The following is a 115,343-nucleotide window of genomic DNA, read 5'->3' as shown; positions in this document are numbered from 1 at the left end:
TATTCTTCTTCTTTATTTTTATTAACAAAAGGCATTCCCAGAGATTTTAATAAGGCATATGCTTCCTCATCATTATTGGTATTGGTAACCAAGGTAATGTCCATACCGGAAATCCTGTTTACTTTATCAATACTGATCTCAGGAAATATGATTTGTTCAGTCACTCCGAGCGTGTAATTGCCACGACCGTCAAATCCTTTATCAGAAATACCCTTAAAATCCCTAACCCTGGGCAAGGCAATGCTTACCAGCCTGTCAAGAAATTCGTACATCCTGTCACCTCTTAAAGTAACTTTTGCACCGATAGGCATTCCATCTCTCAACTTAAAATTGGATATGGAGACCTTAGCTTTGGTAGCTACAGCTCTTTGCCCGGTGATCAGCGTAAGTTCCTCTACACCCTGATCCACCAATTTTTTGTCAGCGACCGCAGCTCCAATACCTTTGTTCAAAACTATCTTGGTAAGTTTGGGAACCTGCATCACACTTGTAAACTGAAATTTATCCTTCAGCTCCGAAGTGATTTCCTTGTCGAACTTTTCTTTTAATCTAGGTTTAGCCATTGATCACCTCCCCGGTTTTCTTAGAGTACCTTACTAATTTTCCGTCTTCATTTTTCTTTCTTCCAATTCTGGTAGCTTCTCCGGTTTTGGGATCTACCAATTTTAGATTACTGATATGAATCGGCGCTTCTTTCTTTTCAATACCTCCCTGAGGTGAATTTGCAGTTGGTTTGATATGTTTGGTTACCATATTCAAACCCTCAACAATTGCCCTTCTCTTGGTTTGGTCAACTGAAAGGATTTTTCCTTTTTTGCCTTTGTCATCACCTGAAATTACCAAAACGGTATCTCCGGATTTGATGTGCAATTTAGGTTGTTTGTTAAATTTTCTTTCCATTTTTACAATACTTCAGGGGCCAGTGATACAATTTTCATAAACTGTCGCTCCCTCAGTTCCCTGGCCACAGGGCCAAAAATACGGGTACCTCTGGGTTCGTCATTGTTATTCAAAAGTACGGCCGCATTATCTTCAAACCGGATATATGAGCCGTCTTTTCTACGGACTTCCTTTCTGGTCCTTACTATTACTGCTTTGGAAACAGTGCCTTTTTTCATGTTACTGGACGAAATGGCCGATTTAACAGACACGACAACCTTGTCTCCAATAGAAGCATACCTTCTCTTGGTTCCTCCCAAAACTCGGATTACAAGCACTTCTTTTGCGCCTGAATTGTCCGCTACGCTTAATCTGGATTCTTGCTGTATCATGATTTATAAAGCCCTTTCTATTATTTCGACCAATCTCCAACGTTTACTCTTACTCAGCGGACGCGTTTCACTGATTTTCACCAGGTCTCCCGGATTACAATCATTGTTTTCGTCATGAGCCATGAATTTGGTAGTCTTACCAACAAATTTACCGTACATGGGGTGTTTTACTCTTCTCTCCACAGCTACGGTAATGGATTTATCCATTTTGTTGCTCACTACTTTACCTATTCTTTCTTTACGAAGGTTTCTTTCTGTAGTAGCCATTTTGTTATTTATTTAGCTAGTTGTTTGGCTCGTAAAAAAGTATTCAACCTTGCGACCAAACGCCTTGATTCTTTGATTCTATTAGGATTCTCAATAGGAGAAATGGCATGAGCAAAACGAAGTTTTGTCAGGTTCTCCTTCTCCGCAGCTATGCGTGATATAATTTCGCTCTCCGTAAGAGCATTGATTTCTGAATTTTTCATTGCTTTATGATCCAACGTAATCTCTACGTACGACAAATTTGGTACTTACAGGAAGCTTTTGTTGTGCTAATCGCAAGGCTTCCTGGGCTACTTCTACAGGTACACCTGTAGCTTCAAAGAGGATTGTCCCCGGCTTGATCACTGCAACCCAATATTCGGGAGCTCCTTTACCTTTACCCATCCTTACTTCTGCAGGTTTTTTGGTAATGGGTTTATCTGGAAAAATCCTTATCCAAACCTGACCTTCCCTTTTCATTGCTCTTGTCATCGCAATACGGGCAGCTTCTATTTGTCTAGAGGTGATCCATCCAGGCTCAAGGGATTTGATTCCAAAATTGCCAAAGGCCAGGGTATGACCTCTCTGGGCAATTCCCTTGATCCTCCCCTTGTGCATTTTTCTAAATTTCGTTCTTCTTGGCTGTAACATGATTGCTCAGTTAAAGATGTTTAGTTGTTTCTTTTTCTTCTCTTGGGACCACCTTCTCTCCTTCTCCTGTTTCCAGCCGGAGCATTGCCTTTGGCATCGCTTCCAGAGCTCAGATTAGGGGAAAGATCTCTCTTACCATAAACTTCTCCCTTGAAGATCCAGACTTTAATACCAATCTTGCCATATACCGTTTGTGCTTCCGATAAAGCATAATCCACATCAGCACGAATGGTATGCAAAGGTATCCTTCCTTCCTTGTACATCTCGGACCTGGCCATTTCAGCTCCACCAAGCCTTCCGGAAAGCTTAACCTTTATTCCTTCTGCACCTACCCTCATGGTAGCCGCAATGGACTGTTTCATCGCCCTTCTAAAAGAAATCCTGGCTTCCAATTGCTGTGCAATGGATTCTCCTACTAATTTCGCATCCATTTCAGGGCGCTTGATCTCGAAAATGTTGATCTGAACATCCTTATTGGTAAGCTTTTTTAATTCTTCCCTTAGTTTATCAACTTCCGAACCGCCTTTACCAATTACCACTCCGGGTCGAGCAGTTTGAATGGTTAGGGTAATCCTTTTGAGCGTTCGCTCGATGATTACTTTGGAAATGCCACCTTTTGGAATCCTGGCAAAAACATACTTTCTGATATTCTGGTCTTCATAAAGCTTATCAGCAAAATCACGACCACCATACCAGTTAGAGTCCCAACCCTTGATGATACCAAGCCTTAAACCAATTGGGTTAACTTTCTGTCCCATATTTTAGTCTTCATTTTCATTTGATTCAACAATATCAGCGGTAACGTCTCCACTCAGGGAGTCTACGATTAGCGTTACATGATTTGATCTTTTGCGGATCCTATGGGCTCTGCCCTGTGGTGCAGGTCTAAGCCGTTTCAGCATCCTGCCCCCGTCTACCGCGATGGTTTTGACGTAAAGCTCAGCATCTTCCAGCTTTTCTTCAGGATTTTTAGCCTGCCAGTTGGCAATGGCTGATAACAATAATTTTTCAAGCCTGATGGCACCGTGATTGGGTGTGAATTTCAGGATACTTAATGCCTGACCCACTTTTTTTCCCCTTACCAGATCCGCAACCAGACGCATTTTCCTGGGAGAGGTAGGAACGTTATTTAATTTTGCTATTGCTTCCATGATTATCTCTTTCCTTTATCTTTTTTGGCAATGTGTCCACGGAAATTTCTGGTAGGAGCAAATTCACCCAACTTGTGACCAACCATATTGTCTGTCACAAATACAGGAATAAATTTGTTTCCATTATGCACTGCAAAGGTATGTCCCACGAAGTCCGGAGAGATCATTGACCTCCTTGACCAGGTCTTGATTACAGACTTTTTGCCGGAATCGTTCATGACATCCACTTTCTTTGCCAAATGATGTTCTATATAAGGGCCTTTTTTTAATGAACGTGCCATGTTTATTTAGATCTTCTGCTAATGATAAATTTATTGGAATATTTTTTGACCGAGCGGGTTTTCTTCCCTTTAGCCAATAAACCGGTTCTGGAACGTGGATGACCACCTGATGAGCGCCCTTCACCACCACCCATTGGGTGATCTACCGGGTTCATAGCTACCCCTCTGGTCCTGGGTCTTCTACCAAGCCATCTTTTCCGGCCTGCTTTTCCAAGAACAACGTTCATGTGTTCACCATTCGAAACAGTCCCAATGGTGGCCTTACAGGTTGCCAATACCATTCTCATTTCCCCAGAAGGTAATTTGATGGTCACATATTTCCCTTCTCTGGCAAGCAACTGTGCGTACCCGCCTGCGCTACGAACAATGGCTCCACCCTTTCCGGGCTTTAATTCAATATTGTGAATGATGGTACCCAAAGGTATGTCCTTCAAGAATAGGGTGTTTCCTACTTCGGGACTGGCTTGCTCACCACACAAAACGGTCTGCCCAACCTGAAGTCCTTCAGGAGCAAGCATATAGGTTTTGGTGCCATCCTTGTAAAACAACAAGGCTATTCTGGCCGTCCTGTTTGGATCGTATTCGATGCTTTTCACCACTGCAGGAACGCCTTCTTTTACTCTTTTGAAGTCAACAATCCTGAGTCTTTTCTTATGTCCGCCTCCTATGTATCGGGAGGTCATTTTTCCAGTATGGTTCCTGCCGCCGGATTTTTTCAAAGGAGCCAACAAGCTCTTCTCCGGTTTGGAAGTGGTGATCTCATCAAAGGATGGGGCCACTCTAAATCGGGTTCCGGGGGTTACAGGTTTTAATTTCTTAACTGCCATTGGTTTGATTCAATTAAATTTCACCGTAAAAATCAATAATTTCACCTTCTGCCACCTGTACTATTGCCTTCTTGAATGTATTGGTATAGCCGGAAACAATTTTAGCTTTAGTGTACCTGGTCTTTTTCTTTGCGGCATAGCGCATGGTACGCACCCCAACCACTTTGACACCGTACATTTTTTCTACAGCGCTTTTGATCTGAGGCTTTTTTGCGGTTTTTTCAACCACAAATCCATAGACCCCACGTTCGTTCATGGCTGAGATCTTTTCTGTAATCAAAGGTCTTTTTAATATCTCCATGATTTTATTTCGATAAAAGGGTTTCTAATTTACTCAATGCACCTTCACAAAAAACAAGGCTATCCGCATCCAAAACCTCATAAGTGTTCAAATCATCCACGATCCGAACCTTTGCTTTTTGAAGATTTCTGGATGACAGATAAACGTTCTGATTGTTTTCAGCCACTACAAGTAGGGTCTTTTTATCTGAAAGCGATAAATTGGAAAGCAGCTTGATGTAATCTTTCGTCCGGGGTGCATCGAAAACCAGATCTTCCAATATTACGAGGCCATTATCTTTTGCCTTGTAAGATAAGGCAGATTTCCTGGCAACCTGCTTTAATTTTTTATTTAATTTAAAAGAATAATCCCTTGGTTTAGGTCCAAAAACCCTGCCACCACCCCTGAAAATCGGGGATTTGATAGAGCCTGCACGAGCACCTCCGGTACCTTTTTGCTTTTTGATCTTCTTGGTAGATCCGGAAATCTCTGCCCTTTCTTTAGACTTGTGGGTACCCTGTCTCTTGTTGGCCAAATACTGCTTGACATCAAGGTAAATGGCATGATCGTTGGGCTCAACCGCGAAAATATCCTCGGAAAGCGAAACTTTTCTTCCGGTATCTTCACCGGTCTGTTTTAATATTGCTAATTCCATCTTCTTACTTCTCTAGAATCACAAAAGAATTTTTGGCTCCCGGTATAGAACCACTTACTAAAAGCAGGTTCTTTTCAGGATAAATTTTAAGTACTTTTAAGTTAAGCACTTTGACCCTGTTACCTCCGGTCCTTCCAGCCATTCTCATGCCTTTAAAGACCCTGGATGGCCAGGAGCAAGCACCGATGGAACCAGGGTGACGTTGCCTGTTGTGCTGTCCGTGGGTAGCACCTCCGACACCACCAAAGCCATGTCGTTTTACCACACCCTGAAAACCTTTACCCTTGGAAGTACCAATGGCATCAACAAAGTCACCTTCTACAAAAATCTGGTCAGATATAACGGTTTTGCCCATGTCTACCTGACCTTCGAATTCCACTCTGAAATCCCTGAATTCAACAACTTTCTGCTTTGGCGTTGTACCGGCCTTTTTAAAATGACCGATCAAGGGCTTGGGCGTATTTTTCTCTTTACGCTCACCATAAGCCAATTGTACAGCGTTGTACCCGTCTGTTTCTACATTTTTTACTTGCGTCACTACGCAAGGACCAGCTTCTACTAACGTGCATGCGACATTACGTCCATCGGCACTAAAAATACTAGTCATTCCGATTTTCTTACCTATTATTCCAGACATCTATGGATATATAATATTCTATGATTCACAAGGCTTTACACACCTGTGCCCTTTTAAAGGATTGCAAAGTTAGTAATTTAATTTCAGCTTGCAAATCGCAACCTGAATATTTTCAAACAATTAGCTACATAACAAGCCTTTTGCAGGAGAAAATTTCAAAATTGAAATAAGGATCCCATTAAACTAACCGAAAAAGCCCATGCCAAAACTGGCACGGGCTTTTAATAAGACCAACGGAGCGGATCAGACTTTGATCTCAACATCCACACCACTGGGAAGTTCGATTTTCATCAAAGCATCTACAGTCTTGGAGCTACCGGAATAAATATCCACCAGCCTTTTGTAGGTACAAAGCTGGAATTGCTCCCTGGCTTTTTTATTGACATGTGGAGATTTCAAAACGGTGAATTTTTCCTTTTTTGTAGGCAAGGGTATGGGCCCTACTACAATGGCACCGGTAGATTTTACAGCTTTAACGATTTTTTCTGACGACTTGTCCACCAGGCTGTAATCGTATGACTTTAATTTTATTCTGATTTTCTGATTCATTTTCGATTGATTTAAGCCTTCTCTCCTTTTACTTTGGCAATGATACCTTCAGCAATATTGTTAGGAACTGGATCATAATGTGAAAAGGTAAGCGAGGCAGAAGCCCTACCAGAGGAGATTGTTCTCAGGTCAGTTACATAACCAAACAGCTCGGATAAAGGAACTGAAGCTTTTATAACCGTGGCTGCACCTTTGGTATCCATTCCTTTCATCAGACCCCTTCGACGGTTCAGATCTCCGGTTACCGGTCCTGTATATTCATCCGGGGAAACCACTTCAACCGCCATAATAGGTTCCAACAATTGTGGCTTACACTTTTTAGCGGCTTCCTTGAAGCCAATCCTGGCCGCCATTTCAAATGAAAGGGAATCAGAATCCACATCGTGGAAAGATCCATGAAACAACCTTACTTTCATCGCCTCAATGGGATAGCCTGCCAATGGTCCGTTTTTCATTGCATCAGCAAAACCTTTTTGAATAGCCGGGATAAATTCTTTAGGAATCACTCCACCAACTATACCGTTCACGAAATCCAAACCAGGTTTGATTTCCTTGGTTTCCGGATCTGGTTCTCTTGGACCCATTTCAAAAACGATATCGGCAAACTTACCTTTACCACCGGTTTGTTTCTTGTATACCTCCTTGTGTTCTACACTGCTAAACAAAGCTTCCTTGTAAGCAACTTGTGGAGCACCCTGATTGATTTCTACTTTAAACTCACGTTTTAAGCGATCTATGATGATTTCCAGGTGAAGTTCTCCCATACCTCTTAGTATCACCTGACCAGTTTCGTGGTCGGTATTTACATGCAAGGTAGGATCTTCCTCGACCAATTTAGATATCGCCATGCCCAGCTTATCCACATCAGCCTGAGTTTTGGCTTCAATCGCATATCCGATTACAGGCTCTGGAAAAGTCATCTCTTCGAGAACCACTTTGTGCTTCTCGTCGCAAAGGGTATCCCCTGTTTTGATATCCTTAAACCCAACACCTGCACAAATGTCACCAGCTTCAACCCTATCAATTGGGTTTTGCTTGTTGGAGTGCATTTGAAGCAGCCTGGAAATCCTTTCTTTTTTATCTGTCCTGGTGTTAAAAACATAAGAACCAGCTTCGAGTTTTCCAGAATAAACCCTCATAAAGGCCAAGCGACCTACAAAAGGATCAGTAGCGATTTTGAATGCCAATGCAGCAAAATGATCGTCACTGTCAGGATGTCTCAGTACAGCCTCTTCCGTATCCGGATCGGTCCCTTTCACAGCTGGCAAATCCAGAGGACAGGGAAGGTACGCAATAACAGCATCCAATAATGCCTGCACTCCTTTGTTTTTAAAAGCAGAACCACAAAGTACAGGTGAGAAATCCATATTGATAACCGCCTTACGGATAGCTGCCATCATTTCTTCTTTGGTAATGGAATTTTCATCCTCAAAGAATTTTTCCATCAATGCCTCATCATAAGAAGCTACCTGCTCCACCAGGCTTTGCCTGTATTCTGCAACCGTCTCCTTGAGGTCTTCAGGAATATCAATAACCTTATAGGTCATTCCCTGGTCTTCTTCATTCCAAACCACTGCCTGATTGGTGATCAGATCTACCACTCCTTTAAAAGTGTCTTCTGCTCCGATTGGAATCTGAAGCGGAACTGGATTGGCACCAAGTTTATCTTTTATTTCAGCCACTGCATTGAAGAAATCAGCACCGGCTCTGTCCATTTTATTGACGAAACAAATCCTTGGGACATGGTATTTATCTGCCTGTCTCCATACGGTCTCTGACTGTGGCTCTACACCGGAAACTGCACAAAACAAGGCTACAGCACCATCCAAAACCCTCAATGATCTTTCCACTTCCACAGTAAAGTCCACGTGGCCTGGTGTATCAATAAGGTTGATTTGATAGTCTTTGGTATCATCATTGGCAACACCCTGAATAGTAGGATACTTCCATTTGGTCGTGGTGGCAGCAGAGGTAATGGTAATACCCCTTTCCTGCTCCTGCTCCATCCAGTCCATGGTGGCTGCACCATCATGAACCTCTCCGATTTTATGGGAAAGTCCGGTGTAATACAGGATACGTTCTGAAGTAGTGGTTTTTCCGGCGTCAATATGCGCCATGATACCTATATTTCTGAGATATTTTAAGTCTTTCTTAGCCATTATTCATTAAAATCTAAAATGCGAGAATGCTTTATTGGCCTCTGCCATTCTATGCGTGTCGTCTTTCTTCTTCACGGCAGCGCCTTCTCCTTTAGATGCAGAGATAATCTCACCTGCCAGTCTGTCCATCATGGTTTTCTCGCCTCTTTTTCTGGCAAAAGTAATCATCCACTTGATTCCCAGGGAAATTTTACGCTCTGGTCTTACCTCCAAAGGTACCTGGAAAGTGGCTCCCCCAACCCTACGACTCTTAACTTCTACAGCAGGAGTGATATTGTTCAGTGCCTTTTTCCAAACCTCAAGACCATTCTCACCTACTTTATCTTCTACCTTTTCTATAGCATCGTAGAAAATCCTGTAAGCAATACTTTTCTTACCATCCACCATCAAACAATTGACAAACCTGGTGACCAAAGTGTCATTGAATTTGGGGTCAGGAAGAATATACCTCTTTTTTGGTTTTGCTTTTCTCATTTTATTCTAAGTTATTGACATTACTTTTTTGCTGCCTTGGGCCGCTTGGCTCCATACTTGGAACGCGCCTGCTTACGGTCTTTTACTCCGGCAGTATCCAGGGCTCCCCGGATAATATGATACCTTACTCCTGGCAAATCTTTTACCCTTCCTCCTCGGATCAACACAATTGAGTGCTCCTGAAGGTTATGACCTTCTCCCGGAATGTAGGCATTAACTTCCTTTCCGTTGGTCAATCTTACCCTGGCCACCTTTCTCATGGCAGAGTTAGGTTTTTTTGGTGTAGTGGTGTACACCCTGGTACACACACCTCTTCTTTGGGGACAGGCATCCAGAGCCCTTGACTTGGATTTGCTCTCAAGAGTGGTTCTACCTTTTCTAACTAACTGTTGTATAGTAGGCATTAATAGATAAATTAAATATTCTGCTTTTAAACTTATAAAATTCGGATTGCAAAGGTAAACAAATCAATAAAACAAACAAAATTAAGGAGTTATATTTTATCACCTGTGCCAAGCCACATTTTCAATGGAAGCTTTAGGATAAAGTATGGATTTAATCCACTGTTAGGCCTCTCCCGGCGTTCCCCCAAAATTCAAGGGAAATTGCGGCACTTCCATGCCTCCTTCTATCTTCCCAAATGCTTTTTCGTACTTTTCGATATTGTCCTTCAACGCAAGCAGCAGTCGTTTGGCATGATCGGGAGTCATGATGATTCTGGATTTGACCTTAGCTTTCGGAATACCTGGCATCAGCCGGATAAAATCAATCACAAACTCTGAATTGGAGTGCGCAATCATGGCCAAATTGGAATAAATCCCCTCAGCTATTTCATCCGAAAGCTCAACATTGATTTGTTGTTTCTTATCCTTTTCTGCTTTGTTGTCTTCATCCATATTGTAGTTGTTAAGAAAAAAAGGCCTGCAACAATCGGCAGGCCCTTTTCCATAAAGAGCAATTCTTTATTTAATGGTTTCCCGAACTTTTCTGCTACTACTTTCTTTTTCCGCAGTAAGCAATTCATATTCTTCCTGGGAACCGACAATGAGTTGGCCAAATTTTCTCTGACCCGTACCGGCAGGAATCAGGTGACCCACGATCACATTCTCTTTAAGTCCCAGCAACTCATCTCGCTTACCCCTTATGGCTGCCTCACTCAGTACCTTGGTGGTTTCCTGGAAGGAAGCGGCAGAAATAAAGCTTTCTGTTCCCAAAGAAGATGCGGTAATACCCTGAAGGGTGGGCTGAGAAACTGCAGTTTGGGCATCCCTTACCTGAACGAGTTTCATGTCTTTTCGCTTCAGGCTGGAATTTTCATCCCTCAACCTTCTTGCCGAAATGATCATGCCTGGTTTCAATGTAGCGGAATCTCCGGCGTCCATCACTACCTTTTTATCCAATATCATGTCATTCTCCTCACGGAAAGCCCATTTGTCAACGATCTGATTTTGAAGAAATCCGGTATCACCTGCATCAAGGATTTCCACCTTTTGCATCATCTGACTTACGATTACCTCAATGTGCTTATCGTTAATTTTCACACCTTGTAAACGGTAAACTTCCTGAATCTCATTTACCAGGTACTCCTGAACTGCAGTTGGTCCTTTTATGGAAAGGATATCATTCGGTGTAATGGCTCCATCGGAAAGAGGTTCTCCCGCTCGGATAAAATCATTTTCCTGAACCAGAATGTGCTTGGATAGCGATACCATATAGCGCTTCCGAACACCATCCTTGGATTCGATGAATATCTCACGATTACCTCGCTTGATACCACCGTAAATCACCACTCCATCAATTTCTGACACCACAGCCGGGTTAGACGGGTTTCTGGCTTCAAACAACTCGGTTACCCTTGGCAAACCACCGGTGATATCCCTTGTTTTTCCAACAGATCGGGGTATTTTCACCAAAATTTGTCCAGCTTTGACCTCTTCTCCTTTTTCTACCGAAAGGTGAGCACCAACAGGTATATTATAAGATTTGGACTCATCGCCATGCTCTACTATTACGGCAGGGTTTTTCGTTTTATCCTTGGTATCAATGATAACCTTTTCCCTGTATCCAGTCTGATCATCGGCAACCTCTTTATAGGTAACTCCCTCGATAATTGCCTCAAAATCAACCTTCCCGTCAAATTCGGATAGTATAACGGCATTGTAAGGATCCCAGGTACACAATGATTCACCCTTAGCTATTTTTTGGCCATCGGTAACGTTCAATACTGCACCATAAGGCACGTGATTGGAAACCAGCGTTTTGCCTGATTTGACATCGTTGACCTTAATCTCTCCGGATCTACCCATTACAATGGCAACCTCTTCACCATCCTTGTTGGTAGTTTTGATCCAACGCAATTCCTCCTCAAACTCTACAATTCCATCAAATTTAGAATTGATACTTGCTTCCACAGAAATATTGGAAGCTGTACCACCTACGTGGAAAGTCCTCAAAGTCAGCTGTGTACCAGGTTCTCCTATGGATTGTGCAGCTATGACACCAACAGACTCACCTACCTGTACTTGTTTGCCGGAGGCCAGGTTTCTACCATAGCACTTGGAACAAACCCCTCTGCGGGTTTCACAGGTAAGTACAGATCTGATCTCAATTTCTTCTACTGCCGAATCATCAATGGCTTTGGCCACTACATCCGTGATTTCTTCACCGGAGGAGATAATCAGCTCATCTGAAATGGGATCAATTACATCATGTACTGCAATTCGGCCCACCACCCTTTCGGATAAAGGCTCCACAATCTCATCATTATCTTTCAATGCCTGAACCACCAATCCTCTCAGGGTTCCACAATCTTCCTCAGAAATGATCATGTCTTGTGCCACATCCACTAACCTTCGGGTAAGATATCCCGCATCGGCTGTTTTCAGGGCAGTATCCGCAAGGCCTTTTCTTGCTCCGTGAGTGGAAATAAAGTACTCCAATACATCCAATCCTTCTTTAAAGTTAGACAGAATCGGGTTTTCAATGATTTCCCCTACTGAGCCCTGCAGGTTCTTTTGGGGTTTGGCCATCAGGCCTCTCATTCCACCCAACTGCCGGATCTGCTCTCTGGAACCCCTGGCTCCGGAGTGCATCATCATATAGATAGCGTTGAATCCATGGTGATCCTCCTCCATCTGACGCATCAGTATATTGGTCAGGTTGGAATTGGTCCTGGTCCAAATGTCGATGACCTGGTTGTACCGCTCATTATCGGTGATCAAACCCATCAGGTAGTTATTCCATACCTGGTCAACTTCCGTTTTGGCTTTCTCTATAAGTGGGTCTTTTTCTTCGGGAATGATCACATCATCCAAGCCCATAGACAAACCACCCAAATAGGCCATTTGAAATCCAAGGTGCTTGATATCATCCAGAAATTGTGCTGAACGAGCAATACCACATATCTTTACCACCTCAGCGATGATCTGTTGAAGCTTTTTCTTGGTCAGCAGTTCGTTTACAAAGCCTACCTGAGAAGGTACAAATTGATTAAATATCAACCGGCCAGCCACAGTTTCTACAATTTCATCTGACAGTGAGCCGTCATCTTTCCTAACTTTTACTTTACACTTTATATGTGCATGTTTGGATATGGCCTCTTCATTCAAGGCAATTAGTACTTCCTCCTGTCCATAAAAGGTCATTCCTTCTCCTTCTACAGGCCTTTCTTCCGTAGATCGCATGCCTTTGGTCACATAGTAAAGGCCCAAAACCATATCCTGCGAGGGTACGGTAATCGGTGCGCCATTGGCAGGGTTCAGAATATTGTGCGAAGCAAGCATCAATGTTGAAGCTTCCAAAATGGCTTCGTGCCCCAGAGGGACGTGGACGGCCATTTGGTCACCATCAAAATCAGCATTAAAGGCTGTACAAGCCAATGGATGCAACTGAATGGCTTTGCCTTCAATCAATTTGGGCTGGAAGGCCTGAATACCCAGTCTGTGCAGGGTCGGTGCCCTGTTGAGCAGAACCGGATGTCCTTTAAGCACATTTTCCAATATATCCCAAACCACCGGATCTTTGCGGTCTACGATCTTCTTGGCAGATTTTACTGTCTTTACAATGCCTCTTTCAATCAATTTCCTGATGATAAAGGGCTTGAAAAGTTCTGCGGCCATGTTCTTGGGCAAACCACATTCATGCAGTTTTAACTCAGGACCTACCACGATCACAGAACGGCCGGAATAATCAACCCTTTTACCCAAAAGGTTTTGTCTGAAACGGCCTTGCTTTCCTTTCAACATATCTGAAAGGGATTTCAAAGCCCGGTTTCCATCCGATCTTACGGCGTTTACCTTACGGGAATTATCGAACAAAGAATCAACCGCTTCCTGAAGCATCCTTTTTTCATTCCTCAGGATGACTTCAGGTGCTTTGATATCGATAAGTCTTTTTAACCTGTTGTTACGGATGATTACCCTTCTGTAAAGATCATTCAAATCCGAAGTGGCAAATCTACCTCCGTCCAATGGCACCAATGGGCGAAGCTCCGGTGGGATAACGGGAACCATGCGAACGACCATCCATTCAGGGCGGTTTTCAATCCTGGTTCTGGCATCTCTGAATGCTTCAACCACCTTAAGGCGTTTCAAGGCTTCACCCTTTCTTTGTTGGGAGGTATCCGTGGCGGCCTGATGCCTCAGACTGTAGGAAAGATCATCCAGGTCAAGCCTGGCAAGAAGCATTTCCAAGGCTTCAGCCCCCATTTTGGCAATAAATTTATTGGGATCATCATCGTCAAGCATCTGGTTTTCTTTCGGAAGCTTGTCCATGATATCCAGGTATTCGTCTTCTGTCAGGAAGTCCAGGTATTGCAAACCATCATCTGCTTTTGCTCCTGCCTGAATGACCACGTACCTTTCATAGTAAACAATCTGATCCAGTTTTTTAGTGGGCAATCCCAAAAGATAACCAATCTTGTTGGGAAGGGATTTGAAGTACCATATATGGGCTACGGGTACTACCAACTCGATATGACCCATTCTTTCCCTTCTGACCTTCTTCTCGGTAACTTCCACCCCGCAGCGGTCACAGATGATCCCCTTATACCTGATGCGTTTGTATTTTCCACAATGACATTCCCAGTCCTTTACCGGCCCGAATATTCGCTCGCAGAACAAACCGCCCATTTCAGGCTTATAGGTCCTGTAGTTGATCGTTTCAGGTTGTGTAACCTCCCCATGTGAACTGTCCAATATGGACTCTGGTGAGGCCAAACTAATGGTGACTCTGGAAAAGTCGTTGTTTAGTTTTTTATTTTTTCTGAACGCCATAGTTGTTTTTGTATTTGAAGGCCCCAAACGGCCTAATGGTTTCTAAGTTAGTCAAGCGTAATTTCCAAGGCAAGTCCCCTGAGCTCATGTACCAAAACGTTAAACGATTCTGGTATGTTTGCTTTAGGAAGGTTTTCGCCTTTGACAATGGATTCATAGGCTTTGGCCCGGCCGATAACATCATCAGATTTTACCGTAAGGATCTCCCTCAAGACATGAGATGCACCGAAGGCCTCCAATGCCCAAACTTCCATTTCTCCAAAGCGCTGACCACCAAACTGTGCTTTACCACCCAAAGGTTGCTGGGTAATCAATGAGTAAGGTCCGATAGACCTTGCATGCATTTTATCATCTACCAGATGGCCCAGTTTCAGCATGTAGGAAATACCTACCGTCACCGGTTGATCAAACTTCTTACCGGTCAACCCATCAAACAGATAGGTCCGGCCAAAGGAAGGAAGTCCGGCCTTGGTCAATTCCGCCGCTACTTCATCCGTACTTGCTCCGTCAAATATAGGCGTGGCATAGGTCTTGCCTAACTCTCTGCCTGCCCAGGCAAGTACCGTTTCGAATATTTGCCCGATATTCATCCTGGATGGTACACCAAGAGGGTTCAGCACGATATCCATTGGGGATCCGTCTTCCAGGAATGGCATGTCTTCTTCCCTTACGATTCGGGCAACAATTCCTTTGTTACCATGCCTACCGGCCATTTTATCCCCAACTTTAAGTTTGCGCTTTTTGGCAACATACACTTTAGCCAGTTGTACTATACCTGCAGGCAATTCATCACCTACTTCAAGCGTGAATTTATCCCGCTTAAAGATCCCGGAAATCTCGTTTCTGGTATTGGTATAGTTTTTAACCAGTTTTTGAACCAGCAAATTGGCATGTTCATCATCCGTCCAATCATCCAAAATGATATCGGATATCAGGTTTACTTCTTCCGCTACATTGTAATTGCTTTCGTCCCTGTAGGGATTCTTTGCCGGAAAAAGATTGTTTTCAATGTTCTGAGCATTGAATTTCATTCCCTTACTGATGATTTCATCACCAAACTTGTGTCTTACCCCGTTAGAAACCTTTCCCTCAAGAATCTGAACAAGCTTTCGGATCATTTTCGCCCTTACACCAAGCAGGTCTTTACTGTATTTCTGCTTAAGTTGTTCCACCTCGGCCTTGGCCTTGGCACGGAGATCCTTGTCCTTCTTGGGTCTGGAGAACAATTTGGTTTCTATTACTACTCCATTCAATGAAGGGGAAGCTTTCAGAGAGGCATCTTTTACATCCCCAGCCTTGTCTCCAAATATGGCACGCAGCAATTTCTCCTCCGGAGTTGGGTCAGTTTCACCTTTTGGTGTGATTTTTCCGATGATAATGTCTCCCTCTTTTAGTTCGGAGCCCACCCGGATAATTCCATTTTCATCCAGATTTTTAACGGCATCCTCGGAAACATTCGGGATTTCTGAAGTAAGTTCCTCTTCACCTCGTTTGGTATCTCTGACCTCCAATTGGAATTCTTCGATGTGAATAGAAGTAAAGACATCTTCCCTCACAACCCTTTCGGATATCACAATGGCATCCTCAAAGTTATATCCCTGCCAGGGCATATAGGCAACCAAAAGGTTCTTACCAAGGGCCAATTCACCTTTATTGGTAGAATAACCTTCCACCAGTACCTGCCCTTTTTTAACTTTTTGTCCTTTCAGAACAATGGGCGTCAGGTTAATGGTTGTATCCTGGTTGGTCCTCCTGAATTTAATCAGGTCATATGATTTATATTCATCGCTAAAATTAACCAGCAATTCATCACTGGATAGTTCATATTTGATGACAATCCTTTCGGCATCCACATAATCAATGACGCCGTCCGCTTCAGCCAAAATCAAGGACCTTGAATCAATAGCTGCTTTCCCTTCCAGACCAGTACCCACAATAGGTGCTTCGGCCTTCAGCAGGGGAACAGCCTGACGCTGCATGTTGGATCCCATCAGGGCCCTATTCGCATCATCATGTTCCAGGAAGGGAATTAATGAGGCTGCAACAGATACAATTTGATTTGGAGCTACGTCCATATAGGAGATTTCCTTGGGCTCTAATACCGGGAAATCACCCTCAAACCGGGCCTTTACCTTATCATTAATAAAACTACCCTTATCATCCAGAGGTGCATTGGCCTGTGCGATGTTGTTATCATCTTCTTCTTCTGCTGTCAGGAAAACAATGTCCTCCACATTCATGCTCACTTTACCGGCACTTACTTTTCTGTAAGGTGTCTCCAGAAAACCCATGCTGTTGACTTTCGCATGTACACATAAAGAGGAAATCAATCCAATATTCGGGCCTTCAGGGGTTTCTATGGTACATAATCTACCGTAATGAGTGTAGTGTACATCCCGAACCTCGAAACCGGCTCTTTCTCTGGAAAGACCACCAGGCCCCAGAGCAGAAAGTCTCCTTTTATGGGTCAACTCTGCCAGTGGATTGGTTTGATCCATAAACTGGCTCAGCTGGTTGGTCCCAAAGAAGGAATTGATTACTGAGGACAAAGTTCTGGCATTGATCAGGTCTACAGGTTTGAAATCCTCGTTATCCCTGACGTTCATCCTTTCGCGGATGGTTCTGGCCATTCTCGCCAGACCAACACCAAACTGACTGTAAAGTTGTTCGCCTACAGTTCTCACCCTTCTGTTGCTCAGGTGGTCAATATCATCCACTACCGCCTTCGAATTGATCAAGCCGATCAGGTACTTCACGATAGAAATAATATCTTCTGTAGTCAGAACTATTTTGTCAGCATCGATATTCAATCCTAACTTCTTATTGATCCTGTATCTGCCGACTTCTCCAAGGTCATAGCGCTTGTCAGAAAAGAACAAGCCATGTATAACCTCCCTTGCTGTAGCTTCATCAGGGGCTTCGGTATTCCTTAATTGCCTGTAAATTACTTCTACCGCTTCTTTCTCAGAATTGGAGTTATCTTTTTGCAGGGTATTGTAAATAATGGAGTAATCGGCAATATTTACGTCCTCCCTGTGCAGGATTACGCTTTTGGTGCCTGACTCCAGTATGAGATCAATATCCTCATCTGTCAGGATACTGTCCCTTTCCAATAAAACCTCGTTTCTGTCGATAGATACCACCTCACCGGTATCCTCGTCCACAAAATCTTCCACCCAGGTTCTCAAAACCCTGGCTGCCAGTTTTCTGCCAATAATTTTTTTCAGAGTTGATTTATTGGATTCTACTTCTTCAGAAAGACCAAATAAATCAAGGATTTGCTTATCTGAACCATATCCTATAGCCCTTAATAATGTGGTAACAGGAAATTTTTTCTTCCTGTCGATATAGGCATACATGACATTGTTGATGTCGGTAGCAAATTCTATCCAGGAACCCTTGAATGGTATAATCCTTGCCGAATAGAGTTTGGTACCATTGGTATGCTTGCTTTGGGCAAAGAAGACACCGGGAGAACGGTGAAGCTGAGAAACGATTACCCGCTCAGCACCATTGATCACAAATGATCCTTTCTCGGTCATATAAGGAAGGTTTCCAAGAAACACTTCCTGCTCTATGGTCTCAAAGTCCTCATTGTCCTCATCGGAGCAAAGCAATCTCAATTTTGCTTTAAGCGGAACAGAATAAGTCAGACCTCGGTCTATACTTTCTGAGACATTGTACTTAGGGGGATCTACGGTATAGTCGATAAATTCAAGGGTGAAATTTTCCCTGGAGTCACTAATAGGGAAATTTTCGGAGAAAACCTTGAAAAGACCATCCTGCCTTCTTTTCTCTGCAGGGGTATCCAACTGGAAGAAATCTTTAAAAGATTGCAGTTGAATATCTAAGAAATCCGGATAGTCTTTGACTACCTTAATGGATGAGAAACTTTTCCTTTCGGTTTGATTCTGGATAGCCAAGGCAGTATATAATTTAAGTGAAAGTTATTATTAATTTAGGACAATTTACACTTTAAAAAGTGCAATTATTTTCATGTCCATAAACAGGAAAAGACCTGACTGATAAGTCAGGTCTGATGCTGATAAACCAAGTCCAATAGGAGTTGGTTATTCAATGTTATTTAAGCTCAACTTCGGCTCCGGCTTCTTCAAGTTGCTTTTTAAGCGCTTCGGCCTCTTCTTTGCTTACTCCTTCCTTAACGGCTTTAGGAGCACTGTCAACTACCTCTTTGGCTTCTTTTAGTCCCAAACCTGTCAATTCCTTAACAAGTTTGACAACTGCCAATTTTTGTCCACCTGCAGCTTTTAAGACAACATCAAAAGAAGACTTTTCTTCTTCAGCAGCACCTTCGCCAGCGGCTCCACCTCCAGCTACTACAGTAGCGGCAGCAGCGGCAGGTTCGATACCATATTCATCTTTTAAAATTGCGGCCAACTCATTTACCTCTTTTACAGTCAAGTTAACTAACTGCTCAGCGAATGCTTTAAGATCTGCCATTGTATTACTATTTAAATTGATTGTTATTTACTAATTTGAATGATTTTATTAAGCTTCTTCCTTCTCGGACAAGGTTTTTACCAGGCCGGCAAGAATTGATTTTCCACTCTGAAGTGCGGACACCACATTTTTCGCAGGAGATTGAAGCAAAGAAACAACTTCTCCCAACAATTCTTCCTTGGATTTCAATTCAGACAAGACTTTCAGATTGTCTTCTCCGATAAATTGGTCGCCGTCTACCGAAGCACCTTTAAAAAGCGGCCGCTTCTCTTTGCTACCCAATTTTTTTCTGTAATCCAATATCACTTTAGCGGGAAGATTCGCAACTTCCTGTGAAAACAGGATTCCCGAAAAACCTTTTAAAGTACTATCTGCAAAATCAGCGTAATCGGCTTCAAGATTTTCAAGTGCTTTTTTGATCAAGGTATTTTTGTAAACCTTGTATTCAAGCCCTTTATCGAAACACAATTTCCTGAAACCATTTACCTGAGCCACACTAAATCCAGAGGCGTCAGCAATGTAGAAATGCGGAGTAGTCTTCAGTTTATCGGTAAGTTCTTCAATTATGGTTTTTTTATCTTCTCTAGTCATAATTATATACCTTGAATACTACTTTTATCTATCACGATGCCCGGAGACATGGTACTGGATAAATGTATACTTTGGAAATAAGTACCCTTCGCAGCAGACGGTTTCAGTTTAGATATGGTCAGGATTAATTCCCTTGCGTTTTCCTGAATTTTTTCAGCAGTAAAGGAAGCTTTTCCTACACTTGCATGAATAATGCCGAATTTATCTACTTTGAAATCGATTTTACCAGCTTTAACTTCTTTAACTGCTTTCCCTACATCAAGGGTCACAGTACCAGACTTGGGATTAGGCATCAAGCCCCTGGGTCCAAGAACCCTACCCAGTCTACCTACTTTGGCCATTACATTTGGTGTGGTAATGATGACATCAATGTCAGTCCATCCACCTTCAATCTTTGCAATGTACTCATCCAGTCCAACATAATCAGCACCTGCCTCTTTGGCTTCCTCTTCTTTGTCAGGGCTGCAAAGCACCAATACCTTCAATTCCTTTCCCGTACCGTGAGGTAAGGCCACTACTCCCCGGACCATTTGGTCGGCTTTTCGCGGATCCACGCCCAGACGGATATCCAGGTCTATAGAAGAATCAAATTTGGTGTTTGAAATTTCCTTAACAATAGAAGAAGCCTCAGCCAGGGAATAATGTTGGCCAGGGTCGTATTTAGAAAGAGCTTCTTTTTTCTTTTTTGTTAACTTAGCCATTTTTTGCTTGTTATTCCTCCCAAGGAGCTTTTCCTGAAACTGTGATGCCCATGCTTCTGGCAGTACCCGCGACCATTCTCATGGCTGAAGCCATTTCAAAAGCATTTAAATCAGGCATTTTTACCTCTGCAATTTCTTTAACCTGATCCCAGGATACAGCACCAACTTTTTTCCTGTTCGGTTCAGCTGAACCACTCTTTAACTTTGCAGCTTCCAGCAACATTACCGCTGCAGGAGGCGTTTTTACGACAAAATCAAAGGACTTGTCCGAATAAATCGTTACAAGAACAGGAAGAACCTGGCCCATTTTTTCCTGAGTCCTGGCATTAAATTGCTTACAGAACTCCATGATGTTCAACCCTTTTGAACCAAGGGCCGGACCAACCGGAGGAGATGGGTTAGCCTGGCCACCCTTCACCTGTAGTTTCAGATAACCAGAGATTTCTTTAGCCATTTCCTAATCTAGTTTTTCTACTTGTATAAAGTTTAACTCAACAGGAGTGTTCCGACCGAATATCTTAACCATAACATTAAGCTTCTTCTTGTCTTCAAACACTTCCTCAATCACACCCGAGAACCCACTGAAAGGACCGTCCATTACTTTAACGCTCTCTCCAACTATATATGGGGTATCCAGTTTTTCCGCAAACTCATCAATCTCCTCAACACGACCTAAAATCCTGTTGATTTCCGATTGACGTAATGGCTCGGGGGTTTTGGAAGCCCCCCCTTGGTTTGACCCTAAAAAACCGATTACTCCCGGTATGCTTGTAATCACGTGATTGGCTTCACCATGACTGAGATCTGCGTGGATTAAAACGTATCCGGGAAAAAAATTCCTTTCCCTCACCCGCTTTTTACCATTTCGCATCTCGTATACTTTCTCAGAAGGTATCAAAACCTCGGGAATAAATTCCAGGAGATCCTGACGGGCAATTTCATTGTCTAAATAAGTCTTTGCTTTTTTTTCCTGACCTGCCACTACCCTGAGCACGTACCATTTGTGATCTGCCATCCCGTTTTTTAATATTCTTTAGAATAAATCATAAAACCATGTCATGATATTTTCGAAGGTCAGATCGATCAATCCGATGACCAAAGCGAAAATCAATGAAGCCACCAGTACCAGAACGGCACTGTTCTGAAGAGATGCATACTTAGGCCAGGTGACCTTGTTTTTCATCTCATCTATGGACTCAATTACAAAATTCTTAACATTCATCCTTGTAAAATTAGTTTATCAAGAACAAACACTCCTCAAGGGAGCCGTTCTCATTCAAAACATGACCGGAGAAGTCTTTGCGCATTTACTTCTCCCATGATTTTTCTTCCTTAATTTGCACGGGCGGAGAGATTCGAACTCCCATCAACGGTTTTGGAGACCGCTATTCTGCCATTGAACTACGCCCGTTTTTTTCCGCCCCTCAAATAAGGAACGCAAAATTAGTGAATTGAGGCCAAAGAAACAAATGCGATCCCGAATAATTTCAGGATCGCATTCCTTAATTTGATACTTAAATCAATTTTAATCCAGTATTTCAGTAACCTGTCCGGCACCTACTGTTCTACCACCTTCTCTGATGGCAAATCGTAAACCTTTTTCAAGGGCTACCGGGTTGATCAGGCTCACCTCAATGGTGATGTTATCACCTGGCATTACCATTTCTACATTTTCCGGAAGTTTGATCTCTCCGGTAACATCTGTTGTCCTTAAGTAAAACTGAGGACGGTATTTGTTAAAGAACGGAGTATGTCTACCACCCTCTTCTTTTGAAAGTACGTATACCTCTGCTTTAAAATGAGCGTGAGGAGTAACTGAACCAGGCTTACAGATAATCATACCTCTTTTGATCTGGCTCTTTTCAATACCTCTCAGCAACAAACCAACGTTGTCGCCTGCTTCGCCTCTGTCCAATATCTTACGGAACATCTCTACTCCGGTAACAGTAGACTTCAAGCCTTCTGCTCCCATTCCGATGATGTCAACAGCTTCACCTGAATTGACTACACCTCTTTCAATCCTTCCGGTAGCTACTGTTCCCCTACCAGTAATAGAGAATACATCCTCTACAGGCATTAGGAAGTCTTTGTCAATTGCTCTTTCAGGAAGCGGAATATGGTCATCAACGGCTTTCATCAATTCCATCACAGTGTCTTCCCATTTGGCTTCACCGTTAAGTGCGCCAAGAGCCGAGCCTGCAATAACAGGAATGTTGTCTCCGTCAAATTCATAGAAAGAAAGTAATTCTCTTACTTCCATTTCCACCAACTCAAGTAATTCGGGGTCGTCCACCAAATCTACTTTGTTCATGAATACTACCAAAGCCGGTACACCTACCTGACGCGCAAGAAGAATGTGCTCTCTGGTTTGTGGCATTGGACCATCAGTGGCCGCAACTACAAGAATTGCACCGTCCATCTGAGCAGCACCAGTAACCATGTTTTTTACGTAGTCAGCGTGACCTGGACAGTCAACGTGGGCATAGTGCCTTGACTCCGTTTGATACTCTACGTGTGAGGTATTGATCGTGATACCTCTTTCCTTTTCTTCCGGTGCGTTGTCAATGGAAGCAAAGTCTCTTAATTCAGAAAGACCCTTTCTGGCCAGTACAGTGGTAATGGCAGCAGTCAAAGTAGTCTTACCATGATCGACGTGACCAATCGTACCTATGTTAACGTGCGGTTTGGAACGGTCAAAGGTTGCTTTTGCCATGCGTGAAAATCCTCTGTTTAGTTAAAGATTAAATTTCAGTAAATATTTGAAATGTTCAGAGCCAACGACGGGATTTGAACCCGTGACCTCTTCCTTACCAAGGAAGCACTCTACCCCTGAGCTACGTCGGCTTTTTACATTCAGTTTATGCCCTATAAAAGCATAGAGCGGGAGACGAGGCTCGAACCCGCGACCTGCAGCTTGGAAGGCTGCCGCTCTACCAACTGAGCTACTCCCGCTTGTTTATTTCTTTCGAAAACTGGTAAAAACCAATTTTCAAATTCATAATTTTATTTCAAGAATCCAAAATTAGCCGGATTTTATAAGAAAACAATATAAATAGTACCGGAACATTCAGATTATTATTAAGCAATTAAAATAATCCTTAATTCAATTGATTCAGTGGGGGAAACAGGATTCGAACCTGTGAAGACATAAGTCAACGGATTTACAGTCCGTCCCAGTTGGCCGCTTTGGTATTCCCCCAAATATTACAACAATGTCTGACGTTTTAATTTCTTTGCTGTCTTAACGGATGGCAAAATTATACCCTTTTACCAAACATTCAAAATATTATAAAAAAAATTCTGCTGTTTTTTCATAAATCAAAATTATGCCATTCATGCTCAGTATTTTACTCCTCCTCAAGATAGGGCTCCAGGTAGTATTTCTGGTACTGCCTAACCATTTCATCTTTTTCAGACAACAGCAGCGCTTTGGCCAAATCCAACACGCCCTCATCATCAATAAAACCAAAGAGAGACTGAAATGCCGCTAACCTGACATAAGGAAGCGCATGTTCCCCTCCTAATTTACCTAAATTGGAGACGGCTTTTTCTACAGGCACCGATTCCACGCTGGCAAAGTAATCTCCGTAATAACCAATGAAATAATACAAGGACTCACCCTCTAAAACAGCTAATTTTTCATGCATCCAGTCCATATGTTCAGATTGCCCGGATTGGGTAAGGTAATCTGCCAGAGGAGCGAGAATACGAATGTTTTCTTCCGATTCCAGCCGTTCGAATACTTCTTTCTTTTTGGATAAATTACCTTCCATATCCATGAATATCATGAGGGCGCTACCAGATACCTGATAGGAAGGATCGTTGATCATACGGTATATCAGTGGTTCATATTTAACCGGATTTATTCCTGCCAAAACCTCGATGGCAGCTGCCTTTACGGTATTACTGGAATCAAACTCTGCCATTTGAAGTACTTTAGTCTCAATTTGATAAAGCTCCATCTGCTCGGTTGTTATTCCCGACAACCGTTGCAGGGCCAGCTCCCTAACCACCCAAAAAGGATCATCCAGGGCCTTGCCTATCATTTCATCCAAGCCTTCCGGCAGGATGGCTGTACTGGTAAGGCTGTCCAATGCTTCAACTCTTGCCAGCCCGGAATGTGCATAATAGAACTGCTTTCCCAAAACCTCAGGCCCCCTGACCGTCTTCTTTTCCGCCAGAATTGTATGGTATTCATCAAATAGGACAAGCTCCGTACCCGGCCCGTTATTCAATTCAAACTCCTGATAGGCCTGATCCAATATAAATCCCTTTTCTGTTGTCTGCCCCTGCTTATAAATATGTACCGAAAAAGGAATTTTGAAAAGTGGCGTGTCCCCTAGATCCTGTAGCTGTTTGATTTTAAGAATGATATTGTCTGGATCTGAATAGTCCCAATCGATGGATAATTCAGGGTGCCCGGAAGAAAGAAACCATTGGTTAAAAAACCAGTTCAAATCCATTCCCGAGACTTTTTCCATAGCCAGCCGGAGGTGATGAATTTCAACCGCCTGAGATGCATTGTCTTGTAGGTATCGTTTTAGCCCTTGGAAAAAAGCCCTGTCACCAAGAAAATTTCTCAACATATGAAGCACTCTTCCTCCTTTGGCATAAGTATGGCTGTCAAACATTTCGTCGCTGTGAGCGTAATAATACCTGATCAGATCTTCCTGTTTCTCCTCTGCCTCATCCAGGTATTCTTCCATGGCATTAAAATGATGCATGTCTGCCTGATCCCTGCCTTCCTTGTATTCAAACCACAGGTATTCCGAATAGTCGGCAAATGCTTCATTCAAGGTTAAATTGGCCCAGGATTCGGTGGTCACGTAATTTCCAAACCATTGATGAAACAGTTCATGGGCGATGATATAGTCCCATTCACTATCCAGGGCTTCGCGTTCATTAAGATTCAGGGCTTCCATGAATATGGACAGGGTGGTGTTTTCCATGGCTCCGGAGACAAAGTCCCTGACCACTACCTGATCGTATTTTTGCCAGGGAAAAGGGACTTGCAGTAAATCGGAGAAAAAGGTCACCATTTCCGGTGTATGTTCAAATACCTTCCTGGCACCAGCTTCATATTTGGGTTCTACGAAATACCGAAGTGGGATACCTGAATCACTTTCATCTTCAATGGTAGCAAAATCCCCCACCACAATTGCCGATAAATAGGGTGCATGTGCTTGATTCATTTGCCAATGATCAGTCCTTGTTCCATCCTTATGGGATTTACTCTCCACAAGCAGACCATTGCTGATGCTGATGTATTTGTCTGGAACCCGGAGGTAAAAATCATGGGTTTGCCGCTCATTAGGACTATCAATGGTGGGGTACCACTTAGAAGTGTACTCCGTTTCACCCTGGGTCCAGATCTGAACAGGTTTGCCTGACTCGCTCGAGTCCGGGTTGATAAAATACAATCCTTTGGTATCCGAAATGGCTGCAGTTCCAATATTATTGCCCCTTTCCGGAAAAGCAGTGTAAGCAATATGCAGCGCAAGCGTATCTTCCTCTCCTGTTTTTTGAGGTAGGTCAATTTCAATTTGTTTGTTATTGTAAGCATAGTTCAGATCCTGCCTGTTGCCTTGCCGCATTAGGTATACTTCATGAATGTCAAATTCTTTCGCATCCAATACCAGGGTCTCCTTTTCATAAAAATAGGGTTTAAGACTTAATTCAGCTTCTCCTTTGACTGTTTTGAGATCATAGTCAAATGATAAAAAGAGCCTGGTGTGCAGCAAGTCGAAATTTCTGGTGTTGCTTCCTTTATAATTTTTGATTTTGCTTTCTTTTTGCCTGATCTGGAGCTCTTTTTCATTCTCCTTTTGCAAATTGGCCTTGTCTGCCGGAATGCTTGTCTCCACCTGGGTTTCAACTGCAACTTTGGCAGTTGGTTTACATGACATTGAGACAATAAAAATTAACAGCAAGCCTACGAAAGCTTGATTTCCCTTGTAACGCATGGATATAATTTATTTTCGGTAAACAAAAAAAGTAAATAACTGCAATATTTATTACCTTGACCGGGCAAGAATTCTCATACTATTGCTTTCAAGTCATTGGTAAGCGCTTAAAATTAAGAAAATGACCCTAATAAAACTAAACGATCAATCTTTTACTATTAAAAGGGTGGGTGAACACTACCAGATTGGAGAAAAAAAGATAAAGGCAATCGTGCATCAAAAAGGGGAAAATGAGTTTTTGATCGAGTATAATCACCGCATGCATCACTTGATTCTTTTAGATAAAACTGTTCAGGACGAATATCATTTATCCCTGAACGGAATAGCCTGTTGGGCATCCCGGAAAAATGCCAAGGCCCAATTACTGGAAAAATTAGGCATGCAGGAAAATACAGCATTAAAAATTTCATCGGTTAGTGCCCCAATGCCGGGAATGGTGCTGGAAATAAAAGTAAAAGCAGGGGACCGGGTTGAAAAAAATGATGTTCTGATGGTTTTAGAAGCAATGAAAATGGAAAATACCATAAAATCCCCTGCCTCTGGAACCATAAATTCCATAGATGTCAAAGAGGGAGAAGGGGTAGAAAAAAATCAGGTATTGCTTCAATTTTAAGCATAAGATTTAGTATTCTTAAAACAAGGATTTATATTTGTCGGGCTTTTAAATTTTATTACAGCTAATTTATTGATAAAGCCTTTTCATTCGTCAACTGAAAAAAACCCAAATGAAATCGACACGATTAAAATCATCATTAAACACACAGGGCAATGATTATTTTAATCGTCAAAGATTCCATAGCCTGCCCCGACTAATCGGGGTGGCCTATTAAAAAAAAAATATAAACACATGAAATATAAACGAATTCTCCTAAAACTAAGCGGGGAAGCCTTAATGGGTGAGAACAGTTATGGTATTGACTCGAAAAAACTTCAGGAATATGCTACTGAAATCAAAAACGTGCATGATTTGGGAGTTGAAATTGCCATAGTAATAGGAGGTGGAAATATTTTCAGGGGCGTACAGGCTGGAAATGTAGGAATAGACCGCGTCCAAGGAGATTATATGGGCATGCTCGCTACCTTGATCAATGCGATGGCGCTGCAAAGCTCACTGGAACAAAATGGTATGTTTACCCGGCTTATGTCTGGCATCAAAGTAGAAAGCGTATGTGAACCTTTTATACGCAGAAGGGCGATCAGGCATTTAGAGAAAGGCAGAATCGTGATTTTCGGAGCTGGAATCGGGAATCCTTACTTTACTACAGACTCCACAGCCAGTCTAAGAGCGATAGAAATTGAGGCAGAAGTGGTCTTGAAAGGCACCCGGGTAGACGGGGTTTACACCGCAGATCCTGAAAAAGACAAAAGCGCTACCCGCTATACCAGCATCACATTCCAGGAGGTTTATGAGAAAAACCTGAACGTCATGGACATGACTGCCTTTACCCTTTGTCAGGAAAACAACCTTCCAATTATCGTCTTCGACATGAACAAAACGGACAATCTGTTAGATTTGGTTCAAGGCAATGAAATAGGAACATTGATTACGTCAAAACAATAAAATCCCATGGAAGAGATCCAATTGTATTTAGAGGAAGCAAAATCATTAATGGAAAAGGCCGTGCAGCATACTTCGGCAGAACTGGTGAAGATAAGGGCGGGTAAGGCCATGCCCAATTTTTTGGATGGTGTTATGGTGACCTACTATGGCAACCCCACACCGATCCAACAAGTAGCCTCTATTACCACTCCCGATGCAAGAACCCTTGCCATTAAACCCTGGGAAAAAAACCTGATCCCGGAAATAGAAAAAGCCATCATCAATTCAGATCTGGGCTTAAACCCACAGAATAACGGAGAAATGGTGATGCTTACCATTCCGCCATTAACTGAAGAGCGAAGGAAAAACCTGGTCAAGCAGGTCAAAAATGAATGCGAAAACGGAAAGATCAGCATTAGAACAGTCAGAAAAGACACCAATGATGCATTAAAGAAACTTCAAAAAGAAGGGGCTTCGGAAGATGAAGTAAAAAGAGCAGAAGACACCGTGCAAAAGTATACAGATAACTATTCCGGTAAAATCGATGAATTATTTGATAAGAAAGAAGCTGAAATCATGAAGGTCTAAAAAGAGGATTTGAAAAGAAAACACCTTTTAAAAAACAAAGAACAGACAGCTAAAAGCTGGCCATTCTTTTCTGTATTAAACCTTACTTTCCAAAAGTAAGTAATTCTCTTGAATTATAATATGCTTATTTTTTAAACTAAACTTATTATAACTCATCGTGATGATAATTAGTGTTACCACGACACTTTGGGAATAATGGGTTTTGTGCTCCCGAAGAAGAGTTATGTCTTTTTATATTGCTCATGGTCAGAGGGTGCATTATTTTCCTGGAATTGAAATAATTCAACACGATTTGAGGTGATATTTCGGGAACGATGAATTTTTTTATAAAATACCCAAGAATTCTTGGCTTAAGCATCTGTTAAAGAAGCCTCCCCTTAATTGCCGATTATTCAGTTTTTATGGTTTAATTTTGTAATTTTATTGGTAAAAGATTTATTTTTTAATAAAAGAATTCCAGACAATTTTAACACTTTTTAAGACCCTATTGCATATGATAAAAATTACCTTCAAATTTAAAGTGTTATTTTAACAATAACATAAATGAGTATTAACCTAATTCATGAAAAGAATGCAAAACTATTTACCCAAAACAAAATTGTTTTTGTTGGGATTGGCCTTGCTTTTGGCAAGCAGCCTGACATTACATGCGCAGTCCAGGGATGTGACGGGAACAGTCATTTCCGCTGAGGACGATTTGCCACTACCGGGTGTTTCCGTATTGGTAAAGGGCACCACACGTGGTGCCGTTACCGATATTGACGGTAACTATCGGATTACCCTTCAATCAGGGGATGAGACTTTGGTCTATTCTTTTGTAGGCTTTGTCAAGCAGGAAGTTGTGGTAGGCAACCAAAGTAATATTGACATTACTTTAGCCCCCGACATGCAAGCCTTGAGTGAGGTAATTGTAGTAGGCTATGGTGAACAGAAAAAGGAAACCATTACCGGCTCCGTAGCCACTGTAAAAGGAGGAGACCTGGTTAAATCTCCTGCCATGAACCTGACCAATTCCATTGCCGGAAGGATGTCTGGTGTCATCGCGGTAAACAGGAGCGGTGAGCCTGGCTATGATGGTGCAGGCATTCGAATCCGGGGCTCAAACACCCTGGGTAACAATGATGCACTCATTGTAATTGATGGTATCCCTGCAAGGGCTGGTGGAATAGATCGGCTTAACCCAAATGACATTGAAACCATCTCCGTATTGAAGGATGCATCTGCCGCCATTTATGGAGCCAGGGCCGCCAATGGAGTAATCCTGGTGACCACCAAAAGAGGTAAAGAAGGAAAGCCCGAATTGACCTACCAGTTCAACCAGGGTTTCGCCCAACCTACCGTTATTCCGGAGTTGGCGGATGCCGCTCAGTATGGAGAAATGCTGAATGATCTCAGTGTGTATGAACTTCCTGTTGGGGAATGGAGAGCTGCGACGGATGCTTATAGGGCTACAGGCACCTACACCACTCCTGACGGCCAGGAAAGAACTGCCCCTTTTAGTCCGGAAGCCCTTGCCTTGCACAGAGCGGGTACGGATCCCTGGAACTACCCCAATACAGATTGGTACGGGGAAACGCTAAAAACATGGTCGCCTCAGGTAAGGCATAATCTTCAGTTGAATGGAGGATCCGAGAATGTGCAATACATGGCTTCTTTAGGCTACCAAAACCAGGATGCTTATTATAAAAATTCCGCGACAGGTTACAAGCAATATGATATGCGGATCAATCTGGATGCAAAAATTAATGAATATGTAGACCTGCAGTTGGGTGTGTTGGCCCGGCAAGAGTACCGCTTTTTCCCGACAAGGGGAGCAGGAGCCATCTTCAGGATGCAAATGAGGGGCAAACCCCATGAGCCTGCATTCTGGCCTGATGGCAGACCAGGACCGGACATTGAGAACGGAGAAAACCCCGTCGTAATTACTACCAATGCTACCGGCTATGACCGAGACACCAGAAATTATTTCCAAACCAATGGTGCCTTAAATGTCAAAATCCCCGGAGTAGAAGGATTAAAATTCCAGGGAACTGCAGCCGTTGATAACCTGAGCAGGTTCCAGAAAAGGTGGGAAACCCCATGGACCCTTTACCAAAGAGGCAGTGGTTTTGAAGCTGACGGGGTCACACCCGTATTGGTACCCAGTTTAAGAGGTCCGGCAGAACCAAGACTCAGACAAACCAACATCAACCAGTTAAACATCCTATTGGGAGGTGTGTTTACCTATGAAAAGCAATTCGGTGAGCATCAGTTTACCGCATTGGCTGGGGTAAACCAGGAAACAGTAGAAGGGGATGATTTCTTTGCTTACAGAAGATTCTTTATCTCTCCTGCTATCGACCAGATGTTTGCCGGTGGTGATGCCGAAAAAGACAATGGAGGTGGAGCTTTTGAGAGAGCCCGTCTAAACTATTTTGGTAGGGTGGCTTATAACTTCCAGGAAAAATACCTTTTCGAATTCCTTTGGAGATATGATGGGTCTTATATTTTTCCTGAAGCCACCAGATTCGGTTTCTTCCCAGGTGTAATGGCCGGATGGGTAGTTTCTGAGGAGGATTTCTGGAAAAACAACATACCTGCTTTGGATTTTTTCAAAATCAGGGGTTCCTGGGGACAAATGGGTAATGACCAGATTTTCTATGACAATGAATTACAAGAATACCAGTTTTTGTCCACATATGGATTCAGAAGCCATATCCTGGAAGGTACAGAAGCCAAAACCTTGTTTGAAACCCGTGTACCTAATACAGGAATCACCTGGGAGGTGGCCAACAACACCAATATTGGTATAGAAGGCCAATTGCTGCAAGGACAGATATTTTTCGAACTGGATTATTTCTACAACCTGAGGACCAACATCCTTTGGAGAAAAAATGCTTCTGTTCCCCAATCCAGTGGCTTGGCCAATTTGCTGCCAGCAGAAAATATTGGAGAAGTGGAAAACCAGGGAGTTGATTTTAATATCGGCTACAGGGGGCAAAAGGGAGACCTTTCCTATAGCATCAGTGCCAATGGTGGCTATGCCAAAAACAAAATCCTATTCTGGGATGAGCCTCCGGGAGCACCAGACTGGCAGTTGGCTACCGGCAAGCCTATGAATACACCTAACCCTGTATACCTTTACGATGGTGTTTTCCCCAATCAGGCGGCCATCGATGCAGAGGAATTGGATTACACAGACATTACCAACCAACTCCGTCCGGGCGATATGAAATTCAAGGACTATGACGGCGATGGTGCCATTACACCTTTGGATAGGGTACGATTGGATAGAAATAATATACCAAGATTTCAGGGAGGTGTCAATATGAATGCATCTTTCAGAAACTGGGATATGTCTGTATTGTTCCAGGGTGCTGCCGGCGCCATTGCTTTGGTAAGTTTGGGTGAATCCGGAAACATTGGTAATTACCTGTTGGAATTCTATGAAAACCGCTGGACAATTGACAATGAAAGCACTGAATATCCCAGAATAGCCAACAGAAGCGATCAGTATTATTCTAGTGGAAATGATTTCTGGTACAGGAGTTCTGATTATATCCGTCTGAAAAACCTGGAGATTGGTTATACCGTTCCCCAACAGTTTGGAGAAAGATTTGGCATCAGCAACCTGAGGTTTTATGCCAATGGGCTGAACCTTTTGACCTGGGACAAGTTGAAGGTCTACGATCCTGAATCTGACAACGCTACCGGACAATATTATCCGCAGGCGAGAGTCATCAATGCTGGTTTGTCCGTAACATTCTAAATCCAAAAAACATTGAATATGATGAAAAATATAAAATATCTAGGGTTGGGCCTGGCGATCTCTTTGTTACATTTTTCCTGTAATGATGAGTTCTTGAATACCCAACCTCTTGGAGAAGTATCTGAATCTGCCGTTTGGGCAGATGCAGGACTTGCGGAAGCTTTTGTCACAGACCTTTATTCCGGTTTGGGGCAAGGAGGGTTCAGCGAACAGGCATTGGCCTCTTTGACTGACGAAGCCATCTTTACCCATCCGGGCAGAAATATTACCACAGTAACTGAGGCAAGGTCTAACCCACAAAACCCGGGATGGCTTGATGGCACACGGAATTGGCCGAATATGTACAATAGCCTTAGGGCTACCAATATCGCCATCAGCAACCTGAGTGATCCTCAATTCCCCAATGATGGCGGCATTGTAGACAGGTTATTGGGCGAAGCCTTGTTCATGAGAGCCTATTATCACCACCAGTTACTGAGAAACTTTGGCGCTGTGCCTTTGGCTGACCGTGTATTTGAACTGGGAGAAGAAACCTACGCGCTTCCCAGAAACTCCTTTGAAGAGGTGGTAGATTTTATCATTGAAGATTTGGACCGTTCCGCACAATTGCTGGAAGGCCTTAGCCTTACCCGTGGTCGGGCCAATGAAATCGCTGCTCTGGCTTTAAAATCAAGGGTGTTGATCTATGCGGCATCTGATCTTCACGATATGCCTACTGCATCAGCAAATTCCGATGTAATCTCAGGTTATCAAAACAAAGAATTGATCGGGTATACTTCAGGAAGCCAGGCTGACCGCTATCAGCGGGCAGAAGCAGCTGCCAAAGCTGTATTGGACAAAACAGGCGGCAACATGCTTGATCTTACCGAGCCATTGCCTCAAGAAGAAGCTGTTCAAACTTACATCAACAATTCCCTTTCCAGAAATGGTGGGGAAAATGAAATGATCTTTGGCAGGTATTTCCTTTCTCAAAAGCCTGAAACAGGTGGCCGTCACGGACTACACAATGGTCCTAACGGATACAACAACTGGGCTGGTAATACCCCGGTTCAATTATTGATCGATGACTACCAAATGATGGATGGATCAGATTTTGACTGGGACAATGAAGATCATGCCAGTGCTCCCTATGAGGGCCGGGAACCCAGATTCTATGCTACTTTCCTCTTTGAAGGTGCGCAATGGAAACCCCGATCCTCAGCAAATCAGGCAAGAGATCCAAGAGGACAAATCCAGACCGGAACTTATGAAGTTGTGAATGCACAAGGACAAAAAGTTACCCATTTTGGACTGGATACCAGAAACAGCCCTATTGAAGACTGGAATGGCAGTTATACAGGTTATTACCTGCGTAAATTCATTGAGCCTGATCCTAATTTTGTAGACCAGAACACGTGGCAGGAAATTCCCTGGCCGCATTTGCGATACACAGAGGTTGTTTTCAACTATGTTGAAGCCAATATTGCCCTGGGAGATTATGAGGAGGCCAGAAATTGGCTGAACAAAATCAGATTCAGGGCTGGCTTGCCGGCCGTTACCGCATCAGGAGAAGAGTTGTGGAACATCTTCATCAATGAAAAACGAAAAGAGATGGTACATGAGGAGCAGCGGTACTATGATGCCAGGAGATGGATGATTGCTCCTGAAACTTTGGGCAGGCAGCCAAATGGCATCAGTATAGTAGGCACCTTAAAACCAGGCGAGGAAGTTCAGATTTACCGATACGATCCAGATCTTTATGATTACTCCTACGAGGTGATAGAAATCGATCCTGGTAAGGAAAACAGGCTTTGGCTGGACAAAATGTATTGGATGCCGATCAGTTTCGATGAAATGCAACGAAACGAAAATCTAATTCAGAATCCTGGATATACTGATTGATAAGACGCATTTTAATGAATTGAAGAAGGGACGGCCAGCTGGTAGTCCCTTCTTTGTTTTGGTTCAAACCCTGATTCTATGATTTGGCCTAGAAAGGAGCGGCTGTCTACTCCCCTGCGGTAATGCTGCTAAGCTTGTCAATTCTTCTTATATTTGCAGGAATATTCAATCATCTATATGTTCAATTATCTCCGCCTCAAAGTACCTTTAATCAGTTTGTTCCTTTTAGTCTTTTTCTGCCAATCGTGTCAGAAGAAAAGTCAAAAAGAACCTGAGATAAAGCAATTTACCTTATTAAGTCCGGAAAAGACCGGTATTGACTTCGAAAACACTCTTACAGAAGGATTGAACACCAACATACTGGTATATGAATATTTCTATAATGGAGGAGGCGTAGCCACAGGCGATCTGAATGGGGATGGCCTGGATGATCTCTACTTTTCCGGAAACATGGTGGCCAACAAACTTTATCTCAACAAAGGAAACATGGAATTTGAGGATATCACCCAAATTTCCGGAGTAGCCACCCGATCCAGTCCATGGAAGACCGGGGTAAGCATGGCCGATGTCAATGGGGACGGGCTGTTGGACCTGTATGTTTGCTATTCGGGAAGCCTTCCCCCCGAAAAAAGAAAAAACGAACTTTACATCAACCAGGGCAATAACGACAAGGGTGTTCCCCTATTTAAGGAAATGGCTGCTCAATATGGCATTGACAGCGAAGCTACCAGTACCCAGGCCAGCTTTTTTGATTTTGACAATGATGGGGATCTGGACCTTTTTCTGCTCAACCACAATCCAAAATCTCTCCCTGTATTGGACGAGTCCAGTACAGCAGCCATCATGAAAAATACGGATCAGGCGGGACCGCAACTTTTCAGGAATGACGGAGAGACCTTTACGGAAATAACGGAAGCATCCGGTATTCTCCGCGTTGCCCTTTCCTATGGTCTGGGGGCAGGTATTGCTGATATCAATGGCGACGGTTGGATGGACATTTACATTTGCAACGATTATACCGTGCCGGATTACCTTTACCTCAACAATGGAGATGGGACTTTTACAGATGTGATCGCCGAGGCCATGGGGCATACTTCTCATTTTTCTATGGGTAATGATATTGCGGATATCAACAATGATGGCTATCCCGACATCTTCACGCTGGACATGTTGCCCGAAGGAAACAAAAGACAAAAGTTGCTGATGGCCCCGGATAACTATGAAAAATTTGAGTTTAACCTGAACGTGGGTTTTCATCACCAGTACATGAGGAACATGCTTCACATCAACCATGGCAATGGAACTTTCAGTGAAGTTGGCCAATTGGCCGGTATTTCCAATACCGACTGGAGCTGGGCCGCTCTTTTTGCAGATTTTGATAATGATGGTTTGAAAGATTTGTATGTTACAAATGGTTATTTCAGGGATTATACCAATCAAGATTTCCTGAAATACATGGCCGACTACCTGAAAAACAACGAGAATGGTCTGAGGAGAAATAACATTCTTGATCTGGTCTACCAGATGCCCTCATCCAATCTTACCAATTACATATTTAAAAATATTGATGGCTTGAATTTTGAAAAAAAGATGACAAGTTGGGGGATGGAACAGCAGGCCAATAGCAACGGCGCGGCTTATGCAGACCTGGACAACGATGGTGACCTTGACCTCATCGTTAATAATATCAACCTGCCCGCATTTATCTATCAAAACAATGCGGATTCCCTTTCTGACAACCACTTTTTAAAAGTAAAACTCAAAGGTAATCCCGGTAATACCTATGGGATTGGGACAAAAGTAAAACTTTACCAGGATAGCAAAATGCAATCCATGCAGCAAATGCCAGCTAGGGGGTACCAGTCCAGTGTTTCTCCGGTGCTTCATTTTGGCCTTGGGGCCAATAGTCAGATTGATTCCCTTCACATTATCTGGCCTGATGGTTCAATTGAAAAGATTCAAAGTATAAAAGGCAACCAAACAATAGAGGTTTTGAAAGGAAATGCAGGAATCAACTCCCTTCCATCAAGGGAAATCAATCCCCTATTGGTCGAAATCGCCTCTCCCATTGCTCATCAATCACCAGGTAACAATACCAATGACTTCAAGAGACAGCCTTTGATGGTGAACCCCATATCGTTTGTTGGGCCTGTGATGATTAAGGGAGATACAAACGGTGACGGTCTGTCTGACCTTTTTATTGGCGGCGAACCCGGACAGTCTGGAAGTTTATACCTGCAGCAAGCCGATGGAAGGTTTAGCAAAAAGGCAGTGGCTGATTTTGAAAAAGACCGGGATTACCAGGATACAGATGCTGTATTTGAAGATTTCAACGGTGATGGATATACTGATTTGTTCGTAGCCAGTGGAGGTTATGGAGATTTTCTCCCTGAAGACCCCCTATTACAAGACAGGCTGTACTTCAATGATGGCACAGGCAACTTTGTCCGAAAGGTAGATTTACTGCCTCAAATGCTTACCAGCACAGGAGCCATTGCCGCGCAAGATATAAATAATGACGGTTATCCAGACCTGTTCATTGGAGGAAGAGTCATTCCCGGAAAGTATCCCGAAATACCCAAAAGCTACCTACTGATCAATGATGGCAATGGGAAATTTGAAGACCAAACGGCAACATGGAACCCTGACCTGGCTTCCCTGGGTCTGGTGACTGACGCAGCCTGGGCAGATCTCAATGGCAATGGGCTTGCGGAATTGGTGGTCACAGGAGAATGGATGCCAATCGCCGTATTTGAGTTATCCAATAATAAACTGGTAAACAATACTTCCAATTACTTTAACGAATCCTATCTGGGCTGGTGGAACACCCTCCACATTACAGATGTAAATGGGGACAAGCTCCCGGATTTGGTAGTGGGAAATCACGGATTAAACAGTCAGGTAAAAGTAAGCGAAGACAGCCCTGCTGAAATGCATTTTAAAGACTTTGACAACAATGGTGCAGTGGACCCCATTTTAAGTTTCTATATAGAGGGAGTCTCTTATCCATACCTGACAAGGGATGAGCTTCTGGATCAAATATCCATGATGCGAACACGTTTCAATGATTACGCAAGCTTTGCTGAAGCCAAATTAGAAAATATTTTTTCCAAAAACGAACTCGAGGGGGCGGGTTATCTTAAGGCAAACTTCCTGGAAACAAGCCTATTTATCAACCGAAAAGACCAGGCATTTGAACGGGTGCCTTTACCTTTGGAGGTTCAGGCCTCGCCTGTTTTTGCGATTGAAAGCATGGACCTCAACGCAGACGGACATGAAGATTTAATTTTGGGAGGGAACATTGAACGGGCCAGATTACGTTTTGGTAAATATGATGCCAATTTTGGAACGGTGCTTACCGGAGATGGAAAAGGAAACTTCAGCTACATGCCTCAGAATTATTCTGGTTTGAAGGTAAAAGGTGATGTAAGAAGTATCGTTAATTTGGAAGGTGATGTCCTGTTTGGTGTCAATCAGGGAGCGGTAATAGCTTATGGCTTACAATAAATTGAATCCTTTTTTAATGAAATGGAAAGTAATGTTTATTCGACATATATTCCCGGCCAGGCCGCTTCATTTGGCTTTGGCCCTTGCCCTTGCGGTGTCCTGCAATACTACTTTGGAAAAAAAACCAATTGAGGCTGAAACCATTGGTTGGATTACGGAAAAGATGACTGACCTCATGGTGCACGACATCACCAATCCCCCTTTGGCAGCCAGATTTTATGCCTACGCCTGCTTATCCGGTTATGAGGTAATTGCACTTGAGAATGAGGATTATCCTTCCTTCTCTGGATTTATAAATGGTCTTTCTCCCATCGAAGCACCAGATGAGGAAAGCCCTTCACCATCCCTGAGTGCTGCATTTGCCATGATACATACTTCTGCCAGCATGCAACCTTCTGGTATGGAAATGAAAGCTTTTAAAATGGCCCTGACAGACTCTGCTGCTGCCAGGGGATATACAGAAGAGGAAATCAGTAAAGCAGCAACTTACGGTGAAAATATCAGCCAACAAATCCTGGCTTATGCACAGGCGGATAAATACAAGGAAATAAGTAACTATCCCCGGTACCAGGCATCTACAGAAGAGGGCAAATGGTACCCCACACCTCCCGGTTACTTTGCGCCGGTTGAGCCTTATTTCAACACTGTCAGGCCATTTGTGCTTCAGTCCTCTGACCAATTTAAACCCCTGCCTCCTGAAGCCTTTTCTACAGATTCCAATTCCAACTTTTTCCATTTAATGAAAGAGGTTTATCAGCTGGAGATGAATAAAGAACAAAGGGAAATAGCAGCCTTTTGGGACTGTAATCCATTTGCTTTACAGGAAACGGGACACCTGATGGTGGGTATCAAACAAATTTCACCCGGAGGACATTGGATGGGAATTACTGATATTGCCTGCCAAAAAGCAAAGCTTGGGTTTGAAGAATCTATGAAAATCAATACTTTGGTGGCTTTAGGATTAATGGACGGATTTATCAGTTGTTGGGATGAAAAATACAGGAGTGATCGCATCAGGCCTGAAACGGCTATCCGGAAATACCTGGATCCAAATTACCAACCCATGTTACAAACCCCACCCTTCCCTGAATACCTGAGTGGACACTCCACCATATCCACCACATCCGCCGTGATCCTCAGTCATTTCTTTGGTGATGATTTTGCCTACACAGATACGGTGGAAGAAAAATATGGTCTGGGCACCAGGGATTTCGATTCCTTTATGCAAGCTTCCGAGGAAGCGAGCATTTCCAGACTTTATGGTGGCATTCACTTTATGGATGCCATTACCAGGGGACAGGATCAGGGCAAGAAGGTGGCTAATTGGATAATTGGGCAATATCAGCAGCATATTTTGAATTCGGAGAAAAACCTGACTGAAAAACAGACGAATTAGGATAATTTAGTTTTACAATTAATATGATGAATTCTTCACCAAAAAAAATTCAGGTCAGGCACCTTTTGATTCCGCTGCTCCTGATGCTTTTCACGGCTTCGTGCAAAGAAAATGAGGCGTATAAAAGTTTACTGGAAGAACATTATTTTTTGGTAGATGCCAATGGAGCGCTAACGGATGTAATTGTGCACGATATATTTTCCCCTCCGGTTGCGAGCAGGATTTATGCTTATCCGTCCATCGCTGCCTATGAGGTGGCAGCATTGGCTGACCCGGAACAATATACTTCCCTAATGGGTCAGTTAAATGATTCCAAACCCCTTGCCATAACTATTGAAAATGAGGAGAAAATCAACTTTCATTTGTCCGCACTGGCGGCATACTGTAAAGTGGCCACTAATATGATTTTTTCAGAACAGGACATGGTGGCATATAAAGAGGCCGCCTATGAAAAGATTCTAATGGCGGGGATGCCAAAAGCCGATTTTGATGCTTCTGTTCATCTGGGGGAAGTAGTGGCAGATGAAATTATGGCCTATGCTTCAAGGGACAATTACCATCAGAGCAGGTCCTTTGAAAAATACACCATCAACAATGACCCGGGTTCCTGGAAGCCCACCCCACCCGCCTATATTGAGGGAATCGAACCTCATTGGAATAAAATCCGGACTTTTTTCCTGGATTCGGCTGACCAGTTTATCCCTCCTCCTCCTCCACCATTCGACACCATCCCGGAAAGCCGGTTTTTTCTGGATGCAAAGGCGGTAATGGATGCAGGCAACCAAATGAATGAGAATCAGGAGGAAATAGCCTACTTCTGGGATTGCAACCCCTATAAGATGAATGTAAAGGGGCATGTGATGTATGCGGAAAAGAAAATCACTCCGGGCGGACATTGGATGGGCATTTCAGGTATTGCATCCAAAGCCGGAAACCTGGACTGGAAACAAACCGCGGAAGCCATGGCTGTAACATCAATATATCTTTTTGATGCCTTCATCTCCTGTTGGGACGAAAAATACAGAAGTGTTTTGATTAGGCCTGAAACGTACATCAACCAATACATGGATCAGGATTGGCTGCCCCTTCTCCAAACACCTCCTTTTCCTGAATATACCAGTGGCCATAGTGTAATCTCCACAGCAGCCTCTATCGCCCTGACAAGGCTATTGGGAGAACCTTTCCATTTTATGGATTCCACCGAGGTAAAATATGGTTTAGGTATCCGTGAATTTGATTCGTTTAGAGAAGCTGCGGAGGAGGCTGCAATCAGCAGGTTTTACGGGGGAATACATTACCTTCCGGCCATTGATCATGGTGTTGACCAGGGAAAAGCCATAGCGAAACAAATTAACGAAAAAATCAGCACCAGGAAGGAAATCACAACCAACACCGCCCTAAAGGACTGATTAGAGAAAAAATTTCTTGTCCCGGATATAATCCAAAACATGAGGATGCAGCAGGTACCTTACCGATCCCCCTCTCTGTATGGTTTTCCGGATAAAAGTGGCCGAAATATCCAGTAAAGGAGCTTCTACGTAACGGATGTGCTCATGGTCAATACTTTTGTTCCTGCCAGGTCTGGGGTATACATACATTCCATATTGCTTCAAAATTTCCTGGCTGTTTTTCCACTTGTGAAAATGGTTGAGGTTATCACCTCCCAGTATCAGGTGAAATTCATTCCCAGGATGTTTCTCAGAGAGATAGGTCAAAGTGTCTATGGTATAACTGGGCCTGGGCATATGAAACTCCACATCCTTTACCCTGAAATTAAAATTGTCCGCAGTGGCCAATTCTACCATTTTTAACCGGTCAAATTCATGTAGGAGAGATTTGCTGGTCTTAAGGGGGTTTTGTGGAGATACCACAAACCAAACTTCTTCCAGGTCGGTCTGATCCTGCATGGAATCGGCAATGATCAAGTGGCCAATATGAATCGGGTTAAAGGAGCCGAAAAATAAACCAACTTTCAAACCTTATTGGATTCAATAAAATTCCTGACAAGTGTTTCTGCTTCTTTGAAGGAAGTATCAAGATCCTGATTCACCAATGTCACATCAAACTTACTTTCAAATCCCATCTCAAACTTGGCCTTGTAAATCCTTCGCGAAAGACTTTCCTCAGAATCGGTACCCCTGTCCCGGAGTCGTTGGGCAAGATCCTCCATGGAGGGTACTTTTACGAATATTGCCAGGGCTTTTTCTCCAAAATATTGCTTCAGGTTTAATCCACCCTTGACATCTACATCAAAAATCACATGTTTGCCCTCATCCCATATCCTTTGGATTTCTTCCTTTAAGGTACCATAAAAATTACCTTCGTAGACCTCTTCCCATTCGATAAAAGCATTTTGGTTTATTTTATTTTGAAACTCTTCCGGACTTAAAAAATAATAATCCTTTCCGTTTTCTTCTTCCCTTCCCCTTTTATCCCTGGTACAGGCAGATATAGAAAATCCAAGTTGAGGCATTTCCTGAAGCAAGTGTTTGACGATGGTTGTTTTACCCGAACCCGACGGGGCCGAAAAAATGATGGCTTTGCCCTGAGACATGAAATTTTATTTGATTTCCTGAATTTTTTGCCGAATGCTGTCCTTCAATTCTGCAGGCACCATGTGTTTGGTGCATTTGCTTTTTAAGACCTCCCGAATTACTTTTTCAAGATGATAATGTTCAAAACAAGGTTGGCATTTGGCCAGTTTCTCATCTAAGATTTCCTTTGAACCTGAGGATTCTTCCCCATCCAGAATGCTTTCCAACAGTTCGAAGCATTTACTTTCATCGTTACAGTTCAATTTTCTCTTGCTGGATGTGTTTAGATCTTTGTCCATTTCACGTTTTTCTATTCAAATATTAATCTTCCTCTGTATCATAGCCCATATTTTCGGCGTAAGAACGAAGTTTGTCCTTCAAAAGGTTCCTTGCCCGGTGTAGCCTGGAACGAACTGTCCCTATTGGAATATCCAGGATCTTGGCCATTTCTTCATATGTAAAACCCTCCAGGTCGCAAAGAATGATAACAGTCCTGAAATCAACTGCCAAACTGTTTAGGGCATTGGAAATCTCATCGCCCAACATGTCTTTGACGGCATCTACCCTCAAATCCGAGGTCATATTATAATCAACATTATCCGAGTTATAATAAGTTTCAACTTCCTGATAATCTACCTTGGAGGGTTGCTTGCTTTTCTTTCTGTACTCGTTGATAAAACTGTTTTTCAAGATCCTGAAAAGCCAGGCTTTCGCATTTGTCCCTTTCTCAAAAGAATTGATAAAACGGTATGCTTTCAGGTAGGTGTCCTGCACCAGATCCTTCGCATCATCTTCATCAAAGGTCAACCTGAAGGCAAAATTGTACATGGAGTCAATATGAGGCATGAACTCATGATCAAAAATGCTGTTTTTCTCTTTATCTGAATATTTTTTTCGCTGTACTTCGGACATAGGCCTTAAAATTACAAATTGGCTTTATTTATAACTAATTTTAGCCAAGAAAGTCATCATAATTTCATTATTTTGATTTTTCTTTTTGACATCCAATTAATGCGGTTGAAAAACAAATGATCTTTATCCGTCTGATTTCCATGCTTCCTCTGGGCGTTTTATACGTTTTTTCAGATTTGCTTTATCTGATTGCCTATTACCTGATAGGGTACAGGAAAAAAGTCGTACAGGAAAATTTGGCCAATGCGTTCCCAAATAAAAATAGTGCAGAGAGAAAACAAATTGAAAAGGATTTTTACAGAAACTTTACCGACTCCCTGGCTGAAACCATCAAGTTACTTACCATGGGCAAAAAGGAGATGAATAAAAGATTCCTTACCAAAAACGCACACCTGATTTTTGACCGGGTGGATAAAGGAGAGATTGTAATCGGTATGTGCGGTCATTTTTTCAACTGGGAAGGACACCTTTTGACCGTCTCCTCAGAGGTACAGGGAAAATGTGAAACCATTTATACAAAAATAAACCATCCCTTTTTTGAAAAATTGATGCAAAACATACGGGGAAGAATGGGAGCCAAAATTACTGAAAGGAAATCCTTTCAGCGAACCTTTTTAAAAGACAGACTGGTACCAAGATTAATCGTATTGGCTGCAGACCAAAGGCCCAATCAAATGGAAATCAGGTACCGGACCCTATTCATGAACCGCCAAGCTGCATTTTTTGAAGGAGGTGAAAAACTGGCGAAGAAATTTGGCCTTGCTGTCATATATGCCTACACCAGCAAACCCAAAAGAGGGTATTATGAATTTGAGTACCAGCTATTGGCCAGTCCGCCATATGCCAGCAATGGCCCTCATTCCATTACCGAAAAATTCATCGATCTGGTAGAAAAAAATATAAGGGACCAACCCTCCTTGTATCTCTGGACCCATAACCGATGGAAAAACCAAGGCAAACCCAGGTCACAGGACAACTTCACGAGATACGATAAACCTCAATATAAATAACCCTGCCATCTTGGTACCTGAGGGTTTTATCCAATGTTGAATGATATCCTTTTGCCATAAAATTGTATCGATCACTTATTCTACCCCATGATTTTTCTTTTCGGAACTTTTTTTCAAATCCTGTGAGTTAAAGGTTCCTTTAAATCTTTGGCTCTTTGCTACCTGACCAGCAAAAACATTGTCCGCATGGAAAAATTCAAACTTCTTTTTGCTTTTATTTTTTTTCATTCTGTTAGGTTTTGTTAATGGCTTAGTTTCTCCTTGAGGAAGCGGAGTTCTTAATTTCTTCAAGAAATATCGGGCCAGGGCACCTGCTTTTTGATAAAAAAATTTAAAAAATACAAACTTTTTTTATCGTAAAATAATATTTTGTTAAAATTTCAAACAATGAAATAATATTACTTTTACCAAAGTTATTTAGTTTTTAATTTTTAGATACAAAGAAAATTCAGAAACAGAAACAAACCACATTAATTCGATTCGGGGTGTTTTTTTCCCATCATGGGTAAAATTGCACGATTTATGGTTTATCCAGGCTGAAACCAATCTTCATGTATTATGTTGAAGCCTGATTCTTACCGGGATGCTTTTCAAAAATCCCATCAAATTTTATTATTGGCTGATTGCAACTACAACGTTTTGGATGCCAATGAAAGCGCAATTCGCCAATTGGGTTATACCGTTGAGGAATTCAAAAAAATGAGTGTTCCGGATTTGTTTTTTCATGAGGAACAAGGTAAAAAATTCACCCAAGAGATTTGCATCAAGGATAACGTCATCAATTGGGAATACCTTTTAAAACGCAAGGATGGCCAAGCCATAACGGCTCTGCTGACTGGTGATAAAATCAGCGAAGAAGGGAATATCTACTTGCTGAGTGCCCAAAACATTGGTGAAATAAGAAAAGAAACCACTGCAGTTATTCGGAAAAATGAACTTACAGCTACCAAATCCATGAATCACCTCATCGTTCATGAATTAAAAAACCTATCCTATGGAATAGGCCTGGCAGCGGATGAACTCAAAGATAGCATAGAGAAGATACCAAAATATTTGTCTGACAGTATCGATTATATTGAAGAAAACAACATGCGATTGGGCAAGACCATAAAGTCCTTGCTGGAATTCGACAAAAGCTTTGATTTGAATTTCACGCTATTGAATATCAATGAAATAATCGAAGAGGCCATTGAAACCAACCGCAATAAATTCAAGTTGATGGATATCCAACTTAAAGTAAACCTGACAAAAAATGAATTTTTCTACCCAATAGACCGAGACAAATTATTGATGGCTTTTAACAATATCATTAACAATGCAATCGAATCCATACTAAACAAGGACGGAATTATTTGCATTAGTTCCAAATCGGCCAACCAGAAATCTATAGTTCGTATTTCGGATAATGGAATAGGAATGAATAAAGATGAGCGCACCAATCTCTTCAAACCTTTTTATACCACCAAACCTAAAGGAAACGGGATGGGCCTATACACGGCAAGGGAAATTCTGCTGGGCCATCAGATTGGATTTTACCTGGAAAGTGAAAAAGAAACGGGGAGTACTTTTTCACTTTACTTTGATAGAAAAAACCTGGAACCCAACACCTAATATCAAGGTGGGCCCTTAGGCCTTTACTTCAAATCTTTTTAATTTTTGATAAAGGGTCTTTCGGTCTATATTTAGCAACTCGGCGGCTTTGGTTTTGTTATATCCAACTTCAAGAAGTACCTTCCTGATATGCCTTGCCTCGGCGAGATGTGCCTGGGATTTTAAGTCCAACACTGGAAGTTCCTCATCAACTAATGGACCGATCTGTGGTATTTTACCTGCTAAATTCTCATTATCCCGGGCCAGTAAGGAAGCAGGCAGTACAGACCTGGAAATACTAGCTCCATCTTCTGTCAACAGGCAGGCTCTGCGTATGGTGTTTTTTAGCTCCCTGATATTTCCTGGCCAGGAATAATTATTGAACAGAACGTCTACTTCTTCATCTATGCCACAAAAAGATTTGTCCAGTTCTATACCAGTTTTTTCTATATAATGATTGACCAAAAGCGCCAAATCTCTGGGTCTCTCCCTTAGTGGCGGCACCTTGAGGTTAAATTCATTGATCCTGTAATAAAGATCTTCCCTGAAAAGACCCTCTTTTACTTTGCCTATCAGGTTTTCGTTGCTAGCTACGATGATTCTGACATCTACCTCTTTCAATTTGACACTTCCCAATTTCCTAACCTTTCTTTCCTGAAGTGCCCTAAGTAGCATCACCTGAATATCAAGGGAAAGATTGGCTATTTCATCCAAAAAAATGGTGCCACCTTCTGCCAATTCAAATGCCCCTGTCTTGTCCGAAAAAGCCCCTGTGAAGGCACCCTTTTCATGACCAAAAAGTTCGCTGGCCCCAATCTCTTTGGAAAGGCTTCCGCAATCAATTGGAATAAAAGGACCATTGCACCGTTTGCTACATTGGTGTAGCAATCTGGCTATGGATTCCTTGCCGGTACCCGTTTCTCCTTCTATTACTACCGAATAGTTGGTAGGACCTACAAGGGAAAGAGACTTCATCAATTTCTTCGTTGATTCGTCCCGCCCCATTACCAGTTCCTGCTCAGGGGAAACCTCATTATGCTTGTCAGGATAATGTTTTCCCTTTGCTTTGGAACTCAGTGCCATCTTTATGGTATCCAGCAAATCATCCGGCCTCAGTGGTTTTTCAAGGTATTGATAAACCCCTTTCTTTACCAGGCCTATTGCCACTTGAAGGTTAACATAGCCAGTAATAAAAATGACCACCGCATCAGGGCTTATCTTTCTGATTTCAGGATAGATGGTACTCCCATCATAATCTCCCAGCCGGTAATCACAAAGTACCACATCAAAATGCTCCTTTTGAAGTTTTTTTAGTCCCTGTCTGCCGCTAATGGTGGTTTCAGTTTCAAAACCCTTCTTTTGTAAATATCCTGAAAGCAGTTTGCAAACAGAAATTTCATCATCAATAATGAGGATCTTATTCATATAGAAATTGGTGTCGGTTTGAATACAAATAGCTAAAAAGTGAATAAAACGACCTGAAATTAAAAATTTCCAAATTTCTGCAAGCAGGTACCTTTATGTAATTACTGCCAGGGTGAACTGGACACATTCTAACTATGATATTGACAAAATTAAAGATTAACTCATACTTTTCACAATATTTTTTCTACCAAATGAGCAAAACATGATTTAAAAGGAAATAAACACTATTTTTCAAACAGCAAAACCCCAATACCATTAATTTTGCACTTAAATATGAGATGCTGACATTTCAAAGGCAGAGCAGGATTAGGTAAAAAAGAAATGGTACCTTTGCAGTCTCTAATTATCCATCCCCGGGAAACAGAAACTTGAATAACGTTTATGGATTATCTAGCAAGCCTCAATCCCCCGCAAAAAGCCGCCGTAGAAAGGACGGAAGGACCTGTTATGATCATTGCCGGTGCCGGATCAGGTAAAACAAGGGTATTGACCATTCGGATTGCCCACCTGATCCATGCCAGACAAGTGGATCCCTTTCAGATTCTTTCCCTGACCTTTACCAATAAGGCTGCGAATGAAATGAAACAGCGCATTGAAAAACTCATTGGGCTGGAGGCCAGAAACACCTGGATGGGAACTTTTCACTCTGTTTTTGCCAAAATATTGCGGGTGGAAGCTCATAAATTAGGCTATCCGGGAAATTTTACGATTTACGACACCGATGACAGCAAATCCCTTATCCGCTCCATTGTCAAAGAGATGCGCCTTGATGACAAGGTTTACAAGGCCAATACGGTATTGTCCAGGATTTCCGGAGCCAAGAATCGGTTGATTTCCTGGGAAACTTACATTAACGATCCTTTCATTCTCGCAGATGATGAGGCTGCCATGAAGCCCAAGGTGGGAGAAATCTATAAAAATTACCAAAAAAGACTTTTCAGGTCGTCTGCTATGGATTTTGACGATCTGCTGTTCAATACCAATGTGCTTTTCAGAGATCATCCTGATGTCCTTAATAAATACCAGCAACGCTTCAGGTATGTCATGGTTGATGAGTTTCAGGATACCAATCTTTCCCAATACCTGATCACCAAAAAACTGGCAGCCGTGCACCAAAACATTTGCGTGGTGGGGGATGATGCACAAAGTATTTATGCGTTCAGGGGTGCGGATATTCAAAATATATTGAATTTCGAAAAGGATTATCCCGATCTTTTTATCGTCAAATTGGAACAAAACTACAGGTCCACCAAAAATATCGTGGATACTGCCAACTCGATTATTGCAAAAAATAAATCCCAACTGAAAAAAAACGTCTGGACGCAAAACGAGCATGGCGACCTGATCGAACTGATGAAGGCTTCATCAGACAATGAAGAGGGCAGAATGGTAGCTACCACGATATTTGAAGAAAAAAATAACAAAAAACTCAACAACAGTGATTTTGCCATCCTTTACAGGACCAACTCCCAATCCAGGTCCATGGAGGAAGCGCTCCGGAAGCTGGGTATTGCCTACAGGATTGTGGGAGGGCTCTCCTTTTACCAGAGAAGGGAAATCAAAGATCTGATGGGATACTTCAGGTATGTGGTCAATCAAGAGGATGAAGAGGCGTTTAAACGCATCATCAATTACCCGAAAAGAGGAATCGGCAATACCAGCGTGGAAAAAATGATGGTGGCCGCCTATGAGCATGACATACCTTTATGGGAAGTCATCACCAATAGCAAAAGCTTCCTTCCCGGCCGGGCTGCCAATGCTGTGGAGGATTTCAGTACTACGATCAGAAGTTTTAAAATAGAAGCAGAAAGAAAAGATGCCTTTGAGGCCGCCACAAGTATTGCCAAACAATCCGGGCTGCTGAGAGAATTGTATGAAGACAAAACCATAGAAGGCCTGAACCGGTATGAAAACGTCCAAGAGCTGCTGAATGCCATAAAGGAATATGTAGACAATCCGGAGAATGAAGACAAATCGCTGGGAGCTTTTTTACAGGAAATTGCCTTGCTTACCGATGAAGACCAAAATAAGGACAACCAGGATACTGTGACGCTGATGACCATCCACTCCTCCAAAGGTCTGGAATTCAAATATGTCTTTGTAGTAGGCATGGAGGAAGATCTCTTCCCGTCTCAGATGATGATGCAGAGCCGTGAAGATCTGGAAGAGGAAAGAAGGCTCTTTTATGTGGCCTCTACCCGGGCCATGGACAAACTCTACCTGAGCTATGCACTGACAAGGTACAGGTATGGCAGGCTGCTGAATTGCGAGCCCAGTAGGTTTTTAGAGGAAATTGATCCTGCTTTTATAAAAGTAAACAAAAAATTGAGTTCGCAACTGTCCAGCAGCTTCAGGGAAAGCGAGGGTAGCAGTGGTTTTGTGGGCCTCAAAAGACCTGCTGTCAGAAACACTACAGCCAGGGTACATAGCCCCAGCCCGGACTTCAAACCTTCCAACACCAATAACCTGGCAGCCGGTGATAAAATAGAGCATCCCAAGTTTGGCTTTGGAAAAGTCATGACCATAGAAACCGAAGGCGTCAACAGAAAAGCACATATTCACTTCGACCATTTTGGAGATAAAACATTATTACTTAGCTTTGCAAAGCTTCGCATAGTAGAATAAATATTTTGATTGCGGATACCAAAAACATTTGAGACTGGCTAATGCATATTTTTTAGTATATTGACAAAAGTTCAGGAAACTTAAATGCAGGTATCATGAGAGACAATGAAAAGCCTATAAACAAAGTTATTTTGAAAGAATACGGAAAAAACATCCAGAAATTAGTGGATTACGTTAAAACTGTCCCTGATCAGGAAAAAAGGACGGAATATGCCTTTGCTCTGGTGGAATTGATGAAACAACTCAACCCACAGCTAAAAAGCGAAAGTGACCAGAAATTATGGGATGATATGTACATCATGTCTGACTTTGAATTGGAGGTCGATGGTCCTTTTCCCATGCCTCTAAAAGAACTTCTGGGGAAGAAACCTAAAACTGTGGGCTATCCTGAAGGTGAAGTTAAATTTAAGCACTACGGCAGAAACATTGAAAAGCTCATTGAAAAAGCCATAGAGATCGAGGATGACGAGGAACAGGAAATAGCCCTGATTTATATCGGACAGTTAATGCGCAGTTTCCATTCTACCTGGAACAGGGAAAATTTTGATGATGCCATCATATTGGAGGATATTAAAACCCTCTCAAAGGGAAAATTACATATTGACCTGGACAAGGTTAAGGAAAACGGACTTTTTGAAACCAGCATGAGAAGGGATTTCAAGAGTAATGTCAATGCCAGCACATCCAATTCCAACAACAACAACGGAGGAAGGAGAAATTATAGCGGGGGAAAAAGAAGAAACAACAACCAAAACAATAAAAAAAGAAGGAATTAATGGCATCATTTCGGGTAAAAGGAGGCACCCAACTCAAAGGTGAGATAACTCCTCAGGGCGCAAAAAATGAAGCCCTTCAAATACTTTGTGCGGTGCTGCTTACTTCCGAGGAGGTCACCATCCACAAGATCCCCAATATAAGGGATGTCAATAAATTGATTGAACTGCTCTCTGATATGGGTGTGGTGGTTGAAAAAAAAGGACCCGAAAGCTATTCCTTTAAGGCCAAAAACATCAAACTCTCTTATCTGGAAACCGGGGAATATTTGGAAAAAGCCTCGGGTCTGAGGGGATCCGTGATGCTTTTAGGTCCGCTTCTCAGCAGGTTTGGTAAAGGAAGAATCTCAAAACCCGGAGGAGATAAAATCGGGAGGCGGAGGATGGATACCCATTTCACGGGCTTTCAAAAACTAGGTGCCAGGTTTCATTATGACTCCAAAAAAGGCATTTATAAAATTGATGGAAGCAAGCTCACAGGGGCTTACATGCTATTGGATGAAGCTTCTGTAACTGGAACGGCCAATATTATCATGGCAGCCAGCATGGCCAGGGGCAAGACCACCATTTACAATGCCGCCTGTGAACCCTATATTCAGCAACTTTGCCTGATGGTCAACAGCATGGGAGGAAAAATCAAAGGCATCGGTTCAAATCTTCTGGAAATAGAAGGAGTGGAAAGTTTAAAAGGCACCTCGCATACCCTGCTTCCCGATATGATTGAAATTGGCTCCTTCATCGGACTGGCTGCCATGACCCAATCCGAAATCACCATCAAAAACGCAAGGGTAGATAAACTTGGCCTGATTCCGGAAACCTTCCAGCGCCTGGGAATAAAGCTCGAAATCAAAGGAGATGATATTTTTATTCCTGCCCAGAAACATTACGAAATCGAGACTTTTATAGACGGTTCCATACTGACTGTTTCTGATGCCATCTGGCCGGGATTTACGCCGGATTTGCTTAGCATAGTACTAGTCGTGGCCACTCAGGCCAAGGGGACTGTTTTGGTACACCAAAAAATGTTTGAGAGCAGGCTGTTCTTTGTAGATAAATTGATTGATATGGGAGCCCAGATCATCTTGTGTGACCCCCACAGGGCGACTGTAATTGGATTGGACAGAAAATATCCCCTAAAAGGTATCAGAATGACCTCTCCGGATATCAGGGCCGGGGTGGCCCTGCTGATCGCCGCCCTTTCATCTGATGGCACTTCGATAATTGACAATGTGGAACAAATAGACCGGGGCTACCAGTATATTGACCAAAGACTCAATAATCTGGGAGCGGATATTGTCCGGTTTGATTAATCTTAAAACCGGAAACAGGGAATTATGGTACTCCTTTTATTTCTTTCCTTGGGATCTCCATACAAAAAGGAATACCTAATGGATATTTCATGAGCCCCTGCCGAACTTCCCAGCGTGAGTTTGGAGGAAGTGAAATCATAGCTGTACCCTATATCTATGCCACTGTTGAGTGCTACACCCAGCAAACCAACGATAGACTCATTGTTGGGGAGTTGGTATTTGACCGGAAATCCCCGGTACCAAACACCCAAAATTAAAGGTTCTATGAAAATCTGGGCACCGAGATCAAGTTGGTTAAATGGATCTTGCCTTTTATAATTAAACGCAAAGAAAGCTGATCTTTCCTGCCTCGTATTGCTGTAATAATTATTGATCATCCCTTCCCCCAGGTTAAATTTAATCCCCCCGTGAGCTGAAAGCTTCATGGGGAGCTTGCTGATATTTCCATCAATAAAAGAGGTATTGGGTTCGGACAAGTGATGTCCCGAAATTCCAAGCCAAAACATTTGCGTATGGAAGAGCATGCCAAAATTATAATCCAGAAAACTGTGTTTGTAATCATGCCCAAATAACTCCCCACTGAAGTCATCAATATATCCTCGTTCAATGTCCAGTTGGGAACCGAAAATCAAATCTCCAAAATAGGCGTCACGGGAAATGAAACTCGCCTGTCCTCCAAACCTAAGGTAAGTATCTACTCCCAAGTGAAGCTTGTAAGCATAGGCAAGGCCAACTTCATTGGTACTTAATCTGGATTGACTTTCACGGGTGGAGTTGATGATTAGTCCAATTCCGGAATTGATGTCAAACATGTAATGATCAATGTAGGCCGAATAGGAAACGAATGAATGGTCCAAACCCGGCCATTGGTTTCGGAAATTTGCCCCTATCCGGGTGAGTTCGGTTGAGCCCGTAAAAGCTGGATTCAAATATAAAGGAGCAGCATAGAACTGAGAATATTGAATGTCCTGACCCCAGGAAAATCCCCAGGCCAAAAGAAAAACAATCGATACACAAAACTTTTTCATCTCTCCATTAATTTAAATTGCTTCAAAAAATTTATTCCCTCCTCAATAAATGAGCGTAAACACACCTGTTTGGGTACCTGGTTCTCCATCCACAGTAACATAGTTGATTTTGTACACATAATTCCCGTTCGGACTCAACTGACCTTTCAATGTGCCATCCCAGCCCGCATCCTCCTGACTAAAGGCGGAATACACCAGTTCTCCCCACTTGTTGAAAATGTGCATTTCAAAATCGGTTATTCCCCTTAATTTAGGCTTAAAGTAGTCATTCAGCCCATCGTCATTGGGCGAAAAAGCATTGGGAATAAGGATCCTGTATGAGGCTACTACTTCCACTGTCCTGCTGGTTTCTGAGACACAGCCCAATACATCAAAAGTAGTCAAACTGATCGTGTAGGTTCCAGGTTTGGTATAACTGTGGATGGGATGTTGCTCATTGCTTTTGTTACCATCTCCGAAATCCCATTCCCAGGTAAATACATTCCCCAGGGTTTGGTCCCTGAATTGTACAGGATCATTGACAAGGATTTCTCCCTCCACACCGGTAGATAAAACGGTATATAGAAACTCTGCTTCCGAAAAAGCCAGCGGCATGGTAACCACTTCCGCAACTTCAATACTGCATCCGCTCTCATCGGTCACCCTTACTTCCACTACTCCATCCTCAAAAAACTGTGTTTCCAAAACATTCTGATCTCCCGTATTCCAGGATATTTCATAGGTTTCGCCAGTCCCGCCCTGAATTTCGATCCAGGCCTCTCCTGTCAACACCTTGAGCTCACAATCCACATCAAAGCGGGTAAACAACTCCACTTCCAGTGGAGCCGGCTCCTCGATTACTATGGTGTTTACCTGCGTACAATTGTTATCATCCGTTACCAGTACCGTATAACTACCCGCTTCAAGGCCATTCCTGTTTTGCGTTCCCAGACCAGGTGCATCACTCCAGGTAATCCGGTAGGGCTGGACTCCTCCGGATATATCCAGATTGATAAAGGCATTGGCATCACCGTGGCAGGCCAGCATATCTGTTTGGGATATGTTTACTTCGAGAGGCGTGGGTTCGGCAACGGTATAAGTACCTCCGGTGGAGCATCCCATCCTATCGGTTACCACCACGGAATACGTTCCCGGTTCCAGATTGCGGAGATCCTTGCTGTTGGCACCATTGGACCAGGCAAAGGTATAGGGGGCCGTTCCTCCCCTTACTTCAAGGAATATACTTCCATTACCGTTGCCATGACAGTCTACATCGGCAATGGTTTCATATACATTAAGAATTTCCGGTTCACGAACCTGGTAAGCGGCAGAAGTCACACAACCGGCCTCATCGGTGATGGTTGCGGTGTAGATTCCAGGCCCAAGATCCGTTATGGTCAATTGATCGGCTACGCCGTTGCTCCATAAGACTTGAAAAGGAACAGCGTCCGGCTGAACGCGGATGCTGATGCTTCCATCATTTGCACCAAAACAGGAAACTCCCTGTATATCCTCCAGACTGATCTGCAGGTCCCTTGAGCGGATAATTTCCACTTCTCTTCTCACCACACAACCCTTTGCATCAGTCACATCTACACTATAAACACCGGGGTTAAGATTATCAGTGGAAGAGGTGGTCGCTCCATTGGACCACAGGAAGGAATAAGGTGCCATTCCGCCACTCACTGTAACATTGGCTTCTCCCCTCTCATTGACGCTACACACACCCAGTTTTCCGGAAATGGTGACATCCATTGGAGAAATAGGTGGAGGAACTTCAAAAGTTCGAATTACAGTACAACCTTTAGCATCCTTAACAGTTACTTCGTAATTTCCTGGTGCGATGTTAAATAGGTCTTTTTCAGTAGAGCCATTTGACCAGGCATACTGGTAGGGAGCAGTGCCTCCGCTAACCTCTAAATCCAGGGTAACCACATCCTCCACAAAACAAAGTTCAAAGCTTCCATTTCCACTTACTGTCAATGCCTCTTCTGGTTCATTGACAATAAAGGTATAACTGTCAAAACAAGATTGCTCATCCAGCACAAAAGCTGTGTAAACTCCTGCCCTTAACCCTGAAATGGAGGTGCCGGTCATGCCATTGCTCCATTGAACGCGCGGTTCACCCGTTCCCCCGGTGATGGTCAGATCAATGGCCCCATCAGCACCCATTTTACAGGAAACATCCGTGATGGCAGCCGTCACCCCAACAGGATCGGGCTCATCTATAACAATACTATCGGTCCAGATACAACCATTGGCATCCATTACCTGAACCTGATAGGTCCCACCGTTTTTGTTGGAAATGGAACTAGTAACCTCTCCGGATGACCAATTGAAGCTATAAGGGGCCGTACCGCCTGAAACCACCAGGTTTATGCCCCCTCTTCCTTCTCCGGCACACCGCACATCAGTTACCAAAGGCACCACAGACAAGGGAGAAGAAGGTTCTGAAACCAGGTATTCTCTTTGTATAACACACCCTTTATCATCCTGGATCAAAGCCAGGTACCTGCCCGACGCCAATCCTTCAATCAAGTCCCCGCTTCCGATTTCAAGACCTGTAGAAATAGCTTCCCAGACGACTGTATAGGATCCGTTACCACCACTGATATCCAGGCGAATTTCGCCATCACTGCCACCAAAACAACTAACCGGTTGAATATCTGCCTGCACCAGCAAAGCTTCGGGCTGTAAGATCAGTACCTGATCCCTTACGGTACAACCGTTGCTATCTGTGATGATCACTTCATAATTTCCCGGAGCCATCCCGGATCTTTCGAAAAGGGTATTGCCGTCTGACCAGCGGTATTGATAAGGAGCTGTGCCTCCTTCTACCTGCAAAGCAACCCTACCGTCATTGGCTGCATAGCAACTTACATCCTGAATTTCCGCATCAAGTTGCAAAGGCAATGGCTCCTCTACAGTGACTTCCCGGGTAGGAGAAATACAACCATTGGCATCCATTACCTGTACCCGATAGGTATTGGCCGCCAGGCCATTGGCCAACAAGCCCGGATAATGAATACCATTGATGATCAAATGATAATCTGGTCTTCCGCCGGAACCAATTGCTGAAATCTGTCCGTTTTGGGAACCGGTACAGGTGACATTTTGTACCGAAAAAATAAAATCCACAGGCTCCGGTGCTTCAATTTCATAGTCCTGAGCAATCAGGCAGCCATTTTCGTCCATTACCTCTACCCGGTAATTCCCTGCGCTTAGCCCTGAAATATGCCTGCCTGTACCAATTTCCGCAGCATCAGCATCCAACCAACGGTAGGTATAACTTCCCGAACCACCGGAGGCCAACAGACTAACAGATCCATCCGCCCCTCCAAAACAACTTACATCAATTAATTCTTCAGTAAAAATGCTCAAGGGATCCGGCTCGGCAATGGTAAAGTCCTCTTCCCAGCTACAACCAGCCTCATCCACTACTTCTACAAGGTAAGATCCGGCTGCCAGTCCGGAAAAGACAAGATCCCCTGCAATTGCCAAGGTACTCTCCTCCCCGTTGAGGGAGACGGTGTAGGGTGAAGTACCACCACTGAGACTCAGGGTAACTGTACCTTCATCTCCATGACAAGCCAATTCCTCAGGAAAATCCACCAGCCCGAGCAATGGTGCGGCAGGTTGAGACACTGTTATGGAAATATCCTCCGACCGGCAGGTTCCATTCATAACAAAAGCTGTATAGGTTCCTGCGGTTAAACCGCTGATTTCACTTCCGGATACCTCCACCCCATTAAAAAATATCCTGAACCCGGACCCTGTACCACCGGAGGGCATTAATGTCACCCTTCCATCATTTCCCCCAAAACAAGATACATCAAAACTTTCTGCATCCAACTCCACCGCTGCCGGTGCCTGTACATGTACTGTATCGGTCAGGAAACCGCAGGCTCCATCCGCAATGGAATACAAGTAATGGCCCGGGTCCCTGTCCAGGAGTAATGTTTCATTTTCCAGCGATGGCAAAGGCACAAAATCAATTCCATCTGTAGAATAAGCCCAGGAAATACTGTACGGCTTTAGCCCTCCTGTAACCTGCAGGTTTATTGACGTTGTCCCTCCAAAACAGCTTATGGCGGGCGCAGTGGCCAATGCCTGAAGCGGCAGGGGTTGTTGCAGGGTTTTGGAAGGTATATCGAGCATACATCCATTGGCATCGGTGACATCAAAATCGTAGCTCACATCGGCAGACAGGCCATCAATATGAAGGACTTCATTTTCATTGGCCGAATAGCTGTTTCCATTTACCACTATGGTGTATGGTGCCGTACCCCCTTCCAGGACCAGGGAAATACTTCCATCCGCAGCTTCAAAACAACTCAGGTCCTGCCAGGAAAAATCCTTAACTTCCAAAGGAGCAGCCGGTTGATCCATGGTAATGAATATTTCATCCGACAAGCAACCATTAATGTTATCTTGCGCATAAACCGCATAAGTCCCGGCTTGCGCCTGAAACGTTTCTCCAAAAATCTGACTGCCATTGACAAAAAAGGTGAAGCTATCCTTTCCGGGTGAACTGGCAGATAGGCTGATCTGTGCTGATCCACCGTAACAAGAAATCTCTTCGGAAGTAAATGCAATTTCAATTTCGTGGGCATCGGCAATGGTAACCTCCTCGCTCAATAACAGGCAGGAAGATGCATCAGTAACCGTATACCGGTAATCACCGGCTTGAATACCAATAAGGCTATTTCCGGTTTCCGGCAGGGTTTGCCAGGAACCAGCCACAGCATCAAACCTTTCCCAGGTAAATACATATGGAAGCGTACCCCCTTCCACCGTGAGTTCAAGAAAAGTCGTTCCCCCTTCGCACAGAATCAGCCCTGCTGCAAGATCTGCTGTCAAAAGTTCAGGTTGTGTAATGGTAATGGATGCTGAAATGGTACAGTTGTCATTATCATCCCAAACCTCCAAAGTATACTCCCCAGCTGTAAGCCCGGTAAATTCGTAGGTTTCCCCCTCATTTAATCCGGTTAAAAAAACTCCGGACCCACCATCAGGAGTAAGCAATGCCCGGTAATTTGGCCTTCCTCCAACTATTTCGAAGCTCAGAGAACCTGAGTTACCCCCATGACAAATGACAGGGGAAACCACGAGTTGTTCAACAGCCAATGGACTGTCCGGCTCAATGATTTCAATCACTTGTGGCTCAGATTGGCAGCCTCTGTTGTCCTGCAACCAAACCTGGTAAATACCAGGGTTCATATTGAAGAATGAAGTTTGATTTCCCTGACTCACTCCATTGATCCATACGGAAAAGGTCCTTCCGGTATGTACCGATGGCGCATTGATTTCCAGACTGCCATCCGCAGCTCCGAAACAGGAGATATCCTGATGACTACTGGAAAAGGTTGGTTGAAGAATATCCTCAATGGTAAAGTTCCCTTCCACCACCGTACAGGAAACATCCTCCAGTTGCCAGGAATAATTACCAGGTTCCAGGTCTTCAAAAGTATATGTTCCTGAAACCTCATCATTATGGTTCATCGAGTAGCCATTGTCAGCAATAAGGGTCAGGCTTTTTCCCGGATTTCCTCCGGAAAAAGTGATGGAAAAAAGCCCGCTATCATCATAGCAAACAGGTTGATCAAGGTCAGTGGAATGAACAATCGGATCTGGTGAAGTGATTTCATAGTCGGGAGAAGCGACCGTACAACCGCCTGCATAGACTATTTCCATAAAATAGGTCCCGGTTATCAGGCTGGAAAGACTGCTATCGGCTATGGGACTTTTCCCTCCCAAAGCAGTTTTCCTATACCACTGCACTGTATAAGTACCGGTACCTCCTGAAATACTGTAGGTAATGGCCCCATCATCCCCACCAAAGCAAGAAACCTGTGATGTCACTTCTGCGTCAAATACAGGCGGATTCGGCTCATTGATGGTAATGACATCAAAATCCTGACATCCTGAGGCATCATCTACCCGGACATCATAATCTCCTGCAGGCAAACCTGCTAAAATCGAACCAGTTGCTACTTCCCAAATACCGCCATCCAATACATAATAGGTATAGCCTGGCACTCCCCCCGAAGCGGAAAGAAATATTATCCCGCTTTCTCCGGGACAAACTGCATCCTGGGAATTGGTCACCAACTGCAATGGACTACTGGGGCCTGGCACGTTTACTGTTCTGGTGACGGTACAACTCCCTCCTGTACTGTATTCTATCCTGTAAAAACCAGGACTCAGGCCGGAAACGACATTCTGATCCTCCGCTACTACTGTCTCAGTAGACAATTCCACCCACCTGTTGCCCGCCGTCAGAGGGTTTCCACCAGTAAATGATACAGATATACTACCATCATTCAGCCCGCAGCTGGGCGCAATCACCTCATCCAATTCAATTTGAAGGGCGTCCGGTTGGTCAATTTGTATATTGTCCAACCTGAAGCTGCAGCCATTGGCATCCCTTACCGTCACCCCATAGGTCCCCTCACCCAGGTTGGTAGGGTTTTGATTGATAAATCCATGGTCCCAGTCAAAAAAATAAACTCCTGATCCCCCTGTCACTTCCAGGGTAATCTGTCCATCATTTCTTCCGAAACAAGAAACATCTTGTTTGTCGATCAGATTTACCTGCAGGGGGGCAGGACCATCCAAATCTACTTCCAGAGCGGCAATACAGGTATTGGCATCCTGGACCAGTGCACGGTATGTCCCAGATCCTATACCGGAAAGCGTAAGAGATGAACCCGGAACAGCTACGAATACACCGGGAGAAACGGCCCTTTCCCAATTTATCTGATAGCCTGGTCTGCCACCTCCTACCTGAATTTCTATACGCCCATCTTCCGAATCATGACACTTTGGACTTACTTTGTTCAACAAACTGATAGAAACCGAAGAAGAAGGCTCACTGATCAGGATATCACTTAATTGTTCCCAGCAACCGTTTTCATCGGTAACCCTTACCTGATAAAGTCCTGCGGCAAGGGATGATGGGTTTTGCTGGTCTGAAGAATAGCCATCCGGACCCTCCCAGTCAAAGATATAGTTTCCTGTTCCACCTTCCACAGCAATGGCAATGGCCCCCGTGCTTTCTCCATAACATAGTACATCCACTGGTTCTCCATACAGGCTTAACTCCAGTTCCGGAGTAATGGGAATAACAAATGTTTCCTGAAGTGTACAGGTAGTGTGATTCAGATCACTCACTTCTAAAATATATTGCCCTGGAGGTCTGTTGGTCAAATCCTTTTCGGTAGCAATCACCGTGGAAGGGTCTGAAGCCCTAAACCATTCGTAAGAAAAACTACCCGAACCTCCACTGACATCCAACTGAATGCTGCCATTTCCTTGTCCAAAACAGGTCTCTGCCTGAATGTCTACATCCGAAATCACAACGGCGGGAGGTGCCAGGATATCAAAGTTGATATTTGGAACAGTACAGCCATTGGCATCTGTTACTACTATAAAGTTATCCGTGGCAGCAGGAAGTCCTGAAAGAAGGATCGGACTGTTGGAAGTGGATTGCGACACCCCACCATTCAATGTATAGGTGTAGGGTGCGGTGCCTCCGGAAATGGTAAAACTTACCGACCCGTCCGCAGCGCCAAAACAACTTACATCGGTGACCAGCGGATTACCAACCTGTAATGGATCTGGTTCGTAAACCACAAAATCACGGGAGACAGAACAATCATTCTCATCCCATACCCGCAGCCGGTAGGTTCCTCCGGAAAGGTTGTCCAATGAAAGCCCGGACTCTCCCACCAATTCCTGAAAAGTTCCACTGATTTCTTTTTCCCATTGGTAAGTCAGGGTGCCGGTTCCACCACTGGCTGTGATTCCGGAAATGGCACCATCTTCCGCTCCGGTACAGGTGATAGGTGAAATATTTAAGTTGTCTTCATTGATCAGAAGTTCATCGGGAGCATCAATGGTAATGAATGAAGTAATATTACATACCGAAGAATAGGATATCCTCACCTCTTGCTGACCTGCCGGAAGGCCTTCAAATAGCAGGTCATTGCCGGTTTGCACCTCCCCGTCAACGGTGACGGTATAGGTGGTGGAAGCGTCATGAATTTGCACCCTGATACTGCCATCAGCAGCACCAAAACAGCTTGGTTCGGTAGCGGTATAACTGATGTCCGGGGCATCAGGAACGGGTACATCAACGCTAAATGTTTGCTCACAGCCTTCTTCATCTCGTACAGTAACCGTATTGATACCTGCGGGAAGCTGGCTGGCTTCCGGACCAGTCTCTCCATTGCTCCATTCAATACTGTAATTTCCCCAGCCTCCCTGAATATCAAATACCCTTGCCGAGCCATCATTGGACCCCACGCAGGTCAATCCGGACAACAGGGTAATATCGCCGGATATGGCTTCTGCCGGCCCTTCCACAGTGACATCCAAATCAAGGTAGCAGCCTCCGCTATCGCTTACCCTGACCGAATAATCCCCGGGAGAAAGCCCGGAAGCTGTCCTGGTGGTCTGCCCATCACTCCACAAATAGCTGTATCCACCCCATCCACCGGACCTGCTGACAGTGGCGGTCCCGTCTGCTGCACCAAAACAAACTTCAGGTGTACTGCTCACGGAAGCAGTTAAAGCAGAGGGCGGAGCCTCAATATTTACGGTATAAGTAAGGGTACACTCTGGGTAATCTACTCCTCCATGCCGGACAATAACAGTATGTTCTCCGGCAGAAAGGCCGGGAAAATTCGCTTCTCCGGATAAAGCCCCGATTGAAACCACCTGTCCATTGACAACCAAATTGTTTGCCGGATCAAGAATATCTACTATGATTTCATCTGGAGGAAAAGAAAAGCCCATAAAAAGACGCTCCGCTTCCAGATAAATGACCCCATCAGCATCTCCAAAACAACTGACGGGAGTAGTATTAAAAGACACTTCCAGAAGCTGTTCGTTTGCGATATTGAAAACCAACTCTTCAGGGCAATCCTCCAGCCTGTAGTCGTCTGTAACTTCAAGGACATAATCGCCTGCCTCAAGCTGATCATACCTGATCTGCCCTCCCGGAGCCGGCAGCCAACCTGTAGCATAGCTCCCATTGGCCCTTCTTATCCTAAAAGCCACATCTCCAAAATAATCCGATGCATCAAAAGTCACACCCCCGTTGGCTTCACAGGTTTCAGGTAAAGTTCCGGCACCAGCACCGGGAGCCAGAACCAAGGGTTCTACTTCCTCAATTTCAATACTTGTCAATTCCTTACAGCCTGTGGCATCTATTACTTCTACAAGATAGCTTCCTGCCGGAACACCATTCAAATCCAGGTTTCTTCCATTTAAAACCGTGGTCAAAACCAGAGCATCACTTTCATCAAAAAAATTAATGGTAAATGGAGCAATCCCATTTTCTATGGTCCCATAAACCTGACCAAAAGTTTCACCTTCGCATTCCTGGTTTTCCTCGTAAAGTATATTTAAGATAAAATTCGTGCTACCTGAAAAGTTGATGGTTTCCGTGTAGGTGTTTCCATCACTGTCAGTCACAGTTAGGTTGTAATCTCCACCTTGTGCCTGTTCGATGGTACTCATGTCACTTTCACCTAGTCCCGCATCCGTTTGGACAATGTTTCCTGCATAGCTCCAAACATAGGTATAGGGAGCCACACCATTTCTTACCCGGATCGAGGCCATTTTTTCACATTCAGAGAAAACAAATACATCCCGGATTATCGGTGCCGACCACGCTTCTTTTGCACCCGATAACCATAATAGGGCAATCAACATGAAAAGTGAGCTATTTGGATAGCGGTTTAACATAGGGATTTATGATGTCTTTATTGCAAAAGCCCTCAGGCAGTTATTTTATTCTCTGTCGGAAACAGGTAAATCTTCCTTTCAGATAAGCACTTATATTTTGATCCTTATTTTTTGTATTATGGCCCAAATTAAAGGCATTTTATTTTTTGATATATAGTAATGTACACTTTACATATATTAAATTATATATCGTGAAATATAATTACTTTAAGTAATAAATATAATTATCTGATATTTACAAAGGACTTGTAGAAAAAATAAAAACCCTGGAGGTCAGGGTTTTCAATACTATATAAATTCCAGGAAGAGATTTCAAATGACTTTAATAGATAAATACAAAAACCATTATAAGAAATTCAAAAAGAAGCACTTGAATAAAAACTAATTTATTAATATAAAATTATTTCGTGTATTCAATTTCTTTTAAAAAATCTTGGTACCAGGCCAAGCCATATTTCCTTACCAAAGCATCCTTTAAAAATTGATACAAAGGAACTCCCAAAGCTTTGCCTAAGTGACAGGCAGGGTCACAAATGTGCCACCTGTCGTAATTCAAGGCATCGTATTCATCGTATTTGGTAATTCTGATCGGATATAAGTGACAGCTGATGGGCTTTTTAAAAGATGTTTTCCCTTCATTATAAGCTTGTTCTATACCACACTTCAATATTCCCTTTTCATCTGCAACAGCGTAGGCACATGCACCGTTTTTGCCAATAGTCGTTGTCCCTTTTTCGTTTTCCTGATCTATGACCCATGTTCCCTTTTTCCTTATTGCTGCCCGTCCTTCAGGGGAAATAAAAGGAGCTATGGAGGCATATTCTTTTTCAAGTATTCCGGTCTCTTCCTCGGTCAAAGGAGCACCAGCATCTCCTTCCACACAACATGCTCCTTTACACTTTTCCAGGTCGCAAACAAAAAAATGATCTTTGATATCATCACTGATTACCGCATTACCGACTACTATCATTTCTTTTTTTTTTGCAAAGGTATTATTTTATCCAGATAGTCCCTAAAATCTACCTCCCTTTCAGGTTTTGTTAAAACACAAAAATGCCGCCTCTGCAAAGAGGCGGCATAACCCAGCACTATGAAGAAAAGCTTGTAAAAGCCTTACAGGAATCAAACCAAAAGGAATGGAAATTGTTTAAAAATTCAGAGGTTTTAATTATTCCCAAAATTAATTTCCCGAAATCAACACAACGATACACAAGTATTGAAAACTGCCCCTTGACAAAATCAGTCAATTGAAACAGTTTTCAACTTCACCAAAGCGGTGGAGTCTTCAAATTACTTGATTTTTCGTTCATTATAACCTTCCCGAAGTCAGGAAATCCCAATACGAAATCTTGGATTTAAAAAAGTCCACGGTCAACTACCTGATGATTCATTATGGATCCGGATACCCATTTGGTCAATTCTTTTTAAAGAAAAAAGTTTTTGAACTCCTATTAAAACTTTCTTAATACTGGCACTAAAAACCATAGAAATAATAAAAGCACCAAAGCTTGGGATAAATGGGCATATTTCATTTATTTTTGCAAGGTGCAGGCTGGTTTGTCGCTATTCCTTACATTAAAAAGGAAGAGAGGAAAGTCCGGGCAACATAGAGCGCCATACTTCCTAACGGGAAGGGGTCCTGGGGGAGACGCCAGGGCTACAGATAGTGCCACAGAAAAAATACCGTCACGGTACAGGCAATTGCCCGTATCGGGATAAGGGTGAAAAGGTGGGGTAAGAGCCCACCGCATGGCAGGTGACTGGCATGGCAAGGCAAACCTTATGGGTTGAAAGACCAAATAGGCTTCGGTCCAAGGGCTGCTCGTCCAATCCCGGTATCCGGGAAACCGAAGTGGGTAGGTCGTTAGATCTTTTCTGTGAAGGAAAGAGCAGATAAATGGCAAACGCTTCGAGAGAAGACACAGAACCCGGCTTACAGGCCTGCACATTTTTAACAGTAAAAAAAGCTAAAGGAAAATGCCGAAAATATTGATAATAGACGATGAGAAGGTTATCAGGTCCACACTGAAAGAAATTCTTGAATACGAAAAATACGAGATTTTCGAAGCCCCGGATGGTGAGAAAGGGTTTGACATGATCAAAAATGAAGAATTTGATCTTGTTCTTTGTGATATCAAAATGCCAAAAATGGACGGTATCGAGGTACTGACAAAATCGGCAGAGCTTGCCAAACAACCTCAATTCATCATGATTTCGGCCCATGGCAGTATAGAAACCGCTGTGGAAGCCACCAAAAAGGGGGCTTTTGATTTTATCCCGAAACCACCAGACCTGAACCGCCTGCTACTGACGGTAAGGAATGCGCTGGACAAGAAAACCCTGGTAAATGAAACCAAGGTTTTAAAAAAGAAGTTGTCCAAAAAGCTGGATATGGTAGGTGAATCTCAGGCCATAAATATTGTTAAAGAAACCATTGAAAAGGTTGCCCCCACTGATGCCCGGGTTTTGATCACCGGACCAAATGGTACCGGAAAGGAACTGGTCGCTCACTGGGTGCACGAAAAAAGCAGTCGTGTGGCTGCCCCGTTCATTGCGGTAAATTGTGCGGCTATTCCCTCCGAACTGATAGAAAGTGAACTTTTTGGACATGAAAAGGGTGCTTTCACTTCTGCCATGAAGCAACGTCAGGGCAAGTTTGAGCAAGCCAATGGAGGAACTATCTTTTTGGATGAAATTGGAGACATGAGCCTTTCTGCCCAGGCCAAGGTTTTGAGGGCCCTGCAGGAGCATAAAGTCAGCCGGGTAGGTGGAGACAAAGACATCAAAATAGATGTGCGCGTACTGGCTGCCACCAACAAAGACTTAAAAAAGGAAATAGCCGAAGGTAATTTCCGGGAAGACCTGTACCACCGAATCAGCGTCATATTGATTCAGGTTCCTCCCCTCAGGGACAGAAAAGAAGACATCCCCCTTTTGGTTGATAAATTCTTGGGGGACATCGCCGCAGAGTATGGAACAGCCAAAAAAGAGATTGACTCCAAGGCCATCCTTAAACTACAGGAATTTCCATGGACAGGAAACATCCGGGAACTGAGAAATGTGATCGAGAGGTTGGTGATCCTTGGTGGAAAAAACATCTCCGCCGATGACATCAAAAAATACGCAAATTATTAGATCCCTTGAATTCTAGCCTCTAACTTCCACATCCGTTGTCTTGGCATAAGCCGGACAAGGCTTGCTGGAAGCACAAGAAGACAATATCAAAATCGCACCTACCACCAAAATTGTCATTATTGTTTTCATAGTCTTGTTATATTACGCCCAAATATGTGTATTTAGTATTTAAATACAAAATTAATTAATCATTAAATTACATCCCCTTATTTCGCTGTTGTCCATTCTTCCCAACACAGAAAAACTCCCGTCCTTATTTTTTTTGCCCAAATCCTGGGTTTCCAAAAAAGCACAGGAATGAACATTTGCCAGGTCGATGATATTGATAGCACCGGATCTGTCTTTCACCATATGAAAAGGGTCATAGGCATCACGAATCAATACCCGTAAACTGGGTGTTTCCCAAAACCTGCCATCACCCGGAGAATAGGCCTGGGACATTAATTCCGTCATTCCGTACTCTGAATGAATATGGTCAAGCCCAAAACTTTTTTTAAGTTGATCATGAACTTCTTCCCTGACCATTTCCTTCCGGCGGCCCTTCATACCTCCTGTTTCCATAACGATCAGATTACCAAAATCAGTATGATCCGCAACTTTTTCGGCAAGATCTAAAAGGGCAAAGGTAACTCCCATCAGCAATACTTTTCTTTTCCCGGCCCTAAGCACCCTGATTTTTTCCAAAAGGGCCTCATGTTCGTACAAATAAAACCCGGAATGTTCGGATCGGCTTTTTTCTATAAAACACGCGGCCATGTCGACCAGAGAACTCCCCTCTCTTTCCATATAGGAAGGTAAAAGGGCAAGGATGTGGAAATCTTGCAAAGAACCATAGACCCTTTCAAATAGGTTTACAGCATGAGAAAGATAAAAAGCTTTGGACCATATATAATGCCTGCTATGCTGCATTCCGGTGGTTCCACTACTGGAATAATATTGGTCAAACTGGTTCTCGGGACCGGAAACCACTTTTGCTGATTTGAAAAATGAGATGGGCAGGTAGGGAATATCGGTCAACCTACTGATCTTTTCTGGCTGAATATTCCTGGCTGTGATATAATCCCGGTAAACCTTGTTGTTTCTGGACTGAAAATGAAACAGATCAAGCGCCGCTGCTGTAAAATCCCCGATTTTACCTGAATTTATTTTTTCGCTAAAACTTTTAAAATAATTCATCGTTATTTTATGGTAAAACCTAAAATTTAATCATTTTTACACCCAACCGATCCAAATGTAAAATTACGGATTACCCATGAAGTTAAAAAATCATTATATCATCGTCCTGATCATATTGTCCGTTTGGGGAGGCTGTATCTCACCTCCTGATGATTTCCCAACCATCCCGGATATCAGTTTCAACAATATGGAGTTTGTTCAGGCTTCTGGAGCTGATTCTTTGATCATCACCCTAAATTTCAGGGATGCTGAAGGGGATCTGGGATTGAATGCCAGGGATTTATTCCCTCCCTTCAATGAACTCAATTATCTCACTGATGATGAGGGCAACTTTATCACCTACAGCAACAGGCCGGATGATGCCCCCTCCTTTAACAACCGGGATTGGGTTATCTTTCCTTTGATCAACAATGTAGAGATCGAGGACACACTTTGGGTTTCAGAAAATGAAGATTACTATAATATTTTTGTGAAATTTTTTATCAAAAGAGGAGGTAATTATACAGAATTTAAATGGTCAGACCCTCCTTATTTCACTACTTTCAATGGTAGATTTCCAAGAATGCTTGAGGAAGAAAGAGGAAGGGCCATAGAAGGGAATATCCGTTACTCCATGCTTTCCCTGGGATGGAACAGCATTTTTCGTACGGATACGCTCCGGTTGGAACTTCAGGTTCAGGACAGGGCACTAAACCGCAGCAACGTAGTAACTACCCCCGATTTCACCCTAGCCCAGATAGAAAGATAAAAAAAGCAGGCAGCTTTTAACTCCTTTTTATTTAATAAATGGCCGGAAATTTACCCGGATTGGCTTCATGCATGATTTCATATACCTTTTCTATCACATCATCACTGCTGGGTTTGGAGAAATAATCCCCATCCGATGAATAGGCCGGCCTGTGTTCTTTGGCGGAAAGGGTTACAGGCTTCGCATCCAGGTAAAAATAAGCATTCTGCCCTTCTATTACCTGCTGCATCATAAATGCCGATGCCCCACCAGGAACATCTTCATCGGCAAAAATGACACGATTGGTCTTCTTGACAGAAGCAGCTATGATCTGATTGACATCAAATGGAACAAGGGTTTGCACATCTATCACCTCTACGGAAATCCCTATTGCAGCCAACTCCTCGGCAGCATTCAACACTATTCGGCACATGGCTCCGTAGGTCACAACGGTAATGTCCTCACCTTCTCTTAGAATCTCAGGATGACCTAAAGTCAATTTAAAATCCCCAATATTCGAAGGCATTTTTTCTTTTAAGCGGTACCCATTGAGAACCTCAATCATGATGGCTGGCTCATCTGCCTCCAAAAGCGTATTGTACATTCCCGCAGCCTGGGTCATGTTCCTGGGTACACATAACAATATTCCTCTCAGACTGCTCAAAATCATCCCAATGGGTGATCCGGAATGCCAAACCCCTTCCAGCCGGTGCCCTCTGGTCCTGATGATCAAAGGTGCTTTTTGCCCGCCTTTGGTCCTGTAATGCAAACAAGCAAGGTCATCTGACAGGGTCATCAAGGCATAGATCAGGTAGTCCAGGTATTGAATCTCTGTGATAGGCCTCAAACCCCTGAGGGCAGCACCAATGCCCTGGCCTATGATACTTACCTCTCTTATTCCCGTATCCGTTACCCTCAGTTCACCATGTTTGGCCTGCAGACCTGCGAAGGCCTGATTCACATCCCCAATTTTGCCTACGTCCTCTCCAATCGCAAAAACCCTGGGATCTCTGGCAAGCATCTCATCAAAACAAGCTTTCAATACTTCACGGCCGTCTACCATAGGTGATGGATCGGTATACTGCACCGGCACCGGAACTATTTCAGACGAACGGGCTTTGGATTCACTGTACTGATGACTGGAGTAACGCTCCTCATTCAATTGCTTCTGTAGGCGGTACCATTCCTGAATTTTGGCTTTTATCTCGGTTGGCTCATTTCTAGCCAGGAACAATGCTTTTCTGACAGAACTGATGACATCCATGCGGACAGGGTTGAGCATTTGTCTTAAATCCTGGGCCAACTGGTTCAATTCACTTTTGCAGGCACTGTTACCTGCCAACTCCCTGATCAGCAGGACCGCTTCGTCCAATTCTTTCTTTATCGTAGTAGTAAACGCCTTCCAGGCTTTGTCCTTACTGTCCTTTACCAGTTGTTTGGTAGCTTCATCTATCTTGTCGAGTTCCTCTTTGGTGGCAAAATTATTATCCAGGATATATTCCTTGAATTTTACCACACAATCATTTTCCGCTTCCCAGGCCAACCGTGCTTTGCTTTTATACCTTTCATGGGATCCCGATGTGGAATGGCCCTGTGGTTGGGTCATTTCGGTAACATGAACCAATACAGGAACATGTTTTTCCCTAGCCAAAGTTGCTGCTTTCCTGTAGGCAGTCACCAAACCCTCATAATCCCAGCCTTTTACAACCAGGATCTCATATCCCTTCTCTTTGTGATTTCTTCTAAATCCTTCCAAAGCAGTAGAAATACTCGCCTTAGTAACCTGAAATTCATTGGTAACTGAAATACCATAGTCATCATCCCAAACCGAAATCACCATGGGCACCTGTAAAACTCCTCCCGCATTGAAAGTTTCAAAAAACATTCCCTCTGCGGTGGAGGCATTACCGATGGTCCCCCAGGCCACCTCGCTGCCTTTATTGGAAAAAGTCTTCATGTTGTGGAGTGCGGGGTTTTCCCTGTACAGCTTGGAAGCATACGCCAGTCCCAAAAGCTTTGGCATTTGGGCTGCAGTGGGAGAAATATCCGCGGTAGAATTCTTGATCTCCATCAAATTCTTCCATGAGCCATCGTCATTCAGGGACCTGGTGGCAAAATGCCCATTCATCAACCGGCCTCCACTGGCAGGTTCTGCTTTGATATCCGTATGTGCATAAAGCTGTGCAAAGTACTCCTGCAATCCCAATTCCTCCATGGCAAACATCAAGGTCTGATCCCGGTAATATCCTGACCTGAAATCCCCTGGTTCAAAATACCTGGCCATGGCCACCTGAGCCAATTCCTTTCCATCTCCGTAGATGCCGAATTTGGCCTTACCCATGAAAACTTCTTTCCTCACCGTCAAAGAGGCATGCCTGCTGATCATGACCATCTTGTAATCGGCTAAAATCCGCCTTTTATCTGAAATTACTGCTTTTTCTTCAGTCAATGTGGATAAGGATTCCATATTCATCAATTAAACTGTTTTCTTCTCATGGGGAGTACCAAGGTTTTCAAAAATACACATTTTTTGGAGTTATCCCAATTTTCAAAAGTATAAAAAATCAATTAAAAACAATATTATTCTAAATTATCGGAAATAAACATTAAAAAAAGAATTAAATTCCTTATTATTTAAATTTACAACATAAACCATCAATCAGCGGCTGCCAATATTATTTATACTTCTATCTCAGGGATGAAGAACTAAAAAAAACCCGGCTATTTTTATTATCTCCCAACTTTTTATGGAATCTGAAAACTTTTCTCAGATGAAAGTTCCCTGCACTGTGCAGGCTGCTTATATTTGCTGAAGACTTTAACCAAACCATATCAACCATGCGCATAGCCATTCCCAAGGAAATCAAAAACAATGAAAACAGAGTAGCCCTAACGCCCGCAGGAGCGAAGGAGTTCGTCAAAAATGGCCATGAGGTTTTTGTTCAAAAGTCGGCCGGAGAAGGCAGTGGATTCATGGATGAGGCTTACGAAACAGCCGGGGCAAAGATCCTGCCCAGCATTGAGGCTACCTATGAAACAGGCGAAATGGTTATGAAGGTCAAAGAACCCATCTCCTCGGAATATGAATTGATCCGGGAAGACCAGTTGCTGTTTACCTATTTTCATTTTGCTTCTTATGAACCGCTTACCAGAGCCATGGTGAAAAGCAAAGCGGTCTGCCTTGCCTATGAAACCGTTGAAAAACCAGACAAAAGCTTACCCCTGCTGGTGCCAATGTCTGAGGTAGCAGGCCGCATGGCCGTTCAGAAAGGGGCAAACTATCTGGAGAAACCTCTGGGTGGAAGGGGAATTTTGTTGGGCGGTGTACCGGGAACTCTACCTGCAAAAGTCTTGATCCTGGGCGGGGGTATTGTAGGCACCCAGGCGGCATGGATGGCCTCAGGGCTGGGGGCGGATGTAATCATTCTGGATGTGTCCTTGCCACGCATGCGTTACCTTTCTGATGTCATGCCCAAGAATGTCAAAACCATGATGTCCAATGAATACAATATCAGAAACCTAATTCCAACGGCTGACTTGATCATAGGAGCTGTACTTATCCCCGGAGCCAAAGCACCTCACCTGATCACCAAAGATATGCTCAGGGAAATGGTGCCCGGCACCGTATTGGTAGATGTGGCGGTGGATCAGGGAGGTTGCATAGAAACCTGCAAACCTACCACTCACGAAAAACCCACCTATACCATAGAAGGCGTACTTCATTATTGTGTAGCCAATATGCCGGGAGCGGTCCCCTATACTTCCACACTTGCGCTGACCAATGCTACCTTGCCTTATGCATTGGAATTGGCCAAAAGGGGCTGGAGAGATGCATGTATCAGGTACCCTGAACTGAAAGCCGGGCTAAACATCATCAAAGGAGATGTGGTGTATCAGGCAGTCGCCAATACTTTTAACCTTCCCTACGTACCTGTAAGTTACTATCTGAACAACAATTAATGTCATGTCCAGCCTGAATCTACAGGTTATCCGGTGGCTCCTTTGAGCTACCTCAACGTCACAAAAAGCCCCACCCAGTTACCACCATGCTTGTTTTTTTACCCTGACCTAACTCAAAATATACCCCTCATTCAAGCGTTGTCATGACACCAGGTATTTTGATTTAAAAAGCAACTTGCAGCAAAACCCTGATTTTTATCAGGCTTTTAAACTTCTCTTGTCATAGTTTCCGGAGGCATGGATGGGGTAATTTGTACTTTCAAATAATTATTCTATCCCTATGTCGGCATCAGACCTCATTAAAAAATACAATGTCCCGGTCCCAAGATATACCTCCTACCCGGCCTTACCACACTGGAACAATAGCTTAAGCACAGAAAGCTGGAAAAACCATTTCATTCAGGCATATGAAGCATTTGGCAAGTCAGATGGAATTTCCCTCTACATCCACTTACCTTATTGTGAAAGCCTGTGTACTTATTGCGGGTGTAACAAAAGGATCACCAAAAATCACCGGGTAGAATTACCCTATATTTCCGCCATAATGAAAGAGTGGAACCTTTACCTTGAACTACTGGACGAGAAGCCCAAACTTGCAGGTATCCACCTGGGTGGTGGCACGCCTACATTCTTTTCTCCAACAAGCCTCGGAATCCTGCTCAACCACATCAGCAGAACCTCCACCCGCTCAGAGGAATTTGAATTTAGCTTTGAAGGTCATCCCAACAATACCAGCAAAGACCACCTGCAAACGCTGGCCCAATTCGGGTTTTCCAGAGTGAGTTATGGTATTCAGGATTTTGACCAGCAAGTACAGCTCGCCATCCACCGCATACAGCCCTTTGAAAAAGTTAAAGAAGTAACCGTACAAAGCCGACAGCTGGGTTATCGCTCCATAAATTTCGACTTGATTTACGGCCTGCCCCATCAGACACTGGAGACCATGAAAGCCACCTTCCAAAAAGTGAAGGAGTTGATGCCCGAAAGGATTGCCTTTTACAGTTATGCCCACCTGCCAGCTGCTTTTCCGGCACAAAAATCATTTGAGGCTTATTTGCCCGATGAAAATCAAAAGAGGGATTTGTACGAGCAGGGTAAAAACTGGCTCCTCGAAATGGGCTACGAGGAAATTGGGATGGATCATTTTGCGCTACCCGAAGATCCATTGCTAAAGGCCAAAAACAACAACAAACTCCACAGGAACTTTATGGGCTACACCACATCTCCATCAAAAATACTCTTAGGCTTGGGCTGCAGTGCCATCAGTGACATTTATTACGCCTATGGACAAAATGAAAAGTCCGTCGATCTTTACAAAGAGAAAATAATAGGGGGAACAATTCCTTTGGTAAAGGGCCATGTACAAAGTGAGGAAAACCTTAAAATCAAAAATCTAATATTGGAGCTGATATGTAACCACAAAGCTTCCTGGAAAGATCTGGAATCCTTATCAGAAGAGCTGTTGGATCAACTATTGGTTTTTGAGAAAGAGAAAATGGTTGCTTTTGATGCGAATGGAGTAAGGATCACAGAGGAAGGAAAGCCTTTCGTGCGAAACATATGTGCGGCTCTTGATCCCTACATGCAAAACAACAAAAAATCAAAGCCCCTTTTTAGCAAAGCCATTTGAATCCATATCTTTGCGAAAATCATTCATGAATAATGCGCATCAAAGCAATTTGTACAGATATAGACGGGACTTTACTAGATCAGAACCGGGAAATCTCCAAACGCACCCGGGAAGCTTTCGCTGCTCTGCCTGCAAATTTTCCTGTCATTCTGGCTTCATCCAGAATGCCTGCCGCCATGACGCATTTACAGAAAGACCTTCAAAGAGAAAACAATCCTATAATCTGTTACAATGGGGGCTTTGTAATCCATCCTCCCAAAGATCAGCACTCAGCCCTGAGCTCTACCTGGATTGAAGCAAAAATATGCGGAAAAATCGTCGAACTGGCCAGAAATAAGGAGATCCATATCAGTCTCTATTCCGCAAATGAATGGTATGCGCCACAAGTGGATAAATGGACTGAAAAAGAAGAAAAAGCCACCAAAGTAAAAGCAGGCATCCTCAAAAATGCTGTCGTTATCGATTCCTGGCAAAGGGAGCAGCGGGGTGCACACAAGGTCATGTGCATGGGAGAGGCTACTGCCATTCAATGGCTTTATGGTCAATTGGAGCAAAATTTTTCAAGCCTGCTTCATCTTTATCGCTCCAAAGACACCTATATAGAAATTGCCCCTCGGTCCATTTCCAAAGCGACAGGTTTGGAACTGATTCTTAAAAACTACGACATTGCCATGGAAGAGGTCATGGCTTTTGGGGACAATTTCAATGACATCGACCTGTTGAAAAGCGTTGGACTGGGCATAGCCGTGGGAAATGCCAGGGAAGAAGTAAAGGCTGTTGCCAAAAAACTCACGGCCAATAGCAAAGCAGATGGGGTGGCCATGGCCATAGAAGAACACCTGCTTTAAAGCAAAAAGGCCTCATCTTCCGTTGTACCAATGGCCCTTTCCAAAAATTCATAGAAGGGAAGCATCATTTCAAAGGCCGATATTGCCTGTTTCACATAATTTCCGGAGTGAATTTCCTGATCGCTTACAGGTTTTGAAACAATAAAACTTTTGTACTTCAAATACTTGAGGTAGGGGTGATCCTTATCATAATCTCTGGGAGAAGTCTTCAGCTGCTCACCTTCCATATCCCCAAAAAAGGAGTGGAATTCGGGTCGGTGTAGGATGTTGTCTAGTTCTTCTCCTGAATAATCAATCTCCTGTCTTATTTTTTTCAAGGTTTCTGCAGCAGGCATATAGATCCCTCCTCCTACGAAGCTTCCACCTGGCTGCAAATGAAGGTAATATCCCGGGCCGGCTGACTTTTTCCCGCCAATTGCAAAATAGGCCGCCATATTGGTCTTGTATGGCTGCTTGTTGGCACTGAACCTGACATCCCTGTTTTGCCGGAAAATACAATCCTTTGGACGCAGCTCGGAAAAAAGTGGCTGCCTCTCACTCAAAGCCGATAGGATTTCTGCCACATCCTCCAAAAGACGCTCCTTTACCTGTAGGTACCAGTCCCTGTTGGCATCCATCCAATCCTTGGAATTGTTTTGGGTCAATTCTTCAAGAAAATGTAAAATAGGGGTGTTTTTCATGATTTTAAAACTCAACTCATCCGGAAAATGTTATTCTCTCATCTCAACTGCGTTTTTCGGGCAATTAAATATAAAAAATAGTTTCAACATTCCAGGCTACTTAACACCATCTTCCAAACCGTTTTCGCATAAAGTTACTTAAAGGAAAAGTAAAACCATAACCTCTTTTTGGTATATCGAGCGGATCTCATCCCTGGCTACCATCAAGGTTTTGTACTGAATGCTTTACATCAAAAAATGTCCGGAAAAGAACCTTGGATGAAATGACCTGAAGCTTTCCAACTGCCGTTCCGGACACCTGGTTTCTTACCCTTCCATTTCAAACGTAAAAATCATATTGATTTGATCGGTAAGCGTTTGCTCGTCAGGACTTAGTGTTGGAGGAGTATATTGGTCGCTGGCTTTCATTCTCATGGATTCTGCCCTGTAAACCACCGGCTCAATGGAAGATCCCGACTGGTAATTGATTTGATGCACAGAAACCTTGGTTAAATTCAAGGATGCAGCAATGATCTCGGCCTTTCTTTTCGCATCGGCTATGGCAAGCTGCAATAATTTTTCCCGGTACGTTTTTTTGACCTCATCAGATAACCTGTATTCCATTTGGAAGCCCAAATCGGTGGCCTCATGAAGGGCCTGAATTATTTTGACCAAATCTTCACCAGTATCCTTTACCAGGATGCTCAGGTTTTGGCTGGCCACATACCCACTGTCCTTTGTCGTCCCTTTAATGTAAATCCTGTTTACATTTACGAAGTAATTATCCGCTGTCATTTCGTAACCTTTCACACCACTTTTCTCTAATGCATTGGTTACCTGTTTGGCCTTTTTGTTTAATGCGGCTGTCACCTCGGCCGTTTTCATCGCTTTTTCTGAAAGGGAAACAGTCAGCATAACCTCGTCCGGCATTACCTTGATTTCACTTGCGCCCTGTACAGCTATTTGATTTGATTTCTGGGCAAAAGCCCCAAAGGTATTAACCAGGAGAATGAAGATGAACAGAATGATTTGTTTCATGTGCATGTGTTAATAATTTGTTTTTAATAGGCCACCCCGATTTGTCGGGGCAGGATATGGAATCTTTGACGATTAAAATAATCATTGCCCTGTGTGTTTAATGATGATTTTAATCGTGTCGATTTCATGACTTGCTGAATTTCGTTTATGGATACAGCCTTTACGGTATATCTTCTATGAAAGTTATGACAAATCATGGGCCAGAATAAATAAATGCTGGAATCACTGCCACAAAAATATCATCGGCAAGTTTAAACTGGCTTTTTGACAATCAGTTTTATCAACTATTCAGCACAAATTGATTTGCTGCAAGAATTTCTTCCTCCCGTATGCTGTGAAGCCGGTCTGGAAATCCGATTGCTTTCACCCTGGCCCCTAAGGTTGTCAATATGCGCTCGGAATCCTTAATCCTGGAAAAAGGAACATGGAAATCTTCCAGGCTGGCACCAATGAATACCGGTGTACCTTTCAGGTCTCCTTCGTAGGGTGACAGTGATTCACCTATCAAACCTCCGGTAAAAGCAATCACTCCACCATATCTGGCGGGATGTCGTGCTACAAACTCCAGTGAAAGACAGGCCCCCTGGGAAAAACCAATAAAATACAGTTGATCAAGGTCCTTTTTCTGATCCAAAACATGTTGCACCAGATTATTGATTATTTCCAGAGATTGGCTCAGATGAGGCTCGTTTTCCTTTTCCGGGGCCATGAAGCCATAGGGATACCAGGTGTTGCCAGGTGCCTGTGGTGCCAAAATCGCAAAATCATCCAGCGCCAAAGCATCTGCCAAGCCTAACAGGCTGCCTGCAGTTGCCCCCCTGCCATGAATCAGAATGGCAACCTTGTCAGCTGCTGCAAAATCCTTTCCTGTTTTAATTATTCCTTCCATCGTACATCATAATTAACCTGAATCGGTTCAAGTTGCTTTTCAATTTGTGCTCTTTGTGGCTCGGCCCACTCAGGCAGTTTTAACGCATTACCCAGGCCTTCACTGGACTCGTCTATCAAAAATCCTGGCTCATCAGTGGCCACTTCAAACAATATCCCTCCAGGTTCCCTGAAATAGATTGATTTAAAATAATTCCTGTCTTTTACTTCAGTAACCTGTAAGCCAAAGTCATGCAATATTCCCTGAATGCGTAATTGCTGCGTTTCATTCTTTGTCCGGAAAGCCAAATGGTGCACCGAGCCGGCACTTTGGATGGATCGTGAGTCAGGATCAGCTACAACCAAGTCTATGGTTTCCCCTGGCTTCCCAGCAATCCCATAACGGAAACGATTGTCTTGTATTTTATCGATCAAGCTGTAGTTCAATACTTCTGTCAATACTGCAGCAGTTGGCTTGCTATCCCTGACATTCAGGGTAGCACCAAAAAAACCCTTGATGGCCATATCTTCGGGTATACTTCCACCTGACCATCCCTTCCTGTCGTCTCCCTTTGCAGCCACCAACTCCAGACCCATTCCATCATGGTCGGTAAACCTGACCAATTGCTCCCCAAACCTGCTTATTGTATCAGAATGTACAATATTCAGGGAGCTTAACCTGTCTTTCCAAAAATCAAGTGATCTCTCAGGAATCGAAAAGGAGGTGAAAGTCATTTCCCCCAAACCTCTCCTTCCCCTGGCGGCAGCCTTAAATGGGAAAAACGTAAGAATAGTCCCCGGACTTCCCTTTTCTGTTCCAAAATAGAAATGATACACATTCGGAGCATCAAAATTGATGGTTTTTTTTACCAGCCTCAAGCCCAGCACCTGTGTGTAAAAATTAACATTGCGCTGTGGATCTGAGGCAATAGCCGTTACATGATGGATACCTGAAATTAAATTTTCCATGGGTCAAGGATTAATTTCCGGGCCCTGAAAAATCCCAGAACCCGGAATGAATGTACCTATTTATTGTTTTACCAGCTGTATACTGGCCAGAATTTTTACTTCGTCACCGACGACAACACTTCCCGCCTCGGTCACGGCAGACCAGGTCAAACCGAAAGCTTTCCTAGAAATTTTCCCCTCCAGTTCAAAACCAGCCTTGGTTTGTCCATAACCATCCACGGCCACTCCCCCATGGTCTACCTTGAAAGAAACCGGTTTGGTTGTCTCTTTGATGGTCAGTTCACCATTCAGAACAAACTCCCCCTCCTTTTCTTCCAGCTTGCCATTGGCAAAAGTCAGTTTTGGATGGTTGGCGGCATCAAAAAAATCGGCCGATTTCAAATGTGCGTCCCTGTCCTTTTGGTTGGTATCAATGCTGTCAATATTTGCGGTAAAGCCAACGCTTGCTCCAGAAAAATCTTCCTCTTTTGTTGCTGCCTGCCCTTCAAATTCCCTGAAATAACCGGTTACGGTAGAAATTACCAGGTGCTTTACCTTAAAGGATACTTCTGAATGTGTTGGATCAATGGTCCATTTTGTAGTGCTCATAATGTTGAATTTTAATTGTTTACAGATTTATTTTATAAGTTATTACATTTTATGTATATACATTAATTTGGGTAAAAAATTTTACCCTCTTAGTTTATCCAATAGTCCATTCAATTGATTGGCTTCTTCCTCCGAGAGTTGTATGGAATCCTTATTGAATAGCTTAACTTCATTTTCCAACCGACTGAGTGTCTCTAAACCCTTATCGGTAATGGTGATATCCACTTGTCTGCGGTCTTCTGCACATTCCTTTCTTTCCACCATCCCCTTTTGTTTCAGCTTTTCCACCAAACGGGATGCATTGCTCATTTTATTGAGCATCCTGTCCTGAATGGAGGAAACTGTTGTGGGATCCGGGTGTTTTCCCCGGAGAATTCTCAACACATTGTATTGTTCAGGAGACAAGCCGTAAGGCTTGAAAAGCCTGCTTTGGCGGGAAACCAGGTAACTATGGGTATACAGCAAGTTCACCATGGCCTTGGTATAGACATCCTTAAAGGGCTTTTGCCTGATTTCCTCTTCAATTTTCATTTATTTCAATTTGTATTTAATGTATATACATTTATTACAGTTAAAAGGTTTCAATAAAATGTAAATTATTTTTTGAAACCCAATAAAATCCTGATTATCAGGAAGGAAACTGTATTCCTAAGTTCTCAATATATCCATGGTTTTTGCTTTCAGTATATTCAGGCTGTTGATCCAACCCAAAAAGACAGTGAGCGCAGTGATCAGTCCGAAGACCAACAATAAGGGCAGCCATTCCATACGAAAACTAATTTCAAAAACATAATAGCTCAATAAAAAAGCTGCTATTACAGACAGCGCGACCCCTCCTCCTGCGGCAAGGCTACCCAGAAAAAAGTATTCCAGTGCATTGATTTTCAACAAAACCCTTTTTTCTGCTCCTATGATCCTCAATAAAATATTTTCCCTGATGCGCTGAAACTTGCTGATCAGCAGGGAACTGATCAACACCAATACGCCTGTAAGTATGCTAAACAAAGCCATGAACTGAATGACAAAGCTGATCTTGCTCAAGATATCTTCCAGGGTCTCGACTATCATGCTCAGGTTGATGACGGACACGTTGGGAAACTGCCTAACCATCAGGTTTTGAATGTCTGCCGATTCCTGATCATTTTTGGTTTTGGTGATCAGCACATGGAATTTTGGGGCATTTTCTAAAACCTTATCCGGAAAAACCACCAGGAAGTTGGTAGACACTTGTCTGAAATTTACTTTTCTGAAACTCCCCACATAGGTGGTTAGTGGCCTCCCCTGCACGTTAAAGACCACTTCATCTCCTAATTCCACATGATTTCTTTCCGCATAGCCCTCTTCCATGGATACGAAAATGCTGTCATTTTCACTCTCATAAGGAATCAGTTTGCCAGCGATCAGTTCCTCTGTTTTGATCAGGGTATCCCTGTAGGTGACCCTGAATTCGCGGTCATACATGGAGTTGGACCTCCTTTCCTCATCGGCCAATTCCTCATTGTCCTTTTTGGTGAGTCCATTGACTTCCGACACCCCCATCGTAACTATAGGCACGTGCTGCAGAAGAAGCAAGCCTTTTTCTTCCAGCACCGACTTCATGCTGTCTACCTGGTGCGTTTGAATATCAAAAAACAACATGTTGGGTTGGTCCTCCTTATCAGCAAAACGAACTTCATCCAGTAGTTGGTTTTGGATAAAAAACAGGGTGCCGATCATGGCCGTTCCCAAACCAATGGTAGCCAGTAACGACACGGTTTGGTTGTTGGGTCGGTACAGATTGGCCAGGGCCTGCCTGGCGGGATAATTGAGGGAAATCGGAAGAAATTTCCGGATGGCCTTCATGGTGCCCAAAGCCAGAAGCCACAAAGCCCCGAATGCAAAAATCACGTATCCCGTAAACCACAATGCTTCATCCCATTCCTGAAGCAGAAAAAAGCTAAATCCCAGAATAAACAACAAAATGGCTATCAACACCATCCATCGCAAAGGGTCCTTCCCCAGCCCTGTGGTCTGATCATCGGGCCGCAATGTCATCATGGGAGAAACCTTCCTGATTTTGAGTAAGGGAATCAAAGCAAAAAGAATGGATATCAATACACCAGTGATGGTTCCCATGGCGATGGCTTTCCAGGAAATCTGAACGCTCACCTCCACTGGCAGAAAGTCACTGAAAACGAATGGCAACAAAAATTGCAAAAATGCACCCAAAGCAGCCCCCAGCAGGGAGCCGATAAGCCCCATTATGAAAATTTGCACCAAATATACGGTCACGATTTCTTTCGACCTTACCCCCAGGCATCTCAAAACCGCAACAGACGGCAATTTCTCTTTTACAAATACATTGATAGCACTGCCCACTCCTACACAGCCCAGCAAAACGGCAATGAAAGCCACCAGGCTCAGGAAATTGGTGAGGTTTTGAAAGGACCTGCCTGTAGAATTCTTTTGGGATTGCACGGTCTCATGATCTACTTTGTCTTCGTCCCATTGCTCTTCATATTCATTAACCAAGGCCTCTATCTCCAGCTCTTCCGGGAATTTAAAATAATGGACGTACTCTACACGGCTGCCATATTGGACCAGGCCTGAGGCCTCCAATTGGTCCATCGGAATGTAAACAGCCGGTGCCACTGTGGCCGTAATGCCATTTTGGCCGGGCACTCTCTGCAATGATCCTACTATTTCAAGAGTTACATTGCCTACTTTAATACTGTCACCTACAGCTGCTCCAAATTGGGCCATAAGGGTTTTTTCCACCAAAGCCCTTTTGTAGCCTTTCCTGAAATCAGCCTCACCGGCTTCAGGGATTGTTTCCAGCTTTCCATAGAAAGGAAAATCTCCCTCCAATGCCCTTACCTGGGTGAGCCTGCTCTGGCCAACTTTCGGAAAATATACCATGGAAGCAAAATTCACCTCAAAAGCCTGTGCATTGGCCTGGCTTTCTATTTCAGGAAAATCTATGGGTTGCCTCTTTTCCAGGGACAAATCGGCTCCCAAAAGCTCTTTTGCCTGATCATCAATGTCTTTGCTCAGGTTATCGCCAAAAGAAGTAACAGCCACCAAAGCAGCGATTCCGATGACGATGGCAGAAACAAACAAAACAAGCTTAAGCCCCGTTTTCCTCAGCTCCCTTTTCGCCATTAAAAATGACCAGTTCCAATCAACCATTGACCGCCTCCTGTAATTTTCCTCCTTTAATATGTATAGATTGATGGGTTTTAGCGGCCAATTCCAGATCATGAGTGACCAGGATCAGGGTAGTGCCCTCTTCTTCATTGAGCTGAAAAATAAGGTTTTCCACCATTTCCCCGGTTTCAGTATCCAGGTTACCGGTGGGCTCGTCGGCAAATAAAATTTTCGGTTCGTTGGCAAAGGCCCTGGCGATGGATACCCGCTGTTGTTCTCCTCCAGATAGCTGGTTGGGATAATGCGTCATCCGGTCGCCCAAACCTACTTTTTCCAATAGTGCAGTTGCCTTTGTCCTGGCATCCTTCCTTTTTTTGAGTTCCAGGGGAACCATCACATTTTCCAGTGCGGTAAGGGTTTGTAAAAGTTGAAAATTCTGAAAAATAAAGCCAACCATCTGGTTTCTGATAGCTGCCCTTTGGTCTTCATTCATCTTTTCCAAGGCCTTGTCACCCAATATTACGCTGCCAGAACTGGCCACATCAAGTCCGGCACAAAGCCCTAAAAGTGTGGTTTTTCCGCTTCCGGATGGCCCGACTATGGACAAGGTATCACCAAGGCGCACTTCAAAACTAACCTGGTCCAAAACGGTGAGTTCCCGGTTTCCAGTCCGGTAAGTTTTGGTCAGGTTTTCAACTTTCAATATATTCATAGCTTTCAAATAAAACATAAAAACCTTGGCAACAAAAACAATAGTGAATTAAGTTTAGTAATTTTAACACTTGCCCTTAAAATTAAATTCAATACCAATGAAAAACGCAATTTACCTGTATCCGTTTTACCTGTTTTTGCTTATGCTGGGATTTTCCTGTAGCCAAAAGGAAGATAAACAAGCAGAAAGTGCCCCAGAAAGTACAGAAGTTCAGGAGAAGAGCGAAAGAAAAACCATTTTATTTTTCGGCAACAGCCTGACTGCCGGCTATGGAATAGAGGACTATGAAGCCTTTCCGGCACTGATCCAGGAAAAACTCGACAGTATGGAAACAGATTATCAGGTTATCAACGGTGGATTAAGTGGGGAAACCACGGCCAGTGGTTTGAGCCGACTGGACTGGTTTCTGGAAGAGAAACCGGCCATTTTTATTTTGGAATTGGGCGGTAATGACGGTTTGAGGGGGATTTCATTGGAAGAAACAGAAAAAAACCTTCGCGGAATCATCAATTCGGTTCAGGAAGAGTACCCTGACACAAAAATCCTGTTGGCGGGAATGCAAATCCCTCCCAATATGGGACAGGCTTATACGGACAATTTCAGAAAAATGTATGCCGAGATTGCGGAAGATGAGGAAGTCGCACTTATTCCATTTCTTTTGGAAGGCGTGGCCGGTGACCCGGAATATAATTTACCGGATGGCATTCACCCTACGGCAGCCGGCCATCAAATTGTAGCTCAGACTGTTTGGCAATATTTAAAACCCCTACTTTAATTATCAGCTCACCATTAAAATTGACTGGAAGGTTAAAAAAAGCCTGGTAGATCCGGATAAATTCGTTTTTTATTTTACGAAAATTGTCTTACTTTTTGAAAAATTTTAATCAAATAGAAAAATATGAGTATTCATATACAGTCCGCTGAGGATTCCTATGACGTCATCATCGTAGGATCCGGTGCAGGTGGAGGGATGGCGTCCAAGATTTTGTCAGAAGCCGGTTTAAAGGTTGCCGTTGTGGAAGCAGGTGCTGATTTTGACCCTGCAAAAGAGGAGCACCGCACCCAATTGCGTCCACCCTGGGAGTCTCCAAGGAGGGGGGCCGGAACAGTCAGGCCATTTGGTGATTTTGATGCAGCAATTGGTGGCTGGGATATTGAGGGTGAACCCTATACGCGTGGCCAGGACAGTGAATTCGATTGGTTCAGGTCCAGGATGCTGGGAGGCAGAACGAATCATTGGGGAAGGATATCGCTAAGATTTGGCCCACTGGATTTCAAAAGAAAAAACCTGGACGGACTGGGCGACAATTGGCCTATAGGCTATGAAGATGTAGCCCCTTACTATGATAAGGTGGACAAATTGATCGGTGTTTTTGGGTCTAAGGAAGGTATCAACAACGAGCCGGACGGATTTTTTCTTCCGCCCCCCAAGCCAAGACTGCATGAATTGCACATCAAAAAAGGCGCAGACAAAATCAATCTTCCGGTAATTCCTTCGAGATTATCCATATTGACCCGGCCGGTCAACAATGAACGAGGTACTTGTTTTTTTTGCAGCCAATGCAACAGGGCTTGTCAGATCTATGCAGATTTTTCCTCAGGGACCTGTCTGGTCAAGCCGGCCATGAAAAAAGGAAAAGTGGATCTTTTCACCATGTCCATGGTCAGAAAAGTAACCACCAATGAGCAGGGGGAAGCTACAGGCGTAACCTACATCAGCAAACTGGACATGCAGGAGTACAAACTCAATGCCAGGGTGGTGGTGCTGGGCGCATCAGCCTGTGAGTCTGCACGGATCATGTTGAATTCAAAGTCCAAAACACATCCGGATGGTCTTGGAAACAGTTCCGGGCATGTGGGCCGCTACCTGCATGATTCTACCGGTGCTGACCGGATGGGTATCTTGCCTGATATGATGGACAGGCAGCGGTACAATGAAGATGGTGTAGGCGGCATGCATATTTATACACCATGGTGGTTGAATGAAAAAAACCTGGACTTTGCCAGGGGCTATCATATTGAATACTGGGGAGGCATGGGCATGCCCTCCTATGGATTTGGCGGTGGCATGGATACCATGAGGCAATATGTAAAAGATGAGTTTGGCAACCCAAGTCCGAACGGGGGGTATGGCCAGGGCTTGAAAAAGGATATCCGAAGATTTTTTGGCAGTACTGTTGGTATGTCGGGCAGAGGGGAAAGCATCCCCCAATACAGCAATTACTGTGAGATCGACAATCAGGTAGTAGATAAATTTGGTATTCCTGTCCTGAAATTTCACTACAAATGGACGGATCAGGAATTGAAACAGGCCAGGCACATGCACGAAACATTTGAGGAAGTACTCGGTAGTATGGGTGCCATTATTCTGGGCAATAAACCCGGGGCCGAACAACAATACGGCTTGCACAAACCCGGCCGGATTATTCATGAGGTAGGTACTACCCGCATGGGAGACGATGCCAGCACTTCGGTGTTGAACAAGTTTTCCCAGGCCCATGACTGCAAAAATCTTTTTGTGGTGGACGGCGGGTCGTTTGTTTCTCAGGCAGACAAAAATCCCACCTGGACCATTTTGGCCCTTTCCTGGAGGACTTCCGAATACATCATTGATCAATTAAACAAGAAAAACATTTAAGGCCATGAACAGAAGAGAAAATTTAAAGCTTTTATTCACCGGTTCGCTCGCTTCAGGCTTCCTGTTTACAGGATGCGGTCCCGAAGCTCCTGAGACCACCGAAATCCCACACAATCCCACCATAGGGGAATTTGGCAGTTACGGCAGGACTCCTGAGGAAATCATTTACAATGAAAAGCTCAAATCCGCTACATTTTTCACCGAAGATGAGCGTAAAAAACTGGATGTACTGGTAGATATCATCATCCCTGCAGACGAGACCTCCGGAAGTGCCACAGAGGCCGGAGTACCTGATTTCATTGAATTCATGATGAAAGATATTCCGGGTTACCAAACTCCCATGCGGGGAGGACTGCTTTGGCTGGACCATAAATCAGATGAGATGTTTGGTAGTAAATTTCTGGAAATAAGTGAAGAGCAAAGGATTCAGATCATAGATGAAATCGCCTACCCGGATAAGGCAAAGGCTGAGAATGAAGGAGGGGTACGTTTCTTTAACATGCTCCGAAATCTTACTGCAACCGGCTTTTTTACCAGCGAAGAAGGATTCAAAGATCTGGGCTATGTAGGCAACAGACCCAACGCCTGGGACGGTGTACCCGACGAGGTGCTTGCCAAGCACGGCCTTCAGAATGATCCCAAATACAAGGATGTTTACCTGGACATTACCACCAGGGGCACCATTGCCCAATGGGACGATGAAGGTAACCTGATCGGATAATCCCAAAACCTGTTCTTCAGTTCTTAAAACCTGTGGTGGTTGGTTTAATATCACCGCCGCAGGTTTGCCTTTACATTCAAAACCCAAATTTGCCATGAAATTTTTCCCTGCCTTTTGTTTATTGAATTTCATGCTGATGTCAGGTGCCATACAGGCCCAGAAATTGCCCATTTTTAATGGGAAAGACCTTTCTGGATGGCATGCCGATGTACCCGAAAAAGATGAAAATCCCGGGATAGGTCCTTCATTTGTCGTAAGAGATGGCATGCTGGTGAGCCTGGGCAGGCCCCTTGGACACCTGATTACCGATGATGTTTACGAAAACTACCGCATTACCGCTGAATACAGGTTTCCCGGTGAAACCGGCAACTGCGGGATTCTGGTCCATGCCTCTACCCCCAGGGCATTGTACGATATGTTTCCCAAATCCATAGAAGTCCAGATGATGCATGAAAATGCAGGGGATTTTTGGTGCATTGTGGAAGATATTGCCGTAGAAAACATGGTAGAAAGAAGGGGCAAAAAAGAAGATTGGGGCATCGTAGAAGGTAAAAACAGAAGGATACTAAACCTTACCGACGGATCAGAAAACCCAGCTGGTGAATGGAATCAAATGGTTATTGAATGCTTTCAGGACCGGGTTAAAGTCTGGGTCAATGGAGATTTGGTCAATGAAGGCTTCCAAGCAACTGCCAGCAAAGGTCAGGTGGCTATTCAGGCGGAAGGTGCTGAAGTGGAATTTAAAAAACTAATGCTCGAACCCATTGATGGTCTGACTAAATAAAACTGAGCTACCCGTAAAAATCAGATAGTCTTACCAAACCATTTCTATTCAACAACATTATCTTTTTCCCCTGAAGGTCTATCAGGCCATCCTTCTTGAATTCCGATAAAAGCCGGATCACCGTTTCTGTAGCCGTGCCCACTATACCGGCAATTTCCTCTCTGGTAAGATTGATATCCAACCTTTGCTTACCTGCTCCGTCTACCCCATAGCTGTCTCCCAACTTTAAAAGGGTTAAGGCCAGCCTTTCCCGGATGGATTTTTGGGTGGCATCCGTAAGTTTACTTTCCATCATACCCACATCGTGACAGAGGGATCGGGTAAGCCTTCTGTGAAAATTATTGTCTTCCGACAATAATTTTAAAAATACTTCCTTAGGAACAAAACAGATTCTGGCATCCTCTACAATGGTAGCTGTAGTGGTATAAGCCTCCTCTGCTATCATGGAGGTATACCCTACAAAATCTCCCTTCTGGGCCAACCTGATGATTTGTTCTTTACCATTGGATGCTGTTTTAAAAATTTTCACAACCCCGCTGTTGATACAAAAAACACCTAAAGGCTTGGTATTTTCATAATAAAGAATTTGTCCCTTTTTATGGGAGATAAAATTTTTACTGTCCGTGATATTGCAGAGATGCTCCTGACCCACTTCAGAAAACATGGAAAATTTTCTACTCAGACACAATTCGCAAGGGGTACTCTTTTCAGGCTTATTCATGTTCAGGGAAGAAATTTAATTCTCGCTAAAATTATTGGTCAAATTTAACAAATTACATGACTAAAGTCACTGAAAAACGGATATTTAAATTAAACCCCAAAGCTCAGTCAGTAGAGAATACCGGAAAATGATTGATTTGTCGGTAATTACCTGATTTATTGTCCATCCTAAGGCAAATATGTTTGCGCCCATTGCTGATGCCTAAAAAAGTCGCCTTGATTTTTTGGTTGTAAACCCCAACCTGCTCAATGGTCTTTTGGGTCAATGGTACCTCCGGGGCTTTACATTCCATCAGGAAAAAAGCTTTTCCTTCCCTGTTCAATACCAGGATATCAAATCTTTTTTGAAGGGCGTTGTAAGTCAACCCCCTTTCCAGGGCAATTAAACTTTTCGGATACTTGAGTTGGCCTATCATGTACTGCACAAGATGCTGTCGGACCCACTCCTCTGGAGTCAAAAGTAAATTTTTCTTTCTCAGGGGATCAAATATATACCATCTCCCATTGCCTGCCTCTTCTATTCGAAAATCATGGGCGGGAAGGTTAAGTTTTTCCATCTGCGGCTTTTTTAGCCTTTCTTCCATAAAACAAAATTGAATGAATTTAACCGTTACAAAAAATGATCCATAAGATTTTTCTCAAAATTTCAAATATGGGGCAATTCTATCTACCCAATCTTCAGAAAAAATCCGGATTTGAAGCAGGTCTGAAGCCATTTTATATGCCCCATGCTGCTTTCGGTAAGCTACAATTACCTTGGCCTCACCAAAGGCTATGTAAGGATGCTGTGAAAGTTCCTGAACTGTGGCCACATTGATATCGATCTTGCTTGTAATGTTGGAGCTGAAGGGGAATGTAGCATATATTTTCTCCGCAAGTGCCGCATCTACCCCATACACCTCTAATAGCTGCTCTGCCCTGTTGAATCCTCCCAGTTTGCTTCGAAATGCCACGATTCTTTCGGACAGCACAGGCCCTACCCCATTCACCAGTTGAAGCTCCACAGCAGTGGTCTCAGAAAAAGCAATGGTATTCAATCCCGGTTTCACGGGTGCCCTCAGGCTGCTTCCCTGCTTCTTTGCTTCCCTGTTTTCTTTTTCCTGAGGAATCGTGGTCCCGGCATCTGCGTCAAGCGGTTTTTTTGAGGATAAAGCGGAATCCTCTTCAAGCATCCGGAACTTTTCCAGGTAGCTGGAATAACTTTCTTCGCTGCTGGCCCTGTAGTAGGCACTGACCCAATACGGAAATGCATAAAGCAGGACCAAAACAGGGACCACAAATACAAAACCCCTGGCCTCCCGCCGGGAAAAGCCAAAGTAGGATTTCAAAAAATAAAACAACCTATCTACCATTGGTTTCATCTATTGACAGCATAAATTAATATTATTGGAATTATATTCCAAAAATTCGCATTATTGCAAGTAGGTAAAAGATGAAAAAATTTATTTAGAAGGATTATAAATTAAACTCGCTTCAGCGATTTAATTCCATTCGTCCCTTTTCTATGATAAATTTGTCATTGGAAGTATTTCATTATGCAATCAAAGTTTAAAGCTTTAAGTCTCTCATACAAAAATGCACCTGTAGAAATCAGAGAATTGGTGTCCTTGGATGATACTGCCATACGGTCCCTATTAACCAAATTAAAGGATTTTTTCAGCCTCACAGATACACTAATTCTATCTACCTGCAACAGAACAGAGGTTTATTACAGCCATGAATTGGACCTTTCCACCGAAATCATCAAGCTGGTTGGGCTGGAAAAGGGATTATCCAATACCATAGCCTACCTGGAGTACTTTGACATATTTCATGATGACAGATCCGCCATCAACCATCTTTTCCGGGTGGCCATGGGCTTAGAGGCACAGGTTGTAGGTGACATGCAGATTTCTAACCAGGTCAAAAGGGCTTACCAGGCATCGGCAGATATGGAAATGGCCGGTCCTTTCCTGCACCGGCTCATGCATACCATCTTTTTCACCAACAAGAAGGTGGTTCAGGAGACTCAGTTTCGGGATGGAGCAGCCTCAGTTTCTTACGCTGCGGTAGAATTGATTGAAGAATTGACCTCCAACACCCATCAACCAAGGGTCTTGCTGGTGGGACTGGGTGAAATCGGTGAAGATGTGGCCAAAAACCTTGTTTACCTGACCGGTGCCAAGATAAAAATATCCAACAGGACCTATGCCAAAGCCCAGACACTTGCCTTAGAATATGGCTTTGAGGCCATCCCATTCGAAGATAGTTTTGAAGCGATGAAAGAGGCGGATGTCATCATTTCATCCGTTATGAAATCCGAACCTTTTATTACCAAAGGTTTGGTAAGTACCTTTGACATCAAAAGCTACAAGCTTCTGGTAGATCTTTCTGTCCCAAGAAGTATTGATACCGCAGTGGAAGACATTCCCGGAGTACTTCTGTACAATGTGGACAATATCCGGAGCAAGGCCAGCGAGACACTTAGCCAAAGGACTGCTGCCATACCACAGGTGGAACAGATCATTGAAGAAAACATCAATGAGTTTTACGATTGGAAAAAAGAAATGATGGTATCTCCAACCATCAATAAACTTAAAAACAGTCTGGAGCAGATCCGGAAAGAAGAATTGGAAAGGTACCTGAAAAATGCAGATACCCAGCAATTTGATATTATTGATAAGATCACAAAGAGTATGATGCAGAAAATTTTAAAAGTGCCGGTGGTACAATTAAGAGCAGCATGCAAACGTGATCAGGCGGAAGAGATGATAGACATTATCAACGATTTATTTGACCTGGAAAAACAGCAAGATTCCAAAAAGGCTTAAGGGTTATTGGATTTTCTTTTCCGGTTTCATATTTTTTAATGAAACGGTTCACCTGGAATAGGGTTATATTGAGAAAACTGCAAATTATTTTTACTTTCACCCAAAAGAAATCCTTATGCGAAAATTTCATCCATGGCCATTTTTAGTAGTGGTGTTTTTATTGATCGGAAACATTGAAAAAGCAAATTGTCAGGTATGGGAGGTTTTTGACAAGCAACTGAACCTGGAAAAGAAAATCTCCAACGGAGACATTCAACTTTTAGGCAATTCCATCAGAATCAATAATTGGGAAAACGACTTGTTGTTTCTGGGACCGGACTACGAGTCTTTTGCCACAGTGGACAGTTCCAGCCTTTACCAGTACCTTGAGCCCTGGATCATCATCAAAAACGAAAATAAATTTGGTGCCTTTCACGAATATGGGGAACAGGTAATGCCAACTGTCTACGATGAAATAGCCACCTATTACAATTTGCTGCTTGCCAGAAAAGGGAATGCCTATTATGTTTACGACAGGGGCAAAAGGACCACCCAACCCATTGGAACCTTTGCAATGGCCAGATTTGCTAAAAACGGACAGGTGATCGCCAAAAGAGAGGACGGCTCATTTGCCTTGCCCTTATCCGAAAATCCGGATCACAGGTATATTTTCCTGAGCGACCCTTGCCTGGACGTGATTATTGCGGAGGAAAATTCCGGTCTTGGCTTGATCAACCGGGAAGGGGATTATATTCTCAAACCAATTATTGATGAAATCAGGCACCTGGAAGAAAATTATTTCTTTGCCCGCAATGAAGCAGAATACCTGCTGATCAATGCCCTGTCTACGGATGCAGATATCCGGTACAACAGTTTTCATAAAATCAGCCTGGAGCACGATGTATTGGTGGAATATATTCACGGCAGGTTGCGGAGAATCATGAAAAATGATGGTATCCTGTTGGATATTGTGGGGATGGATTCCGTGAGAAAGGTGGGCCAACATTATAATGTCCATTTTAAAAACCAGAAAACAGGGCTGCTCAACGCCCAGGGAAAGTGGGAAGTCCGGCCTACCCTATCCGCTCAAAGGATATTCCCGGGAAGTGAGGGGCTTTTTGGGGCCCTTATGGGTGAAAAGTTTGGATACATCAATGCAACCGGGGATACCATTATTGACCCGGTATTCGACCAGGTAAAAGCTTTCTCAGAGGGTTTTGCTGAAGTGAGGAAAGGTCAGCAATGGGGATATGTCAACCCAAACAATGAAATGCCCATCCCCTTTTCATTTGAAAAAGCTGGGCCATTTTCGAATGGTGTGGCCATTGTGGTAAAGGATGGCAGGTTTAACCTGATCAACCAACAAGGGGAAATGTTGCTGGAAAACTCCTGCGAACGAATCAGCAGGACCGGTACGGGGTATTTTCTGTTGGAAAATGAAGGACTTATGGGAATGGCCAAACCAGATGGGCAGTTGATCAGTCCGGCGGTCTACGAAGAAATCAGAAGAGAAGGTCCGGATCAGGTGTTGGTCCGGAAAGGAGAGGCCTACGGGATAATAAAGGAAAACGGGGATTTTATCCTTCCATTACACTACAGCAAAATCCTTTTTGACAAGGAAAATGACAGGATTTTGGCAAAAAGTAAAGGCAGCGTAAAGGCTGCATCAGAAGAAATAGCTGCTGAGCATTCGCAGGGGCAGAAAAAGAAAAAAAATAAAGGGGCTTGAAGCCCCTTTATTTTTATTTGTTTTTATCGTTACCTTTTGACCGGTCGCTTGATTTGCTTTCATCGGAATTGGCGATGGAATCCCGCATACTGGTATCGGATTTCACATTTTCCATTTTATAATAATCCATGATTCCCAGATTACCGGATCTGAAGGCTTCGGAAATGGCTTTGGGAACTTCTGCCTCTGCTTCTGTGACTTTTGCCTTCATTTCAACATTCTTGGCTTTCATCTCCTGCTCCAGGGCTACGGCCATGGCTCTTCTTTCCTCTGCCCTGGCTTCTGCTACTTTCAGGTCTGCCGTTGCCTGATCTATCTGCAATTTGGCACCGATATTCGATCCCACATCAATATCGGCAATATCAATGGAAAGAATTTCAAAGGCTGTTCCGGCATCCAGGCCTCTTTCCAAAACCAGCTTGGATATTTTATCCGGGTTTTCGAGGACGCTTTTGTGATTTTTGGCCGAACCAATAGAGGTAACAATACCCTCTCCTACCCTTGCCAGGATCGTTTCTTCTCCGGCACCACCCACCAATTGGGCAATGTTTGCCCTTACAGTAACCCTGGCCTTGGCAATGAGCTGAATACCATCTGCTGCAACGGCAGCCACACTCGGGGTATTGATTACTTTGGGATTAACGGAAATCTGTACAGCCTCAAATACATCCCTGCCGGCCAGGTCAATGGCCGTTGCTTGCTTAAAGGACAGGGAGATATTTGCCTTGTCCGCTGAAATAAGCGCCCGGATCACATTGGGAACATTACCCCCTGCCAGGTAATGGGTTTCCAGATCATTGGTGGTCAGGTTGAGGCCGGCTTTGGTTGCCGTGATCAGGGAATTAACGATAACCCCGGGAGGAACTTTCCTGATCCGCATACCCACCAATTCCAAAAGGCCAACCTTGACATTGGAAAAAATGGCGGTAATCCAAAGATTTACCGGAACAAAATAAAGGAATATAAAGAGTAAGATCAGCCCGGCAAAAGCTGCAACTAAAATAAACGCCGAATTTGAAATTTCCATGTTTTACGGTTTAATGATGATTTTATTGTTTGCTATTTTTGATATGGTGACCATGGTACCTGAAGAGATAAATCCTCCTTCAGATTTGGCCTCATAAATTTTATCTTCAATTTCTATTTTTCCAAAAGGTTTGAAATCCGAAATGGTCTTGCCCTTTTGACCAATTTCCAATCCTACCAGCCTGTCATCAAAAGTGCGGTTGATGATGGTTTGTTTCAACGCGAAGCGATCCCATACACCCGCCTTGAACCCATACACTAAAAATCCAATGTTCAGCAAAATGGTAAGGGTGGTCACTGTATAGGCTAGCGTTGCCGGAAAATTAAGGAAGGCGTAATAGACACCCATACCGGTAAAAATCAGTCCCAAGGCCCCGACTACCGTGGTACCGGGGACGAAAATCACTTCCATCAATACCAGCAAGGCACCAAATAAAATCAGACTTAACAAAATTAACCAGTCCATAGGATCAAATTTCAGGCTTCAGATAACATCCAAACCTTTTTGTAAATTTACAAGAAATCCTCAAAATAGAAAGCCAAACGAGCGAATCGTCTGGCTTTTCTAATCATACCCTTACCGGGGATCATTTTCCGGAAATGCTTATGTCATCTTTCAATATGCCCTGGCAAACAACACCCTTCCTTTGGAGGGCTTACCTGAAAGGACACATTCACCATCTTCCTGCACCTGGTCCAATGGGATACAGCGAATGGTAGCTTTGGTCTTTTCCTTGATCTGGTTTTCGGTGGCTTCGGTTCCGTCCCAATGGGCCGATACAAACCCCCCTTTGTTTTCCAATACCTCCACGAACTCCTCCCAGGTATCCACAGCGGTTGTTTTTTCCTGTGTAAATATTCTGGCTTTCTCGTAGATACTTTTTTGGATATCGTCCAGGGTTTCCTTGATTTTGGCAGCAAGGTCTTCCTCTTCCAGGTTCACAACCGATTTGGTCAGGTTATCCCGGCGGGCCATTTCCACGGTTTTGTTTTGAAGATCTCTGGGACCTATGCCCAGTCTGAGGGGAACACCTTTGAGTTCGTATTCCGCAAATTTCCATCCTGGTTTAAAGGTATCCCTGTCATCAAACTTCACAGTAATCCCCAAAGCATCCAATGCATCCATGATTTCATGGGCTTTTTCACGGATGGCGGCCAGTTCCTCCGCACTTTTAAATATGGGGACGATCACCACCTGAATGGGGGCCAATTTGGGAGGAAGTACCAAACCGTTGTCATCCGAATGAGCCATAATCAGCGCACCCATCAACCGGGTACTTACGCCCCAGGAAGTGCCCCAGACATGGTCCAATTCTCCATTTCTGCCGGCAAATTTTACATCAAATGCCCTGGCGAAATTCTGACCCAAAAAATGAGAGGTTCCCGCCTGTAAGGCCTTGCCATCCTGCATCATGGCCTCTATACAATAGGTGTCCACAGCTCCGGCAAATTTTTCACTCTCGGATTTTACCCCCCGGATTACCGGTAAAGCCATAAAATTCTCCGCAAATTCCGCATACACGTTCATCATGCGTACGGTTTCTTCTATGGCTTCTTTCTTGGTTTCATGGGCTGTGTGGCCTTCCTGCCAAAGAAATTCGGATGTCCTTAAAAACAACCTGGTACGCATTTCCCAACGTACCACATTTGCCCATTGGTTGATCAGTAAAGGCAGGTCGCGGTACGACTGTATCCAGTTTTTGTAGGTGCTCCAAATGACAGTTTCAGAAGTAGGCCTTACGATAAGTTCCTCCTCCAGTGCTGCTTCAGGGTCCACAATTACGCCTTTTCCTGAAGGGTCGGCCTTTAGCCGGTAATGGGTCACTACCGCACACTCTTTTGCAAATCCTTCTACATGGCTGGCTTCTTTGGAAAGGTAAGATTTGGGAATAAATAAAGGAAAATAGGCATTGGAATGGCCGGTTTTTTTAAACATTCTATCCAGCTCAGCCTGCATTTTTTCCCAAATACTAAACCCATAGGGTTTGATAACCATGCAGCCTCTTACGGCACTGTTTTCGGCCAAATCAGCCCTTTTTACCAATTCATTGTACCACAGGGAATAATCCTCACTTCGTTTTGGTAATCCTTTGCTCATTAGTATTTCTTTGTTGTATTGAAAAAACTCTTTATATTCGGTTCTCGTTTGCAACAAAGATAATTTAAAAAATGATAACCCTCTTGCTATGTTCACGTATATAGTAGGGAGAGTAATAAACTAAAAATTCCTATGATTAATTTCAATCCCATACGGACGTTAGGTGCAGTAGCGATTTTAGGCTTAGCTGCCTGCAATACCAGCTACAATGCTAGCAGGAGCGGAGAAGAAATCGACAACCTGTACTTCATGGCATCAGATGCCAGGATTGCTACTGAATTTGCGGTAAAAAACAACAATCCTGAAAACTTTAAGGACATAGAACAGATTCAGTCCCTTGATGCTGATTCTGACAACTTTAGTTCCAAGAATGTTAACCCCGAATACATAGCCAAGTACCAGAGATCAACTGCCCCGGCAGAAGATGAAGGTACTGTATATTTTGATGATGCTGAGACAGGAGAAAATCTGGCTCAGGGAGATCCCAATATTAATGCCTATGATAATTTCAGGGGCGTTAATGGAAACAATCCTGTTGTCAACAATTATTTCATGAACCCCATGATGGGTATGGGATTCAATCCCATGATGATGGGCATGGGAGGATTTTATGATCCTTTCTGGGGTCCTGGCTTCGGAGGAATGGGTTTTTATGATCCTTTCTGGGGTCCTGGATTTGGTTTCAGACCTGGATTTAACATGTCTATTGGTATGGGATTTGGTTTTGGAAGCAGATTTGGATGGGGAAGCCCATTCATGAGACCTGGCATGGGTTTTTATGATCCATTCTGGGGATCCGGATTTGGATACAGACCTGGTTTTGGAGGTCTCTACGGTGGAGGCATGTGGGGTAGGAATATATACTCACCCGTTATTGTACTGCCAGGAGGCACTGAAGGTAACAGAAGACAATTGGTGCAAAGTGCCAGGCCTAGTAGGGCTTCTTCTTTGGCAAGCAGCACCAGCAGGTCAAGGAATATTGCTCAGCCAGGTTCGTCCAGAGCTGCGGCAAGGAGAGATGCAATGAACAGTAGCAGGTCAGTAAATAGCAATAATCGATCTGCTTCAACCAGAAACTCTTTCAGCAGGTCACAAAATGACTATTATAACGCTGCTTCTGCAGCACCTTCAAGGAGGAACATCAATTCTCCTGCTATGAATCGTTCAGGAAACACCTCCTCCAGAAGCAGTTATAATGCGCCAAGCAGGACCAGTTCATATAGTAGAACACAAGCTCCCGCGAGCAGTAATTCCAGGTACAATACAAGCGGAAGAAGTAACAGGTCATCTTATACTGCTCCAAGGTCAAATAGTAGAAGCGCTTCCCCTTCTTATAATAGAAGCAGGAGTACCAGGACTTCTACCCCAAGTTATCAACAACGATCTACCACACCAAGCAGAAGTAGTTATTCTGCTCCCTCAAGGCCTTCATCCTCTTACAGTGCGCCAAGCAGAGGCAGCTACAGTGGAGGAGGAGCTTCCCGAGGAGGAGGTAGCGTAGGAGGAAGTAGAAGAGGGAATTAATTCCCTCTTTTTTTACCTCTTAATCAAGTCATTTAATTTTTTAAACTTCCCTTTAAATATCCAATCAGCCATTACCAAAACCTAAGTATTTGAACGCTATTTTTACTTCAACTTAAGTTTCTTGTTTTCGTTCAAATTAAAGCGATCAAATCTCGTCGGCTTAAAGGTTGCCTTTTTGAAACAAATTCGGCACTTATTCAAGCCGCTTGGAATTCAAAACCAACTCAGTATTTAATTCAGATGATATGAAAGGATTAAAATTGATTTTGTCTTTAGTAGTGTTGTCCATCATTCATGTGCAGCATTCAACAGCTCAAAGTGGCTATGTAGAAGATGCCCTCAGGTTCAGCCAGTTTGGCTCTACAGGTTCAGCAAGAATATCCGCTTTGGGTGGTACCCAAAATGCATTGGGAGGAGATATCAGCAATGTTCATGGCAATCCTGCCGGACTTGGCTTTTTCCAGCAATCCGAGTTCAGTCTTACGGCTGCCTACAGTGACTGGAATGCCGAAACGTTTCTCCTAAATCAATCAAGAGGATACAATGCCACGAATTTCTCCATTCCAAATCTGGGAGCGGTTATCAGCAGGGCCAAGGGGCCTTTGGAAGTCGGAGATTGGAGGGGAGGATCTTTCGGGATCAGCATCAACAGACAGGCCAGCTACAACAATAATTTTGGTTATTTTTCCAATCAGCTGGATCAGGGATCCATTTTGGATTACTATGTAGATATCTACAATGAGCAAGGGGTACCGAACGGAACAGACGGGCTGTATTTTGAAGCTTTTCTGATCAATCCCGAGGGTGATGGATACAATTATGTCCCAAATGCCACACTGGCCCTGGAAAAGTCAGAAATGATAGAAAATGAGGGCAGCATGAGCCAGATTGGTTTCTCATATGGAGGAAACTATAAAAACAAACTCTTTATCGGAGCCTCTCTGGGAATTAACTCGGTAAATTTCCGCTCGACCAAAACCTACAACGAAGAGTTTTTGGATGACAATGACGAAAGCACTTTGTTCAGTTCCTTACAGGAAAACCTGTTTTTGGAAGGTTCCGGAATAAATCTGGGACTGGGAATCATCTACAAACCTGTAGACCGGCTCAACCTGGGGCTCAATTTCAAGTCCCCTACCTGGAACCGGTTTAATGAGGAGTATGATGCGGATATATTTGCAAACTTCACTCCTCCTTACGAGGACCCGGAATTTGGAACCATTTCGGAGTCTGATGCAGAAACGGATATATTTCTCAGCAGTTACAACCTGCGAACTCCAATGAAAGTGGGGGCCGGTTTCACTTATTTCTTCGGGAAAAACGGATTTATTTCCGCTGATGCCGACTACCTGGATTACAGTACAGCCAACTTGAGGTCGAACGTGTTCAATACGGGAGAGGACAATGTGGCCATCAGTGATATTTACGGGCAAGCCATCAACTACAGTGTAGGCGGCGAATACAGGATAAAAATGATCCGCATCCGGGCAGGCTATGCTTTTTACGGTGATCCATTTGGTGAGCCAGGCAATCTGGACAGAAGCACAACAAAACTCTCAGGTGGTATTGGGGTGAAATTACCTGGTTTCAGTGTGGATTTTGGCCTGGTCAACAGTATGTTTAATAGTTATTACAATTCTTATCCAGGCTCAAATGTGGCAACCACAGAAAATAACATCCTGTCCGGATTGCTGACTTTAGGGTTTAGTTTTTAAAAAAGGCATCCATTCGGCAATCAATAACTCAGGGGAGATATCTTCTCCCCTGAGTTTTATTTTGGCTTTTTCGTAATACCTGTTGCGCTCTACATACATGTTTTTTAACTTAAGTATGATTTCAGCAGTCTCCAAACCAGAAAATAATGGTCTGACCTCAATTTGGGTCTGATTAAGCCTGTCCAGAATATGGTTGAGCGGAACGTCCAAATAAACGGAAACAGCCTGGGAATTGACCAGACTCATGTTATCATTATAGCAGGGAGCACCACCCCCGGTAGCCAAAACAAATGCCTGCTCAAGCCGAAGGGTTTCTTCAAGGACTGAAGTTTCCAGATTCCTGAAATAGCCCTCCCCTTTTTCGGAAAAGATCTCGGCAATACTTTTACCTTCCTTTTCTTCTATCAGGTCGTCCAGGTCATAGAAAGGGCTATTAAGCCTTGCAGCCAACTCCTTACCCAGGGTGGACTTTCCACTTCCAGGCATACCTACCAACACGATTTTCCTGGGATCTGTCATCGTCCAAACAAGCTTTGAGCCGTCTCCGGATCTGGAGTGTTTCTAAAATGATATTTCCCCAGCACTGTTCCCTCCTCCAAAAATACAAGGCCCGGATTAGAACGGACGATGGTTTTTACCACTGTGGCATCCGCCATGTAATACCCGATTTGTATGCCGTTGTCTTTTAAAAATTGCTCCATCTCAGCCTCTGAGGATGCGGCTACCAGGGCCACCTGCACATCCGATCCCTGAAAAGCATTGATCAGGCCGCTGATTTTCTCCATCTGCTCCAGGGAAAGATCCATCTTTTGGATGCTGTGGGACAAAATCAACAGCTTTTTGCCACTTAGCATTTGTTGGGTATGGTCGCCATTATCGTTCCAAATGGCAAAGTCAGATATTTTAGGGAGTGCTTCCGGGTTCTTTAGATTCATCTCTACAAATTCATAGCTTTCATCCGAAGGATACTGGTCAAATTCCACCGTTTTCCCATCCTTTCGCATCAGGTAGCTGTATTCCAAATTGGCAGAAGGCTCCATGGCACGGGGAATATTCACCCCCTCCTTAAAAGCCCGGAAATCAATAAATGGAAGGTTTCTTATGGCATAAACAGCAAGCACCAGAGAAAGCACAAAAGAGCCAACAGTCAGCCATTTCCCCATAGCCGTATTGCCTTCGGGCAGTTGTTTTCTGAATACAACCATAAAGACAATCAGCACCAAAAGCACGATGTCTTTGTAAAAGGATTCCCAGGGTGTTAGTTTGATCGCGTCTCCAAAACAACCACAGTCGGTCACTTTGTTATAATAGGCGGAATAAAAGGTGAGAAAGGTAAAAAACAGGATCATCAATAGCAATAGATAAATTCCGGTCCTCACTTTCCAGCCTACCAGGATCATGATCCCCAATGCCACCTCCAGGATTACCAAAATCACTGCAATGGGAAGTGCTATGGCTTTCAGTGGCTCAAATATGGGGGATATATCCGTGGAAAATACATCAAAATACTCCTGCATCTTGATGGATGTTCCTACCGGATCATTCACCTTGATCAGACCTGAAAAAACAAACAGACCCCCGACCAGGAGCCTGGCAATGAACAATATGGTTTTAATGATCATTTTCATTTAATTTAATCATACAGAAAACGGCATAGTTGAGCATGTCCTGATAATTGGCAACCACCCCCTCAGATACCAGGGTTTTTCCCCTGTTGTCCTCAATTTGTTTCACCCTGTACAGCTTCATCAAAATGATATCCGTCATGGATGAGATCCGCATGCTCCTCCAGGCTTCTCCGTAATCATGGTTTTTATTTGCCAGCAATTCTCTGGTAGCGTTTACCCATTTGTCATACAGCGGCTCCAGTTCTTTAAAATTAATTTCTTTTCTATTGTCGTCCTTCAAATCCAGCTGAAGCAAAGCGATGATACAATAATTGATAATGCCGATAAATTCATCCCTGATGCTGTCTGTGACCTTTTGCTGTCCTTTTTCCTGAATGGAACGGATGCGCTGGGCCTTGATAAAAATCTGGTCTGTAAGGGAAGGAAGCCTTAAAATCCGCCATGATGTGCCATAATCCTGCGTCTTCTTCTTGAAAAGTTCTTTACAAAGGCCAATAACTTCATTATATTCGCTTGCGGTTTGTGTTTCCAAAGCAATGGAATTTTATGTTTGACGATTTACGTTCGGTTTCTAATGCCGAAGATACTTTATTTCCCCCAAAAATAACACTTCAGATCAAAGGAAAGCTATTCGCTTTGGACCAGCCCTGGATCATGGGCATCATCAACAGTACACCCGATTCTTTTTATGAAGGCAGCAGAATTGCCGGAGAAAAAAAAGCCGCATTGGAAAAAGCGGAAACCATGATATCCCAGGGAGCTCATATTTTGGATATTGGGGGATACAGCAGCAGACCCGGAGCGGATTTTGTATCCGAGGAAACAGAACTAAAAAGGGTAATTTCCGTTATCAGTGGTATAAAGGAAAGGTTTCCCGAGATCCTGATTTCTATTGATACTTTTAGACACAGGGTAGCGAAAGAAGCTGTTGCTGCAGGAGCAGACCTTATCAATGACATTTCGGGAGGTAGCCTTGATGCACAAATGCATGCTACTGCAGGTAGTTTGGGAGTACCTTATGTTTGCATGCACATGATAGGCCAGCCCCAAAACATGCAGGCTTTTACAGCTTACGATCATTTGGAAAAAGAATTGTTGTATTTTTTTTCAGAAAAACTAAGAAATTGTTATAAAGCTGGCATAAAAGATGTAATAGTGGACATAGGGTTGGGATTTTCAAAAAACCTGGAACAGAATTACAGGCTGATACGGCATCTGACCTATTTTAAAACCTTGCAATTGCCCATTTTGGTGGGACTGTCACGTAAATCAATGATTTACAAATTATTGAAAACCAGTCCGGAGGAAGCCCTCAATGGAACCACCGCCCTTCATATGGCTGCACTGATGAATGGGGCCAGTATTTTAAGGGTGCACGATGTAAAAGAAGCAAATGAAACTTTAAAATTATATAAACAACTCTACACTTGAAATTACTCTTTAAAATAGGCTTTTTGGACGTTTCCCTGGTCAACCTGATAGACATTGCTCTGGTTAGTATTTTGATCTATCAGGTTTACAAACTCATGCGCGGGAGTGTGGCCATAAAGATATTTTTAGGGTTTCTTTCCATTTACCTGATTTACCTGGTAGTGAGTGCCGCCCAGATGGAGCTGCTGACCATCATCCTGGGACAGTTTATGGGAGTAGGTGTATTGGCAGCCATCATCCTTTTCCAGCAGGAAATCAGAAAATTCCTCCTCATTGTGGGGAAATCTTCCATATTTTCCAATGAAAATCTCTGGCAGGAATTGTTATTCTGGAGAAAAAGAGAAAGTTTGGCTTTCAATGTCACCCCAATCATCGAAGCCTCCAAAACGCTGTCAGGTAGTAGTACAGGTGCCCTGATCGTACTTTCCCGAAACTCTGAATTGAAGTTTTATGCCGAAAGCGGAGACCTGATAGACGCCCTGGTCTCCAAAAGACTTTTGGTTTCTATATTCAACAAATACTCCCCACTACACGATGGCGGGGTAATCATTTTTAATGGGCGGGTTAAAGCCGCCAGGTGTATCCTTCCGGTCACCGAGCGCGAAGTTCCTGCCCAATTCGGGCTGAGACACCGGGCAGCTATAGGGATGTCTGAGGCCACTGATTCATTGGTATTGATTGTTTCAGAAGAAACCGGACAGGTTTCCCTGGCCAAAAATGGCAAAATACTGCATAACCTATCGTTTCAGGAAGTAAGGGAAATCATCAATAACTACCTGACGGGAGAAGAGATTGACGATAAATTTGAGCCGGTCAGCCGATCAGGAAAACCTCAGGATTTCAAAAAACCTACCGAGGTGTAGGGCTTACTTAACTAAACTAAACCAAACTTTTCCAAAGTTTAGAACTTTGGAAAAGTTTTGACGGTACAGCGATCAACCGATCACCCCCAGTTCCTTTCCCACTTCAGTAAAGGCGGCAATGGCTTTTTGCAGGTGTTCTTTTTCGTGGGCTGCAGAGAGTTGCACCCGGATCCTCGCCTCCCCTTTCGGGACCACCGGATAATAAAAACCAATGACGTAAATGCCTTTTTCCAGTAATTTCTCAGCCATCTGCTGTGCCAGCGGAGCCTCATAAAGCATGATGGGCACAATCGGGTGGGTACCTTCCTTGATATCAAAGCCAGCCTCCCGGATTCCTTCCCTGAAAAAACGCGTGTTTTCTTCCAGCCGGTCCCGGAGTTCCGTTGTCTCTGAGAGCAAATCAAACACGGCTATGGATGCGCCTGTTATGGCTGGTGCCAGCGTATTGGAAAACAGGTAAGGCCGGGATTTTTGGCGCAGGAGCTCCACAATTTCCCTTCTTCCTGATGTAAAGCCACCGGAGGCTCCTCCCAGGGCCTTTCCAAGTGTACCTGTAATGATATCCATCTTGCCCATTACGCCCTTTAGTTCGTGTACCCCCCTTCCGGTTTTACCCATAAATCCCGTGGAATGGCATTCATCCGACATCACCAGGGCCTGGTATTTTTCGCCCAATTCCACTATATTATCCAGTTGAGCGATGGTGCCGTCCATGGAGAAGACCCCGTCCGTCACGATCAGTTTATGCCGGGCGCCTTTTTCATCTGCAGCCCTGAGCTGAGCTTCCAGGTCTTGCATATCGTTGTGGCGGTACCGGAAACGCATGGCTTTGCAAAGCCTGACCCCGTCAATGATGGAGGCATGGTTTAGCGCATCAGAAATAATGGCATCTTCGGGTCCGAGAATCGGTTCGAACACCCCACCGTTGGCATCAAACGCAGCGGCATATAAAATGGTATCCTCCGTGCCTAAAAATGCAGAAATCTTCTCTTCCAGTATTTTGTGTATGTCCTGCGTGCCACAAATAAACCTGACCGAGGAAAGGCCGAAACCATGGCTGTCTATAGCAGCTTTGGCCGCATCGATAACTTTGGGATGGCTGGATAGGCCCAGGTAATTGTTGGCACAAAAATTCAGAACAGGCTTACCATCTTTCAACAGGATTTCTGCATCCTGAGGGGAATGGATGATGCGTTCTGTTTTGTAAAGCCCTGCGGCTTTAAGGTTTTTGATTTCTTCCTGCAATTGTGCCTGAATGCTGCCAAACATGGATTTTTAGGTTTTGTTTTAATGATGGAGGTTCTGAGCGATGAATTTACAATTTTTAAAGAAAAATGACACAGTATTGTCATAAAATTCTGAAATTGGGCCTCAAAATAGCGCAGATCAAAATAAACCCGCATGGATAAACTATTGGTAACCGGTGCCGCCGGTCAGTTGGGCACAGAATTGACCCAGAAACTTTGTGAAGTGTATGGCCCGGATGCTGTATTGGCAACCGATATCAACCCGGAAGCAGCCGACAAATTTCCCTACTGCAGCTTTGCGGTACTGGATGTATTGAACAGGGAGCAGGTCAGGCAGTTTCTCAAAAAAGAAAAAATCACCCAGGTATACCATCTGGCTGCCACTCTTTCTGCCACAGCTGAGCAAAAACCCCTTTTTGCCTGGAAATTGAACATGGACAGTTTGCTGCTACTGTTGGAATTGGGCAGGGAATTTAAGCTGGACAAAATATTCTGGCCTTCTTCCATTGCTGTCTTTGGGCCCCGCAGCCCAAAGACAAATACTTCTCAGTATGCCGTAAAAGAACCCAACACCGTTTATGGCATTTCCAAGCTGGCGGGAGAACGCTGGTGTGAGTATTACTACAAGCATTTTGGTGTGGATGTGCGGAGCCTGAGGTACCCGGGATTGATCGGATACAAGTCTCCTCCAGGAGGGGGCACCACTGATTATGCGGTGGATATCTTTCACCAGGCACTGGCAGGCAAATCTTTTTGTTCCTACCTGGAAAAGGACACCCGACTGCCCATGATGTACATGCCGGATGCCATCAAAGCCACACTGGCCCTGATGCAGGCTCCGAAGGAAAACCTGGGTGTTCGGTCTAGTTACAATCTGGCTGCACTGAGTTTTACCCCTGAAGAATTATACCAGGGTATACTGCAGCATGTACCCGGTTTCAGCATTAGTTATGCACCGGATTACCGGCAGGAAATAGCGGCAGGATGGCCCCAAAGCATCAACGACCGGCAGGCCAGAGAGGATTGGCATTGGAAGCCGGATTACGACTTACCGGCCATGATTGAAAATATGCTGGAGGAATTGCCTAAATTACTGGAAAATAAATAAACCGATTATGAAATCGAGCCTGCCTGAGGCAGACAGGCATGACAAGAACCTCTCCAATTGGGATGATTATCATTGCGAGATTCCCTGTCCGACTGGGGTCTTCCGGGCGGGCAGATGGCAACTAAAAAACAAATTATAAACAGATGAAATACGGCATACCCATTATCCTGGTCCTTTTGGTCTTTTCTTGCGATGCGCCTACAGAGGAGAGCCGGTACAGCGAAGAAGACATGGAGGAGGCAGACAGCAGGGAAGAAATTGTATTGGAAAGCAGTGCTTCCACCTGGATGTATTACGAAGGCTTACTCCCTTGTGCGGACTGTGAAGGAATTCGCACGCAACTCAAACTGGAAAACAGCCCGGAAAAAAGGGAAAGGTCCTATGAACTGACCGAAACTTATTTGGGCACTGAAGAAGGTGACCGGGAATTTGTCAGTTCGGGACTATATGAAGTAGTATATGGCCTGGAAGGTGAACCAGGCGCTATGGCCATCCGCCTGCTGGATGACAGCAGCAATGCTATAAAAAGCTTCCGGCAGGACAAGGAAGGCAAACTGCATTTGCTGGATAGGGAAGAAAAAGCAATTGCTTCGGAATTGAATTATACCCTGGAGGTAGTGGAGCCTAAGGAATAGGTCAAATTCCCTGGAATCGGTTGGGCTGGAAAGAAAAGGGCTGTATGCCGAAACAGGAAATTGGAGGCAGGGGATTTGAATTTTTCGAAAAATTCAATTTGGTTTTTCCGTCCTATTCAAAATATTTTTTTAATTCAGGTGAATTGGTTAGATTAGAATATGTTTTTTTCCCTACAATCTATCTTTAAAACCAATTGTCATGAATTCACCACAAAATGCGGATGCCAGACTCATTTTTAACAAAAGATTTCAATGGAAACTCGCTACCGCGGATGCTGGAACTGCTCAACAACAAACCTTTCCGCTTCAACCTAAAGGAAGCGCCGGGCCTGAGGAAAACCAGAAATTTAAATTGGAAATTGTGGACCAGACCGGATCCTTTGCGCTGAAAACGGCAGGCAACTTTTATGTGGGAGTAAGCAGCAATTCCCGACCAGGAGAGATCGGTCGTGTAGGCAACCTGACAGAAGAGGTGACTTTAGTTGAAGACCCGGGTGAAACCCATATCAGTATCCATTTTTTAGAAAGAAATGTAATCTGCTTGAAGAGTAAGGACGGCAGGTACATTACGGCTACCAATGGCGGGGGAATGCCGGCTCCGGCCGGAGCAGAGAACTGGACTTTTAACAGGGATGGCGACATGCCTCACGGTTTTGAATACAATCATGTTGCCTTTCACGCTTACATTTAAAGCTTTACAATTGTCTTCTAAACCATGAACATGAAAAAATCCTTGCTATGGGTTGCTGTTGCCCTGGCCTTTGCTTCCTGCACAGCCACCAAAACCAATACCTATCCGGGGTCAATCAATTTTATTGACAATGACCCGCCGATTACCCAATCGCTATTCGAAGACAAAAGCGCTACGATTTCGGAAGAGAATATCCAAAGGATTTTAGATGGGACCTACAGCCTGCCGGAGGATTTGAGCGTGGCCTTTGTCAGGATAGCGCCTTCACAAAGCCTGCAAAGGTATTACTGGTCCGACGAGGAATATTTGAAATCCCAGCAGCAATACCTGGATCTCTTTTCTGAAAAATTCAAAAATTCCAGTCGCGTAAAAAAGACATTCAGCATCCCGGACCTGTTGATCTCCAGTGCACCCTCTTTTACCAGTATCAGGGGATCGGCCGTCAGGACCCAATCTGATATTGTGGTGATTTACTCCATCAACAGTGATATTTATTCCCAGTACAAACTTTTCTCCAAAACTGACATCAAGGCATTTGCAACCACCCAGTTGGTGATTTTGGATGTAAGGACAGGTTTGATTCCATTTACAACGATAGTCACTAAAGACTTTCAGGACAAAAAAACAGATGCTGATTTAAACGAAAATGAAGCAAGAAACAGAATTAAGAACCAGGCAGTGCTTGGCACCATAGAAGAGATTGGTCTGCAACTGGAGGCCTTTTTAGGTAAATGAGCATTTGAAGCCGTGCACCAGAAAACAAGAAACTGATTATTGGCAATGCCCAAGATGTAGGAATAAACGAAAATGAGCCATTGAAGAGCTGCAATCAATGTATTGACCTTCTCAGGCCACTGAAAATAAAAAAATGCTTGTGCATGCTTTGATCGGTGCTCAGGTGGACGTCGCCCATAAAGGAAGAATCAAACATACCCTTGCTTTTTAGGAAGGACGATGTACAAGCATGTCACAAAAGAAACAATTTGGATGATGCTGTGTACTTCAAAATACCGGTTTAACCCATAAATCTTCTGAGACCATTATAAATTTTAAGCCTGAATTTGGGTCTTTTTTTGACTTTGGGTTGATGCATGGTGATACAGTGCAGCCCACCACCACTGTAATTAAGTTCGGTAGCATGGATCATCACCACTCTTCTGCTTTTAAAAACTTCCTGAAAAGCTTTTCTGGCCTGATCATCTTTTTGCCGGATATAATCAGGATCACCCGGACCGTGATAGGCAGGTATCACCACTAAGTTATTGGTTAATACAAAGTTCAAATAGCTGGTAACAGGTGTATAATAAATTGGCTGCCCCTTGTATTGTCCCTGATCAAAAATAATCGGTGCCTGCGGTACCCTGATGATCTTAAAAGGCTTTCCATCCTGATCCCTGGCATCCTTGAGGATTTGATAGCTTTCTTCCAATCTCTCATGCACCACCCGGTAGAATGGATCCAGGGATAGGTCTGCCGGGTCTACCTGAGCCAGCAGGATAGTTTGGGCATCGGCAAACCGGCAGAATTCATCCACATGCCAATGAACACCATTGCCATAAATATTGTCGATCACGGGTCCATGGTCAAACAAATCGTCCTGCGGAATACCCCTTTTTAGCCAGATGACGTTTTTTTGATTCAGCCGTTGTTTGTATTCCTCTTCGATTTCTTCCAGGCTAAGCCCGGGATTGATGTATTTTTCATGTCCTTCGATTAAAATGATGGTTCCCCTGCCATTGATCTCCCTACCACCGCCGGCGCTGAACAAGCTACTTTTCATAAAAGGGATCTTCATTTTTGTGGCATACTGCTCGCTGAATAGATTGTATTCCAGGTTTTCTTCATGGGGATAATGAAAAGTAACCATCTCCTGACGACCTTCTTCATCCTGCAGGATTATGGGTCCATAATCCCTGATCCAGATATTGTCATTTTCCATTTTAAAAGGCTCCAGGCTGACATTTTTCAAATTAATTTTCCTTTGGCCAAATAAGTTTTGCAGGTTTTCAGGGAGGTGATTGCGTTGGTTGTAAAATACCGTGACCTGATCATCTTTGGAGATCTCCTGAATAAGTTTCAGGGATATCTCCTGGAATTTGGGTGTCCAGCAGATGAAGGTGCTCTCCTGTGAGTCAAATTCCGCCACCGGGGCGGCTGCAAATTTTGCGTCAGGATCCTGCTGACAGGCATGGAAAAATAGAGAGGAAAGCAATACAAGCAGACAGGTACGCAAACCTTGCGTCGCTGTCAATCCGGCCGTGATTTTCATTTTCAGGCCAGGGATAGAAATTTAATCATACACATATCCAAAACCGATCTATTAAAGCACTAGTAAGTTACAATAAGATTCTGATAAAAATCTGAATTTTATGAAAGCCCCGGAGAAAAAACCTATGTTCCGGATAAAAAATGATCAGATAATGCTCTTTGTAGGCAGGCAGCCTTTCTCCTAAGGGACATGATTTGGCAAGGTCATGTTTCGAATAGTGCCTGGGAAGGAGGCTGTGTCAGGTCAGAGTGCCCCTGCTCGTAAAACCGTCTAGGGATTTGTTGAACGTGGGCATATCCTGCCAGATATTGCTTGGTTGGATTTTAGCTGATTTTTATTTTTTAGTTAAAAATATTCCATTAAATTGTTTTTAAATTTTTTAAACAAATGAAAACCATCGTGTTAAAAAACGCTGTTTTTGAGGGATTACCGGTCATCTGCCTGGAGTTTCCCTATGATTTTGCTTTAAAGGAGCTGGTAAAAACCTACCCGGAATGTCAGTGGTCCAGAAAGCACAAGGCCTGGTGGGTACCCTACCGGGAGGACCAATTGGACGAGTTGATTCAATTTTTCCGGGGGAAAGTCTGGCTGGATTATTCCCAACTTAAAAAAATCGACATCGCGAAGGAATTTCCTAATACCATCAAACTGGATGTTAAAACAGAAAAGGAAATGCAATCTTTTATAGAATGGATGAGGAATAAGCGCTATGCAGAAAGCACCATTAAAACCTATTCAGGAGCATTGATTTTATTTTTTAGTTTTTTAGACAACAAGGAGCTAAGTGAAATAGAGAATGAAGATCTCGCCTATTTCAATACCCACTACATTATCCGGAGGGGTTTTTCTGCCAGTTATCAAAGTCAGTTTATCAATGCTGTCAAACTGTATTTCAGCATCAGGCAACATAAGAAACTAAACCCTGAAATTATATACAGGCCAAAGAAACCTAAATTGTTACCAAATGTATTGGCTAAGGAAGAAGTAAAAAGGATTTTGAATGCTCACAAAAACCTGAAACACCGGACCATGCTGTCGCTGATTTATGCCTGTGGACTACGGAGAAGTGAATTATTGAATTTAAAATTCACTGATGTGGATTCCAACAGAGGCTTACTCATCGTTAGACAGTCCAAGGGTAAAAAAGACCGGGTTGTACCATTATCGTTAAAAACCGTAGATTTGTTGAGGGAGTATTACAAATTTGAACAACCAACGGTTTATTTGTTTGAAGGAGAAAAGTCAGGCTCCAGGTACAGTGAGGGAAGCTTACAAAAGGTATTAAAGTCTGCCATAGCAAAAATTGGGATTAAAAAACCAGTTACCTTACATTGGCTTCGACATAGTTATGCTACTCACCTGCTGGAAAATGGCACCGATCTTCGGTATATCCAAGAGATCCTAGGTCACAAGAGTAGTAGGACGACCGAAATCTATACACACGTAACCGACAACAGTATCAGGAGAATCAAATCCCCCTTCGATGACCTATAATAAAAATAAGCAAAGGTATACAGATCTATCAAATCATTGTTGGATTTATACACCTTTGGTAAACAGATATACGAGTTGTATGCAATCAAAACAACCTAAATAAAATGAGCGAAGAGGAAAAATCAAAAAATAAAAGAGCTAGTGGTAATAAAGCAATTTCAAGTATTGCTATGCCGCAAAGGACTATCGAAGATGCAATTCAAATTGCAGAATTGATTTATAAAAATTTTGCAGGACAAGAAACCCCATTAGGAACAATTGCAAAAATTGTTGGAATTGGGGAAAAGTCAACAAATATGACTTACTTAATCAAAGCAGGTGAATCCTATGGGATAATTGATAAAACTGCAAAAGATAAGTTTACACTGTCAGAACTCGGTAGAAAAATAGTAGCACCAACTTATGAAGGTGAGAGAGAAGAAGCAATTAGAAAGGCTATTTTAACACCAACATTGATGAGCAAAATCTACTCTGATTATGATAAACACCCTATACCTGAGAGTGCTTATTTCATAAATTCATTGGAGCAGAAGTATGAAATTCCAAAAGGGAAATCAGCTGATATTAAAGACATATTGATCAAGAACGCGGATTTCGCTTCATTTTTATCAAAATCAGCTGACGGAGGGACTACTCTACTGAATTTAAGCAATTCTATTCCACAATCAAGCAATAAATTAGAGATAGTCAATTTTGATAAATCAACAATAGATGCAGAGGAAGTAATAGAATACACTCCACATTTTTCAGAATCAACCTCAGTGGATTTTAACAAAGTATGTTTTATCATTACTCCTATCGGATCTGATGATTCAGAAGAAAGAAAGCACGCAAATATGATGCTCAATCATTTAATAAAGCCAGTTTGTGATGACCTTGGATTAAATGTAGTTAGAGCTGATAAAATCGATAAATCAGGATTAATAACACATCAGATTTTAGAACACATAGCAAAATCAGCGTACTGTGTTGCAGATTTATCATTTAATAACCCAAATGTATTCTATGAACTTGGAGTAAGACACGTTTGTCAGTTACCTACGGTTCAAATTATTCGAAAGGGTGATAAAATTCCCTTTGATGTGTCACAGGGTAGGACAATTACTATAGACACTTCAGATATTTATACTATAATGGATAGATTTGAAAGTGCAAGAAAGGAGCTAAAGGAACATATTCAAAAAATTAGCAATAATATAAAAAATGACATTGCAGATGATAATCCAATAAAGGTATATCTTCCAGATTTAAAAGTCATTTTACCGAAAAGAAAATGAAGACTGCATACAACAGCACCTAAGAATACATGGGGCGGTAAGTGGAATCCGATAGTTTTGTTCTCCGAACTAACTTTAGTTACGTTGGACAGGTAATCGCTCCGAAGTGCCCCACGTTTCTTAGCTGCCAAACGTTATTGCACATTTTAAAATAGAATAATTTTGACAGAATTAGAGAAATACATTCAAACGCACTTCGGTGTAAACAATGACGATTTGACTAAAATAAGTTCACTTTTCCATTTGATTAAATTATCTAAGGGTGATTTTTTCCTAAAGGCTGGAAGATATTCTGATAGACTTGGTTTCGTTCAGTCAGGAATAATTAGAGAATTTGCTATAATTGACGACAAAGAAGTAACAAAATGGATTTCAACTAAGGGTTATTTTGCGGTAGACCTGTCAAGTTTTGTTTTTAAGCAAACAGCTCGCTTTAACATTCAAGCAATAACAGACTGTGAAATTTTTATTATTGAAAACAAAAACTATCAAAAAATTGAACAATTAATACCTAACTGGTTTAAACTTGAAAAGTTATTTATTGCTAAATGCTTTACTGTTTTAGAAGATAGAATTGTTTCACAAATATCTCTGACAGCTGAAGAAAGATATAATCAGCTTTTCAATTTTAACAAAGAATTGTTTAATCAAGTACCCTTGCAACACTTAGCGTCTATGCTTGGTATGACTCCTGAAACTTTAAGTCGGATTAGAAAAAAAGCGGTTGGCAGAACTTCTTGATAAATGTCAAGAGCGAGTCATGGTTTTGTGCTGACCTTTGTGTTGTCAATTTAAATCAAACGGCAATGTTCATAAGATTAATTTCTGTTCCTGCATTTAGCTTGACAATTTCAGTAAGTTAATTTGTACAAAACAATTCAAAAATGAAAAGTATTAATAAAAACGCACCAGTAAAGTGCAGTAAGACAATCACTATAAATGCTAGTAGTAAAAAAGTTTGGGAAATAATAACTAACATTGACAATTGGGCAACTTGGCAAACCGATATCAGCAAACCAAAAATGAATGGAGAATTAAAACCCAAAACGACATTTGATTGGAAAACTGTAGGGGCAAATATTCATTCAACACTTCACACTGTTGAGCCATTTAAAAACTTCGGATGGACCGGAAAAACTTTAGGAGTGCTGGCTATTCATAATTGGACACTAACTGAAACCAACGGACGAACAAAAGTTTCGGTTGACGAAAGTATGGAAGGTTTTTTTGCAAAACTTTTGAAAAAGTCATTCAACAAAAACTTAGAGAAAGGTATGCAGACTTGGCTTGAATTACTCAAAGAAGTTTGTGAAAAAAACTCTTAATCATTATTTAAAAAAAACCAATAAAAAAGTATAAAATGAAAAAAGATAAAATTAGTAATATAACCGTTGGATTTGTAATAATACTCCTTTCTATTTCTGGACTTGGTTATATTTTTCTACCAGAAAAGATGTTAAGCGTAGTTTGACTCAAAGGGTCTCCTACAATAAATTTTCTAGTTAGAACTTTAGCAGTAGCACTTCTATCTTTAGTGCCTTCAGCAATTGCATCTTTAAGAAATGATGACAATTTTAATCTAAAACGACAAATAATTTTTGGATTAGCAATTTATATGTTTTTAAGTTCACTTGTAGACTTACATGCCTATCATCTTAATATTGTTAATTTCTCATCTATTCCAAGTATTGGTTTCCGAGTTATCATTGGTATTATCTTGCTTTTAACTAATTCTACAGGGAAATCAATTGTAAAATAGAAGTTAAAAAAACGTGCTATAACACGGGTTTTGCGTCAGTCTGGGTGTTGTGCAAACTTGGAGCTTTGTGCTTTTATTCAAGTTCAGTGCAGGTTGACAGTTTTGTGCTCCGAAACCCGCCCGAACGCAAAGCCCGAAACCGTTGGCGGGCATTGTAAAAAAAACACAACTAATAAATGTATTAAACGGAGAATTATATAATTTATATTAGGTTCTTTTTTTCTTTTTCCAGGAATTTACAGCATGTAGATATGCACTAGATTCTGAATAGCCTAAAATGAATGCGACATCCTTAGTTTTAAAGTGCTTTTCATTAATCAAATAATTAGAAAGCTCTTCTTTTATTGTATTTACAATGCCTCTGAAAGACATACCTTCATTCGTTAACTTTCGCTGCATTGTGCGGTTGCTGTAAGGAAATTGTTTTTGAATTTGTTCAAAGAAAGGAATCTCTGGAGAACACATATTTAGAATCATATTTCGCACTTGGTGGGAGAAAAATTTTCCGTCCTCCTCTTTTTTGTTCAACATGGCTATAAACTTTGGCAATAGAAGTTCAATTTCCTTAACCCTGTTTTTATTAATCTCGGTATTAAGAATTTCTAACGGTAGTAATAACTGATAAGAAGAGTGATAGGTGACTTCAACATTCAAGGCATCATTATAAGGTTCGTTATCAGTAAAAGGTAATCTGATTTTCGGTTCGAAAGGCTTATTTAGCATTAGTTTTAATTCTCGATAAATAATGCTTAAAATCATATCCAATAGATGTTTTTTTACTTTCACATCTTCAATAGGGCTATCTAATTCTAAAATATATTGTTGAGAGTCTTCTATGATCTTAGCAGAGACTAAAGGAAACTTTGTATCTAGAAAATTTTGAAGAATATGAACACCTTGTTCAATGCTTGATGTATTCAATGATATTTCCAACACCAATCCCAAAGCACCTAAATTAAGGTAGCAACCAAAATTCAATCCGCAATACTCACTGTCTGTAGCTTCAATCACGTGATTAAAAACAGCTAAATATTCGTTGGCATCAACCATTTCGTTTGGATTAGCAATATCCAAATCAGGATTTATCAAATCCTTTCTTAAGGTCTCAGACCTTAAGTTTTGATAGGTTGCGTAATCTAGTAAACTACCTAAATAAGGTGCAAATATTTCCATTTGGCAAAAGTAATGAAAATTGGCGTAAAATATCAATATACCCTAATCTAAGAGGCGTAGATTTGTGATATAAGTCATGTAAACCAATATTTAAAAGGATGAACACATTACAAAAGTATCTTACAACCAATGCCATATTTTCAACATTAACGGGCATTACTGCAATAGCATTTCAAGAAAATATAGAACAACTATTTAATCTTGAACCTAGTAACTTTTTCTTCATACTTGGCATCCTACTCATATTTTTTGCTCTTACAATTGTAGTTGAGATTAAAAAGCAAAGGGCAATACCTGTGCTATGGATTACTACTCAAGATATGTTATGGGTAATTGGGAGTGTTATCTTAATAGTTTGGAATCCTTTTGGAATTTCTACCGTTGGAAATATAATAATTGTTGCAGTGGCAATTGTAGTTCTCACCTGTGGTCTCGGTCAAGCCAAAGGGCTAGCAAGAATTGACGAAGGAAAGGAAAGCGGTAAAAAAGTATTTCAATTTAAGAGAAAAGTTAAAGGAGCTAAATCAAAAGTCTGGGATGTAATATCAGATGTTGCAAACTATCATGTGGTAGCCCCAAATATTGACGACTCTAAGATCATATCAGGAGGAAAAAGGGGTTTAGTACGAGTGTGCTCACATGGCAACGATAATTGGACAGAGACTTGTACATTATGGGAAGAAGAAAGGCAATATTCATTTATGGTAGATACCAAAGCACCGGATTATCCGTATCCATTTAAATCTTTAAAAGGAACTTGGACAGTTGATGAGATTTCATCCAATGAGAGTATGATAACCATGGTTTTCGAGTTTGAATACAAAAAGGCAATTCAGAATATACTCGTGCATCCATTTATGAAGTATAAGTTCACAAAAGTTTGCAAAGAGTTGCTGGATAATTGGCAAAAATTGATTGAGTCATAGCCAATATTCTGTTCACCTTTAAAAGACTATAAACAAATGAAAAACTTTATTATTGTATTTATTTTAATAGGATGTCTTTTATCCTGCACTAACAAAGAAAATACGACCCAAATCCATGCTACAAATTCTCAAATAACAACCATTGGAAGAAACATCGATGATTATTTAACAGCGATGGAAGCCATGGGTTTTTCAGGTGCAATTATAGGAAGTTATAAAGACCAAGTGATAATTCGAGAAGGATATGGATATTCCAACAGGAAAAATCGAATTCCTTTCACAACGCAAACCGTCCAGTCTAACGGCTCAAATACTAAACAGTTTACGGGAGCGGCTATTATTTTATTAGAAACTCAACATCAACTTTCAGTGAATGATAGTTTGCCAATATATTTTGAAAAAGTTCCCGTGGACAAACAACAAATCACCTTACACCAACTATTGACCCACTCTTCCGGACTATTACAGGGCGTTGGTTTTGATGAAGAACCTATTGAGTTCGCTCCATTCTTTAAACGTCTTATGGAGAAACCACTAGAGTTTGAACCAGGTACGAGTTATAATTACTCCAACGCAGGATATTCTTTATTAGCTAGTATCATAGAAAAGTTAAGTGGTGTAAATTATGAAACCTTCATTTATGAAAACCTTCTTAAACCTTCAGGTATGCTGAAAACAGGTTATGTACGACCCGATTGGAACCGTGAAGATATGGCTATTGGTTATCGAAAAGGAGAAAAATGGGGAGAAGTCTATAAAAATGGTTGGATTGAGGATGGTCCCAGCTGGCATTTAAGAGGAAACGGTGGGATACATACAACAGCAGAAGACATGTATAAATGGTTTGCAACGGTGAAGGGAAATGGAGTTTTAGACAAAAATGCGGTTGAAACTTGGACAACAGGTTACGTAACGGAAAATAATGGCTATTCTAAATACGGCTACGGATTGGTAAGCTATGTTGATGACAAATGGGGAAAAGTGATTACTCATAGTGGAAGCAACAGTATTTTTACATCACACTTTTTTTGGTTGCCAGAAAGAGATTTCTTTTTTTACATACATGGGAACAATTCCATTTTTCCCGTATATGAATTTGAGGAAAATATTCTGAAAGCTGCTTTTGATGAAAATTTTAATTTCCCGCCTATTGTGAAAACAAGTAGCCTGAATAAAGCCATTGAAACAAAACAAAAAGAAGGGACTTATCATTCTGCATTCGGAACGATTGAACTGATGGCTGATGATTCAAGGTTAATTGCTAAACTCTCCGGTCAAGAGACCATAGACCTCATGTTCAAGCACAATGAAAAGCAAAAAGAAAAATTTGCAGCGCTCAACAACAAAATGAAAAAAGTCATGGACAAGCTTGAAAAGGGTGATGAAAACCCCTTTAAAGATATTGTTGCAGGAGAGGAAGCGTCAAAAAAAGTTACTCGTTCATTTCAGAATCGCATCAAGCAAATGAGCAGAAACCTGGAATTCTTGAATGTGATAGGGTCTTTTGAAAACGCCCCGGACTCCGATTTATACGAATATGGGCCTTACACGACTTTCGTTCATGCAAGATTTGAAAACTGGAACCAATATTGGAATTTGGTATGGAATGAGGACGGAACATATAATGGCAATTATAGTGGACCCTGGCCTGAGTTTACCTTTATTCCTATTAGCAAAAATAAATATAAAGGCATAAGAGGTATAAAACCTTGGAATACTTTAAACAACATTGAGTTTATAGGTGATAGTTTAAGTATAGAAAAGATTATATTCCATAAAGTTAAATAGGATTTCAGTTGATATATATGATTATTGTAAATAATAAAAATAACGACCCGCCAATCGTGTAGACGGCCCCGCCAGATTCCTCTGACGGGGAGCGCCTCACACACCA

General features: G+C 43.0%; 97 protein-coding genes, 4 tRNA genes and 1 other RNA gene (1 of these 102 running past the window's edge). 39 read left to right on the top strand and 63 right to left on the bottom strand.

The window, feature by feature from the left end; genetic code table 11:
* The 32 genes from rplE to HUJ21_RS18565 all read right to left on the bottom strand — a co-directional run.
* Positions 1 to 563, bottom strand: partial view of a 50S ribosomal protein L5 gene (gene rplE / locus HUJ21_RS18720; RefSeq protein WP_291372065.1) — the 5' portion only. It extends 1 nt beyond the left edge of the window; only the first 563 of its 564 coding nucleotides appear in the window; the start codon lies at positions 561 to 563; the stop codon is cut by the window's left edge — 2 of its three bases fall inside, at positions 1 to 2.
* On the bottom strand, positions 556 to 900 hold the full coding sequence (gene rplX / locus HUJ21_RS18715) for a 50S ribosomal protein L24 (RefSeq protein WP_166147492.1): 345 nt from the start codon (positions 898 to 900) through the stop codon (positions 556 to 558). Before rplX ends, rplE begins: the two co-directional genes overlap by 8 nt.
* Positions 901 to 902: 2 nt before the next feature.
* Complete coding sequence (gene rplN, locus HUJ21_RS18710; protein WP_166147491.1) at positions 903 to 1,271, bottom strand: 50S ribosomal protein L14; 369 nt, start codon at positions 1,269 to 1,271, stop codon at positions 903 to 905.
* Positions 1,272 to 1,274: 3 nt separating this feature from the next.
* Positions 1,275 to 1,538 carry a 30S ribosomal protein S17 gene (gene rpsQ, locus HUJ21_RS18705; protein ID WP_166147489.1) on the bottom strand — a complete coding sequence of 88 codons (264 nt, stop codon included), beginning with the start codon at positions 1,536 to 1,538 and terminating at the stop codon, positions 1,275 to 1,277.
* 8 nt (positions 1,539 to 1,546) lie between these two features.
* Positions 1,547 to 1,741 (bottom strand): 50S ribosomal protein L29, encoded by a 195-nt coding sequence (gene rpmC / locus HUJ21_RS18700; RefSeq protein WP_163380330.1) that lies wholly within the window; start codon positions 1,739 to 1,741, stop codon positions 1,547 to 1,549.
* 4 nt (positions 1,742 to 1,745) lie between these two features.
* Complete coding sequence (gene rplP, locus HUJ21_RS18695) at positions 1,746 to 2,168, bottom strand: 50S ribosomal protein L16 (RefSeq protein ID WP_073095403.1); 423 nt, start codon at positions 2,166 to 2,168, stop codon at positions 1,746 to 1,748.
* Positions 2,169 to 2,188: 20 nt separating this feature from the next.
* The gene (rpsC, locus tag HUJ21_RS18690; protein WP_291372064.1) at positions 2,189 to 2,926 is read right to left on the bottom strand and encodes a 30S ribosomal protein S3; all 738 of its coding nucleotides are present in this window, start codon (positions 2,924 to 2,926) and stop codon (positions 2,189 to 2,191) included.
* Positions 2,927 to 2,929: 3 nt separating this feature from the next.
* Positions 2,930 to 3,319 (bottom strand): 50S ribosomal protein L22, encoded by a 390-nt coding sequence (rplV, locus tag HUJ21_RS18685; RefSeq protein WP_166147485.1) that lies wholly within the window; start codon positions 3,317 to 3,319, stop codon positions 2,930 to 2,932.
* 2 nt (positions 3,320 to 3,321) lie between these two features.
* Positions 3,322 to 3,600 carry a 30S ribosomal protein S19 gene (gene rpsS, locus HUJ21_RS18680; RefSeq protein WP_073095400.1) on the bottom strand — a complete coding sequence of 93 codons (279 nt, stop codon included), beginning with the start codon at positions 3,598 to 3,600 and terminating at the stop codon, positions 3,322 to 3,324.
* A gap of 2 nt (positions 3,601 to 3,602) precedes the next feature.
* Positions 3,603 to 4,427 (bottom strand): 50S ribosomal protein L2, encoded by an 825-nt coding sequence (rplB, locus tag HUJ21_RS18675; RefSeq protein WP_291372063.1) that lies wholly within the window; start codon positions 4,425 to 4,427, stop codon positions 3,603 to 3,605.
* A 13-nt stretch (positions 4,428 to 4,440) separates the two neighbouring features.
* Complete coding sequence (gene rplW, locus HUJ21_RS18670) at positions 4,441 to 4,728, bottom strand: 50S ribosomal protein L23 (protein ID WP_166147482.1); 288 nt, start codon at positions 4,726 to 4,728, stop codon at positions 4,441 to 4,443.
* A gap of 4 nt (positions 4,729 to 4,732) precedes the next feature.
* On the bottom strand, positions 4,733 to 5,362 hold the full coding sequence (gene rplD / locus HUJ21_RS18665) for a 50S ribosomal protein L4 (RefSeq protein WP_291372062.1): 630 nt from the start codon (positions 5,360 to 5,362) through the stop codon (positions 4,733 to 4,735).
* Positions 5,363 to 5,366: 4 nt separating this feature from the next.
* Entirely contained in the window at positions 5,367 to 5,999 is a 633-nt protein-coding gene (gene rplC, locus HUJ21_RS18660; RefSeq protein WP_163380336.1) for a 50S ribosomal protein L3, read from the bottom strand.
* A gap of 243 nt (positions 6,000 to 6,242) precedes the next feature.
* The gene (gene rpsJ / locus HUJ21_RS18655; RefSeq protein WP_073095396.1) at positions 6,243 to 6,548 is read right to left on the bottom strand and encodes a 30S ribosomal protein S10; all 306 of its coding nucleotides are present in this window, start codon (positions 6,546 to 6,548) and stop codon (positions 6,243 to 6,245) included.
* 11 nt (positions 6,549 to 6,559) lie between these two features.
* Positions 6,560 to 8,707, bottom strand: coding sequence for an elongation factor G (gene fusA / locus HUJ21_RS18650; RefSeq protein ID WP_166147478.1), 2,148 nt, complete (start codon positions 8,705 to 8,707; stop codon positions 6,560 to 6,562).
* A 6-nt stretch (positions 8,708 to 8,713) separates the two neighbouring features.
* Entirely contained in the window at positions 8,714 to 9,181 is a 468-nt protein-coding gene (gene rpsG / locus HUJ21_RS18645) for a 30S ribosomal protein S7 (RefSeq protein ID WP_163380338.1), read from the bottom strand.
* A gap of 20 nt (positions 9,182 to 9,201) precedes the next feature.
* Positions 9,202 to 9,585 (bottom strand): 30S ribosomal protein S12, encoded by a 384-nt coding sequence (gene rpsL, locus HUJ21_RS18640; RefSeq protein WP_166147476.1) that lies wholly within the window; start codon positions 9,583 to 9,585, stop codon positions 9,202 to 9,204.
* Positions 9,586 to 9,747: 162 nt separating this feature from the next.
* Entirely contained in the window at positions 9,748 to 10,077 is a 330-nt protein-coding gene (locus HUJ21_RS18635; protein WP_291372061.1) for a DUF3467 domain-containing protein, read from the bottom strand.
* A gap of 66 nt (positions 10,078 to 10,143) precedes the next feature.
* Entirely contained in the window at positions 10,144 to 14,454 is a 4,311-nt protein-coding gene (gene rpoC, locus HUJ21_RS18630; protein ID WP_166147473.1) for a DNA-directed RNA polymerase subunit beta', read from the bottom strand.
* A 47-nt stretch (positions 14,455 to 14,501) separates the two neighbouring features.
* Positions 14,502 to 18,377, bottom strand: coding sequence for a DNA-directed RNA polymerase subunit beta (gene rpoB / locus HUJ21_RS18625; protein ID WP_291372060.1), 3,876 nt, complete (start codon positions 18,375 to 18,377; stop codon positions 14,502 to 14,504).
* A 157-nt stretch (positions 18,378 to 18,534) separates the two neighbouring features.
* The gene (gene rplL / locus HUJ21_RS18620) at positions 18,535 to 18,915 is read right to left on the bottom strand and encodes a 50S ribosomal protein L7/L12 (protein WP_162341762.1); all 381 of its coding nucleotides are present in this window, start codon (positions 18,913 to 18,915) and stop codon (positions 18,535 to 18,537) included.
* Between the two features lie 48 nt (positions 18,916 to 18,963).
* Positions 18,964 to 19,506, bottom strand: coding sequence for a 50S ribosomal protein L10 (rplJ, locus tag HUJ21_RS18615; RefSeq protein WP_291372059.1), 543 nt, complete (start codon positions 19,504 to 19,506; stop codon positions 18,964 to 18,966).
* A gap of 2 nt (positions 19,507 to 19,508) precedes the next feature.
* Positions 19,509 to 20,207: a 50S ribosomal protein L1 gene (gene rplA / locus HUJ21_RS18610; RefSeq protein WP_291372058.1), complete on the bottom strand. Its 699-nt coding sequence runs from the start codon at positions 20,205 to 20,207 to the stop codon at positions 19,509 to 19,511.
* A 10-nt stretch (positions 20,208 to 20,217) separates the two neighbouring features.
* Positions 20,218 to 20,661 carry a 50S ribosomal protein L11 gene (gene rplK, locus HUJ21_RS18605; protein ID WP_166147465.1) on the bottom strand — a complete coding sequence of 148 codons (444 nt, stop codon included), beginning with the start codon at positions 20,659 to 20,661 and terminating at the stop codon, positions 20,218 to 20,220.
* Positions 20,662 to 20,664: 3 nt separating this feature from the next.
* Complete coding sequence (nusG, locus tag HUJ21_RS18600) at positions 20,665 to 21,222, bottom strand: transcription termination/antitermination protein NusG (RefSeq protein WP_166147463.1); 558 nt, start codon at positions 21,220 to 21,222, stop codon at positions 20,665 to 20,667.
* Positions 21,223 to 21,240: 18 nt separating this feature from the next.
* Positions 21,241 to 21,429 (bottom strand): preprotein translocase subunit SecE, encoded by a 189-nt coding sequence (gene secE / locus HUJ21_RS18595; protein ID WP_163380346.1) that lies wholly within the window; start codon positions 21,427 to 21,429, stop codon positions 21,241 to 21,243.
* A 118-nt stretch (positions 21,430 to 21,547) separates the two neighbouring features.
* Positions 21,548 to 21,618: transfer RNA gene (locus HUJ21_RS18590), tRNA-Trp, on the bottom strand.
* 114 nt (positions 21,619 to 21,732) lie between these two features.
* The gene (gene tuf / locus HUJ21_RS18585) at positions 21,733 to 22,920 is read right to left on the bottom strand and encodes an elongation factor Tu (RefSeq protein ID WP_166147462.1); all 1,188 of its coding nucleotides are present in this window, start codon (positions 22,918 to 22,920) and stop codon (positions 21,733 to 21,735) included.
* Between the two features lie 59 nt (positions 22,921 to 22,979).
* A tRNA-Thr gene (locus HUJ21_RS18580) sits at positions 22,980 to 23,051 on the bottom strand.
* Positions 23,052 to 23,086: 35 nt separating this feature from the next.
* Positions 23,087 to 23,159, bottom strand: a tRNA-Gly gene (locus HUJ21_RS18575).
* Positions 23,160 to 23,323: 164 nt separating this feature from the next.
* Positions 23,324 to 23,406 (bottom strand) — tRNA-Tyr (locus tag HUJ21_RS18570).
* 148 nt (positions 23,407 to 23,554) lie between these two features.
* Positions 23,555 to 26,113 (bottom strand): M1 family metallopeptidase, encoded by a 2,559-nt coding sequence (locus HUJ21_RS18565; RefSeq protein ID WP_291372057.1) that lies wholly within the window; start codon positions 26,111 to 26,113, stop codon positions 23,555 to 23,557.
* A 178-nt stretch (positions 26,114 to 26,291) separates the two neighbouring features.
* Here HUJ21_RS18565 and HUJ21_RS18560 point away from each other — a divergent pair, with 178 nt between their 5' ends.
* The 8 genes from HUJ21_RS18560 (at position 26,292) to HUJ21_RS18525 (ending at position 40,239) form a co-directional block, all read left to right on the top strand.
* Entirely contained in the window at positions 26,292 to 26,783 is a 492-nt protein-coding gene (locus HUJ21_RS18560) for an acetyl-CoA carboxylase biotin carboxyl carrier protein subunit (RefSeq protein ID WP_291372056.1), read from the top strand.
* Between the two features lie 234 nt (positions 26,784 to 27,017).
* Complete coding sequence (pyrH, locus tag HUJ21_RS18555) at positions 27,018 to 27,731, top strand: UMP kinase (RefSeq protein ID WP_166147456.1); 714 nt, start codon at positions 27,018 to 27,020, stop codon at positions 27,729 to 27,731.
* Positions 27,732 to 27,737: 6 nt separating this feature from the next.
* On the top strand, positions 27,738 to 28,298 hold the full coding sequence (frr, locus tag HUJ21_RS18550) for a ribosome recycling factor (RefSeq protein WP_291372055.1): 561 nt from the start codon (positions 27,738 to 27,740) through the stop codon (positions 28,296 to 28,298).
* Between the two features lie 571 nt (positions 28,299 to 28,869).
* Positions 28,870 to 32,046, top strand: a complete 3,177-nt coding sequence (locus HUJ21_RS18545; protein ID WP_291372114.1) for a TonB-dependent receptor — start codon at positions 28,870 to 28,872, stop codon at positions 32,044 to 32,046.
* Between the two features lie 18 nt (positions 32,047 to 32,064).
* Complete coding sequence (locus HUJ21_RS18540) at positions 32,065 to 33,927, top strand: RagB/SusD family nutrient uptake outer membrane protein (RefSeq protein WP_291372054.1); 1,863 nt, start codon at positions 32,065 to 32,067, stop codon at positions 33,925 to 33,927.
* A 177-nt stretch (positions 33,928 to 34,104) separates the two neighbouring features.
* The gene (locus HUJ21_RS18535) at positions 34,105 to 37,434 is read left to right on the top strand and encodes a VCBS repeat-containing protein (RefSeq protein WP_291372053.1); all 3,330 of its coding nucleotides are present in this window, start codon (positions 34,105 to 34,107) and stop codon (positions 37,432 to 37,434) included.
* 16 nt (positions 37,435 to 37,450) lie between these two features.
* Complete coding sequence (locus HUJ21_RS18530) at positions 37,451 to 38,830, top strand: vanadium-dependent haloperoxidase (protein WP_291372052.1); 1,380 nt, start codon at positions 37,451 to 37,453, stop codon at positions 38,828 to 38,830.
* 23 nt (positions 38,831 to 38,853) lie between these two features.
* A complete protein-coding gene (locus tag HUJ21_RS18525) occupies positions 38,854 to 40,239 on the top strand; it encodes a vanadium-dependent haloperoxidase (protein WP_291372051.1) in 1,386 nt (461 codons plus the stop codon).
* On the opposite strand, the gene nadD is transcribed toward HUJ21_RS18525, so the two are convergent.
* Genes nadD through HUJ21_RS18505 form a run of 4 tightly spaced genes read right to left on the bottom strand, consistent with a single transcriptional unit; the run spans position 40,240 to position 42,276 of the window.
* A complete protein-coding gene (nadD, locus tag HUJ21_RS18520) occupies positions 40,240 to 40,806 on the bottom strand; it encodes a nicotinate (nicotinamide) nucleotide adenylyltransferase (RefSeq protein WP_291372050.1) in 567 nt (188 codons plus the stop codon). It lies immediately after the preceding gene.
* The gene (gmk, locus tag HUJ21_RS18515) at positions 40,803 to 41,384 is read right to left on the bottom strand and encodes a guanylate kinase (RefSeq protein WP_291372049.1); all 582 of its coding nucleotides are present in this window, start codon (positions 41,382 to 41,384) and stop codon (positions 40,803 to 40,805) included. Before gmk ends, nadD begins: the two co-directional genes overlap by 4 nt.
* A gap of 6 nt (positions 41,385 to 41,390) precedes the next feature.
* Positions 41,391 to 41,663: an anti-sigma factor gene (locus HUJ21_RS18510; protein WP_166147446.1), complete on the bottom strand. Its 273-nt coding sequence runs from the start codon at positions 41,661 to 41,663 to the stop codon at positions 41,391 to 41,393.
* A gap of 22 nt (positions 41,664 to 41,685) precedes the next feature.
* Positions 41,686 to 42,276 (bottom strand): sigma-70 family RNA polymerase sigma factor, encoded by a 591-nt coding sequence (locus HUJ21_RS18505; protein WP_291372048.1) that lies wholly within the window; start codon positions 42,274 to 42,276, stop codon positions 41,686 to 41,688.
* A gap of 116 nt (positions 42,277 to 42,392) precedes the next feature.
* On the opposite strand from HUJ21_RS18505, the gene HUJ21_RS18500 reads away from it, so the two are divergent.
* Entirely contained in the window at positions 42,393 to 43,286 is an 894-nt protein-coding gene (locus tag HUJ21_RS18500; RefSeq protein WP_291372047.1) for a lysophospholipid acyltransferase family protein, read from the top strand.
* Between the two features lie 75 nt (positions 43,287 to 43,361).
* On the opposite strand, the gene HUJ21_RS18495 is transcribed toward HUJ21_RS18500, so the two are convergent.
* Positions 43,362 to 43,514 (bottom strand): hypothetical protein, encoded by a 153-nt coding sequence (locus HUJ21_RS18495; protein ID WP_291372046.1) that lies wholly within the window; start codon positions 43,512 to 43,514, stop codon positions 43,362 to 43,364.
* A 330-nt stretch (positions 43,515 to 43,844) separates the two neighbouring features.
* Between HUJ21_RS18495 and HUJ21_RS18490 the strand changes: the two genes are divergently transcribed.
* On the top strand, positions 43,845 to 44,897 hold the full coding sequence (locus tag HUJ21_RS18490) for a PAS domain-containing sensor histidine kinase (RefSeq protein WP_291372045.1): 1,053 nt from the start codon (positions 43,845 to 43,847) through the stop codon (positions 44,895 to 44,897).
* Between the two features lie 15 nt (positions 44,898 to 44,912).
* Here the strand turns inward: HUJ21_RS18490 and HUJ21_RS18485 are convergent, their stop codons facing one another.
* Positions 44,913 to 46,301 (bottom strand): sigma-54 dependent transcriptional regulator, encoded by a 1,389-nt coding sequence (locus HUJ21_RS18485; RefSeq protein WP_291372044.1) that lies wholly within the window; start codon positions 46,299 to 46,301, stop codon positions 44,913 to 44,915.
* 381 nt (positions 46,302 to 46,682) lie between these two features.
* Between HUJ21_RS18485 and HUJ21_RS18480 the strand changes: the two genes are divergently transcribed.
* From HUJ21_RS18480 to murA, 3 genes are all read left to right on the top strand, one after another.
* Positions 46,683 to 48,926, top strand: a complete 2,244-nt coding sequence (locus HUJ21_RS18480) for a UvrD-helicase domain-containing protein (RefSeq protein ID WP_291372043.1) — start codon at positions 46,683 to 46,685, stop codon at positions 48,924 to 48,926.
* A gap of 95 nt (positions 48,927 to 49,021) precedes the next feature.
* Positions 49,022 to 49,702 (top strand): DUF4290 domain-containing protein, encoded by a 681-nt coding sequence (locus HUJ21_RS18475; RefSeq protein ID WP_291372042.1) that lies wholly within the window; start codon positions 49,022 to 49,024, stop codon positions 49,700 to 49,702.
* Positions 49,702 to 51,009 carry a UDP-N-acetylglucosamine 1-carboxyvinyltransferase gene (gene murA / locus HUJ21_RS18470; RefSeq protein ID WP_291372041.1) on the top strand — a complete coding sequence of 436 codons (1,308 nt, stop codon included), beginning with the start codon at positions 49,702 to 49,704 and terminating at the stop codon, positions 51,007 to 51,009. The genes HUJ21_RS18475 and murA overlap by 1 nt, the downstream gene beginning before the upstream one ends.
* A 2-nt stretch (positions 51,010 to 51,011) precedes the next feature.
* Here murA and HUJ21_RS18465 read toward each other — a convergent pair whose 3' ends face one another.
* The 3 genes from HUJ21_RS18465 to HUJ21_RS18455 form a co-directional block, all read right to left on the bottom strand.
* Entirely contained in the window at positions 51,012 to 52,037 is a 1,026-nt protein-coding gene (locus tag HUJ21_RS18465) for a type IX secretion system membrane protein PorP/SprF (protein WP_291372040.1), read from the bottom strand.
* 42 nt (positions 52,038 to 52,079) lie between these two features.
* Positions 52,080 to 61,736, bottom strand: a complete 9,657-nt coding sequence (locus HUJ21_RS18460) for a gliding motility-associated C-terminal domain-containing protein (protein ID WP_291372039.1) — start codon at positions 61,734 to 61,736, stop codon at positions 52,080 to 52,082.
* A 433-nt stretch (positions 61,737 to 62,169) separates the two neighbouring features.
* Positions 62,170 to 62,739, bottom strand: coding sequence for a DUF3109 family protein (locus HUJ21_RS18455; protein ID WP_291372038.1), 570 nt, complete (start codon positions 62,737 to 62,739; stop codon positions 62,170 to 62,172).
* Between the two features lie 574 nt (positions 62,740 to 63,313).
* Here HUJ21_RS18455 and rnpB point away from each other — a divergent pair.
* Positions 63,314 to 63,721: RNase P RNA component class A (rnpB, locus tag HUJ21_RS18450), an RNA gene on the top strand.
* Positions 63,722 to 63,746: 25 nt separating this feature from the next.
* Positions 63,747 to 64,904 carry a sigma-54 dependent transcriptional regulator gene (locus HUJ21_RS18445; RefSeq protein WP_291372037.1) on the top strand — a complete coding sequence of 386 codons (1,158 nt, stop codon included), beginning with the start codon at positions 63,747 to 63,749 and terminating at the stop codon, positions 64,902 to 64,904.
* A gap of 180 nt (positions 64,905 to 65,084) precedes the next feature.
* Here the strand turns inward: HUJ21_RS18445 and HUJ21_RS18440 are convergent, their stop codons facing one another.
* The gene (locus HUJ21_RS18440; protein WP_291372036.1) at positions 65,085 to 66,080 is read right to left on the bottom strand and encodes an acyl transferase; all 996 of its coding nucleotides are present in this window, start codon (positions 66,078 to 66,080) and stop codon (positions 65,085 to 65,087) included.
* Positions 66,081 to 66,156: 76 nt separating this feature from the next.
* Between HUJ21_RS18440 and HUJ21_RS18435 the strand changes: the two genes are divergently transcribed.
* Entirely contained in the window at positions 66,157 to 66,828 is a 672-nt protein-coding gene (locus HUJ21_RS18435; RefSeq protein WP_166147415.1) for a hypothetical protein, read from the top strand.
* A 31-nt stretch (positions 66,829 to 66,859) separates the two neighbouring features.
* On the opposite strand, the gene HUJ21_RS18430 is transcribed toward HUJ21_RS18435, so the two are convergent.
* A complete protein-coding gene (locus tag HUJ21_RS18430; protein WP_291372113.1) occupies positions 66,860 to 69,274 on the bottom strand; it encodes an alpha-ketoacid dehydrogenase subunit alpha/beta in 2,415 nt (804 codons plus the stop codon).
* Between the two features lie 371 nt (positions 69,275 to 69,645).
* Here HUJ21_RS18430 and ald point away from each other — a divergent pair, with 371 nt between their 5' ends.
* From ald to HUJ21_RS18415, 3 genes are all read left to right on the top strand, one after another.
* Positions 69,646 to 70,767, top strand: coding sequence for an alanine dehydrogenase (gene ald / locus HUJ21_RS18425; RefSeq protein ID WP_291372035.1), 1,122 nt, complete (start codon positions 69,646 to 69,648; stop codon positions 70,765 to 70,767).
* A gap of 280 nt (positions 70,768 to 71,047) precedes the next feature.
* Positions 71,048 to 72,397, top strand: coding sequence for an oxygen-independent coproporphyrinogen III oxidase (gene hemN, locus HUJ21_RS18420; RefSeq protein WP_291372034.1), 1,350 nt, complete (start codon positions 71,048 to 71,050; stop codon positions 72,395 to 72,397).
* Between the two features lie 32 nt (positions 72,398 to 72,429).
* Positions 72,430 to 73,245 (top strand): Cof-type HAD-IIB family hydrolase, encoded by an 816-nt coding sequence (locus HUJ21_RS18415; RefSeq protein ID WP_291372033.1) that lies wholly within the window; start codon positions 72,430 to 72,432, stop codon positions 73,243 to 73,245.
* On the opposite strand, the gene HUJ21_RS18410 is transcribed toward HUJ21_RS18415, so the two are convergent.
* The 8 genes from HUJ21_RS18410 to HUJ21_RS18375 form a co-directional block, all read right to left on the bottom strand.
* Entirely contained in the window at positions 73,242 to 73,925 is a 684-nt protein-coding gene (locus HUJ21_RS18410; protein ID WP_291372032.1) for a DUF2461 domain-containing protein, read from the bottom strand. The two genes, HUJ21_RS18415 and HUJ21_RS18410, sit on opposite strands and share 4 nt — an antisense overlap.
* A 306-nt stretch (positions 73,926 to 74,231) precedes the next feature.
* Complete coding sequence (locus HUJ21_RS18405) at positions 74,232 to 74,942, bottom strand: SIMPL domain-containing protein (RefSeq protein ID WP_291372031.1); 711 nt, start codon at positions 74,940 to 74,942, stop codon at positions 74,232 to 74,234.
* 280 nt (positions 74,943 to 75,222) lie between these two features.
* The gene (locus HUJ21_RS18400) at positions 75,223 to 75,831 is read right to left on the bottom strand and encodes an alpha/beta fold hydrolase (protein WP_291372030.1); all 609 of its coding nucleotides are present in this window, start codon (positions 75,829 to 75,831) and stop codon (positions 75,223 to 75,225) included.
* Positions 75,819 to 76,778 (bottom strand): ring-cleaving dioxygenase, encoded by a 960-nt coding sequence (locus tag HUJ21_RS18395; RefSeq protein ID WP_291372029.1) that lies wholly within the window; start codon positions 76,776 to 76,778, stop codon positions 75,819 to 75,821. The genes HUJ21_RS18400 and HUJ21_RS18395 overlap by 13 nt, the downstream gene beginning before the upstream one ends.
* Before the next feature lie 60 nt (positions 76,779 to 76,838).
* Entirely contained in the window at positions 76,839 to 77,366 is a 528-nt protein-coding gene (locus tag HUJ21_RS18390; protein ID WP_291372028.1) for a YceI family protein, read from the bottom strand.
* Between the two features lie 81 nt (positions 77,367 to 77,447).
* Positions 77,448 to 77,897, bottom strand: a complete 450-nt coding sequence (locus HUJ21_RS18385; protein ID WP_291372027.1) for a MarR family transcriptional regulator — start codon at positions 77,895 to 77,897, stop codon at positions 77,448 to 77,450.
* A 117-nt stretch (positions 77,898 to 78,014) separates the two neighbouring features.
* Positions 78,015 to 80,534, bottom strand: coding sequence for an FtsX-like permease family protein (locus tag HUJ21_RS18380; protein WP_291372026.1), 2,520 nt, complete (start codon positions 80,532 to 80,534; stop codon positions 78,015 to 78,017).
* Positions 80,527 to 81,204 (bottom strand): ABC transporter ATP-binding protein, encoded by a 678-nt coding sequence (locus HUJ21_RS18375; protein WP_291372025.1) that lies wholly within the window; start codon positions 81,202 to 81,204, stop codon positions 80,527 to 80,529. The genes HUJ21_RS18380 and HUJ21_RS18375 overlap by 8 nt, the downstream gene beginning before the upstream one ends.
* A gap of 97 nt (positions 81,205 to 81,301) precedes the next feature.
* Between HUJ21_RS18375 and HUJ21_RS18370 the strand changes: the two genes are divergently transcribed.
* From HUJ21_RS18370 to HUJ21_RS18355, 4 genes are all read left to right on the top strand, one after another.
* Entirely contained in the window at positions 81,302 to 81,979 is a 678-nt protein-coding gene (locus tag HUJ21_RS18370) for an arylesterase (RefSeq protein ID WP_291372024.1), read from the top strand.
* Positions 81,980 to 82,102: 123 nt separating this feature from the next.
* Positions 82,103 to 83,842, top strand: coding sequence for a GMC family oxidoreductase (locus HUJ21_RS18365; RefSeq protein ID WP_291372023.1), 1,740 nt, complete (start codon positions 82,103 to 82,105; stop codon positions 83,840 to 83,842).
* 4 nt (positions 83,843 to 83,846) lie between these two features.
* Complete coding sequence (locus HUJ21_RS18360; RefSeq protein ID WP_291372022.1) at positions 83,847 to 84,563, top strand: gluconate 2-dehydrogenase subunit 3 family protein; 717 nt, start codon at positions 83,847 to 83,849, stop codon at positions 84,561 to 84,563.
* A 94-nt stretch (positions 84,564 to 84,657) separates the two neighbouring features.
* Positions 84,658 to 85,347, top strand: coding sequence for a DUF1080 domain-containing protein (locus tag HUJ21_RS18355; protein ID WP_291372021.1), 690 nt, complete (start codon positions 84,658 to 84,660; stop codon positions 85,345 to 85,347).
* Positions 85,348 to 85,354: 7 nt separating this feature from the next.
* Here HUJ21_RS18355 and HUJ21_RS18350 read toward each other — a convergent pair whose 3' ends face one another.
* The 3 genes from HUJ21_RS18350 to HUJ21_RS18340 form a co-directional block, all read right to left on the bottom strand.
* On the bottom strand, positions 85,355 to 86,068 hold the full coding sequence (locus tag HUJ21_RS18350; RefSeq protein ID WP_291372020.1) for a Crp/Fnr family transcriptional regulator: 714 nt from the start codon (positions 86,066 to 86,068) through the stop codon (positions 85,355 to 85,357).
* A gap of 103 nt (positions 86,069 to 86,171) precedes the next feature.
* A complete protein-coding gene (locus HUJ21_RS18345; RefSeq protein WP_291372019.1) occupies positions 86,172 to 86,624 on the bottom strand; it encodes a type I restriction enzyme HsdR N-terminal domain-containing protein in 453 nt (150 codons plus the stop codon).
* An 81-nt stretch (positions 86,625 to 86,705) separates the two neighbouring features.
* Positions 86,706 to 87,428: a helix-hairpin-helix domain-containing protein gene (locus HUJ21_RS18340; protein WP_291372018.1), complete on the bottom strand. Its 723-nt coding sequence runs from the start codon at positions 87,426 to 87,428 to the stop codon at positions 86,706 to 86,708.
* Positions 87,429 to 87,602: 174 nt separating this feature from the next.
* Here HUJ21_RS18340 and hemA point away from each other — a divergent pair, with 174 nt between their 5' ends.
* Together hemA and HUJ21_RS18330 are read left to right on the top strand one after the other, a co-directional pair.
* A complete protein-coding gene (hemA, locus tag HUJ21_RS18335; protein ID WP_291372017.1) occupies positions 87,603 to 88,877 on the top strand; it encodes a glutamyl-tRNA reductase in 1,275 nt (424 codons plus the stop codon).
* Between the two features lie 115 nt (positions 88,878 to 88,992).
* Positions 88,993 to 90,585: a WG repeat-containing protein gene (locus HUJ21_RS18330; protein WP_291372016.1), complete on the top strand. Its 1,593-nt coding sequence runs from the start codon at positions 88,993 to 88,995 to the stop codon at positions 90,583 to 90,585.
* Between the two features lie 13 nt (positions 90,586 to 90,598).
* Here HUJ21_RS18330 and floA read toward each other — a convergent pair whose 3' ends face one another.
* From floA to proS, 3 genes are all read right to left on the bottom strand, one after another.
* Positions 90,599 to 91,612, bottom strand: a complete 1,014-nt coding sequence (gene floA, locus HUJ21_RS18325) for a flotillin-like protein FloA (RefSeq protein WP_166147377.1) — start codon at positions 91,610 to 91,612, stop codon at positions 90,599 to 90,601.
* Positions 91,613 to 91,615: 3 nt separating this feature from the next.
* Positions 91,616 to 92,077, bottom strand: coding sequence for an NfeD family protein (locus HUJ21_RS18320; RefSeq protein WP_291372015.1), 462 nt, complete (start codon positions 92,075 to 92,077; stop codon positions 91,616 to 91,618).
* A gap of 150 nt (positions 92,078 to 92,227) precedes the next feature.
* Entirely contained in the window at positions 92,228 to 93,709 is a 1,482-nt protein-coding gene (proS, locus tag HUJ21_RS18315; protein ID WP_291372014.1) for a proline--tRNA ligase, read from the bottom strand.
* Between the two features lie 132 nt (positions 93,710 to 93,841).
* Between proS and HUJ21_RS18310 the strand changes: the two genes are divergently transcribed.
* Positions 93,842 to 95,233: a hypothetical protein gene (locus HUJ21_RS18310; RefSeq protein ID WP_291372013.1), complete on the top strand. Its 1,392-nt coding sequence runs from the start codon at positions 93,842 to 93,844 to the stop codon at positions 95,231 to 95,233.
* 245 nt (positions 95,234 to 95,478) lie between these two features.
* On the top strand, positions 95,479 to 96,948 hold the full coding sequence (locus HUJ21_RS18305) for a long-chain fatty acid transporter (RefSeq protein ID WP_291372012.1): 1,470 nt from the start codon (positions 95,479 to 95,481) through the stop codon (positions 96,946 to 96,948).
* Here the strand turns inward: HUJ21_RS18305 and HUJ21_RS18300 are convergent.
* Genes HUJ21_RS18300 through HUJ21_RS18290 form a run of 3 tightly spaced genes read right to left on the bottom strand, consistent with a single transcriptional unit; the run spans position 96,931 to position 99,108 of the window.
* On the bottom strand, positions 96,931 to 97,467 hold the full coding sequence (locus HUJ21_RS18300; protein ID WP_291372011.1) for a shikimate kinase: 537 nt from the start codon (positions 97,465 to 97,467) through the stop codon (positions 96,931 to 96,933). The two genes, HUJ21_RS18305 and HUJ21_RS18300, sit on opposite strands and share 18 nt — an antisense overlap.
* Positions 97,464 to 98,570 carry a BT_3928 family protein gene (locus tag HUJ21_RS18295; RefSeq protein WP_291372010.1) on the bottom strand — a complete coding sequence of 369 codons (1,107 nt, stop codon included), beginning with the start codon at positions 98,568 to 98,570 and terminating at the stop codon, positions 97,464 to 97,466. Before HUJ21_RS18295 ends, HUJ21_RS18300 begins: the two co-directional genes overlap by 4 nt.
* A complete protein-coding gene (locus HUJ21_RS18290; RefSeq protein WP_291372009.1) occupies positions 98,560 to 99,108 on the bottom strand; it encodes a DUF1599 domain-containing protein in 549 nt (182 codons plus the stop codon). The genes HUJ21_RS18295 and HUJ21_RS18290 overlap by 11 nt, the downstream gene beginning before the upstream one ends.
* Before the next feature lie 14 nt (positions 99,109 to 99,122).
* Between HUJ21_RS18290 and folP the strand changes: the two genes are divergently transcribed.
* Complete coding sequence (gene folP / locus HUJ21_RS18285) at positions 99,123 to 100,007, top strand: dihydropteroate synthase (RefSeq protein WP_291372008.1); 885 nt, start codon at positions 99,123 to 99,125, stop codon at positions 100,005 to 100,007.
* Positions 100,004 to 100,870, top strand: coding sequence for a diadenylate cyclase CdaA (gene cdaA / locus HUJ21_RS18280; protein ID WP_291372007.1), 867 nt, complete (start codon positions 100,004 to 100,006; stop codon positions 100,868 to 100,870). The genes folP and cdaA overlap by 4 nt, the downstream gene beginning before the upstream one ends.
* Before the next feature lie 72 nt (positions 100,871 to 100,942).
* Here the strand turns inward: cdaA and kbl are convergent, their stop codons facing one another.
* Complete coding sequence (kbl, locus tag HUJ21_RS18275; protein ID WP_291372006.1) at positions 100,943 to 102,139, bottom strand: glycine C-acetyltransferase; 1,197 nt, start codon at positions 102,137 to 102,139, stop codon at positions 100,943 to 100,945.
* A 132-nt stretch (positions 102,140 to 102,271) separates the two neighbouring features.
* On the opposite strand from kbl, the gene HUJ21_RS18270 reads away from it, so the two are divergent.
* From HUJ21_RS18270 to HUJ21_RS18255, 4 genes are all read left to right on the top strand, one after another.
* The gene (locus HUJ21_RS18270) at positions 102,272 to 103,225 is read left to right on the top strand and encodes an NAD-dependent epimerase/dehydratase family protein (RefSeq protein ID WP_291372005.1); all 954 of its coding nucleotides are present in this window, start codon (positions 102,272 to 102,274) and stop codon (positions 103,223 to 103,225) included.
* 143 nt (positions 103,226 to 103,368) lie between these two features.
* Positions 103,369 to 103,860, top strand: coding sequence for a copper resistance protein NlpE N-terminal domain-containing protein (locus tag HUJ21_RS18265; RefSeq protein WP_291372004.1), 492 nt, complete (start codon positions 103,369 to 103,371; stop codon positions 103,858 to 103,860).
* Between the two features lie 199 nt (positions 103,861 to 104,059).
* Complete coding sequence (locus HUJ21_RS18260) at positions 104,060 to 104,551, top strand: hypothetical protein (protein WP_291372003.1); 492 nt, start codon at positions 104,060 to 104,062, stop codon at positions 104,549 to 104,551.
* Positions 104,552 to 104,575: 24 nt separating this feature from the next.
* Positions 104,576 to 105,286 carry a hypothetical protein gene (locus HUJ21_RS18255; RefSeq protein ID WP_291372002.1) on the top strand — a complete coding sequence of 237 codons (711 nt, stop codon included), beginning with the start codon at positions 104,576 to 104,578 and terminating at the stop codon, positions 105,284 to 105,286.
* Positions 105,287 to 105,566: 280 nt separating this feature from the next.
* Here HUJ21_RS18255 and HUJ21_RS18250 read toward each other — a convergent pair whose 3' ends face one another.
* Positions 105,567 to 106,820, bottom strand: a complete 1,254-nt coding sequence (locus tag HUJ21_RS18250; protein WP_291372001.1) for an agmatine/peptidylarginine deiminase — start codon at positions 106,818 to 106,820, stop codon at positions 105,567 to 105,569.
* 387 nt (positions 106,821 to 107,207) lie between these two features.
* On the opposite strand from HUJ21_RS18250, the gene xerA reads away from it, so the two are divergent.
* The 4 genes from xerA to HUJ21_RS18230 all read left to right on the top strand — a co-directional run bounded on the left by xerA (position 107,208) and on the right by HUJ21_RS18230 (position 110,916).
* Positions 107,208 to 108,314 (top strand): site-specific tyrosine recombinase/integron integrase, encoded by a 1,107-nt coding sequence (gene xerA / locus HUJ21_RS18245; protein ID WP_291372000.1) that lies wholly within the window; start codon positions 107,208 to 107,210, stop codon positions 108,312 to 108,314.
* A 104-nt stretch (positions 108,315 to 108,418) separates the two neighbouring features.
* A complete protein-coding gene (locus HUJ21_RS18240) occupies positions 108,419 to 109,591 on the top strand; it encodes a hypothetical protein (protein ID WP_291371999.1) in 1,173 nt (390 codons plus the stop codon).
* Positions 109,592 to 109,753: 162 nt separating this feature from the next.
* Positions 109,754 to 110,332, top strand: coding sequence for a Crp/Fnr family transcriptional regulator (locus HUJ21_RS18235; protein ID WP_291371998.1), 579 nt, complete (start codon positions 109,754 to 109,756; stop codon positions 110,330 to 110,332).
* 143 nt (positions 110,333 to 110,475) lie between these two features.
* The gene (locus tag HUJ21_RS18230) at positions 110,476 to 110,916 is read left to right on the top strand and encodes an SRPBCC family protein (protein WP_291371997.1); all 441 of its coding nucleotides are present in this window, start codon (positions 110,476 to 110,478) and stop codon (positions 110,914 to 110,916) included.
* A 641-nt stretch (positions 110,917 to 111,557) separates the two neighbouring features.
* Here the strand turns inward: HUJ21_RS18230 and HUJ21_RS18225 are convergent.
* A complete protein-coding gene (locus HUJ21_RS18225) occupies positions 111,558 to 112,523 on the bottom strand; it encodes an AraC family transcriptional regulator ligand-binding domain-containing protein (RefSeq protein ID WP_291371996.1) in 966 nt (321 codons plus the stop codon).
* 98 nt (positions 112,524 to 112,621) lie between these two features.
* On the opposite strand from HUJ21_RS18225, the gene HUJ21_RS18220 reads away from it, so the two are divergent.
* Both HUJ21_RS18220 and HUJ21_RS18215 read left to right on the top strand, forming a co-directional pair.
* Positions 112,622 to 113,449: an SRPBCC family protein gene (locus tag HUJ21_RS18220; protein WP_291371995.1), complete on the top strand. Its 828-nt coding sequence runs from the start codon at positions 112,622 to 112,624 to the stop codon at positions 113,447 to 113,449.
* A 36-nt stretch (positions 113,450 to 113,485) separates the two neighbouring features.
* Positions 113,486 to 115,237, top strand: coding sequence for a serine hydrolase domain-containing protein (locus HUJ21_RS18215; protein WP_291371994.1), 1,752 nt, complete (start codon positions 113,486 to 113,488; stop codon positions 115,235 to 115,237).
* Positions 115,238 to 115,343: the final 106 nt, after the last annotated feature.

The organism is Cyclobacterium sp. (assembly GCF_014762705.1).
Classification (GTDB): Bacteria; Bacteroidota; Bacteroidia; order Cytophagales; family Cyclobacteriaceae; genus Cyclobacterium.
Note: the sequence above shows the minus strand (reverse complement) of the source record. Positions and strands in the feature narration are given on the sequence as shown.

Excerpts from the sequence above, each read along its gene's own strand:
- rplX (WP_166147492.1), bottom strand. The coding sequence starts at position 900 with ATGGAAAGAAAATTTAACAAACAACCTAAATTGCACATCAAATCCGGA.
- rplN (WP_166147491.1), bottom strand. The coding sequence starts at position 1,271 with ATGATACAGCAAGAATCCAGATTAAGCGTAGCGGACAATTCAGGCGCA.
- rpsQ (WP_166147489.1), bottom strand. The coding sequence starts at position 1,538 with ATGGCTACTACAGAAAGAAACCTTCGTAAAGAAAGAATAGGTAAAGTA.
- rpmC (WP_163380330.1), bottom strand. The coding sequence starts at position 1,741 with ATGAAAAATTCAGAAATCAATGCTCTTACGGAGAGCGAAATTATATCA.
- rplP (WP_073095403.1), bottom strand. The coding sequence starts at position 2,168 with ATGTTACAGCCAAGAAGAACGAAATTTAGAAAAATGCACAAGGGGAGG.
- rpsC (WP_291372064.1), bottom strand. The coding sequence starts at position 2,926 with ATGGGACAGAAAGTTAACCCAATTGGTTTAAGGCTTGGTATCATCAAG.
- rplV (WP_166147485.1), bottom strand. The coding sequence starts at position 3,319 with ATGGAAGCAATAGCAAAATTAAATAACGTTCCTACCTCTCCCAGGAAA.
- rpsS (WP_073095400.1), bottom strand. The coding sequence starts at position 3,600 with ATGGCACGTTCATTAAAAAAAGGCCCTTATATAGAACATCATTTGGCA.
- rplB (WP_291372063.1), bottom strand. The coding sequence starts at position 4,427 with ATGGCAGTTAAGAAATTAAAACCTGTAACCCCCGGAACCCGATTTAGA.
- rplW (WP_166147482.1), bottom strand. The coding sequence starts at position 4,728 with ATGGAGATATTAAAAAGACCTTTGATTACAGAAAAGATCTCAGCCATG.
- rplD (WP_291372062.1), bottom strand. The coding sequence starts at position 5,362 with ATGGAATTAGCAATATTAAAACAGACCGGTGAAGATACCGGAAGAAAA.
- rplC (WP_163380336.1), bottom strand. The coding sequence starts at position 5,999 with ATGTCTGGAATAATAGGTAAGAAAATCGGAATGACTAGTATTTTTAGT.
- rpsJ (WP_073095396.1), bottom strand. The coding sequence starts at position 6,548 with ATGAATCAGAAAATCAGAATAAAATTAAAGTCATACGATTACAGCCTG.
- fusA (WP_166147478.1), bottom strand. The coding sequence starts at position 8,707 with ATGGCTAAGAAAGACTTAAAATATCTCAGAAATATAGGTATCATGGCG.
- rpsG (WP_163380338.1), bottom strand. The coding sequence starts at position 9,181 with ATGAGAAAAGCAAAACCAAAAAAGAGGTATATTCTTCCTGACCCCAAA.
- rpsL (WP_166147476.1), bottom strand. The coding sequence starts at position 9,585 with ATGCCTACTATACAACAGTTAGTTAGAAAAGGTAGAACCACTCTTGAG.
- HUJ21_RS18635 (WP_291372061.1), bottom strand. The coding sequence starts at position 10,077 with ATGGATGAAGACAACAAAGCAGAAAAGGATAAGAAACAACAAATCAAT.
- rpoC (WP_166147473.1), bottom strand. The coding sequence starts at position 14,454 with ATGGCGTTCAGAAAAAATAAAAAACTAAACAACGACTTTTCCAGAGTC.
- rplL (WP_162341762.1), bottom strand. The coding sequence starts at position 18,915 with ATGGCAGATCTTAAAGCATTCGCTGAGCAGTTAGTTAACTTGACTGTA.
- rplJ (WP_291372059.1), bottom strand. The coding sequence starts at position 19,506 with ATGACTAGAGAAGATAAAAAAACCATAATTGAAGAACTTACCGATAAA.
- rplA (WP_291372058.1), bottom strand. The coding sequence starts at position 20,207 with ATGGCTAAGTTAACAAAAAAGAAAAAAGAAGCTCTTTCTAAATACGAC.
- rplK (WP_166147465.1), bottom strand. The coding sequence starts at position 20,661 with ATGGCTAAAGAAATCTCTGGTTATCTGAAACTACAGGTGAAGGGTGGC.
- nusG (WP_166147463.1), bottom strand. The coding sequence starts at position 21,222 with ATGGCAGATCACAAATGGTACGTGCTCAGGGTAGTGGCAGGTCAGGAA.
- secE (WP_163380346.1), bottom strand. The coding sequence starts at position 21,429 with ATGAATGTTAAGAATTTTGTAATTGAGTCCATAGATGAGATGAAAAAC.
- tuf (WP_166147462.1), bottom strand. The coding sequence starts at position 22,920 with ATGGCAAAAGCAACCTTTGACCGTTCCAAACCGCACGTTAACATAGGT.
- HUJ21_RS18565 (WP_291372057.1), bottom strand. The coding sequence starts at position 26,113 with ATGTCATGTAAACCAACTGCCAAAGTTGCAGTTGAAACCCAGGTGGAG.
- HUJ21_RS18560 (WP_291372056.1), top strand. The coding sequence starts at position 26,292 with ATGACCCTAATAAAACTAAACGATCAATCTTTTACTATTAAAAGGGTG.
- pyrH (WP_166147456.1), top strand. The coding sequence starts at position 27,018 with ATGAAATATAAACGAATTCTCCTAAAACTAAGCGGGGAAGCCTTAATG.
- frr (WP_291372055.1), top strand. The coding sequence starts at position 27,738 with ATGGAAGAGATCCAATTGTATTTAGAGGAAGCAAAATCATTAATGGAA.
- HUJ21_RS18545 (WP_291372114.1), top strand. The coding sequence starts at position 28,870 with ATGCAAAACTATTTACCCAAAACAAAATTGTTTTTGTTGGGATTGGCC.
- HUJ21_RS18540 (WP_291372054.1), top strand. The coding sequence starts at position 32,065 with ATGATGAAAAATATAAAATATCTAGGGTTGGGCCTGGCGATCTCTTTG.
- HUJ21_RS18535 (WP_291372053.1), top strand. The coding sequence starts at position 34,105 with ATGTTCAATTATCTCCGCCTCAAAGTACCTTTAATCAGTTTGTTCCTT.
- HUJ21_RS18530 (WP_291372052.1), top strand. The coding sequence starts at position 37,451 with ATGAAATGGAAAGTAATGTTTATTCGACATATATTCCCGGCCAGGCCG.
- HUJ21_RS18525 (WP_291372051.1), top strand. The coding sequence starts at position 38,854 with ATGATGAATTCTTCACCAAAAAAAATTCAGGTCAGGCACCTTTTGATT.
- gmk (WP_291372049.1), bottom strand. The coding sequence starts at position 41,384 with ATGTCTCAGGGCAAAGCCATCATTTTTTCGGCCCCGTCGGGTTCGGGT.
- HUJ21_RS18510 (WP_166147446.1), bottom strand. The coding sequence starts at position 41,663 with ATGGACAAAGATCTAAACACATCCAGCAAGAGAAAATTGAACTGTAAC.
- HUJ21_RS18505 (WP_291372048.1), bottom strand. The coding sequence starts at position 42,276 with ATGTCCGAAGTACAGCGAAAAAAATATTCAGATAAAGAGAAAAACAGC.
- HUJ21_RS18500 (WP_291372047.1), top strand. The coding sequence starts at position 42,393 with ATGATCTTTATCCGTCTGATTTCCATGCTTCCTCTGGGCGTTTTATAC.
- HUJ21_RS18495 (WP_291372046.1), bottom strand. The coding sequence starts at position 43,514 with ATGAAAAAAAATAAAAGCAAAAAGAAGTTTGAATTTTTCCATGCGGAC.
- HUJ21_RS18490 (WP_291372045.1), top strand. The coding sequence starts at position 43,845 with ATGTTGAAGCCTGATTCTTACCGGGATGCTTTTCAAAAATCCCATCAA.
- HUJ21_RS18485 (WP_291372044.1), bottom strand. The coding sequence starts at position 46,301 with ATGAATAAGATCCTCATTATTGATGATGAAATTTCTGTTTGCAAACTG.
- HUJ21_RS18480 (WP_291372043.1), top strand. The coding sequence starts at position 46,683 with ATGGATTATCTAGCAAGCCTCAATCCCCCGCAAAAAGCCGCCGTAGAA.
- HUJ21_RS18475 (WP_291372042.1), top strand. The coding sequence starts at position 49,022 with ATGAGAGACAATGAAAAGCCTATAAACAAAGTTATTTTGAAAGAATAC.
- murA (WP_291372041.1), top strand. The coding sequence starts at position 49,702 with ATGGCATCATTTCGGGTAAAAGGAGGCACCCAACTCAAAGGTGAGATA.
- HUJ21_RS18465 (WP_291372040.1), bottom strand. The coding sequence starts at position 52,037 with ATGAAAAAGTTTTGTGTATCGATTGTTTTTCTTTTGGCCTGGGGATTT.
- HUJ21_RS18460 (WP_291372039.1), bottom strand. The coding sequence starts at position 61,736 with ATGTTGATTGCCCTATTATGGTTATCGGGTGCAAAAGAAGCGTGGTCG.
- HUJ21_RS18455 (WP_291372038.1), bottom strand. The coding sequence starts at position 62,739 with ATGATAGTAGTCGGTAATGCGGTAATCAGTGATGATATCAAAGATCAT.
- HUJ21_RS18445 (WP_291372037.1), top strand. The coding sequence starts at position 63,747 with ATGCCGAAAATATTGATAATAGACGATGAGAAGGTTATCAGGTCCACA.
- HUJ21_RS18440 (WP_291372036.1), bottom strand. The coding sequence starts at position 66,080 with ATGAATTATTTTAAAAGTTTTAGCGAAAAAATAAATTCAGGTAAAATC.
- HUJ21_RS18435 (WP_166147415.1), top strand. The coding sequence starts at position 66,157 with ATGAAGTTAAAAAATCATTATATCATCGTCCTGATCATATTGTCCGTT.
- HUJ21_RS18430 (WP_291372113.1), bottom strand. The coding sequence starts at position 69,274 with ATGGAATCCTTATCCACATTGACTGAAGAAAAAGCAGTAATTTCAGAT.
- ald (WP_291372035.1), top strand. The coding sequence starts at position 69,646 with ATGCGCATAGCCATTCCCAAGGAAATCAAAAACAATGAAAACAGAGTA.
- hemN (WP_291372034.1), top strand. The coding sequence starts at position 71,048 with ATGTCGGCATCAGACCTCATTAAAAAATACAATGTCCCGGTCCCAAGA.
- HUJ21_RS18415 (WP_291372033.1), top strand. The coding sequence starts at position 72,430 with ATGCGCATCAAAGCAATTTGTACAGATATAGACGGGACTTTACTAGAT.
- HUJ21_RS18410 (WP_291372032.1), bottom strand. The coding sequence starts at position 73,925 with ATGAAAAACACCCCTATTTTACATTTTCTTGAAGAATTGACCCAAAAC.
- HUJ21_RS18405 (WP_291372031.1), bottom strand. The coding sequence starts at position 74,942 with ATGAAACAAATCATTCTGTTCATCTTCATTCTCCTGGTTAATACCTTT.
- HUJ21_RS18400 (WP_291372030.1), bottom strand. The coding sequence starts at position 75,831 with ATGGAAGGAATAATTAAAACAGGAAAGGATTTTGCAGCAGCTGACAAG.
- HUJ21_RS18395 (WP_291372029.1), bottom strand. The coding sequence starts at position 76,778 with ATGGAAAATTTAATTTCAGGTATCCATCATGTAACGGCTATTGCCTCA.
- HUJ21_RS18390 (WP_291372028.1), bottom strand. The coding sequence starts at position 77,366 with ATGAGCACTACAAAATGGACCATTGATCCAACACATTCAGAAGTATCC.
- HUJ21_RS18385 (WP_291372027.1), bottom strand. The coding sequence starts at position 77,897 with ATGAAAATTGAAGAGGAAATCAGGCAAAAGCCCTTTAAGGATGTCTAT.
- HUJ21_RS18380 (WP_291372026.1), bottom strand. The coding sequence starts at position 80,534 with ATGGTTGATTGGAACTGGTCATTTTTAATGGCGAAAAGGGAGCTGAGG.
- HUJ21_RS18375 (WP_291372025.1), bottom strand. The coding sequence starts at position 81,204 with ATGAATATATTGAAAGTTGAAAACCTGACCAAAACTTACCGGACTGGA.
- HUJ21_RS18370 (WP_291372024.1), top strand. The coding sequence starts at position 81,302 with ATGAAAAACGCAATTTACCTGTATCCGTTTTACCTGTTTTTGCTTATG.
- HUJ21_RS18365 (WP_291372023.1), top strand. The coding sequence starts at position 82,103 with ATGAGTATTCATATACAGTCCGCTGAGGATTCCTATGACGTCATCATC.
- HUJ21_RS18360 (WP_291372022.1), top strand. The coding sequence starts at position 83,847 with ATGAACAGAAGAGAAAATTTAAAGCTTTTATTCACCGGTTCGCTCGCT.
- HUJ21_RS18355 (WP_291372021.1), top strand. The coding sequence starts at position 84,658 with ATGAAATTTTTCCCTGCCTTTTGTTTATTGAATTTCATGCTGATGTCA.
- HUJ21_RS18350 (WP_291372020.1), bottom strand. The coding sequence starts at position 86,068 with ATGAATAAGCCTGAAAAGAGTACCCCTTGCGAATTGTGTCTGAGTAGA.
- HUJ21_RS18345 (WP_291372019.1), bottom strand. The coding sequence starts at position 86,624 with ATGGAAAAACTTAACCTTCCCGCCCATGATTTTCGAATAGAAGAGGCA.
- HUJ21_RS18340 (WP_291372018.1), bottom strand. The coding sequence starts at position 87,428 with ATGAAACCAATGGTAGATAGGTTGTTTTATTTTTTGAAATCCTACTTT.
- hemA (WP_291372017.1), top strand. The coding sequence starts at position 87,603 with ATGCAATCAAAGTTTAAAGCTTTAAGTCTCTCATACAAAAATGCACCT.
- HUJ21_RS18330 (WP_291372016.1), top strand. The coding sequence starts at position 88,993 with ATGCGAAAATTTCATCCATGGCCATTTTTAGTAGTGGTGTTTTTATTG.
- floA (WP_166147377.1), bottom strand. The coding sequence starts at position 91,612 with ATGGAAATTTCAAATTCGGCGTTTATTTTAGTTGCAGCTTTTGCCGGG.
- HUJ21_RS18320 (WP_291372015.1), bottom strand. The coding sequence starts at position 92,077 with ATGGACTGGTTAATTTTGTTAAGTCTGATTTTATTTGGTGCCTTGCTG.
- proS (WP_291372014.1), bottom strand. The coding sequence starts at position 93,709 with ATGAGCAAAGGATTACCAAAACGAAGTGAGGATTATTCCCTGTGGTAC.
- HUJ21_RS18310 (WP_291372013.1), top strand. The coding sequence starts at position 93,842 with ATGATTAATTTCAATCCCATACGGACGTTAGGTGCAGTAGCGATTTTA.
- HUJ21_RS18305 (WP_291372012.1), top strand. The coding sequence starts at position 95,479 with ATGAAAGGATTAAAATTGATTTTGTCTTTAGTAGTGTTGTCCATCATT.
- HUJ21_RS18300 (WP_291372011.1), bottom strand. The coding sequence starts at position 97,467 with ATGACAGATCCCAGGAAAATCGTGTTGGTAGGTATGCCTGGAAGTGGA.
- HUJ21_RS18295 (WP_291372010.1), bottom strand. The coding sequence starts at position 98,570 with ATGATCATTAAAACCATATTGTTCATTGCCAGGCTCCTGGTCGGGGGT.
- folP (WP_291372008.1), top strand. The coding sequence starts at position 99,123 with ATGTTTGACGATTTACGTTCGGTTTCTAATGCCGAAGATACTTTATTT.
- kbl (WP_291372006.1), bottom strand. The coding sequence starts at position 102,139 with ATGTTTGGCAGCATTCAGGCACAATTGCAGGAAGAAATCAAAAACCTT.
- HUJ21_RS18270 (WP_291372005.1), top strand. The coding sequence starts at position 102,272 with ATGGATAAACTATTGGTAACCGGTGCCGCCGGTCAGTTGGGCACAGAA.
- HUJ21_RS18265 (WP_291372004.1), top strand. The coding sequence starts at position 103,369 with ATGAAATACGGCATACCCATTATCCTGGTCCTTTTGGTCTTTTCTTGC.
- HUJ21_RS18260 (WP_291372003.1), top strand. The coding sequence starts at position 104,060 with ATGAATTCACCACAAAATGCGGATGCCAGACTCATTTTTAACAAAAGA.
- HUJ21_RS18255 (WP_291372002.1), top strand. The coding sequence starts at position 104,576 with ATGAACATGAAAAAATCCTTGCTATGGGTTGCTGTTGCCCTGGCCTTT.
- HUJ21_RS18250 (WP_291372001.1), bottom strand. The coding sequence starts at position 106,820 with ATGAAAATCACGGCCGGATTGACAGCGACGCAAGGTTTGCGTACCTGT.
- xerA (WP_291372000.1), top strand. The coding sequence starts at position 107,208 with ATGAAAACCATCGTGTTAAAAAACGCTGTTTTTGAGGGATTACCGGTC.
- HUJ21_RS18240 (WP_291371999.1), top strand. The coding sequence starts at position 108,419 with ATGAGCGAAGAGGAAAAATCAAAAAATAAAAGAGCTAGTGGTAATAAA.
- HUJ21_RS18230 (WP_291371997.1), top strand. The coding sequence starts at position 110,476 with ATGAAAAGTATTAATAAAAACGCACCAGTAAAGTGCAGTAAGACAATC.
- HUJ21_RS18225 (WP_291371996.1), bottom strand. The coding sequence starts at position 112,523 with ATGGAAATATTTGCACCTTATTTAGGTAGTTTACTAGATTACGCAACC.
- HUJ21_RS18220 (WP_291371995.1), top strand. The coding sequence starts at position 112,622 with ATGAACACATTACAAAAGTATCTTACAACCAATGCCATATTTTCAACA.
- HUJ21_RS18215 (WP_291371994.1), top strand. The coding sequence starts at position 113,486 with ATGAAAAACTTTATTATTGTATTTATTTTAATAGGATGTCTTTTATCC.